Here is an 85826-nt window from a genome sequence, read left to right on the forward strand (position 1 = left end):
CGAACGGGGGATTCGAACACCGAAGCTGTTCCAGGCACTCGGCGAGAGGCGCATCCCGCTGGCCGCGCTCCAGGGCGTGACGCTCGCCCCCGGCAAGCGCGGAACCGTCGTCCTGCGGGCCGAGCCCCGCACCGGCGCCGATCCGCTGATCGAGGCGGCGGCCGGGCAGCTGAAGGAGTCCTGCGACCCCTATCGGCTGGTGCTGCCGGCCGAGCGGGAGACGGTCGCGGAGTACTACGCCGACGAGCTGCGCGGGCTGCTGACCGAGTCCGGGCCGGCGGACCGGCACCTGGTGGCGGCGCCCCCGGGGCCGCTGCAGTTCAAGGCGTACGACGGCAAGGCGTTCTTCGACGGGACCTCGGTGCGGTTCCGGTGGTTCTGGACGGGCGCCTCCTCGGCCAAGTGGAAGGCCGGCGACCAGAGTTTCCCGGTCGCCGACATCAACGGCGTCGAGTGGCGCTCGCCGGAGGTCCTCGAGGGCCATCTCCGTCTCCTCCCCCGCGACGGCGCGGCCGAGCGGCCCGCGCCGCCGGACCAGGATCCGGCGGCGGTGGTGTTCGGCCTCGGGTACGGGCCCGTCCACGAGTCCCTGCCCTTCGCCGCGGCCGTCCTGGCGGCGGTACGGGCGAAGCGCCCGGTACCCGCGGTACCGGCCGCACCGGCGCGCCGCGACCCCGCCGACATCGCCGAGCGGATCCGTCACCTCGGGGAACTGCATCGGGCGGGGCTGGTGACGGACGAGGAGTTCACCTCCAAGAAGGCGGAACTCCTCGCGGAGTTGTAGCGGAGGCCCGCTGCGCCGGCCGCCTACTCCCGGCCCGCCGACACGAACGTCATGTCCCGGGACCGGGTGCCGGCCACCTTCCCGGCGATCGGCTCCAGCAGCGCCAGCTCGTCCTCGGTCAGGACGATCGCGGTCGCCGCCACGTTCTCCTCCACCCGGCTGCGCTTGGTCGTGCCGGGAATCTGCACCACCGGCAGGCCGTGCACCGCCGACCGCTGCTGGACCCAGGCCAGGGCGATCTGGGCGAGTGAGGCCCCGTGGGCGGCGGCCACCTCGCGGATCGGCTCCAGCAGGGCCACGTTGGCCGCGGCGTTGTCGCCGGTGAAGCGGGGCAGGAGGCGGCGGAAGTCCTGCTCGGTGAGGTCCCTGGCGGCGTCCGAGATGCCGCCGGCGAGGAAGCCCCTGCCCAGCGGGGAGTACGGCACCAGGGCCGCGCCCGCCTCCCGGACCGCCGGTACGACCTTCGCCTCGATGTCCCGGCTGAACAGCGACCACTCCGACTGCACGGCGGCGATCGGGTGCACGGCCCGCGCCGCCCGCAGCTCGTCGCTCGTGATCTCGCTCAGCCCGAGGTGCTTGACCTTGCCCGCGCGCACCAGCTCCGCCATCACCCCGACGGTCTCCTCGATGGGGACGTTCACGTCTCGGCGGTGCATGTAGTAGAGGTCGATCACGTCGACCTCCAGCCGCCTCAGGCTCGCCTCGACGGCCTGCCGGATGTACGGCGGGTCGTTGCGGACGACCCGCTTGGCGGGGTCGTCCGGCGGGATCGACAGGGCGAACTTGGTGGCGATGACGACCTCGTCCCGGTGCGCCTTGAAGAACGGGGCGAGGAACCGCTCGTTCTCCCCGGAGCCGTACATGTCCGCCGTGTCGTAGAGCGTCACCCCCAGCTCCAGCGCCCGTTCCAGGGCGGCCCGGGACTCGTCCGCGTCCGCGGGGCCGTACGCGGAGCTCATGCCCATGCAGCCGAGGCCCTGTACGCCGACCTCCGGCCCGTTGTCACCGAGCCGTACCGTCGGGATCCTGGCGCCGGTCATCGAGTGGTCCCCTCCTGGGCGTAGAAACTGATCTTCCGGTCGAGCACGGCGAGTGTGTCCCGCAGTTCGCCGATCCGGGCCAGCACGTCCCGCCGGGTCGACTCCAGCAGCGCCTGCCGCTCCGCGTAGGTGCTCTCGCCCTCGCGCACCAGTTCCGCGTACCGGACCATGTCGGCCACCGGCATGCCGGTCAGCCGCAGCTTGGTCACGAAGTCCAGCCAGTCCAGGTCGCGGTTGCAGTAGCGGCGCTGGCCGGTGTGCGAGCGGTCGATGTGGGACATCAGGCCGATCCGCTCGTACCAGCGCAGGGTGTGGGCGGTGAGGCCGGTGAAGGCCACGACCTCGCTGATCGTGTATCTGTCCTGGCCGTCGGGGCGCGGGTGCCGCCGGGGTGGGGCGGAGCAGATGTCGGCGGGGTGGGTGGCTTCTCGCTCGGTGGCCGCTGGCGTGGTCTGCATCACCGTCATGCCCCACACGCTAAGACCTTCGAGTGCACTCCAAGCAAGCGGATACCGGTAAGAAATCCGGAGGACGGGCCGGGGGGCCGGTCGTTAGCGTGCGGACCATGAGTCTCGTACGCCGTGCCACGCCCGAGGACACCGCCGAAGTGCTGCGACTGCGCCAGGTCATGATCGACTCCGTCCTCTCGGCGGACCGCTCCACAAGCTGGCAGGTGGAGTCCCTGGCGACCCTGCGGGCCCGCCTCGCCGAATCCGACGGGGACTTCGCGGCCTTCGTGGTGGACCGTCCCGAACGGCCGGGGGCGCTGGCCGCGCTGGTGGCGGGGACGCTGGAGTACCGGATCGGGCGGGCGGACAACCCGCACGGGCGGGTCGGGTACGTCTTCAGCGTCGCCACCGATCCCGACGCGCGGCGCCGGGGGTACGCGCGCGCGTGCATGGAGGAGCTGCTGGACTGGTTCCGGGAACGGGGCGCCCGGCAGGTCGACCTCAACGCGTCCGCCGAGGCCGAGCCGCTGTACGCGGCGCTGGGCTTCGTACGCAAGCCGGACCCCTCGATGCGGCTGGCGCTGTAGGCCGCATAGGCTCGGGCCATGGCGTTGAACAGCTTGGCGTTGACCGAGAACTGGCCCGTGCCCACCGCCGCCGCGGGTGTCGTGCGGGCCGACGGCACGGTCCTGGGGACCCACGGGCCGGCCGGGCGGCGCTTTCCGCTGGCCTCGGTCACCAAACCGCTGGCCGCGTACGCCGCGCTTGTCGCGTACGAGGAGGGGGCGATCGAGCTCGGCGAACCGGCGGGGCCGCCCGGCTCGACGGTCCGTCACCTGCTCGCGCACACCTCGGGGCTGGCCTTCGACGAGCACCGGGTGACCGCCCCGCCCGGGGAGCGGCGGCTGTACTCCAACGCCGGGTTCGAGCAGCTCGGGGACCACATCGCCAAGGCGACGGACATTCCCTTCGCGGAGTACCTGCGGCAGGCCGTGCTGGAGCCGCTGGGGATGACGTCGACGTCCCTCGAGGGGTCCCCGGCGAAGGACGGCGTCTCGACCGTGGAGGACCTGCTGCGGTTCGCGGCGGAGGTGCAGGCGCCGCGCCTGCTGGACCCTCGTACGGTCGCCGAGGCCATGACGGTGCAGTATCCGGGGACGAAGGGCGTGCTGCCGGGGTACGGGCACCAGAACCCCAACGACTGGGGACTCGGCTTCGAGATCCGGGACTCCAAGTCGCCGCACTGGACGGGGGGTTCGTCTTCACCCCGTACGTTCGGCCACTTCGGCCAGTCCGGTACGTTCCTGTGGATCGACCCGGATGCGGCGGCTGCCGGGGTCGCGCTGACGGACCGGGCGTTCGGGCCCTGGGCGATCGAGGCGTGGCCGGCGTTCACGGATGCGGTGCTGGCTGAATTGCGGGGCTGACGGGGGCGGGGGCGGGTCCGCTCGCCCGCGCCTGCGGGGTTCCGCTGCGCGGCTACTCGCGTGAGGGGGTTCCGCTGCGCGGCTACTCGCGTGAGCCCGCCATCTCCCACAGCAGCAGCTCCGCCCCCGTCACCGCCACCGCCTCCAACCCTTGCGCCCCCGTGATCCGCGCCGAGTCTCCGGGCCCCAGCTCCTCTCCCGCCAGCCCGATCTCCCCCCGCACCACGTGCACGTACACGTACGCCGCGTCCGGTACCGCCGTGCGCTCACCCGGACCCAGGCGGCGGACGTGGAGCATCGCGGCGGCCTCGGGGACGGCGTACGGGGTGGAGTCGGCGATGCCGTGGACGATCTCGTAGGCCGGTTCGCCGCCGGGGTCCAGGGGGGCCAGCCACATCTGGATGAAGGTCAGGGGGGCGTCCCCGTCGTTGCGCTCGACATGGCGGACGCCGGCCGCCGAGCTCAGGCGCTGGACGTCGCCTGCGCGGACGCGTGTTTCGTGGCCGGTGGAGTCGCGGTGGGTCAGTTCGCCCTCCACCACCCACGTCACGATCTCGGTGTGGCTGTGCGGGTGCTCGTCGAAGCCGGCGCCGGGGGCGAGCCGCTCCTCGTTGCAGGCGATGACCGCGCCGAAGCGGAGGTTGCCGGGGTCGTAGTGCGGGCCGAAGGAGAACGCGTGGCGGGAGTCGATCCCGGCCGCTGGGTCGCCGCCTTGGTAGCGCTGCACCGCGCGCCTCACGTCCATCACGGAATCCACCGTAGACCCGCGCGGATACCGCCACGGGCTCCCGCACGGCACGACCGCGGACCCCGCGCAGACGCGGATCGCGTCCCGCGAAGTGGCGCGGGATCCCGGACCGCACCGGCCCGCATGAGACGCCCGGGCTCAGGGACCGTCACGGCGCACAGCGGCCATCCGCGCTGACCATCGGCGGCGGCGCCCCGCGCCCACCGGTGCCCGACGAGGCCCCTGCCCGGGGCGCCCGCACACCGGGCACCGGCATCACGCGCCTCGTAAGACCTGTTGGAGCCCCGCAGGGACCCGGCGGCGCACGGTCCCGTCCCGATAAGGCAGTCTTGTCCCCGTGCCCGAACCCGAAACCAGCAATCCCGAACGCGCAGCGCACGGCCTCCACCCGCACCAGGCGACCCTGAAGCGGCTGGAGAAGTCCTCCGGGAGTCTCGCCGCTCAGGCCATCGCGCGGATGGACGAGACGCTGCCGTGGTACCGGGCGATGCCCCCGGAGAACCGTTCCTGGATCGGACTCGTGGCCCAGGCGGGCATCGCCGCCTTCACCGAGTGGTTCCGGCACCCGGACGCCCCGCAGGCCATCTCGACGGACGTGTTCGGGACCGCCCCGCGGGAGCTGACCCGGGCCATCACGCTGCGGCAGACCGTGGAAATGGTGCGGACCACCATCGAGGTCATGGAGTCCGCCATCGACGAGGTCGCGGCTCCCGGCGACGAAGGGGTGCTGCGCGAAGCCCTGCTCGTGTACGCCCGCGAGATCGCCTTCGCCACCGCACAGGTCTACGCCCAGGCCGCCGAGGCACGCGGTGCCTGGGACGCGCGGCTGGAGTCCCTGGTGGTCAACGCGGTGCTCAGCGGGGAGGCCGACGAGGGGGCCGTGAGCCGGGCCGCTGCGCTGGGATGGAACTCCCCCGAGCATGTGTGCGTGGTGCTCGGCACCGCCCCCGACGGGGACAGCGAACTGACCGTCGAGGCCATCCGGCGGGCCGCGCGGCACGCCAAGCTCCAGGTGCTGACGGGGGTGCTCGGGGACCGGCTGGTGGTCATCGCGGGCGGCAGCGACAACCCGCTGGCGGTGGCCCGGTCGCTCATCGGGCCGTTCGCCGCCGGGCCGGTCGTCGCGGGGCCGGTGGTGCCCGATCTGCTGGCCGGGACCCGCTCCGCGCAGGCCGCCGCGGCCGGGCTGAAGGCCTGTTCCGCCTGGCAGGACGCGCCGCGGCCGGTACTGGCGGACGACCTGTTGCCGGAGCGGGCCATCGCGGGGGATCCGGGTGCCCGCGAGCAGTTGGTGGAGGAGATCTACAGACCACTGGAGGAGGCGGGTTCGGCCCTCCTGGAGACGCTCTCCGTCTATCTGGAACAGGCGAGCAGTCTGGAAGGCGCCGCGCGCATGCTGTTCGTCCACCCCAACACCGTGCGCTACCGGCTCCGACGTGTGACAGACGTCACCGGTTGGTCACCCTCCGATGTACGATCCGCGTTTACGCTGCGGATCGCGCTGATCCTGGGGCGTCTGGCCGATGGGGATGCTCAACCCTAGGCTTTTGTCGGGGACCCACAAATCCCCCTGCTGTTCTTCGTCCCTGTCCTCACGGGCGGCCGTGGCCGTCCCCAAGAGAGAGTGTGAGAGTGCTCGTACTCGTCGCTCCCGGCCAGGGCGCCCAGACGCCCGGCTTCCTGACTCCCTGGCTCGAACTGCCCGGCGCCGCCGACCGCGTCGCCGCCTGGTCGGACGCCATCGGACTGGACCTCGCCCACTACGGCACGCAGGCCGACGCGGACGCCATCCGCGACACCGCGGTGGCCCAGCCGCTGCTGGTCGCGGCCGGGATCCTGTCCGCCACGGCACTCGGTGCCGCGACACCTGCCGCTGACGCGGCGGGCCTCGCTGGTGCGGTCGCGGGCCACAGCGTCGGCGAGATCACCGCGGCCGCGTTCGCGGGCGTGCTGGACGACACCGCCGCGCTGCGCCTCGTACGCAGGCGCGGCCTGGCCATGGCCGAGGCCGCGGCGATCACCGAGACCGGTATGTCGGCGCTGCTCGGCGGCGACCCGGAGGTGTCCGTCGCCCACCTGGAGAAGCTGGGGCTGACCCCGGCGAACATCAACGGCGCGGGCCAGATCGTCGCCGCGGGCACGCTGGAGCAGCTCGCCGCGCTGAACGAGGACAAGCCCGAGGGCGTCCGCAAGGTCGTCCCGCTGAAGGTCGCCGGCGCCTTCCACACCCACCACATGGCGCCCGCCGTCGAGGCCCTCGCCAAGGCCGCCGCGGACCTCACGCCGGCCGACCCGAAGGTCACGTACGTCTCCAACAAGGACGGCAGGACGGTTGCCGGCGGCGCCGAGGTGCTCGAGCGGCTGGTCGGTCAGGTCGCCAACCCGGTCCGCTGGGACCTGTGCATGGAGACCTTCAGGGAGCTCGGCGTCACCGCGCTGATCGAGGTGTGCCCCGGCGGCACGCTGACCGGCCTGGCCAAGCGCGCCCTGCCGGGCGTGAAGACGCTGGCGCTGAAGACCCCCGACGACCTCGACGCGGCACGCGAGCTCATCGCAGAGAGCGCCTAAGGAGCCCTGATGGCGAAGATCAAGCCCAGCAAGGGCGCCCCGTACGCGCGCATCCTCGGCGTGGGCGGCTACCGCCCGACCCGGGTGGTGCCCAACGAGGTGATCCTGGAGACGATCGACTCCTCCGACGAGTGGATCCGCTCCCGCTCCGGCATCGAGACCCGGCACTGGGCGAACGACGAGGAGACCGTCGCCGCCATGTCGGTGGAGGCGTCCGGCAAGGCCATCGCCGACGCCGGGATCTCCGCCGAGCAGATCGGCGGCGTGATCGTCTCGACGGTCTCGCACTTCAAGCAGACCCCGGCCGTCGCCACCGAGATCGCCGACAAGCTCGGCACGAACAAGGCCGCTGCCTTCGACATCTCTGCGGGCTGCGCGGGCTTCGGCTACGGTCTCACGCTCGCCAAGGGCATGATCGTCGAGGGCTCGGCGGAGTACGTACTCGTCATCGGTGTCGAGCGCCTTTCCGACCTGACCGACCTGGAGGACCGGGCGACGGCCTTCCTGTTCGGTGACGGCGCGGGCGCGGTCGTCGTGGGCCCGTCCGAGGAGCCGCACATCGGCCCGACCGTGTGGGGTTCCGAGGGCGACAAGTCCGAGACGATCAAGCAGACCGTGCCGTGGAACGAGTACCGCATCGGCGACGTCTCGAAGTTCCCGCTCGACAGCCAGGGCAAGGTCAAGTTTCCCGCGATCACCCAGGAAGGCCAGGCGGTGTTCCGCTGGGCCGTGTTCGAGATGGCGAAGGTCGCCCAGCAGGCGCTGGACGCGGCCGGGATCAGCGCGAACGACCTGGACGTCTTCATTCCGCACCAGGCCAACGAGCGGATCATCGACTCGATGGTGAAGACGCTGAAGCTGCCGGAGCACGTCACGGTCGCCCGCGACGTGCGCACCACCGGCAACACCTCGGCCGCCTCGATCCCGCTCGCGATGGAGCGGCTCCTGGCGACCGGCGAGGCGAAGAGCGGCGACACCGCACTCGTCATCGGGTTCGGGGCGGGTCTCGTCTACGCCGCGACGGTCGTTACTCTCCCCTAGGCACTCCGTGCCGGATCATGTATCCGGTGCGGGAGCTGCACACCTGCCGCTGACGCGGCGGGCGCCACACACCGTCTGGATATCTAAGAAGGAGCGCCTGACATGGCCGCCACTCAGGAAGAGATCGTCGCCGGTCTCGCCGACATCGTGAACGAGATCGCCGGCATCCCGGTTGAGGACGTCCAGCTGGACAAGTCCTTCACCGACGACCTGGACGTCGACTCGCTGTCCATGGTCGAGGTCGTCGTCGCCGCCGAGGAGCGCTTCGACGTCAAGATCCCGGACGAGGACGTCAAGAACCTCAAGACCGTCGGCGACGCGACCGACTACATCCTCAAGCACCAGGCCTGAGCCATCCCTCAGGCCTGCAGGCCGCAAGGCCCCGCCACCCGGCGGTGGCGCCGTAATCCCCGCTGACGCGGGGGTAGTCCTCCCGTATCCGTTGGAGAAAGAATTCCCGTGAGCCCGACCAATCGCACCGTGGTCGTCACCGGTATCGGCGCAACCACACCGCTGGGTGGCGACGCAGCCTCGTTCTGGGAGGCCCTGGTCGCCGGCACGTCCGGCGTCAGCCTCCTGGAGCAGGAGTGGGCGGCCGAACTGCCGGTCCGTATCGCCGCGCAGATCGCCGTCGAACCGGGCGAGATCATCCCCCGCCCGCAGGCCCGCAAGCTGGACCGGTCCGCGCAGTTCGCGCTGATCGCCGCTCAGGAGGCCTGGAAGGACGCCGGTTTCACCGCCAAGGCCGGTGAGGATGCGTCCGTGAACCCCGACCGGCTGGGCGCGGTCATCGCCTCCGGCATCGGCGGTGTGACGACCCTGCTCGACCAGTACGACGTGCTCAAGGAGAAGGGCGTACGCCGTGTCTCCCCGCACACCGTGCCGATGCTGATGCCCAACTCCCCGGCGGCCAACGTCGGTATCGAGCTGGGCGCCCGGGCCGGTGTGCACACCCCGGTCTCGGCCTGCGCCTCGGGCGCGGAGGCCATCGGCTACGCCATCGAGATGATCCGCACCGGCCGCGCCGACGTCGTCGTCGCGGGTGGCACGGAGGCGGCCATCCACCCGCTGCCGATCGTCGCGTTCGGCAACATGATGGCGATGTCCAAGAACAACGACGACCCGCGGGGCGCCTCGCGCCCCTACGACTCCGGTCGTGACGGCTTCGTCATGGGCGAGGGCGCGGGCGTGATCATCCTGGAGTCCGAGGAGCACGCGAAGGCCCGCGGCGCCCGGATCTACGTCGAGGCCGTCGGCCAGGGCATCTCGTCCGACAGCCACCACATCACCCAGCCCGAGCCGTCCGGCAACGGCATCGCGCACGCGCTGCAGAACCTGCTGGACAACACCGACCTCAAGCCGGCCGAGATCGTGCACGTCAACGCGCACGCCACGTCGACGCCTCAGGGTGACGTGGCGGAGATCAAGGCGCTGCGGAAGGTGTTCGGGGACGACGTCGACCACATGGCGATCTCCGCGACCAAGTCGATGACCGGGCACCTGCTCGGCGGCGCCGGCGGTATCGAGACCGTCGCGTCGATCCTCGCCCTGACCAAGCGGGTGGCTCCGCCGACGATCAACCTCGACCAGCTGGACCCCGAGGTCAACGCGGATGTGGTGCGCGGTGAGGCCCGTCAGCTGTCCGAGGGGCGGATCGCCGCGCTGAACGACTCGTTCGGCTTCGGCGGGCACAACGTGGTGCTGGCGTTCCGGACGATCTGAGCAGCGTCGGTACGAACGTGAAGGGGCCCCCACCGGCCGGTGGGGGCCCCTTCGTATGACGTCGTGTCAGACCACCTGGTGCAACCAGCGCACCGGGGCGCCCTCGCCCGCGTACCGGAAGGGCTCCAGTTCGTCGTCCCACGGCTTTCCCAGGAGCTTGGACAGCTCGGCCTCCAGGTCCGTCTCCCCGCGCTGGGAGCGGACCAGGGCGGCCCGCAGGCGGTCCTCGGGGATGAGGATGTCGCCGTGGATGCCGGTGACGGCGTGGAAGATGCCGAGGTCGGGGGTGCAGCTGTAGCGCTCGCCCTCGGCGGTGGGGCAGGGCTCGGCGGTGACCTCGAAGCGGAGCAGGTGCCAGCCGCGCAGCGCGGAGGCGAGCTTGGAGGCGGTGCCGGCCTGGCCCTGCCAGGAGAACTCCGAGCGCCAGGTGCCGGGGGCCGCGGGCTGCCGGATCCAGTCGAGGCTGACGCGGGTGCCCAGCACCCCGGCGACGGCCCACTCGACGTGCGGGCACAGCGCGCGCGGCGCGGAGTGCACGTACAGAACTCCACGTGTCGTCACCGGAACCTCCGGGCAGAGCGGGGCATCTTGCTGACTGGCTGGGCGGCAGTGGCAGGACGGCCGCGTTGATGGCGAGGCTACCGTGCGGCGGCGCAAGGAGTGTGACGTACCGTCGCTCCCGGTGCCAGGAAACGCCCGCCATTCACCCAGGGGGACGCTTGTACGGGTGTGAGCCGTTCCATGCCGCCCGCCGGGAACCCTCGCGCGTTGTTATGGGTTGGGGACCATGACGGCACGACAAGGGGATGGACCTGGGCATGCGAAACCGACGCAGGCGGTCACGGGCCGCTCTCGCCGTCATGCTGGCCGCGGTCCTGGGCCTCGCCGGCTGTGACGCGCTGGGCGGCGACTCCCCGGCGCCGGACGGCACCAAGGCGCGGGCCTCCCGGCCGGCCCCGGTGTGGGACCCGAGCCCCTCCTCGATCGCCGCCGTGGGTGACTCCATCACGCGTGGCTTCGACGCGTGCACGGTGCTGTCGGACTGCCCCGAGGTGTCGTGGGCGACCGGCACCAGCACGCAGGTCGACAGCCTGGCGGTACGGCTGCTGGGGCGCACCGGGGCGGCCGAGCGCAGCTGGAACTACGCGGTGACGGGCGCCCGGATGGCCGACCTGCCGGGGCAGATGGCCCAGGCGGTCAACCGCAGGCCCCAGTTGGTGACGGTGATGGTCGGCGCCAACGACGCCTGCCGGGCGTCGCCCTCGGCGATGACCTCGGTGGCCGCCTTCCGCACCGGCTTCGAGGAGGCGATGAGCACCCTGCGCGAGGCGCTGCCGAAGACACAGGTGTACGTGGCGAGCGTGCCGAACCTGAAGCGGCTGTGGTCCCAGGGCCGGACGAACCCGCTGGGCAAGCAGGTGTGGAAGCTGGGCATCTGCCCGTCGATGCTCGGTGACGCGGACGATCTGACCAGCACGGCCACCCTGCGCCGGGACACGGTGCAGCAGCGGGTGGAGGCCTACAACAAGGTGCTCAAGGAGGTCTGCGCCAAGGACCGGCGGTGCCGCTTCGACGAGGGTGCCGTCTTCGGCTACCGCTTCGGCACCGACCAGCTCAGCCACTGGGACTGGTTCCACCCCAGCAAGGACGGCCAGGCCCGGCTGGCCGCGATCGCTTACCGGGCGGTCACGGCGAGGAGCCGGTGACCTAGGGTTCCCACATGGGTGAACTTTTCGGCACACTTCCGACGGCACCGGGGTCCACCGCTGGACGCTGGAGCGTGCCGGGACGCGGGTGAGGGTCCTGACGTACGGCGGGATCGTGCAGTCGGTCGAGGTCCCGGACCGGGAGGGACGGACGGCGGACGTGGTGCTGGGGTTCGCCGGTCTGGACGGCTACCTCACGCACCCGGCGCCTCCCTCGGCGCCCTCGTGGGCCGGTACGCCAACCGGATCGCGGGCGCCCGCTTCCCGCTCGACGGCCGCACCTACGCGCTCGCGCCGAACAACGGCCTCCACTGCCTGCACGGCGGCGAGCGGGGCTTCGACAAGCGCGTGTGGGACGCGGAGCCGGTCGAGCGCGGGGTGCGCCTGAGCCGGGTCAGCCCGCACGGCGAGGAGGGCTTCCCGACCGGCTGGAGGTCTCGGCGACGTACACCCTGGACGCCACCGGGGCCCTGCGGACCGCCTACGAGGCGGTGACGGACGCGCCGACGGTGGTGAACCTGGCCAACCGCAGCTACTTCGACCTCGGCGGTGACGGCGGCACGGGCGGCCATGAACTCCGGCTCGGCGCCTCCCGGTTCACCCCGGCCGACGCCGACCTGATCCGACCGGGGCCCTGGAGGACGTCACCGGCTCCCGCTTCGACTTCCGTACGGCCCGCAAGGCCGGCACCGGCTACGACCACAACTTCGTGCTCGACAAGGGCGTCACGGACGCCCCCGTGGAGGTCGCCGAGCTGCACGACCCGGCGTCCGGGCGGCTGCTGACGATCGCGACCACCGAGCCCGGCCTCCAGGTGTACACCGCCGGCCACCTGAGCGCCCCGTTCACCCCCGGCGCCGGCATCGCCCTGGAGACCCAGCACTTCCCGGACTCCCCCAACCACCCGGAGTTCCCCGGCACGGAGCTGCGGCCCGGCGGGGTGTACCGCTCGGAGACGGTGTACGGCTTCGGGATCCGGGCCTAGACGGCTTCCCCGCGCATCCTCTTGGTGGCCTTGCCCAGCACGGCCATCGCACCCCCGCAGACCAGCAGGGTCGAGCCGCCGATCAGGATCGGGGGCAACGTGCCGCCCTTGATGCCCTCGCCGGTCACGGTGGTGGCCAGCACGAAGATGATCGAGTACAGGCTGCGGCCGACCTTGGCGCCGGCCGGGATCACCCGGAGCAGCTGCGGGATGGTGGTCGCGGCGGCGAGGCCCATGCCGAAGGGGATGGCGGCGCCGAGCATCAGCGCGCCGAAGCCGAAGGAGTTGCCGTACGCGCCCCACCCGGCGCCCTTGACCAGCAGGTAGCCCGCCGCGCCGAGGGAGAGCAGGACCAGCAGGCCGTTGACATACGCGGCCTGCGTGGCCGCCTTGCGGGCGCCGGGCAGGTGGGCGGCCGGGGAGCGCCATGCGTCCGGGGTGATCAGCCGCAGCTGCCGCTTCATCGCCTGCATCTGCAGCAGCGCGAGGACGCCCACAGCCGCCAGGGCCAGCCCGACGGCCGTACCGGCGAAGCCGACGGGGGCGCGGGTGATGCCGTAGTGGGCGCCGCCGAAGGTCAGCGGGATGCCGAGGACGAAGCCGTAGGCCATGAACTTGGCCTTCTGCTGGATCTTCACCACCAGCTCGCGCTGCCCCGGGGTGAGGTTCGGATCGAGCCGCACCCGGCCCTCGCCGAGGCGCTGCTCGGGGGCCTGGGGCGGGTACGGCTGCTGGGGCTGCTGCTGGTAGGGGTTGGGCACCGGCTGCTGCAGCGGATACGGCTGCTGCGGCGGATACGGCTGCGGGTGCGGCTGGTACGGCTGCTGGCCGTACGGCCCCGGCTGCTGCTGACCCTGACCTGGATACATGGCGTGGCTCTCTCCCCCGTACCGGCGTGTTCCGGTGTCTCGCGGCCCGGGAGTCTGCCACACGCGCCCGAGACACCCGAGCCCCGGCCCAGGGGTCAGGTCCCGGGCCGGGGCTGCTCATGGGGAGTTGTCCCGGATCAGACGTTAATCGTCGCGGTGAGCCTGCGGTCGGCGATCGAGCGGCCCACCTGGATTTCGTACGAACCCTTCACAAACACCCACCGGTTCTCTGCCCGGATTTCAAAGGAGCGTCGCGGAAGGCCGACGGTGACCTCCGCGCTCTCACCGGGCCCCGCCTCGACGTCCGCGAACCCGGCCAGCCAGCGGGCGGGGCGGTCGGGGCCGGGCTCGCTCGGGGCCAGGTAGACCTGGACGACCTCGCGGCCCGCCCGCTCGCCGGTGTTGCGGACGCGGACGGTGACGGTGGTGCCCTCGGTGCGCAGCGACTCGTAGGTCCAGTCGGTGTAGCCGAGGCCGTGACCGAAGGGGTACGACGGGGTGCGGCCCGCCTTCTCCCAGGCGCGGTAGCCGATGAACACGCCCTCGGAGTAAGGGAGTTCGCCGTTCTCGGGGACGACCCGGGTGACCGGGGCGTCGGCCAGGGAGCCCCAGGTGGTGGGGAGGCGCCCGCCGGGCTCGTACGCGCCCGTCAGCACGTCCGCCAGGGCCGCGCCGCCCTCCTGGCCCGGGAACCAGCTCAGCAACACGGCCGCGACCTCCTCCCGCCACGGCAGCTCCACCGGGGAGCCGGAGTTCACCACCACGACGGTGTGCGGGTTGGCGGCGGCGACGGCGCGGACCAGGTCGTCCTGGCGGCCGGGGAGGCGCAGGTCGGTGCGGTCGAAGCCCTCGGACTCGACGCGCTCTGTGGTGGCGACCACGACGACGGCCGTGTCGGCGTCGCGGGCGGCGCGGGCGGCTTCGGCGATCAGCTCGTCCGGATCACGCCGCGGATCCTGGTGGGCGACGGCGAAGACGACGTTCTTGAGGGGGCCGTCCGCCGGGTGCGCCACCACGTGCCCGAGGGAGACCTCGACCGGTTCGCCCTCGGTCAGCGCGACCTCGGCACGGGGCACGGGGGCATTGAAGAAGGTGGCGAACGGGTCGTCTCCCGTGGGGCGTTGGACGTCGTCGTAGTACGTGCTGCCGCCGATGGTGAGGGTGAACGCGCCCAGGCCCTTGACGCCGAAGGTGTGCGTGCCGCTCCGGCACGGGGTGAAGGTGCCGGTCAGCTCGACGGTGTGGAGGGTGTCGCGGGTGACGCCCTCGGGGAGGTCGGAGCCCATCCACTGGATCTGGCCGCCGGGGGCGGTGCCGGTGCCGATGATCCGTCCGGCGGCGTCGCGGCAGACGGCGCGCAGCTCGAACCCGGGCTCACCGGTGGGGAGTTCGGTGTTCGGGTCGGCGCCGACGGTGTACGTGAGGGTGCCCTCGGGCAGGGCCGCGGTGAGCGCGTCGAGCGGGGAGACGATCCGGGGCGGGAAGACGGTGGCGGAGCCGCCGCCGAGGACGCGGGCGTCGCGGGCGGCGGCGCCGATCAGCGCGACCTTGCCGGGCCCGAGGGGCAGGGCGGCGCGCTCGTCGCGCACCTCGTTCCGTACCAGGACGAAGGAGCGGCGGGCGATCTCGCGGGCCAGCGCCTCCCCGTCGACCGGCTCCGGCGGCTCGGTGATCACGGGTTCGGCGCCGGCCAGGACGCCGACGCGGGCGGCGAGCCGGAGCACGTTCCGTACGGCCGCGTCGACCCTGGCCTCGGCCACCTCGCCCGCGCGCACGGCCCGGGCGAGGGCCTCGCCGTACACGGTGACCGGGCCGGGCATGGCGATGTCGAGGCCGCCCTCGATCGCGCCGACGGTGGAGCGGGCGGCCGCCCAGTCGGAGACGTTCACGCCGTCGAAGCCCCATTCGCCGCGCAGGACTTCCTCGACGAGGTGGCGGTGCTCGGTCATCGTCGTGCCGTTGACCGCGTTGTAGGCGGTCATGACACCCCAGGGGCGGGCCCGCTCGACGATCGCCTCGAAGGGGGCCAGATACAGCTCGCACAGGGTGCGTTCGTCCACCAGGTTGTTCACGGTGAAGCGGGCGGTCTCGGCGTCGTTGGCGACGAAGTGCTTGACGGTGGTGCCGACACCGCCGGACTGCACCCCGGTCACATAGCCCGCGCCGATCCGCCCCGTCAGGTACGGGTCCTCGCTGTAGGCCTCGAAGTGGCGGCCCCCGAGCGGCGAGCGGTGCAGGTTGACGGTGGGCGCGAGCAGCACGTGGACGCCTTTGCGGCGTGCCTCCTGGGCGAGCAGCACGCCCGCCCGGCGGGCCAGTTCCGGGTCCCAGGTGGCCGCGAGCGCGGTCGGCGAGGGCAGGGCCACGGAGGGGTCGTCGGCGGTCCAGCGCACACCCCGGACGCCGATCGGGCCGTCGGACATGACCAGGGACGCCAGGCCGATCTCCGGCAGGGCGGGCAGGGTCCACATGTCCTGCCCGGCCAGCAGCCGGGCCTTGGCGTCGAGCCCGAGCCGGCTCAGCGCCGCCTCGACGACCGCCTCACGGGCCTGCTCGTCCGGGATTCCCACCATCGCGGTGCCTCCTCGTCGAAGTCCGTCCGTGCCTGTCATCCTGCCCCGCCGAAGGGCCCGTCCCACTGCTCCCGGCCGGCGGCCGGCGCTTGCTCACCGAAGGTCAGGCTGGTGCGGCGAGGGCGCCCCGGCCCGGGCGGTGTACGCGGAGGCGGTCGCCTCTCACCGGCGGTTCAGGCCTTCCTCGCGGTACTGCGGGAGGCGGCGGCCCGGATCCCCGCCTGAACGGCCCCATGGCGTACGCCACTTCCGTCACGCGATACTGCGCCCGTCCCGCACGACCGCACCCCACTGCGACGGAAGGACCCCCTTGACTGCCCTACGCCTTCGGATCGGCATCCTCGGCCTCATCCTGCTCGCGGGGCTGGCCGCCCCCACGGCCACGGCCGCCGCCGACACGGCACCCGCGCCGACCGTCGAGGAGCAGCGACTCGACCGGGCCGTGCCCCAGGAGATTCTCCGGCGCTCCGGATTCGACACGGTCGCCCCGGACTTCACCCGCGCGCTGGACCGGGCGCACGGCTACGCGCAGGCCCGCCGCATCGTCGTACGCGAGGGGTCGGCGCTGTGGCGGCGGGCCGTCGACCGGGCGCAGGGCCGGGTGGCGGAATCAGAAAGGCGCGAAGCGCTTCCTTGGAAGGATGGTGGTGGGAGACGGGCGGGCTTGAGCCGGGACGACGACCGGCCGTTGTACTGGGCGCGGCTGGGGATGACCCGGAAGGTGCGGACCTGGGAGCCGGGGTTCGGGCTCAGCGAGACGCAACGCGCCGCGCTGCTGGAGGAGTTGGAGCGGACCTCGCGCGGCCGGACCGACATCCGCCACCCGGCGCGGGCCAAGGGTCTCAAGCGCATCCTCGTCACCGGCTTCGATCCCTTCACCCTGGACCGTGACATCCGCATCTCCAACCCCTCCGGGGCCGCCGCCCTCGCCCTCGACGGCACGGTGATCGAGACGGCGGACGGACCGGCGCGGGTCGAGACGGCCGTCTTCCCGGTGCGCTGGCGGGACTTCGCGGACGGCGCGGTGGAGCGGACGCTGCGTCCGTACCTGCCGGAGGTCGACCTGTTCACGACCGTCAGCCAGGGCCGGGCCGGGCGGTTCGACATCGAGCGCACCAACGGGGCCTGGCGGGGCGGCTTCCCCGACAACGACACCGTCTCCCGCACGGAGACCGTGCCGGTCACCGACCCGGCCTCGCAGCCCCAGTGGACGACCACGACCCTCCCGTACGCCGCCATCACGGCGGCCGGCACCGGCCGTTTCCCGGTGTACGACCACACGGAGGTCACCGAGATCCCGGCGGGAGGCACGGACCCCGTCGTACGGCCGGACGGACCGACCCCCGGCTCGACGGCACGGGCCGGGGGCGGCGGGAACTACCTGTCCAACGAGATCGCCTACCGGGCGACGCTGCTGCGGGACCGGCTCGGCCTGCACGACACGCTGCCGGGCGGGCACGTGCACACGCCGGTCCTGCAGTTCGGCAGCGGGAACACCGACCCGGCGACCGGCACGGTCACGGACCCGGAGTTCGTGCGGAACCGGCTGGACATCATCGAGCAGGTGCGGTCGATCGTGACGGTGGCGGCGGAGGCGACGTTCAGGAAGTGACCCGCTCGTCCTCGGTCCCGTCCGGTTCCCCGGCGTTCTCCTCGCCCAGCAGGTCGCGGGCGAGGAGCGTCGCGCCCGCGACCGCGCCCGGCATCAGGAACACCGCGGCGAAGGGGACCAGGAAAGCCACGCCCAGGGGTGTGCCGAAGCCCCAGACCAGGGTCTTGCGGGAGCGGAGCAGGGTGAGGCGGGTGCGCAGTTCGACGCCGCGGCGCTGCAGGGCGACGGCGGCGAGTTCCTCGGTGAGGAAGAAGCCGGTGACGAAGAAGCCGATCACCGGTACGACGGTCTGGCCGACGAAGGGCAGGAAGCCGAGGGCGAACAGCAGCACGCCCCAGACGGCGGCGCGGAGCACGATCCGCAGGCTGTCGCGGGCCGAGATCCACAGGTCGCGCCAGAGCGGGAGGCCCGACCCGGGTGCCGTGCCGTCCGGCGAGACGTCCCGGTCGACCTTCTCGGAGAGGCTCTCGTAGAAGGGCTGGCCGATCAGCAGCGTCACCGCGGTGAAGGTGACGACGGCCAGCAGGAGGCCCAGCGCGAAGAGGACCACCGTGAGGAAGCCGCGGAACAGGCCGCGCCAGGGGCTCGCCCAGTCGCCGGCGAAGGGGGTGGCCCAGACGACGAAGTCCTCGCCCCACAGGGCGAGGACGGCCAGGGCCGCCGCGTACAGGAGCAGGGCGATCAGGCCGGGCAGCAGGCCGAAGCCGTACTGCTTCCCGTGCCGGGCCACCCAGCGCTGGCCCTTCAGGAGATAACCGAATCCCGCCCCAAGATCGCGCATGGGGTAACCCTATCGGGCCCCCGGCGCACGCCTCAGGTGTCCAGCATCCGTCGCAGCAGGTCCCGCAGGGCGAGCCGCTCCTCGTCGGACAGTCCGGCCAGCGGTTCCCGGGCGAAGCGCAGGCCCTCGCGCAGGTCGCGGGCGACCCGGCGGCCCTCCTCCGTCGCGGCGGCCACCTTCACGCGGCGGTCCGCCGGGTCGGGGCGGCGCTCCACCAGGCCGCGGGACTCCAGCCGGTCCACGATCCCTGTGACGTTGGACGGCTCGCACTTCAGCTTCTGCGCCAGTTTGCGCATGGGCAGCGGTTCCACGGAAAGCAGATTCAGCAGCCGGGCCTGTGCGCCGGTCAGGGCGTGCTCGCCCGCCGCCTCTTCGTAGTCCGCGTAGAAGCGGGCCACGACATCCCCGATGAGTTCGAGGAACTCCGTGGTCAGCGCGTCGGGGCGGGTGTGGTGTGGGGTGGACATGTCCTCCAGGGTACCCGGTTACTTGACAGGCTGAAATATTCAGGCGCATGGTTGTTTCAGGTACTGAAGTAAATGAAAGGCGCTGTGATGATCAACCGCGAATGGCACCTGCTGAGCCGCCCGGTCGGCTGGCCGAAGCCCGAGGACTTCGCCCTGGTCGAGGCCGAGGTTCCGACGCCGGGCGCGGGCCAGGTGCTCGTGCGGAACAAGTACCTCTCCGTCGACCCTTACATGCGCGGCCGCATGAGCGCCGCCAAGTCGTACGTCGCCCCCTTCGAGCTCGGCAAGGTCATGCAGGGCGGCGCGGTGGGCGAGGTCGTCGCCTCCAACGCCGAGGGCGTCTCGGTCGGCGACCACGTGCTGCACTTCTTCGGCTGGCGCGAGTACGCGGCCGTGGACGCCAAGAACGCCGTCAAGGTCGACCCGGAGGCCGCGCCCCTGTCGACGTACCTCGGCGTCCTCGGCATGACCGGCCTGACCGCCTACGCCGGCCTGCTGCGCACCGCCTCCTTCAAGGAGGGCGACTCCGTCTTCGTCTCCGGCGCGGCCGGTGCCGTGGGCAGCCAGGTCGGCCAGATCGCCAAGCTCAAGGGCGCCTCGCGGGTCATCGGGTCGGCCGGGTCCGACGAGAAGGTGAAGCTGCTCGTCGAGGAGTACGGCTTCGACGCGGCGTTCAACTACCGGAACGGGCCGGTGAGCGAACAGCTGCGCGAGGCCGCTCCCGACGGCGTCGACGTCTACTTCGACAATGTGGGCGGCGACCACCTGGAGGCGGCCATCGGCCGGCTCAACCAGGGCGGCCGCATCGCCGTCTGCGGGATGATCTCGGTCTACAACAACACCGAGCCCGCCCCCGGCCCGGGGAACCTCGCCCGCCTCATCCAGACCCGCGGCCGTATCGAGGGCTTCCTCGTCGGCGACCACTACGACCTGCAGCCGCAGTTCGTCCAGGAGGTCGGCGCCTGGGTCCGCTCCGGCGAGCTGAAGTACCGCGAGACGGTCGTCGAGGGCATCGAGAACAACCTGGAGGCGTTCCTCGGCGTTCTGCGCGGCGACAACACCGGGAAGATGATCGTCAAGCTCTGATCCGATCCGGCTACTTCCCCGTGACGCTCGCCTGTCGGCGCTCGTTGCGCAGGCGGAGGCCGCACCCCTGGACGTGGGGTGCGGCCTCTCGTCGTATGCGCGTCAGCCCGCCAGCGCCGCGCTGTGCACCGCCCGCGCCAGCCGGTCGTTCTCCGGGGCCGCGCCGCCCGGGAAGGCGTACCGGCGCCGGGTGTAGCCGTAGGCGAGACCGCTGCGCGGGTCGGCGAACGCCTGGGAGCCGGCCGCGCCGCTGTGGCCGAACGCCCCGGCGCCCAGGAAGGGGTGCCAGGCGTCGGCGGTCGCCTGGAAGCCCAGCCCGTACGCTCTGTGGGCGCGGGTCACCAGGTCGTACCCGGCGGAGTGCAGCTGCCCGAACTCGGCCGCCGTGTCCGGCTTCAGCAGGGGCGTCTTGCCGTCGACCTCGCTGATCACCGCCGCGTACAGCCCGGCGAGGCCGCGCGCCGAGGCGACCCCGCCGACCGACGCCGGGCCCTTGGCGCGGACCAGGCGGTCGTTGGGCAGCTCCGCCAGGTCGGCCGGCTCGGCCGCGTGCCGGTTGAAGGCGATGGACGTCAGCGTGTGCGGCCCGGTCGGCAGCGCGTCCAGCAGCGCCTGCTGCTCGGCGGTCGGGAGCATCGGCTGGGCGGTGCGGAAGCGGGGCTCCGCGGAGGCGGGCAGGCCCAGGAAGAAGTCCAGGCCGTAGGGGGCGCGGACCCGCTCCTCGTGCAGTTCCTGGATCGTACGGCCGGTGGCGCGCCGTACGACCTCGCCGGTCAGGGCGCCGATGACCAGGGCGTGGTAGCCGAATCCCGTGCCGGGCCGCCAGAACGGCCGCTGGTCGGCGAGGCGTTCGGCGATCGCCCGGTCGTCGGCCAGCTCCGCCCGGGTGAAGCCGGTGTCGGTGCCGACCAGGCCCGCCCGGTGGGCGAGCAGGTCGCGCAGGGTCAGCGAGCCCTTGCCCTCGGCGCCGAACTCCGGCCAGTAGTAGGTGACTTTGCGGTCCAGTTCCAGTGTGCCGTCCTGCACGAGCAGCGCCACGACGAGATGGGCGGCACCCTTGGTCGACGAGTAGACCGCGTACAGTGACTCCCCGTCGACGGCCTCACCCGCCCACAGGTCGACGACCCGCCGCCCGTCGACGTACGCGCACAACTGCCCCTCGTAGTCGTCCCGTTCCTCGGCGACGAACGCGGCGAACTCCTCACGTACCGCCTCGAAGCCGTCGGCGACCGTGCCGTGGACGGTGATCTCCTGCGTCATCCGCGTGCCTCCTCCGGTGGTTCCCTAGATCGAATACGGTGCGATGACTGCCTTCGACTCAACAGCCCCACCCATGTGTTGGTGCCCTCGTCGCCCGGATGTCTCCTGCCGCGGGGCCGCAGGGGGCATGCTGGTGACGGTGCGCGCGAGGCGGGCAGCGGCGAGGCGGGAGGGGCCCATGGCGACGATTCCTTCGCTCCCCAGCAGGGACGACGTGCTGCGCATGGCACGCAGTACGACCGACATCACCGGCCAGCTCCTGGACACGGCCGGGAACATCACGAAGATCGCGATCAACACCCTCGATCCACGGGACGGTTCGGGCACCGAGCTGCTGCGGGTGCTGCGCCAGACCACGGCCGAGCTGGCCGAGGCCAGCGCCTCACCGCAGGCGCAGGAGGCGTTCTACCGCATCGTCGACACCCTGACCCGCCTGGGCACGACCGGCGCCCCGCTGGCGACGCACCCGGTGAGCGAACCCGCCCAGGCCCTGTTCGCCGCCCTCGGCGACAGCCTGCTGCCGGTGCTGGACGCGGTCGCGCCGGCGGTGGAGGAGGGCGCGGCGGTGGTCGGCGAGCTGGCCGAGGCGCTGTCCCCCCTGCTGCCCGCGACGGCGGGCCTCGCGGCCGGCCTCCTGCTGGCCCTGACCCCGGTACTCCGCGCGGCGGCCGAGGTCCTGCGCGACTCCACCCCCGAGCTGCGCCGCATCGCCGACGCGCTGACGGCGGCACTCGCTCCCCTGCTGCCCCTCCAGGTCGCCCTCGCGGAACGCGCGGCCACGGTCGCCGCCGACATCGTCCGCACCACCGTGCCACCCCTGGCCGACCTCACGGAGGCGGCGGCGGCCACGGCGAAGGCGGCCCGCCCGCTCCTGATCGCGGGCGAGGAACTGGTGGTGGCCGGCCTGGAACAGCTCCACCCCCTGCTCCTCTCGGCCGCCTCCCGCACGGGCCGGGCGACCCGGGCAGTGGCGGTACGGGTGTCGGCGGCGGTCAGCCCGACGGCGGAAGGCGGTGTCGTGGTGTCGGTGACACCGGCGTAGGAGCCAGCACCGGGCCCGCCCACCCGGGCAAAGAGGCCATGGAGGCCGCCGTCAGGTCAGGCGCACCACCACAGGAACCGTTTGCACGTCGGCGACGGCGACGGCTGCGGAGCCGGGTCGGAGGTCGTCGGGCCGGCGGTCGGGGTGGAGGCCGGCTGGGTCGTCGCCGGGGCCGCGGGGGCCGGCGTGGTATCGGCGGCGCCAGTCGTCGCCGACTGCTGCGACGTTTCCGTGCTCCTGTCCTCCGGGGACTTGGACGCCTTGTCCTTGGCGGACTTCGACGCCGACGGCGACGAGGACGCGTCCGGCGTGGTCGTACCCGTGCCGCCGCCCCGCGAGGCGTCGTCCACGGGCCGGGCCGTCTGCCCCGGCCCGGGGGGCGACGCACCGCCGTCCGCGGACTCGCCCCCGGACGCCGCGGGCTTCTGGCTGGAGAAGCCGGGGGCGTCGATGCCCAGTTCGGCGAGGCTCAGGCCGCCCGCCGCCAGGACGAAGCCCGCGGTGATGAGGAGGGTGCGCCGCCGCCGGCGGCGATGCGCCGCGGCCTTGCGGTCGCGACGGCTGGCGGCCGCGCCGTCCGGCCCGTCGTCGGCACCGCCACGCCCGCGTCCGCGCGACCGGCGCCGGGCCGCCCGGCCCTGCGGCTCGCCGTCCTCCTCGTCCTCGCCGTCCTCGCCGTACTGGTCGTCCTCGGAGTCCTCCTCGGCATGGGGCCCCTCGGCATAGGAGTCCTCGGTGTAGGGCTCTTCGGCACCCTCGGCTTCCAGGTAAGGGCCCACGGCATCCCCGTGCGGCACGTACGGCACACCGCCGCTCTCATGCCCGTACGCGACCTCCGCCGCGCCCGCTTGCGCGTACGAGACCTCAGGCGCCCCCGTCTGCGCGTACGCGCGGAGCGTCTCCGCTGGGGTTCCGCACCCCGGGCAGGCGAGGGCGCCGTTGAGGTGCCGTCGGCACGGGTGGCAGTAGTCCATGACGCGGGAAGACTAGGTTCCCGGACGGTAACGTTCCTAGGCACCTCTGTGAAGGTTCTGTGGTAGATCGAAAGAGCTCTCGAAAGCCTTGCCGAAACCAGTTACCCGTTCGACCCATTGACACTCACCCTCGCACCATCCTTACTGTCACACCAGCGTTTCGAACGCGTGACGAAATCTCGAACAGCTGAGGGGCAACTGTCGTGCGCATCAGCGGACAGCACGCACGTGGTCGGGACGCCGTGGCGCAATCTGACGTACGTCCAGGTGCACACCGATGCTGGAGATGCACGGCCGCTGGGACGACGATGCACGCCTTCGGCGCGTGAACCGACCGCCAAGGGGCAGGTGATCGGGGAAGTCACACTTCCCTCACACGAGTTGAACAACGCCACGCCCGTCTCCGTACTGATGGGTGGCCCGTGCTCCCCCGCACGGGCCACCCACAGACGGAGGTTTCCTTGGCTGACAACGTCACCTCGTTGTTCCGCAACACGGCGGCGCACAGCCCTTCGATGGCGGCGCTGACGCGCGAGGGCGACGGGTCAGGCCCGGTGGACTTCTGCATCCCGTGCAACCCGTACTTCCCCACCCCCGCCATGTTCGCGGAGATGGGGACCCGGCTGCGCGAGATCATCACGTACTACCCCAGCAGTGCCGACACCATCACGGCCGAGCTGTGCAACCTGCTCCAGCTCCCGCCGCAGTGTGTCGCGATGGGCAACGGCTCGACCGAGCTGATCACCTGGATCGACCACCTCCTGGTCCGCGAGTCCCTCGCCATCCCGGTCCCCACCTTCGGCCGCTGGACCGACCAGCCCATGGAGACCGGCAAGCGGGTCGACATGTTCCCGCTCCAGGAGTCCAGCGGCTTCGCCCTGGACCTGGCCCAGTACGCGGAGTTCATCCGCGCGCGGGGCACCCGGGTCGCGGTCATCTGCAACCCCAACAACCCCGACGGCGGCTACGTGCGCAAGCAGTCGGTGGTGCAGTTCATGGACGCGATGGCCGACCTGGACCTGGTGGTCGTCGACGAGTCCTTCCTGGAGTTCGCCGACGCGGAGGCCGACCCGAGCGTGGTCCAGGAGGCGATGCTCAGGCCCAACGTGGTGGTCCTGCGCAGTCTCGGCAAGAACTTCGGCCTGCACGGCATACGCTTCGGCTACCTGGTCGCCAACCCGGCCCTGGCGGGCAAGGTCCGCTCCATGCTCCCCAAGTGGAACCTCAACTCCTTCGCCGAACACGTGGTGTTCATGCTGAAGGAGCACGGCGCCGAGTACGCGCAGAGCCTGATGCAGGTCCGCCGCGACCGCCTCGACATGGCCAGCCAGCTCTCCGCGCTGCCCGGCCTGACCGTCTACCCCTCCCAGGGGAACTTCCTCTTCGTGCGCCTTCCCGTCGGCGCCGAAGGCACCGTGGTCCGCGACCGGATGCTCACCGAGCACCGGATCCTGGTCCGCGAGTGCGGCAACAAGATCGGTTCGTCCAGCCGCTTCCTGCGGCTCGTGGTGCGCCCCCAGGTCGACGTGCGTCGCCTGGTGTCCGGCCTGGAGTCGGTGCTCTACGGGACCAGGAGGGGAGCCGCCGTACCCGAGCTGGGTACAGGGACCAACTACAGCTCGGGTACGGCGGCCGTGGACCGCCTGGTCAGCCAGACCAACGGGGCCGGTATGCGAGGGCTTGCCGCGCAGGCCGTCGGCGCCGGCCCCGCCCAGGGGCTGCCAGTCGCCCCGGCCGTCGGCACCGGCATGCCGCTCCCCGCCGCCGCACCCTCGGTCGGCGGTGGGATGCCGATGCCGGCGGCAGCCCAGGCGACTCCCCAGCCGGTACCGCAGCCGGCACCCCAACCCGCTCCCCACCCGGCCCCCCAGCCGGTCGCGGCAGCACCCGCACCGATGCCGACTCCGGTACCCGCCCCGGCGCCGACTCCGATGCCTCCCCCGGCGCCGCTCCCCGCCCCCGCCCCGGTGCCGGTACCCGCCCCGGCCGCGCTGACCGGCCCCACCCCGCCGGGCGTCCCGGCCCGCGGCGGCCTCACCGCGGCCCAGGTCCGGGGCATGACCGCCCCCGCCCCCGCCGCCCCGGACCTGACCCCCGCCCCGGCGACCGGCTGGCCCAGCGCACAGAGCTGGCCCAACGCACAGAGCTGGCCGAACGCGGCGGGGATGGGGCAGGCGGGGTAGCCGCCGGGGGCGGCGCCCAAGAGGCGACGGGCCGGACGAACTCCAGTCCAGCAGGCTGATCCTGAACTTGGGTGTGCCGTTGTCGTTGCCGTCGTAGTAGTGGTAGACGGTGAGATCGCCGTCGCTGTCATGCGTGATCGACTGGCCGCCGGGTCCGATGACCCCGCCGTGCGGCCCCAGCACCGGCGTCCCGCCGTCGCTGGTCATGGCGACGACGCTCTTGTCTCAGCAGGGCCCGGTGACACTCGTGGCCCGCCCCGCCTTCAGGTACGCGGACGCGCTCGGGGAGTACTCCGGCCACGTCGGCGGCAACGGCCGCGACGAGTCGGACGACGGCACCTTCCTGCGCGGCTGCGTGCCCACGAAGTCCAGCGGCGTCGCCGGCCTCGCGACGATCTGCCCGGGCTGGTCCGTCCACACCGGTCAGCTGTTCTGCAACGAGACGATCACCACCGCGGTCGCCGAGGTCTCCCCGTACTCGGCCGGCACCGTCACCCGCACCACCCCCTCCCAGGACTCCGTCACGACGGCGCCCGTACAGCCACCCGGCCCGCCCGGCCTCACCGGGCGGGCCGGGTCTCCGTCGTCAGGAGCTCGGGCAGGTCTTCCACGCCATGTGGTACACCGTGCTGATGTCCCCGTCCGTCGAGTCCATCGTCATGAAGCTGACCTTGCCGGGTGACGTCGTCCCCGCGTTCACCCGCAGCTCCGTGTTGATGTTGAAGTTGCGCAGCACTCCGCAGGGGGCCCAGACCAGTTGCGCCCAGTCGGTGGAGTCGGTGGCCTGCCAGTCGTCGTTGTAGGGGCCGCTGAACGGGTGGCTCTTGGCCGCGGTGTTCGAGGAGCCCTGGAAGTAGTACGAGGCTTTCTGTGTGGCGCTCGCGCCGGACTGGAGCGAGGCGAAGCCACGGTAGTCGGCGCTGGCGATGGCGTAGGTGAAGCCCTGCGGGACGTGGACGATCAGGTTGAGCTGGCAGTTCTTGCGGAACGCCGTGGGGTCGGAGTTGCCGCCGGCCTGAGCGAGGTAGTCGCTGTAGGTCACCGTGAAGGCCGTGTTGTCCGGGGAGACGGCGACGGCCGCCGTGCCCTGGGGACAGCCGGAGCCGTTCACCGTGGCGACGTCGATGACGATCTTGTCCGGGGGTGGGTCGGTGACCACCGGGGACGAGGGGTGCGCGGGTAGCGCGGTGGTCAGGAGCGCGGCGATCGCGCCGCTCAGGAGCAGGCCGCCAGCCATGGGTTCTCCCAGTTGTGGAGTGGGGGGTGGGTCGCCCCGGCCTTTGGAGAAACTGTGCGGAACCTGTGAAGGCCGGGGCGTTCGCATCGTAGGGAGCCGCGTCCGGGACTGGGCAGGGTCAACTCCGGCCATTCACAACGGGAATTTCACGCACCGACAGGCTGCCGGTCCCCGGACCCGGACCCGGCCGCCTTCTCCTTCGATTGGGCCCGGACCGAGTAAAAGAGGAGGCCCAGGCTCGCGGCGACGGCCACCAGCGCCTTGCCGGCGTCGACGGAACCGACCACCTTGCGCGGTTCCAGCCGACCGCCGGCCGGCAGGGCCTTCACAGACGGCCGCACCGCACAGCCGCTCAGGGGTTCTCCCAGGCCGCCGGCTCCGCCGCCAGCTGCCGCACGGCCTCCGGCAGGGCGTCCGCCGCCAGATCAGCGACCGTGACGCCCTCCAGGATGCGGCGCACGTTGGCGCGCAGCGCGATCCACAGCGGCAGCAGGGGCTGGGCGGTCCCGCTGTAGGCGAGCCCCGTCGGCCGCTCGCCCCGGACCGACACGATCGGGCCGTCGACCGCGCGGATGAGGTCGGCCACGGTGATGGCCGAGGCCTCGCGGGCCAGCCGGTAGCCGCCGCCCCCGCCGCGCCGGCTCTCGACGATCCCGGCACGCCGCAGGTCCCCGAGGATGCCCTCCAGGAACTTGTGCGGAATGTTCTGCGCGGCCGCGATCTCCTCCGCCTTCACCGGGCCGTCACCCTGCCGTACGGCGAGCTCCAGGGCCGCCCGTACCGCGTAATCCGCCCGTGCCGAGATCCTCATGCGTCCATTGTGGGGCGTGGGTCCATGGAGAATGGCCGGACCTGTGCCCCGTAAGATCGCCCGGGAGGACCCCTTGGCGCTCAGCAGACGTACCTTCAGTGCCCTCGCCGGCTCCGCCGCGCTCGGCTTCGCCCTGGGCGGCAGTGGCGGCCCCGGGGCCTCTTCGGCGTACGCGGCGCGCAGCGTGCCGACCGGCCCGGCGCCCGCCCCGCCCGGCGCGGACGGGCGGCGGCACACCATCGGGTACGACCACCACTCGCTTCTCGTCGACGGCAGGCGGCTGGTGCTGTGGTCCGGCGAGATGCACCCCTTCCGGCTGCCCAGCCCGTCCCTGTGGCGCGACGTACTGCAGAAGATGCGGGCGCACGGCTACAACGCGGTCAGTGTCTATGTGGCCTGGAACTATCATTCCCCCGCCCCGGGGAAGTACGACTTCACGGGCGTCCGGGACCTGGACCTGTTCCTGCGCATGGCCGCCGAGACCGGGCTGTACGTGATCCTGCGCCCGGGGCCGTACATCAACGCGGAGGTCGACGGCGGCGGCTTCCCCGGCTGGCTGACGGCCACGCGGGGCTCGGCACGGACCGACGACCCGACCTACCTGAGGTACGTCGACGAGTGGCTGACCGCCGTGAACCGGATCGCGCGCCGGCATCTGTTCACCCGGGGTACCGGCACCGTCCTGCTGTACCAGATCGAGAACGAGTACGACTCCCACGTCGACGAGCCGGCCGGCCGGAACTACATGTCCCACCTGTACAGGAAGGTGCGGGCGGACGGGATCGACGTACCCCTCTTCCACAATGACAAGGGGCGCAACGGGTACTGGATCCCGGGCTCCTTCGACACCGGCGGGGAGAAGCAGCGGTGGCTGTACGGCTTCGACGGGTACCCGTCGCCTTCCCAGGTGCCGCCGGACTGGGGGTACTTCGGGGTCGGCGGGCTCCAGGGCGGCGCCACCGCCAGTCCGCGTACCCCCGGGTTCGTGCCCGAGTTCGGGGGCGGGTGGTTCGATCCGTGGGGCGGGGCCTGGTTCGGCGGGAAGGGGTACGCCGAGTCGCGGCGCACCCGGGACGCGGCGTACGAGCGGCGCTTCTACCTCACCAACCTGGCCAACGGCATCACGCTGCACAACGTCTACATGACCTTCGGCGGCACCTCGTGGGGCTGGCTGCCCGCGCCGGTGGTGTACACGTCGTACGACTACGGGGCCGCCCTCGACGAGGGCCGGAACGTCACCGAGAAGATCGTGCCGATGCACCAGCTCGGGCACCTGCTGCAACGCGTGCCCGACTTCGCCAGGCTGGACCGGGCGGCGGACGTGCGGGCGGCCGGGCTGAAGGTGTACCACCTGACCAACCCGGACACCGGCGCCCACGTGTACGTGGCCCGCAACGACGGCGCCGAGGAGGTCACCTCCGCCCTGCCGACCGACGCCGGCGAGGTACAGGTCACCGTCCCGGCCCGGGACGCCCGGATGCTGACGACGGGGCTCTCCCTCGGGCACCGGAGGCTGAAGTACTCCACCGCCCAGCCCATGATGCGCCTGACCGCCGGGCGGCAGGACATCGCCGTGTTCACCGGCCGCCACGGTGAGATGGCGCACCTGGTCCTGGAGTGCCCGAGCGAGCCGTACGTGACCCGGCTGGACGCGGAGGCGGGCTGGACGTACGACCGGGGCGAGCTGCACGTGACCGTGCCTCTCGGCCTCGGCGGGCTCACCCGCGTGCTGGTGGAGCGCGGCGAGAGCGACACGCCGCTGCTGCTGCTCTTCGCCGACGAGGCGGCCTCGGTCCGGCTGTTCCCGTACGACACCCCGTCCGGCACCGTGCTGGTCTACGGCCCGGCGCTGCTGCGCCACGCCGAGCTGCGCGGCTCCACGGTGCACCTCACCGGCGACGTCATCCAGGAGACCGGTCTGGAGGTGTGGGGGCCGCGCGGAACCGGGAGCGTGGTGTGGAACGGGCGGCCGGTGACCACGCGGGTGGCGATGGCCGGGAGTCTGGTGGCCGAGGCGCTGCTGCCGGGCGTGGCCGAGGTGCGGCTGCCCGGGCTGAGCGGCTGGCGGATGCGGACGGAGAACCCCGAGGCGGGGCCCGTGTTCGACGACTCCCGCTGGAAGGCCGCCGACCGGACGTCATCGTTCAGCACCACGCCCGTGCCGAAGGACGGGCCGGTCCTCTTCGCCGACGACTACGGCTTCCACTACGGCGACGTCTGGTACCGGGGTACGTTCTCGGACTCCACCGGCATCGAGGAGGTCTCGCTCGCCTACAGCACCGGTACGCAGGGCCTGCTGATGGCATGGCTGGACGGCGAGCCGCTGGGCACCCACCGCATGCCCGTGCCGGACAAGGCCGGCGCCCGGCAGGGCAGTTGGGCGGACACGGCCGTCTTCCCCCTGCGGGAGGAGCTGCGCGGGCCGGGCCGGCACGTGCTGTCCGTCCTCGTGCGGCGCATGCAGCACGACCAGGACGGCAAGGCACTCGACACCCACAAGGCGGCGCGCGGGCTGGCGGACGTCACCTTCAAGGGTGGTGCCCCGGAGGTGAGTTGGCGGTTGCAGGGCGAGGCGGCGCCCGATCCGGTGCGCGGGCCGCAGAACAACGGCGGGCTGTACGGGGAGCGGGAGGGCTGGCACCTGCCCGGCTTCGCCGACCGGGACTGGGAGGCGGTGGACTTCCCGCGCGCCGAGCGGCGACAGGGCGTGACCTGGTACCGGACCAGCTTCACGCTGGCGGTCCCCGACGGCATCGACGCCTCGGTGGGCCTGGTCCTGGAGGACGACCCGGACCGCGCGTACCGCGTCCAGATGTTCCTCAACGGCTGGAACATGGGCCAGTACATCAACAACGTGGGCCCGCAGCACACCTTCGTCCTGCCCAACGGCATCCTGCGCACCCGGGGCCGCAACACCCTCGCCCTGGCCGTCCTGTCCGAGTTCACCTCGGAGTCGGGCCCGGGGAATGTCCGGCTGACGCTGCTGGGCAGCGCGGCCGGAGGAGTACCGGTGACACCGGTGGCCTCCCCCGGCCGCTGAGAGTTGCGCGAGCCGGATCACGTTCCAGACCAGCGGCTCCAGTACGGCGGTGAGCGTGCCGTCCTCCAGCCTCGTGCCCCCGGCCGGGCGCGGGGTGACCCGCTCGGCGCGTCGAGCGTGTGGCGGGCGTCGGGGTCGGCGTCCGAGCGCACGCTGTGCTCGACTACGGAGGTCAAGTCGACTGTTCGATATGCCGAATGAGGTACATAACTTCGAACGGATCGAAAAATCGAAGCGCTTCCGCGTCAATGGGTTGGACAGGACTTCGGGTAAGGACTTTCGATGGTTCCCGGTTGAACCACGGTCGCGGGAGCGCATGACGCGGACACATCCCGACGCGTAATCTCGGACAAGCCGTCGTCCGGCGGTGAGAAGGGGGAGCGATGGACATCGCGGGCGCGCTCCGGCGCTTTCGGCCCGGCTCGGCGATGCGCGGTCTTGCCGCCGACCTCGCCCGCGCGGTCCGCTCCCGCCCTCATGGCCCTCGTGACGTACGGGAGTTGTGCCGGGCGCTGTGCGAGGAGATGAGCGTCCTGCGCGCCGGGCGGCCCGTCGAGCTGCGCTTCGAACGCTTCCCCGACGAGATCGAGGTCACCGGCCTGTGGGTGGAGTTCCAGGACTTCGACCTGGTCATCGTGGAGGAGCGGGCCGAGGCGGTGCAGCAACTGGTCATCCTGGGCCATGAGTTGTGGCACCTGTACGCCGGCCACCGGCACCACCACCGGGCGGGAGCCGTGGCGGCCCGCGCGCTGGCCGGCGGGCCCGGCTGGCGTGACCTCGCCCTCACGGTCGCCGCCCGCAACGGCTCCCGGGAGGCCGACGAGGCCGAGGCCGACGACTTCGGGCACCGGCTGGCGACCCTCTTCAGGCCCTACGTCTCCGGTGAGGGCCCCGACGCCCCGCTCGACCCCGTCCAGCGGACCCTTGGCTACCGAGGGCGCGGAGGAACGGCCCGGTGACCCTGCTGGCACTTGACCCGTCCGTGTTCTTCGGCGAGTTGTACATCTCCTTCTGGATCCCCACCACGGTGCTCACCGCCGCCCTGGTGATCAAACTGCCCACCATCATCCGGCTGTGGCGGGACCCGCTGCTGCGCGCGGTGGGCGGGCTGCTGCTGCTCGCCTGCGCGGTGTTCGTGTTCTGCACGCCGTCGACGATCGCCCGGGTCAACCGGCTGGTGGGCGTGCCGAACGTCTCGGCGCCCTGGTGCTACTCGCTGATCACCGCGTTCTGCGGCTCCTGTCTGCTGCTGATCATCGCCTGGCGCAACGGCCTGTCCGACCGCTCGGCGGCGACGCGCCGCGCGATGCGCTGGGTGATCTCGGCCTACTCGGGGGTGATCGTCGTGCTGTGGGTGCTGTTCGCGCTCGCCGACGCGCCCGTGGAGCGGCTGCGGGACCTGGACACGTACTACGCCAACACCCCGTTCATGCGCGAGGAGATCCTGCTCTACCTCGTCGCGCACGCCGTGGCCTGCCTGATCACGTCCAAGCTGATCTGGAACTGGGCGCGCACCGACGGTCTCGACGCCTTTCTGCGCTGGGGACTGAAGTCCCTGGGCGCCGGCTACGTGCTGAACCTGGTCTTCGACAGCTCCAAGCTGGTCGCCGTATCCGCCCGCTGGACCGGAAACGACCTGGACTGGCTGAGCACCAACCTGGCCCCGCCCGTGGCCGCGCTGTCCGCGATCCTGATCGCGGTCGGTTTCATCCTGCCGCACGCCGGCCAGTACCTGCACGACCGCTGGCGGGTCCGGCTCGCCCATCGCGAACTGCGGCCGTTGTACCAGCTGATGCGGACCGTGAGCGGCGAGGGCGTGCCGTTCGTGCTGCGGGCCACGCCCGAGCTGCGGCTGACCCGCCGCGAGACGTTCATCCGGGACGCGCTGCTGCCGCTGGCCCGGCGCATCGACACCGGGCTGAACCGGCGGTCGTACGACGCCGCGCTCGACCTCGGGCACCCGCCGGACAGGGCGCGGGCGCTGGCCGCGGCGGTGGTCGTCCTGGACGCCGTCGAGGCCCGCGACCGGACGCCGGAGCCGCCGGAGGCGGCCGGCTCCCCCGACACCACGAACCTGCTCCAGGAGATCGGGGCCGTCTCCCGAGCCCTCCGCCACCCCGAGGCCATCGAGGCGGTCCGCGCGCATGCGGGCGCCCCGGCAGAGAGCGTGCCCGCGCATGAGTGACCGCACCACCACCGCCGTCGTCCTCGGCGGCTCCCTGACCGGCCTGCTCGCCGCCCGCGCGCTGGCCGACCACACCGACAGAGTGGTGGTCGTCGAGCGGGACGCGCTGCCGGACGGGCCCGCCCCGCGCAAGGGGCTGCCCCAGGCCCGGCACGTGCACCAGCTGTGGTCGGGCGGGGCACGGGCGCTGGAGCGGCTCGTGCCCGGGGTGATCGGGCGGCTGCGGGCGGCCGGGGCGGGGCGGCTGGCGGTGACCACGGACATGGTGGCGCTGTCGCCGTACGGCTGGTTCCGGCGCTGGGGCGAGTCGGCGTTCATGCTGCCGTCCAGCCGGGACCTGCTGGACGCGGTGGTCCGCGCGGAAGTGCTGGCCGACGGGCGGATAGAACTGGTGGAGCGGGCCGAGGTGCTGGGGCTGACCGGCACGGACGCGGCGGTGAGCGGCGTGCGGATCGGGGCCGACGACGGCTCCGAGCGCACGTTGACGGCCGACCTGGTGGTCGACGCGACGGGGCGCGCGTCCCGTACGCCACGGTGGCTCACCTCGCTCGGACTGCCCGCGCCCGAGCGGCGCGAGGTCAACTCCGGTGTCGCCTACGCGAGTCGGCTGTTCCGGGCGCCGGACCAGGCGCGGGACGGCTTTCCGATCGTCCACGTCCAGGCGGACCCGCGGGACGGACGGCCCGGGCGGGGCGGCGTCCTGATGCCCGTCGAGGACGGCAAGTGGATGGTCACGCTGTACGGCAGCCGAGGCGGTGAACCCACCTCCGGGGAGGAGGACTTCGCCCGGTACGCCCGCAGGGAGCTGAGCCATCCGGTCGTCGCCGACCTGCTGGTGAACGCGGAACCGCTGAGCGAGGTGGCGTTCACCAGGACCACCGCCAACCGCCGCTGGTTCTACGAGCGGATGCCCGCGTGGCCGGACGGTTTCGTGGTGCTCGGGGACGCGGTGTGCGCGCTGAACCCGGTGTACGGACACGGTATGTCGGTTGCCGCGCAGTCGGCGGTGGTGCTGCGGGACGTGGTACGGCGTCACGGAGTGGGCTCGCCCGGTCTGGCCCGGCGGATCCAGAAGGCGGTCAGCCGGCCCGTCCAGGCCGCGTGGGACCTGTCGACCGGGGTGGACGTCTTCTATCCCGGGGCGACGCAGGGCGGACCCACGCTCCGGGAGCGGGTGATGGCGGCGTACGTGCGGCGACTGCTGCACACCGCCACCGGGAACGGGCGCATCGCCCGCCGGGTGACCGATGTGACGGCGTTGGAGCGGGGGCCGGAGGTGCTGGTGGCGCCGAGTGTTCTTCTGGCGGCGGTGGTGGGGCCGCTGAAACCGGCGCTCGACGCCCCGCCGCTGACGGCGGAGGAGCTGAAGGCGGCGGGTCTGTAACCCGCCTCAGCTGCGGGCAGTCGTGCCGCTGGGGCGGCGCGGGTGGGCGGTGGGTCCCCCCGCTCGAGCGAAGCCGAGAGCGGGGGAGGCGCCCCGCCGGCGCGGGCGAGCGACACCCGCCCCCAGCTGCAACCCCGTTCAGCCGTCGAACGCCGGTTGCGGCAGCCCCTTCCCCGCGCCGGGCACCACCAGCACCGACCCCGACAGCGGGTGCGGGGCGTTCAGCCCCGTACGGGCAGTGGTGATGTACAGGTCGCTCAGGCCGGCGCCCCCGAAGGCACAGGCAGTCGTCCGAGGGGTCGGCACCGAGATCACCCGGTCCAGCTCACCCCGGGGCGTGTACCGCCGTACCGCCCCGCCGTCCCACAGCGCCACCCACACGCACCCGTCGGCATCCACGGTGAGCCCGTCGGGGAAACCCGCACCGTCCTCGATCACCGCGAACGGCCGCCGCCCGGAGACCCGTTCGCCGTCGAAGCCGAAGACGTCCACCCGCCGCGTGGGAGAGTCGATGTAGTACATCAGGCGGCCGTCCGGACTCCACCCCGTGCCGTTGCTCACGGCCACGTCCGCCAGCACGGCCGTCACGGCACCGTCCCCGGTGACACGGGAGAGCGTGCCGCCCCCCGGCGCCTCGTCGTACCGCATCGTCCCCGCCCACAGCGACCCGTCCGCCGCGACCGCCGCGTCGTTCGCGCGCCGCCCGGGCACCGGCTCGCGGTGCAGCCAGCGGAAGGCGCCGTCGGGGTCGAGCAGGCCCACCCCGTCCCGGAGGCTGAGGACGAGCCCGCCGCCGGCCCGGGGCTTGGCCGCGCCGACGTGCTGCGGTGTCATACGGACCGTGCGCCGGCCCGACGACGGGTCGTAGGTGTGGACGCGGGACTGCAGGATGTCGATCCAGACGAGGCGGCCGGTGGCCGCGTCCCACGTCGGCCCCTCGCCGAGCTCCGCCTCGGCCCGTACCGCGACCTCGTACGCCGTCATGCCACGCTCCGGTGCCCCAGCCGCTCCGACAGCTCCGCCGCGCCCTTCGTCGCGAGCTGCTCCAGCTCCTCCCGCCGGTCGTCGCTCCAGCGGATCGTGGGCACGGAGATGGACAGGGCGGCCACCACCCGCCCGGTGCGGTCGCGCACCGGGGCGGCCACGCAGGACACGTCCGGGTTGGACTCGCGGTTCTCCACCGCGATCCCCCGCTGCCGGACCTCCGCCAGGACCTCGCGCAGTGCGCCCGGGTCGGTGATGCTGTTGGGGGTCATCGCGGCCAGCTCGGCGCCGTCCGGGATGCGCGCGGCCAGCTCCGTCTCGGGCAGCGAGGCCAGCAGCATCTTGCCGACCGAGGTGCAGTGGGCGGGCAGCCGGCGGCCGGCCGCCGACACCATGCGCACCGCGTGCGTGGAGTCGACCTTGGCGATGTAGATGACGTCGGTGCCCTCGAGGATCGCCACGTGCACGGTCTCGTCGCAGGTCTCGGCGACCGAGCGGGCCACCTGCTGGCCCTCGGCGGCGAGGTCCAGCTGCTCGGCGTAGCGGCTGCCGAGCTGGTACGGGCGCACGCCGAGCCGGTAGCGTCCGGTCTGGCCGGTCACGGGCACGATGTACTGGCGGGCGGCGAGCGTGGTGACCAGCTCGTGCACGGTGGTGCGCGGCAGCTGCAGCTTGCGCACTATGTCGGGGGCGGAGAGCGTCCCGTCCCCGTCGAGGAAGAGCTCGAGAATGTCGAGAGCCCGGGTCACGGCAGGTACGAGGCGTCCCATGTCCGGCCCCCTCCCTTGGGTCTCAGCGTCTGCGTTCGAGATTTCAACAGACGATCGGCATGGCGAACACAGGCTAGTCACGGACAGGTGCCCGGGCAATGGGCGCGGGCGTGACGCGGCACCATGGGTTTCATGCACATCGACTTCCAGCTGGTGCTGCTGCGCCGCATGGCCGACCACAATCCGGACCTCGTCGAGGACGCACGCCGGGAGCTGGGCGCCTCGATCGCGGACATGCGGGAGGCGAACAAGCGCTGGCAGGCGATGGTCCGCTCGCCGCGGTCCCGGTCCGCCGCGGCCCGCTACCGCTCGGTCCTGGGCCCGCCGGAGTCGGAGAGCGGACGCACCCTCGGCGACCTGGACTGCGTGGCCCGGCAGTGGCCGCTCCCCCTCTGGCCCGACCTGCGCTTCGAGGTGCTGGCCGCCCCCGACGGCGCGGTCTGGAACGAGTGGCTGGTGCGCGCCCCGGGAGCCGAGGGCCCGGGCCTGCGCACCCTGGAGGACCTCACCCCCTGGTCGTGCACGATCCACGAGGCCGCCCGCGCCTTCGCGCCCGCCCGCCCCCTGGAGGGCACCGCCCCCACCCGCTGGGGACTCGCCTTCACCGCGCCCGACCGGGAGGGCGTACGGCACGAGGTGGTCGCCGAGTTCACCTGGGGGCTGCTGCAGCGGACCGCGGTCGCCGGCGTGGACCGCTGAGCGGGTCAGGCGTCGAACGCCGTCGCCCTGGTCTGCTTCTCCCAGGCGGTGACGTCCTCGCGGACCTGGTCGAGGTGGCCCAGGACGGCACTCACCCCGTCGTCGCCGAGCGGCAGCCGCAGCGGCGTGTGCTCCGCCTCCAGCGCGGCCAGGATGAGTGCCGCCGCCTTGGCCGGGTCGCCGGGCTGTGTACCGTCGCCGCCCTCGACGAACCCGCGGGTCTCGCTCACCTTGGCGTACACCCCGCTGTCCGCGCTGGCCCCGGCCCGGCCGGTCCCGAACAGCGAGGTCCGGAACGCGCCCGGCTCCACGATCAGCACCTTGACGCCGAACTCCCGCACCTCGTCCGCGAGCGCCTCGGACATGCCCTCCAGCGCGAACTTGGTCCCGCTGTACGCCCCGAAGCCCGCGAAGGACATCTGGCCGCCCATGCTGCTCATCTGCACGATCGCGCCCGAGCGCCGCTCCCGCATGTGCGGCAGTACCGCCCGCACCAGGGCCGCCGGGCCGAAGACGTGCAGGTCGAACAGGTCGCGCAGCTCCTGGTCGGTCGTCTCCTCGACGGCCCCGACATGCGTGCGGCCCGCGTTGTTCACCAGTACGTCGATCCGCCCGTGCCGCGCCACCACGTCCCGTACCGCCCCCTCGACCGCGGCCAGGTCGGTCACGTCCAGGCGCAGCGCCTCCACCTGGTCCGGATGCGCGGCCACCAGGTCGTCCAGCGCCTCCGGGCGCCGGGCCGCGCCGACCACCACGTCACCGGCGGCGACCGCCGACTCGGCGATCGCCCGCCCGAAGCCGCTGCTCGCCCCGGTCACCAGCCATACCCTGTTCACGTCGACTCCCCGTGAGTTCTCGAGTCCCTGTTTCCCTGACACCCACCAGCCTGCCGCCGTATGCCGTTGCCCGTCCAAGACCCACGGTGATAACCAACGGTTATGACGATGGACGTCCATGCACGGGACCTGCGCTACTTCGTCGCGGTCGCCGAGGAACTGCACTTCACCCGCGCGGCCGAGCGGCTGTACGTGTCCCAGCCCGCGCTGAGCAAGCAAATACGGGCACTGGAGCGCCAGTTGGGGGTGGAGTTGCTGCGCCGCGACCGGCGCGAGGTGGCGCTGACGGCCGCGGGCGAGGCGCTGCTGCCGCACGCCCGGAGGGTGCTGGCCGCCTGGGAGGAGGGCGTGGTCGCGGTGGAGGCGGTCAAGGCGGCGCAGCGCAGCACCCTCGTGGTGGGCATGAGCACCAGTCCGGGCCGGGGCGGGCTGCTGCCGGCCATCCGCTCCCGCTTCACCGCCGCGCACCCGGAGGCCCTCGCCCGGCTGCGCCAGGTCAGTTGGGAGGACCCGACGGCGGGCCTGGCGGACGGCGCCGCGGACGTCGCCTTCGTCTGGCTGCCGCTGCCCGACGCGGAGCGCTACGGCTGGACGGTGGTCGTCGAGGAGCCCCGCCTGGTCGCCCTGCCCGATACGCATCCGCTCGCCGCCCGCGCCGAGATCGACTTCGCCGACCTGGCCGACGAGCCGTTTCTCGCACTGCCCGAGAGCGCGGGCCCGCTGCGCGACCACTGGCTGGCCCTGGACGCCCGCGCGGGCCGCCCACCGCGCGTCGGCGCGGAGATCGCGGGGGCGGAGGAGACCTACGAGGCCCTGGTCGCGGGCCTCGGCGTGTGCCTGGTCGCCGAGGGCAACGCCCCGCTGATCAGCCTGGGCGGAGTCACCACCCGCCCGGTCCGGGGCATCAGCCCCAGCCGCTACGCCCTGGCCTGGCGCCGCGAGGACGAACACCGGCCACTGGTCCGGGCGTACGCGGCGGCGTGCCGGGCCACCGTCGCGGAGTAGGCCGTTCGTTCCGGGGCGGAGCCGTGGTCCGGGACCGGTCCCGGAAACGGGGTGGCCGGCCGAGGAGGACCCCTCTCGCCCTCCCTGTGCGCTCGTGTTACGAGCTCTGAGTGGCCGACGCCGGAAGCGAAGAGACTGCCTCGCGCCGTGGGGAGCCGACGAGCGAGGACTCGTGCACGGCGAACACGGCGTCACACCGGTCACGGACGCCGGCATCGTGGGTCGCGATGACCACGGCACATCCGCCGTCGCTCAGTTCGCGAAGGATGTCCATGACGACAGTGGTGTTGGCATCGTCGAGCGCACCGGTCGGCTCGTCCGCGAGCACCAGGGTCGGCCGCTGAACCATGAGACGGGCAAGGGCCACGCGCTGCTGTTCTCCACCGCTGAGATGGTGGATCTTCTCCTTTTCCCGCCCCGCCATACCAACACGCTCAAGGGCCTCGGCAATAACCGTGCCGCCTTTGCCCTGCAACCATCGCCGCGGCTTGACGGCTACGTCCAGGTTCTCCTCGACGGTCGCGTTCTCGATCAAGGCGTAGTGCTGAAACAGGTAGCCGAGAGTGTCGCGGCGGAACCGACGGATCTCGCGTTTGCCGAACCGGGTGATGTCCCTCCCCTCGTACCGAATCGTCCCCGTGCTCGGCCTGTCGAGCAGCCCGAGACAGTTGAGGAGGGTGGACTTGCCCGATCCACTCGGGCCGACGAGAGCGAGCATCTCACCGCGATCGACGGTGAGGTTGACGTTGCGCCACAGGACCCGCGAGCCGAAGGCCTTGGACAGATTCTCAATATCGATCACAACGTACTCCGGCTGAATGGAGGGACTTCGCTTCCGAGGGGCTCACGTCGCGGTCGCCCCTTCCTTCATGATCCGGCCATGGAAGAGCGCGAGTGCGATAAGCACAGCCGTAACCTGGAAGGCAACAAGACCAGTGATGATGCTCAGATCCAGTGCGGTGAGGTGAATAGGCTGGTAAGGGGCGGGCGCCCCGGCGGCAGCGTACTCCTTCAGTTCCTGTCGCTGCTGCCATGCTTGCAAGGGAACCCGCGTGGCGAAGATAGCCGCAATAGCCATCTCCACGGCGAGAACGAAGCGATGTGTGGCGACGTATCTCCAGCCGCTGACATGTTGCGCGAACATTCTTTGTGCATTCTTGCGCGAGTAGATGATGCAGACACCCACACCGGCGATGAGGAGCACTATCACGGCCACGACGAGGTTGAAGACCTGCAGTCGGAATTTGTTGACTGCACCCCTGAGATCCAAAGCCGTTTTCTGTCCTACGGGACTCACGCCGTTCACGTAGTCCTGAAGTTTCCTCGCCTTGATGCCCTTCAGTACGTCATCAGGGTCGGAGAAGACCACTCCCGCCTGAGTGGCGAAGGCGGTGTAGGCGTCGTTCCTCAGGAAATGCGAACCATTGGGGACGACGATGAGGACGGGGTCGCGCACCAAGGACCTGTCCTCGTCAGAACTGTGTGCCGAGTTGTAGGAGTAGGCGCCGGTGTTGTATCCGAAGAGGCGCTGGCCCGTCCTGGCCCTGGACGTCTCGAGCGGGACGTGCCGGCTGAGATCCGGATCAATGATCTCGGAGGCCGCCTTGGTGATCACCGGCGTGTGAGAGGAGAGGGAATCGGGAATGACGACCCGTATCGAGCGCGCATCCGGTGCCTTCCCGCTGTGGGCCTCAGAGGTATAACGCCGTCCCGCCGGGTCGAAGACCGGCTGCTTTTCGAGATAGGTGTCGTTGACGACGAGAATCTCGCCGGACGGCAGGTGTGCGCCCGGGGCGGAGACCTGGAGGTCTCTGCGCCCGGCGAGAATGACCTCGCCCCGCCCGTCGGCCTGGCGCAGCCAGGGACCCACATGGCTGCCCAGTTGGTCCATGTGCATGACGAAGGCGCCGCTGAGACGGATCGAGACCGCATCGCCTGCGGAGTTGTAGACATCCCGGTTCTCCAGGCGCGTCAGTACGTCCCGGCCCGCGAGGCTGGCGTTCATGGCCACGGTGAGAGCAAGCAGCAGTGCGGGGATACGCACCAGGTAGACACTGATGGATGCCGCCCGTGAAGGCAGCTCACCCTTGAGGGCACGCAGTACGTCAACCTTGAAGGTCAGGGCGAGCACGGCCGCTTGGGTGGCCAGCACCAGGACGACCAGCACAACGGCAACCACCGCGGCCACCGAAGTGAACAGCCCCAGCCAGGCGAAGCCGTTGTAGAAGCCGAGGAAGGCAAGCGTCGCGACCACCACGGCGCCGACCGCCACCAGCCAGAACAGCGCCGACTGCCGCAGATCGCGAAGAAGGATGCCGCCGAGGGACATGCCCTGCATCCGCAGGACTCCGTACGCCTTCGCACTGAGCAGCACGCTCGCGCCGGTCATCGTCAGCGCGGCGAGGGCGACCACGCAGAAGCCCCGGAACAGGGGATCGTCCGAGTACTTGTCGGACAGTTCCGCGTACGACAGAGGGTGGGTGACGCTGGTGGTCAGGCCAAGGTCATGGAACGTGGCCACCAAGGCATCAACCGCCGCAGCCGATCCGAACACGTAGTAGGAACCTCGCGGATCCTGTTGCGCGATCTCGGAGATCGGATGCACCCGCGTTTCATAGTTCCTGCTGAACGCCGGATAGCCTTCGCTCGGCCACGCCGCCGTCATGGAGCCGGGACTGCCCGGAGCCAGGTACAGGTGCCGCATCCCGTCCGGGTTCTTCAGGTCGGGCACCTCACGAGCCACCCCGGCACCGTGCTCGGCCGAGAACGACTCGACAGCCCGGACGACTTGGGCTCCGCTCGTCGAATCATCGGAGTCGAGCACATCGACCAGCGCCGTGTTTCCCAGTACCCCGCCCTCATCCAGTCCCCGCACGAACAGAAAAGCCAGCACTACGGAAAAAGCCAGGATGGCGGCGTGGACGAATCGTATGCCTCGATGCAGCATCGGATACCTAGGTTGAGGGCGCTCGTTGAGCACGCGTCCGGGAGGATTCAGGCTGTGACAAAAGCAGCTGTGGGGGCAAGGAAAACTCGCCCCCACAGCTGATCCGAGCTAGGTATCCGAGAGCGGCGCCACCCGCGTATACATAACTCGATGTCCGACCAGGAGACTTAGCAGCTCGGGTCGTAGTAGTACGAGACACCGCCGCCGTTCAGCGTCCCCGAGGCCAGGGACCACTGCCCCTTGGCCGTGCAGCCGCTGCTGAAGGTCTGGCTTCCGATCTTCACCGCGGACGAGTGCTTGTTGTTCGGGTGCTTGTAGTTCGACCAGGCCGTGTTGGCGCCCTTGTCGTAACTCCACTTGCCACCGCCGACGTCGACGGTCGTGGCCAGTGCCGGCGTGGCCGCGGCGAAGATGAGCGCCACGGTCGCGACGGCCGCCTTAACCCCCGTTTTCCTGTTCATTTGTGATTCACCTTTCATGGCGATCTTGCTTGGTCGAGCAAGATCATCATGCAGGCCGCAATCAGGGCGCAACTGAACAGGCTGTGATTTAGGTAACCTGTGATGCGGGTTACGTGGGTGGGCCGACTGATATCAGCCACACCGCGGTGATGCTGACGACATGGGGATCCGACACGGTCCGGAACAAGCGGAATACACAATTCCAGGCCGGGCCGGACACCTGGAAGTCATGTCATTCGGCGAGTGCTACTCGAAGGCCGGCCGTGTCGAGGACCAGGCGGTGCGGTCGGGCCCGGACCCGGGCTCTCGTCCACTCGATGAAAAGGCCGGTGATCGTGCCGGACGTTGCCGCCGTGTTTCGGTGTCTCGAAGTCACCCCCCACCGCCGCGTTCTGATCCGTTCCCGGATTCGCCACCAGGTGGGCCACGGTCTCGGGGGCGGGACAAGCTGACGCTGAGATGGCATCCTTGATCACGTCGGCTTTCATCGGGGCCGTGCAGGGGGCGCTACGGTGCATACGATTCGTGGCCGGCGAGTTGCCTCAACGCCTCTCTGGCACACCCCCCTGTTCAACAGCCGCTCCGGAAGCCCTCCTTCATGTCGATTGACCGCAAGTTCCTTCCGTCGCCCCGTTACCCGGGGGGCGGAACAACGTCCATGGCATCTCCACCAGACCCGCCATGTCACTGCGTTCTCGTCTGGCTGATCCCGATGCTGTGGACTGTCGCCTTCGGTCTGTGGGGGCTGTCGCGGCAGGGCAGTGTGTGGCGGGACGAGGCCGCAACCTGGCAGGTGGCCGAACGCTCCACCCCTGAGATCTGGCGCATGCTGGGGAACGTCGACGTCGTGCACGGGTGCTACTACCTGCTGATGCACGCACTGTTCGAATGCTTCGGGCCCAGCACCACAACGCTGCGGCTGCCCTCAGTGCTGGCCACGGCGGTGGCAGCGGCCTGCGTGGCGGTCATTGGCCACCGGCTGGCCGGCACGTGGGTGGGCCTGGCGGGAGGGATGGCGTTCGGGCTGCTTCCGGCCGTGCAGTTCTATCTCCAGGAGGGCCGGCCGTACGCACTGGTCGCAGCCGGAGCCGGGATCTCCACCTTGCTGCTCGTGACCGTGCTCCAAGGGCGTGTCCGGACGGTGTACTGGGCTGCCTACGGTGGCACCGTCCTGGTGAGTGGGCTTCTGAACTGGCTCTCGCTCATGATCCTTCCGGCGCACCTGGCGACTGTGCTCTGGACCCGAGCCGGGCGCGGAGTGTGGACACGCTGGACGACGGCAGCCGCGGCCGCCACGGTCTGTGTGCTGCCCCTGGTCCTTTTCAGCCGGAGCCAGTCCGCGCAGGTGTCATGGATCCCGCCGCTCACCTGGCACATGCTGATCGGCCCGGCGGTCCTGCTGGTGATCGGCGGCGTCGGCGCCGTACTGGACCGGCCCCGGGCGGGCCGGCTGTCGGTGGCAGCCGTCGGGCTGCCGTTGCTGGCGGTGCCCCACCTCGGCCTCATCGGTGTTTCCCTGGTCCAGCCCCTGTTCCTCGACCGGTACATTCTCTTCAGTCTGCTGGGTCTGGCGCTGCTGATCGGTACGGCCATCGGCGCGGCGGTACAGGCGGTCAGGCCCCGGCACCCGAGAGCGTCGGTGTGGATTCTCCCCGCGACGGTCGCCGTGGCGATGGCGGCTCTGCTGCCGCAGTCGCTGGCCAAGCGAGCCCCGGCGAGCCGAGTGGACGACGTCCTGGCGGTGGCGTCGGACGTGGAGCGGATGAAAGCAACCGGGAGTGCGGTGCTCTTCGTCCCGTCGGCACGCCGGGACACCAAGTCCGTCTCCCCGAGCGCCTTTGACGGTCTGCGGGACATCGCCCTTACGGAGAGCCCGGAGAAGTCCGGGACGCTGAAAGGCGTGGAGGCGAATCCGGAACGCATACGAGCCGCGATGCTGTCCCAGCGACGGATCATGCTGGTGACGGACGCGGCTCGGGTGGCGAGACCGGTGGCGGCCGAGCGGGACAGGATGAAGATCGCCGTACTGAAGAAGTACTTCACGGCAGTGGCCGACAAGCAGGTCCGTGGCCGCAGGGTGACGGTGTACGAACGGCTCGCGTCAGCTCACTGATCGACGGGGTGGTACCCGCCTTCAAACGCCCTGGTCGGCCGCCACCAGGATCGCCTCCGTCACGCGGGGCAGCGAGCCCGGGTGGAGCCACAGGAACAGATTGGGCTCGACCAGCTCCAGCTCCATCACCCGGAGCTCCCCGTCCGCCCCGTCGGCCAGGTCCACGCGCGCGTACAGCAGCTCCGGGGTGTCCGGCACGGCGGCCAGCGCCCGCTCGGCGACGGCCAGTTCGGCAGGGGTCGGCGTCCACGGCTCCAGGTCGGGGTGGGCCACCTTGTCCGCGTCGTAGGCCGTGCCGGCCGCCAGCACCGCCCGCTTGCGGCTGGCGTGCAGCAGCCGCCCGCCGAAGAACTGCAGCGCCCGCTCGCCGCTGACGTCGATGTGGGTCAGGTACGGCTGCACCATCGCGGTCAGCCCCTCCGCGTGCATCCGCGCGAGCTGACGCAGGGCCGTGTCCCGCTCGGCCGGCGTGTACCGGGCGGCGAACCGGGCGCCCGCGCCGAAGGTGGGCTTCACGACGAAGTCGTGGTCGTCCGGGAGGCCGTCCGCGGTCACGGCGTCGCCGGGCGCGAGGTACCGGGTCGGCACCACGGGCACGCCCGCCGCCGCGAGGTCGCCGAGGTAGCGCTTGTCGGTGTTCCAGCGCACGACGCCGGCCGGATTGGCCAGGCGCGTCACCGTCGCGCACCGCTCGGCCCACGCCACGAACTCCTCCGCCCGCCAGCTGTAGTCCCAGGTCGAGCGTATGAGGACCAGGTCGAAGCCGCCCCAGTCGGTGCCGGAGTCGTCCCAGGGCACGGCGACGGCGTCGGCCGCGGCCGCCCGCAGCGCATCCGCCAGCACCGGGAGGTCGCGGTCCTTGCTGGGCTGCGCCCCGGGGTCGTAGGTGGCGAGGGCTATGCGGGGCACGGCGGGCTCCTTCGGGACGGCGGGTGGTCGCCTCGCAGGCTAACAACCGCCGCCGCAACCGAAACACGCCGTTGACCTTCCCCTTTGGTGAGGCCCCAGCATCGGTGGCGGGAACCGGAGGACTTCGAGGTGCACATGGAGATGCTGACGATCGGCGCCTTCGCCAGGGCGTCCCGGCTGTCGCCCAAGGCGCTGCGGCTGTACGACGAGCTGGAGCTGCTGCGGCCCGCCCGGGTCGACCCCGGCACCGGCTACCGCTACTACGCGGTACAGCAGTTGGAGCGGGCCCGGCTCGTGGCCTGGCTGCGGCGGCTGGGGATGCCGCTGGCCGGGATCCGTGAGGTGTGCGCCCTGCCGCCGGCCGAGGCCGCGCGGGAGATCCGGGCGTACTGGGCGCGGGTCGAGGCGGACACGGCCGTACGGCGGGACCTCGCCGCGTTCCTGACCGACCACCTGTCAACGGAGTCGAGGAAGGACACCACCATGCTCGAACTGCGCTACTGCGCCCACACGGACACCGGACACGTCCGGACCGCCAACCAGGACACCGTGTACGCGGGCCGCCGGCTGCTCGCCGTGGCCGACGGCTGCGGCCCGGCGGGCGGCCCCGCGAGCGGTGCCGCCGTGGAGGCGCTGAAGTTCCTGGAGGGCGAGGACCTGGCGGCGGGCGGGGTGCTGAACCTGCTGGAGGACGCCGTGCAGGGCGCGAGCCGGGCGGTTCGGGACCTGGCGGCGGGCGACGAGGAGACCGGCACCACCCTCACCGCGCTGCTGTGGACGGGCTCCCGGCTGGCCCTGGTGCACATCGGCGACTCCCGCGCCTACCTGCTGCGGGACGGGGAGCTCTTCCGCATCACCCACGACCACAGCGTGGTCCAGTCGCTGATCGACGAGGGCCGGCTGACCCCGGAGGAGACCGCCAGCCACCCGCAGCGCGCCCTCCTGGCCAAGGCCCTCACCGGCGGTACGCCCGCGGCGCCCGACCTGCGGCTGCACGACGCCCGGCCCGGCGACCGGTACCTGCTGTGCTCCGACGGCCTGTCCGGTGTCGTACCGGACGACGAGATCCGCCGGCTGCTGACCGCGGACCCGGACCCGGACCGCGCCGTGCACGCCCTGATCGACGCGGCGAACGCCGCGGGGGGCCCGGACAACGTCAGTTGCGTGGTGGCCGAGGTGGTGGAGGCGGCGGCGGCGAGCCTGGTGTAGGAAGGGGGTGTTGGTGCCCCAAGCCCCCGACAGCCTAGGAGTGCTCCGCGTGTCCTTCCTCTTTCCGGCCCTGGCGGGCGGTCCGGGCGAACGAGTCGCCCTGCGGTTCGGCGACCGGTCGTTGACCTACGGGGAACTGGGTGCCGCGGCGGGAGCCGTGGCCGAGCGGATCGGGGAGGCGGGCCGGGTCGCGGTGTGGGCGACACCGGAGCTGGAGACGGCGGTCGGGGTGGTGGGCGCGCTGCTCGCCGGGGTGGCCGCGGTGCCGCTGAACCCGAAGTCGGGCGGGAAGGAACTCGCGCACATCCTCTCCGACAGCGCGCCCGCGCTCGTGCTGGCCGCACCCGGCGCCGCACTCCCGCCGCCGGTCGCCGGCCTGGCGCGCGTCGACGTCGACGTGCACGGTACCGGGACCGTTCCCGAGGACCGCACGTCCGAGGGCGACCCGGCGCTGATCGTCTACACCTCCGGCACCACCGGCCCGCCCAAGGGCGCCGTCATCCCCCGCCGGGCGGTCGCCACGACCCTGGACGCGCTGGCCGACGCCTGGCAGTGGACCGGGGACGACGTACTGGTGCACGGGCTGCCCCTGTTCCATGTGCACGGGCTGGTGCTGGGCATCCTCGGCCCGCTCCGGCGCGGCGGCTCGGTGCGGCACCTGGGGCGCTTCGACACCGAGGGCGTGACCCGGGAGCTGAACGAGGGCGCGACCATGCTGTTCGGGGTGCCGACGATGTACCACCGCATCGCCGAGGCCCTCCCGGCCGACCCGGAGCTGGCCAAGGCGCTCGGCCGGGCCCGGCTGCTGGTCTCCGGCTCGGCCGCGCTGCCCGTGCACGACCACGAGCGGATCCACGCCGCGACCGGGCGTCGGGTGATCGAGCGGTACGGCATGACCGAGACGCTCATGAACACCAGCGTGCGGGCCGACGGGGAGCCGCGCGCGGGGACGGTCGGGGTGCCGCTGCCGGGCGTGGAGCTGCGGCTGGTGGAGGAGGACGGCTCGGAGTTGAGCGCGTACGACGGGGAGACCGTCGGTGAGATCCAGGTGCGCGGCCCGAACCTGTTCACCGAGTACCTGGGCCGGCCCGACGCCACGGCCGCCGCCTTCACCGCCGACGGCTGGTTCCGCACCGGCGACATGGCGGTACGCGAGAGCGACGGGTACGTACGCATCGTCGGCCGCAAGGCCACCGACCTGATCAAGAGCGGCGGTTACAAGATCGGCGCCGGAGAGATCGAGAACGCCCTCCTGGAACACCCGGGGGTGCGCGAGGCGGCGGTCACCGGGGAGCCGGACGCGGACCTGGGCGAGCGGATCGTGGCGTGGATCGTCCCGACGGACCCCGGACGGCCGCCGTCCCTCGACGAGCTGGCCGACCACGTGGCCCGCCGCCTGGCCCCGCACAAGCGCCCGCGCGCCGTCCGTCACCTGGACGCCCTCCCCCGCAACGACATGGGGAAGATCATGAAGCGGGCGCTGGGCGATGCCTGAGCGCCTGTCGGCACGCGAGATACTCGCCCTGGTCACCGACGAGGCCTCCTTCACCGAACTCCCGTACCCGGCAAGGGATTCCAAGCCCGACGGGCCCCTCTCCTGGCAGGGTTACGACGCCTCGCGGGCCCGCGCCGCCGCACGAACCGGTGAACGGGAGTCCGTCGTGTGCGGCACCGCGAGGGTCGGGGGCACCCGGGCCGTGCTGATCGCGTTCGAGTTCGGCTTCCTCGGCGGCTCCCTGGGCGAGCGCACCGGCGACCGGCTGGAAGCGGCCTACGCCCACGCCCGCGCACACCGGCTCCCGGTCGTGCCGCTGATCGCCACGGGCGGCAGCCGGATGCAGGAGGGCATGCTCGCCCTCATTCAACTCCAGCGCGTCGCCCGCCAGTCGGTGCTCACCCGCGAGGCGGGCCTGCCGCAGATAGCCGTGCTCCGGGACCCGACGACGGGCGGCGGCTGGGCCACCCTGGGCGCCGGTGCGGACGTGGTCCTCGCCCTCCCCGGCGCCCAGGTCGGCTTCGCCGGCTCCCGCGTCCGCCCGCCCGACGCCGACCCGGCCGCGTACACGGCCGAGGCCCAGATGACGGCCGGCGCGGTGGACGCGGTGGTGCCGCCGGCGGAACTGAAGGGGACGCTGGGGTTGTGGCTGCGGCTGCTGACGGGCGGGGCGGTGACAGCGGGCTCGCCACCGGCGGCGCGGGCCACGGCGGAACCCCGGCCCACGCCGCCACCGGTCCCGGCCGCGGCGGAACCCGGGACCGCCCACCCGTCCCGGCCCCTCCCCGAGCCCGCCCCCGTCCCGCCCGCCCTCGGCGCCACAGGTCTCCCCCGCACCGGCTGGGCCGCCGTCCAGCGGGCCCGCTCCCGCGAACGCCCCCGCGCACAGGCCTACTTGGACGCCTACTTCACCCGCCGGGCCGCCCTCTTCGGCGACCGCTGCGGCGGCACCGACCCCGACGGCATGCTGTGCGGCTTCGGTGAGCGGGACGGTCGTACCGTCGCCTATGCCGCCCAGACCGGGGCGGCGACCCGCCCGGCCGGATACCGCACCGCCGCCCGGCTGGTCCGGCTGGCCGACCGGCTCGGCATCCCGGTGCTGACGCTGGTGGACACGCCGGGCGCGGCCAACGACGCCGAGGCCGAGCGGGAGGGCGCGGGCGCGGCGATCGCGGACCTGTTCGGCGCGGTGGCCGCCGCCCGCACGCCGGTCACCACCCTGGTCATCGGCGAGGGCGGTTCGGGCGGCGCGCTCGCGCTGGCCGCACCCGGCAACACCTGGGCCACACCGGACAGTTACTTCTCGGTCATCGCCCCGGAACTGGCGGCCGCGATCCTCAAGCGCCCGCCGGAGGAGGCCGAGGCGACGGCCGAGCAGCTGCGCGTCCGGCCGCAGGACCTGCTGGAGCTGGGGCTGATCCGGGGCATCGCGGACCGCCCCTGATCCACCTCTGCCTCACCCCCGTCGCCCGGACGATCTCCTGGGTCACCGAGCCGCCCCGGTCGTCGCCCGCCGCGGCCCGCAGGGAGACGTACGCGGCGCCGCGCGGGACGGTCAGCGTGCCGTGCCAGTCGGCCGTACCGCCGCCGGTGAGCCGCACCGCGTGCCAGGACGCGCCGTCGTTGTACGACACCTCCAGCCGCCCGCCGCCCAGCTTCCCGGTGCCGGACGCGCCGGAGACGTACTCCGCGTGGATCCCGACCGGCACCGGGCCGCCGCCCCGCACGTCGCCCGCCAGGTCGGCGCCGACGTCGAAGACGAGGTTGATCAGCGGGAGACGGGTCCAGTGGTCGTCCGGGGTGGCCGCCGACCTGACGGTCCACTCGCTGTGGCCCCCGGTCGCGAGTCCCCAGCGGTCGGCGTCGAGCGCGGTGTCGGTGACCACCCGATACGTGTGCTCGTCGGGGGGCGCGTCCCGTACGTACGCCCCGGAGCCGGTGCGCCGGTCCACCAGCGTGCCGTCCAGGTACACCGAGGTGGTCTGGGTCATCCCGGTGCCGTCGCTCCACACGTCGCCGAAGCCGGTGTGGTCGGGCCCGGAATCGCCCCAGCCCGGGGTGTCGAACTGGATCCGGTTCCCGGCCCGCTGCTGCCCTTGGCCGAGCCCGGTGCCCAGCCACGGGTGCCAGACCGGCCGGAACCAGTGCAGCGCCGGATGCGAGCCGCCGGTGTAGCGCACCAGCCCGCCGCGCTCCTCCAGGGCGCCGTCGCCGGCCGTCACGGACTCGTGCCACAGCTGGCCGGGACCGGTGGAGACGTAGTCGGTCCGCGCGGCCGGGTAGTCGACGCTCTCCTGGAAGCCGAGGCCGACGGGGAAGGTGCCGGTGACCGAGTACCGGAACTCGCCGCCGCTCACCGGGCGTACGGCGTGGAAGGCGACGCCGACGGCGGCGAGTTGGCGGGGCGAGGGACGGTAGGTCAGGTCCCGGTCCGGGACGGCGCCCGGATGCCCTTCCGACAGGTCGTACACGTACGGCGAGTTCCGCGTCCCCGTCATGTCCACCTGTCCGGCGCCGCGCAGCCGTGCCGCGTCGGCGGTGTTCACCGTGGCGATCGTCAGCGGACGGTCGGCGTTGTCGTTGGTGCCCCACCAGGCGATCAGCCGGCCGGGCGCGTCGTCCGCCACGAACAGGGCCCTGGCCCCCGCGTCCTGCGCGGCCCGGGCCAGCGCGGCCGGGTCGGCGCCGCCGGCGAGGTGCGCGAGCACGGCCTTGCCCCGCACGCCGGTGAACGGGCCGTCCCCGGCATCGACCAGCGGCAGCCGGGTGCGTCCCTCGAGCAGCGTGCCGCCCGGCTGGACGGTCGCCTCCCCGATCCCCTTGACCTCCAGCAGCGGCTTGGCGAGCCGCCACACGGTCCGGTACTCGAAGCCGCCCTCGGTGACCTTGTCGGTGGGCGCGGCGAAGACGCTGTCGTACGCCGGGGGCACCTGGACCGCGCCGAACAGGTCGGCGCCGGCCGCCTGCCGGTCGTACTCCATGACCAGCTGCCGGGTCTCGGTACGCCGGGCGACCTCCGCGGCGACCTCCCGCAACGCCCGTCCGTCCAGGGTTACTTCGCGGTCCCGGCCGAGGACGACCTCGGGTGCGGCGAGGAAGCCGAGTCCGAGGGAGTCGGTGCCGTGGCTGCCGCGCACGTCGAGGAAGGAGGTCAGGATGTACGTGCCCGGCTGGAGCCGCAGCTTCAGGGTGCCCGAGGCACCGACGTGCTCCGAGGCGGCGTCGGCGCCCTCGGCGAGGCGCTGCACGGTGAGATCGGCGGCGGTCGGCGCGCCGTCCCGGTCCGTGACATGGACGGTGAGCGTGTACCGCTCCTCCTCCTTGACCAGCCCGAACACCGTGTGCGCGACCGGTGTCCCGGCCGCCGACGCCACGATCTGTCCGCCGGAGGTGCCGACCGGCGCCCTGGACCCGTCGCCGGTCACGGTGGTGGACGCGGTGCCGTGCGCGGGCACGGTGAGCGCGGTGTCGGCGAGGGTGGCGACGCCGTCCGGGGCGCCCTGCACGGTGAGCGTCAACTCGACTGCGGCGTCGGAGGAGTTGGTGTAGGTGAGGGTTTTCGTCACCGGCCTGTCCGCGTCGTACGGCCATGCGTGGAAGCCGAGGTCGGCGCTCCCCGTGGCGGTGACCCGCGCGGCCACAGCATCGGCGACGGCGACCCGGCCCGCGCCCACCACGTAGGCGGAGTCGTCGAGTCGCTTCGACGTCGACAGCAGCGCGTCCTTGAGCTGCGCGCCGGTCCAGTCGGGATGTTCCTCGGCGAGCAGGGCGGCCGCTCCGGCGACGTGCGGGGTCGCCATCGACGTACCGCTCATGGAGGTGTAGCAGCCGCTGCCGGTGGTGAGCCCGGAGCGCGCGGCGAGGATGTCGACGCCGGGGGCCGCGAGGTCGGGCTTGAGGGCGTTGTCGCCGTACCGGGGTCCGGCGCTGGTGAAGGAGGCCGCCCGGTCGGCGGAGTCGACGGCACCGACGGTGAGGGCCGCGTCGGCGGCGCCGGGCGAGCCGATGGAGGAGGGGGTGCCGGTGTTCCCGGCGGCGGCGACGAAGAGGGCGCCGGTTTCGTTCGAGAGGGCATCGACGGCCTGTGCCATGGGATCGGTGCCGTCACTGGCTTCCGTGGTGCCCAGGCTCATGGAGACGATCCGGGCGTGGACGTCCCGTGCCGCCCACTCCATGCCCGCGATGATCCGCGACTCGCTGCCCGACCCCTGGTCGCCGAGCACCTTCCCCACGGCGAGGGCCGCCCCGGGCGCGACGCCCTTCTCCCTGCCGTCGGAGGCGGCTCCGCTGCCGCCGACGGCCGAGGTGACGTGGGTGCCGTGGCCGTTGCGGTCGGCGACGTCCTGCCCGTCGACGAAGCTCTTGGTGGCGCTGACCCGGCCGGTGAGGTCGGGGTGGCCCGGGTCGACGCCGGTGTCCAGGACGGCGACGGTGACGCCCTTGCCGGTCAGCCCGGTGTCCCAGGCGGCCGGGGCACCGATCTGCGCGTTGCTCGCGGCCATGCCGGCCTTGACGCGCCCGTCCAGCCAGACCTTGCCGATGCCGCCCTGTTGCGTGAACGCCCCCCAGAATGCACGCCCCTTGTCCGCCTCGACGGCGGCCCCGCGCAGGCTCGGCAGGGCCCGCGTCCGCTCGGTGCCCTGCGGAGTGGCGGCCCGCGCGCCCTTCCGGTACGTCACGATCAGCGGCAGCTCCCCGGTCCGGTCGTCGCCGAGCCCCTGCCGGATCAGCGCGCTGACATCGAACAGCCGCCGGTCCAGCGAGCCCGCCCGCAGGTACGGCAGCGCCTCGTCCGGTACGACGGTGATGTCCCCGCCGTCGCGCTGCGTGCGTACCGCCCCGGTGGCCCCCGGCGGCCGCGCCACGGTCACCGTCTGCTTGCCCTGCCCGAGGCCGGTGACGGTCACCTTGTCACCGGTGACGAGGGTGACGGTGGTGGCGCCGTCCGGGGCGCGCGTGCCCGCGGTGGCGGTCTCCCGTGCGGCCGCCGGGGCCGCCGGCAGGAGGGCGATGACGACGCCGGCCGACAGCAGGCACGCTCCGCGTCTGACTGGTCCTGTGGCCATCCACGCCTCTTCTCGGTCGAGTGCGTCGAGTACGTCGAGTGCCTACGAGCATGTGAGTGCAGCGAGGAGTGTCAAGTCACCTGTGAAGCCAATGGTGTTGAGCGGGGCCGGCGGGAACGTACCCCGGCGGGTTTCCGCCGGTGCGGACGGAGGCGGCACACGGAAGCGGGGACATCGCCAGTCGCTTTCGGCAACAATGGAGTTGCTACGCGATCACACACACGGGGGAGCGAGCGGTGCCATGAACAGGCTGGTGGAGTTCACGACCGAGGACGGCGCCGTCGTCGTCGTGGAGACCGCTGACGCGGCGGCCGGATCCCGCCTCGTGTCCCGCGGCGAGGGACCGGCCGCGCAGACCGCCCGCACCTTCGAGAGCGCCCTGGACGGTGTGCGCGCGGCTGCCCAGTCCGCGCTGCGGGTCTTCCGGGACGGCACGCTGCGGCCCGACTCCGTGGAGCTGGAGTTCGGAGTGAAGCTGAGCGCGGAGGCCGGAGCGGTGATCGCCAAGGGCGCGGCGGAGGGACAGCTGGTGGTCCGGCTGAGCTGGGCCCCGGGCCAGGGATCACCGGAGCGCACAGCCACAGTCCCGTCGGCCTCGGAGCCCACCGCCCGGTCATGAGACGCGCTGCCCGGCATGCCCGGACCGAGTGCGGGGGTGAGGTGGGGCGGGCTTCCTGGTGACCCGCAGCAAGGTGCTGACCTGCGCGCATGTCGTGCAGAACCGGGACCACCGGACCGGGAAGTGCCCCTGAAACCGGCCAGGTTAGCTCCGCCCGACGCGGCACGGCAGCCCCGCACCGGAACTGGCGGCGGCGCGACGGTAGCCCTCCCGGACGGCCGGGTGGTCGGCATGGTCGCGCAGAGCGCGGCCGAGCCGGACGTGCGTGCCGTCCGGATGCTGCCCGCCGAGGTCATGGCTCGCTACTGGTACCACCTCGGCAAACTGTGGCCGTCTCCCGCTGATGCCCGACCGGAGCATCGTGTTCCAGGCCGCCGCCGCACTCGGGGCACCTGTCGCCGGGTGTCTCGTGATCGGCGCCACTCAGGCCGAGTGGCAGGCGGCTCGTGCCGCGGGCGCACGGTTCGTCTGCGTCGGCGACAAACCCACGCGGATGCCGGCCCACGTCCTCCACAGATCGTGGGTGGCCTCCGCCGTCTCCCGCAAGCCGCCCGGTCCGTCTGAACCCCCGTTCAGCCGCACCCCGCCCGGCCCCCTCCAGAAGGCGCCCGCCCCCGTACCCCCGGATGATGCACAAGAGGAAGCCCTGTGCACTCGGGAGGATCTGCCGTGACCGTCCGTCTGGAGCAGTTGCGCCGCTGCCATTTCGCCGTGGATCTGGGAGCGGCCCGGACCCGCGTGTACATCAAGGGGGTGGGGCTCGTCGTGGACGAGCCGTCCGTCGCCGCCGTGAACACCCGCAACGGCGCCCTGATCGCGGTGGGCGAGTTCGCGGAGAAGATGACGGGACGGACGCCGAGTTACATCCGCGTCGTACGGCCCGTCTCCGGCGGCACCGTCGTCGACATCGAGATGGCCCAGCGCATGCTGCGCCAGCTGCTGGGCGACAAGATGCGCCGCGGCCTGCGCCGCAAGCCCCGGCTGCGCGCGGCGGCCTGCACCCCGCACGACGCCGGTCCGCTGGCCCAGCGGGCGACGGTCGAGACGCTGGTAGGGCTCGGTGCGCGGCGGGTGGAACTGGTCGACACGCTCATCGCCGCGGCGGTGGGGTGCGGGCTTCCCGTGGAGCGGCCCGAGGCGGCTATGATCATGGTGTGCGGGGCGGCCGCCACGCAGGTCGCCGTGCTCTCCCTCGGGTCGATCGTCACCGCCGAGCGGATCCCGGTGGGCGGCGAGGCCGTCGACCGCGCGATCGTGCAGCACCTGCGGCACGAGCACGAGCTGATGCTGCCCAGCCAGTCCGTACGGCCGCTCCAGCTCGCCCTGTCCGGCAACGGCCTGACCTCGCACGGCCCGGAGTCCACCGAGATCCACGGACGGGACGTGGCCACCGGCCTCGCCCGCAGCGTGCGGGTCGACACCGCCGCCGTACGCGAAGCCATCCAGACCCCGCTGACCGCCGTGCTCGACGGCATCGGCAAGGTGCTGCGGGACTGTCCGCCCGATCTGGTCGCCGACCTGGCCGACCGCGGGATCATGATGGTCGGCGGCTCCGCGCTGCTCCCCGGGCTCGACCAGATGCTGATCGAGGCGACCGGTATGCCGGTGCACATCGCCGAACGGCCCGACGTGTGCGCCATCCAGGGCATCGGCGCCATGCTGGAGGGCAGGATCGAGCCGCTGGTGATGGATCCGCTGGCCGCCTGAGCCCCCTCACCGGGGGGACGTCACCGCGCCAGGTAGCAGCGGACCGTGGTCCCGTCCTCCCCCGTGTGCAGCCGCACCAGGTCGGCGACCAGGTTGACCAGCAGCAGCCCGCGGCCACCGCGCTGGTCGCGGCTCGCGGGCCGGCGGCCGGCCAGCGGGTCGGTCAGCCGGCCCTTGTCGCGTACCTCGCAGACCACGTAGCCGCCCTCGGCCCACACCCGCAGGCGGCCCGAGCCCCCGCCGTGCACCACGCTGTTGGTGGTCAGCTCGGCCGTGATCAGCGCCAGGTCCTCCAGGCGGATGCCGGTGAGGCCGAGCCGGGCGCCCTCGGCGGTGGCGGTGTGCCGGGCCTGGGAGAGGGTGTCCGCCACGAAGTCGAAGGACAGCCCGTCGGGGACGGCGGGCAGCGGCTCGTTGTAGCGGGCGACGACCAGGTCGGGAGCGTACGCGTCGCTGCCTCGCTCCTCGGCGGCGCCGGCCGGGATGACGGTCGGGTGGGTGGCGTACGCGTCGGCGAGGACCCGCTCGTCGAGGCGCCCGGTGTCGTACGGGCAAAGGATGGTGACCTCGCGGCCCTGGAACGCCGCGTTGATCAGCGCCTCGTGCTGGACGCAGGCGGGGTACTCGGTGGCGTTGCGGCCCGCCCAGATCGGCTCGCCGATGATCCGCACCCGCCGGCCGGGCGGCTGGGTGTCGGCGAAGGCGCGCAGCACGCCGGGGATGATGCGGCCGGGGTTGCGCCCGGCCTCGCGCATGTCCAGGAACCGTACGGACTCGCCGTCGGCGCCCAACTCGCCCTGGATGAGCCGCAGGTTCTCGCCGGGCACCGCCACCGCGACGGGCTCACCGCCGGCGAGGGCGTCCCGGATGAAGGGCACCGTGCCCGCGAGGTACTGCTGCTCGTCCGCGTAGAACAGCGCGGGGTGCACGAAGGGTTCGGCCACGGCGGTCATGACTTCGACACCTCGATTGTCCGGAGGCCGGGCCAGAACAGTTCCAGGAGGCGCGGCAGGGCGGGGGGCGGCCGGTCCAGTACGATCCGGCGGCCGTCCCCGAGCCGCTGAGCGGCGCCCGCGAGCGCGTCGACACCCGCGACGTCCACGAACGTCACCGCGGAAAGCTCCAAGTGGTACACGTCCTCGTCCTCGCGAACAGCCTCTTCCAGCGCGCGTTCCCAGATCCCGCGCGTGGTCAGGCTGACCTCGCCGGCCGCCTGTACACCGGTCCGGCCGGGCAGCGGGCGGACCCGCAGCCGCGGCGCCTGTGCCACCGGCGCGGCGCTGCCCGGCGGGGCCTGCCGCGCGGGCTCGGGGATGGTCACGCCGACTCCTCGGTGTCCAGGTACACGGGTGCCCAGTATGCGCCGTCACCACCCCCCGAGTCGCACAGACCACCGGGAACGCCGGTTCCGTCCGTTTCTTCCGTTCGCGCCGGGGTGTACTCCGCCGCGCAGGGGGCAGGGGAACCGGCGAGCCTCGCCGGGCCCCCGCGGAGTCCCGCCCGCGGCTTCCGTGCGCGGAGCCCGGCGACTCGGCGTGGTGCACACGCGGCGCACGCGGCGCACCCGCGCGGAACACTGTCGGGGACAACAGGGCGGAGACATGACCTCAGTGGCACACGCACCTCTCTCCGGGCGGCTGAACACCCTGGTCATCGCTTCCCGTATGGATGCGGACCGAGCGGTGCTCACTCCCTGCGGCGAACTCGTCCACGGCTGCGCCGACACCCTCGCCACGACGCTGGCCGCCCTGCCCGCGGGTGCCGGCCGGGTGGAGCTGGACATGACGGGGGTGGACTTCATGGACACGGCCGGGCTGGAGTTCCTGGACCTCCTCGACGCATACGGCCGGCACCACGGCATTCCGGTCTCGGCCACGGCCTGGAACGGCCAGCCGCGCCGGATCCTGGAACTGGCGGGCCTCGACACCACGGATCCCCTGCACACCCCGGTCCGCACCACCGATCCGGAGCCGCCGGTCCCGGCTCCCGGGCCGTCCGCGGTGGCGCTGGAGCGCGCGGAGCGGCTGCACGTCCTGCAGGAGGAGATCGGCCAGTTGCGCCGGGCGATCGTCTCCCGCCCGCTGATCGACCAGGCCCGGGGCATCCTCATGGCCACCCACGCCTGCACCTCCGACCAGGCGTGGGACATCCTGCGGGAGACCTCCCAGCGGTCCAACACCAAGCTGAACGCCGTCGCGGCGGCGGTCACCGCCAGCGCCACGCCGGACGGTCCCCCGCTCCCCGAGGACCTGCGCGGCCCGCTGCGCACGGCGATCGCCGAGCACACCCGCTGAGGGGCGGTCCGTAGGGCAGGGTCAATAGGGCAGGACGCGCCCGGACGGCGTCCTGCGGTCGATCTCCTGGCCCCGGCGCGCTGCGGGCCGGCGGCTGACACGAACACGGATCCGGCGTTCCATGACGGGCGCCCTCCTGCCTCGTACGGCCTCGAACGTGCTGCCCCCAGCCTCGCCGCCGCGCCCGCCGGGCGCATCGCCCGGATGGGGGTACCTGTCTGGCCCCCGGGAATGAGCCGAGGCGGCTCCGACTACTCCCCCGGGAGGAGACCGACGCCGGTGAGCAGTTGCGGGGAGAGGTTCTTGATCATGGTGTTGGCCCAGCGGACCTGCCGCAGCGTCTGGGGGTGGCAGGAGGAGACCAGGTCGAGGAGCCGGGTGTCCTTGGTGGCCTGGGCGGCCTGGGCGAGCATCTCCCAGTAGAGGGAGTTGCCGGAGGCGGCCAGGTAGAGCTCGTGCAGGTCGTGCAGGAGCAGCAGTCCGGTCTCGGGGCGGCGCGCGAGGGTGCCGGCGGCCGCTTCGCGCAGGGTGGCCATGAGGCCGTACGTCGGCTGGCCGGGCTTCGCGAGGTCCAGGCCGTAGTGGTGGCCGGTGTCGGCGAGCCGGGCTGCGTGCTCGCGGGACCAGTCGGCGATGTCGGTCGCGACGTGGTGGATCTCGTGGTCGGTGCGGTGCCGTTCGGCGGCGGCCAGCAGTTCCTTCTCCAGCTTGCGCTCGCCGTGGTGCAGCGCCCGCATGGTGAGGGTGAGGCCGTTCACGAGCCGCTCCCTTCCCGGTCCGTGACATGGGTGGCGTGCGCCGGGGGGCCGCCGGTGGTCGGCGGGACACCGGCCGCGCGGGCGGGTGCGGAGGCCGTGGTGGTGGGGGCCGGTGCGGGCGTGCCGCGGCCGTGCGCGAACAGGCGGACGGAGGCGGCGGCCGTCTTGAACAGCGGCTGTTTGGAGACCGGGTCCCAGTCGGTGACCGTGGTCTCGTTGGCGGCCCGGCCGGTGACCCGGTCCGGCGGCCGGTGACCGGTGGGGGTGTCCCAGTAGCCGTAGTGGAAGGGCAGGAACACCATGCCGTCGCGGATGCCGGTGACGCGCAGCCGGGCCCGGACCGCGCCGCGGGGTGTGGCCACCTCCACCAGATCGCCCTCCGTCAGCCCTCGGGCGGCGGCTTCGGCGGCGGACAGTTCGGCCCACATCTCGGGTGCGGCGGCGTTGAGTTGGGGGACGCGGCCGGTCTTGGTGCGGGTGTGGAAGTGGTAGAGCGTACGTCCGGTGGTCAGCTGGAGCGGGAAGTCGTGCGAGGTGTCCTCGTGCGGAGGGAGGTACTCGGCGGCCTTGAGGACCGCCTTGCCGTCGGGGTTGAGGGACCGGTACTCCACCGGTTCGACGGCGGCCCCGGTGACCAGGTCCTTGCCGTAGCTCTCGCACCGGTCCGGGTGGGCCCAGGTGATGCCGTCGGTGTAGAGCCGCTCGGTGCCGTCGGGGCTCTCCTCGGTGCAGGGCCACTGGATGCCGGATCCGCCCCGGAGCCGGTCGTAGCTCAGGCCGGTGTAGTCGCAGGGCCGTCCGGCGCTGCACCGCTGCCACGCCCGGAACGCCGACTCCGGGTCCTGCCAGGTGACCAGCGGCCCGCCGTCCTTGTCGCGGAAGTCCATCCTGGCGGCGTAGTCGAGCAGGATGTCCAGGTCGGGGCGGGCCTCGCCGGGCGGCTCGACCGCCTTCTCCGCCAGGTGCACGGTGCGGTCGGCGTTGGTGAAGGTGCCGGTCTTCTCCCCCCAGGTGGCCGCGGGCAGCACCACGTCGGCCAGCTGTGCCGTCTCGGTGAGGAACAGGTCCTGTACGACGGTGAACAGCCGCTCCTGGGAGAGGACGGACCGGATGCGGGACAGCTCGGGCAGGGAGACGGCCGGGTTGGTGCCGGTGATCCACAGCATGCGCAGGGAGCCCTGCTCCGCGTAGCGGAACATCTGCATGGCGTGGGTGGGCGGGGCGTAGTGCGGAATGGTCTGCGGGGAGACGTTCCACAGCCCGGCCAGCTCGGCGACGTGTTCGTCGTTCTGCCAGTTCCTGAAGCCCGGCAGGTCTCCGTCGGCGCCGCACTCGCGGGTGTTCTGCGCGGTGGGCTGGCCGTTCATCTGGAGCAGGCCGGCGCCGGGGCGGCCCAGCATGCCGCGGATCAGGTGCAGGTTGTTGACCTGGACGGCGGCGGCGGTGGCCTGGTGGGACTGGTAGACCCCCTGCAGCACGGTGGACAGCAGCCGCTCGGCACCGCCGATGATCCCGGCGGCCTCCTCGATCGCCGCGGCCGGTACGTCGCAGACGCGCGCGGCCCACTGCGGGGTGCACGCGCTCACCCGGTCGGCGAGCTCCTCGTACCCGACGGTGTGGGCCCGGACGAACGCGTGATCGACCCTGTCCGTGCGGATGATCTCGTGCAGCAGCGCGTTGAGCAGGGCGACGTTGGTCCCGGCGCGGGGGGCGAGATGCACGGCGGCCCGGCGGGCCACGGGCGTGGGCCGCGGATCCACGCAGACCAGCCGGGGCGGCTCGGCCCCTTCCAGCCGGTCCAGGACGCGCATCCACAGCACGGGCTGCGTCTCGGCCATGTTGTGCCCGAACAGGGCGATGACGTCGGCGTGGTCCACGTCCGTGTAGGACCCGGGCTGCCCGTCACAGCCGAACGTCTCCTTCAGCGCCTCCGCGGCGGTCGACGTGCACAGCCGGGTGTTGCCGTCCAGGTGGTGGGTGCCGATGCCCGCCCGGGCGATGACGGCGAGGGTGTAGTACTCCTCCAGGAACAGCTGCCCGGTGGTGTAGAAGCCGACGGCCCCGGCCCCGTGCCGCTCCAGCAGCTCCTTGCTCCGGCCGGCCACGCGCCCCATGGCCCGCTCCCAGTCGCACTCCACCAGCCGCCCGCCCTCCCGCACCAGCGGCCGGGTCAGCCGGTCCGCCGAACCGTTGGCCTGCCACCCGAACAGGTCCTTCGGCCCGAGCCGGCCCCGGTTCACCCGGTCCCCGGCCCGCCCCCGCACCCCGACGATCTCCCCGCCGCGCACCGCGATGTCCATGGCGTCCCCGTTGGAATGCAGCAGCGAGGGAGCCTGCACCCACCGCTCCACGTCCCCTTCGCCGACGCCCGCCCGCAGGTACGTGTCGGTCCGCACGGGCCAGTCCTCGCCCGGCCGGTAGGAAGTACGCACACCCCAGGGCTCCGCGATCCGGTCCACCGACCCTCGCATCACACACCTCCGAGCCGATCACCTCTGGGCCCTGGGCCGAGTACCCGGGAGCGTGGCCGGTCAAATGAGCAACGGTGAGTGACCTCCTTGCCACTCGCTGCCGCGGCCGGGGCGGAGGGCGCTGGGGAGGGGTGCGGTCGCGGTGCGCGCTGGGTGGGTGGGGGCACGCCGGGTGGGGCCGGCGGGCTTGCGGCCGGTGGGGGAGGTGCGCGGGGGCGCGCCGGGTGGGGCCGGCGGCTTGCGGTCGGTGGGTGGGGTGCGGTCGCGCCTCGGGTACGGCCACGGGTGGCGGAGGCCGTACCCGCGGTGGGATCACCAGGCCGGCCGACTGGGGAAGTAGTCCTCGACGCAGAAGTCCAGCTGCTCGCCGGTGGCGTCGGCGACGGGGCCCCAGCTGTCGCCGGGCTCCATGGTGGTGTACGTGCCCGGGCGGCCGCCCAGTGAATCAGGCCCTTCGACGTGGCGGATCCCGGGGTGATGGAGATGGGCGACAGCTCCGGGCGTATCCCGCTCGGCCGCACCGAGGCGAAGCTCGACTTCTTCGAGCGGTACTTCGAGTCGCGGACCCGGGAGTGGTGACGCGGTAGGGCGGCGCTGGTACGCCGCCTGCGGCGGAAGAGACAGGGGGTCGCCCGGCCCACGGGCGCGAGAACGCGCGGGATCGCTGCTGAACGGCGGGGTGAGGCGTCCGTGGATGCCCCCGCCCCGCGCTGCGGCCCGGTCACCGGGATCTCATCACCCCCGAGTTGACGCCGCACGGGAGCACGAGAACAAGCCATCCGGAGTGACCGCGTGACGGAAGCGATCGAAACCCTGAACGCACGCCGGCACTGGGTTAGCCTCATCTTCCCTGGGAGGCGAAGTCACGTACGGCGAACATCACTTCGGGGGATTCGTGTCAGAACAGCGCCCGGTGCCGCCGGGCTCGGCGGCGAGCGAGACTGACGCGTTGCGGCAGGCCGGTGCCTCACCCCTGCGCTCCGGTGATCCAGGACAGGTCGGCCCCTATGTGCCGCTGGCACTGCTCGGCAGAGGGGGTATGGGACGGGTCTACCTGGCACGTCCCGTGGACGACAGCCCCGGCCTCGTCGCGGTGAAGGTGATCAGGCCGGAGTACGCGGAAGACGCCAGGTTCCGGCGCCGGTTCGAGCGTGAGGCGTCGGTCCACGCCCGGCTCCGTACGCCACACACGCCGAGATTGCGCGGCACGGGCTTCCGGGACGAACTGCTGTGGATGGCCACCGAGTACCTCCCGGGGCTCGATCTGGCGGACGCCGTACGGGAGGGCGGTGCCCTGGAGGTGGCCGCGGTCTGGAGGTTGGTGGCGGAGCTGGGGCAGGCGCTTGCCGACCTCGCCGCCGCGGGGATCGTGCACCGGGATCTGAAGCCGTCCAACGTGCTGCTGTCCGTCCGGGGCGCGCATGTGATCGACTTCGGCATTTCGAAGGCCGTGGACGCGAGCGCGATCACCGGCACGGACAACCGGGTGGGAACTCCGGCCTACATGTCGCCCGAGCACCTGAGGACGGGCAGGTCCGACACGGCGTCGGATGTGTTCTCACTGGCCGGCACGCTGGTCTACGCCGCGGCCGGGCGTGCTCCGTTCGGCGACGGCACGGGTGTCGACGTGATGCACCGGGTGGCGTTCGAGGAACCGGACCCGCAGCTGATCGGCGAGATAGCGTCGGCGGACGCGGCGCTCGGCTCGCTGCTGTCCGCCTGCCTGGCCAAGGAGCCCGGGCGGCGGCCCACTCCGCGGGACCTCATTGACGCGGCCGGGGCACACTCCAGGACGTCCGGCTGGCCCGAGCCGCTGGGCGGCAAGGTGCTGGCCCGGCAGCGGGCGTACGAGGTGCTGTACCGTCTTCCCGCCGAACGGAGGGCTCGCTCACAGTCCCGGGACGCCCCGGTGAAGGCGGTGAGTCGGCCTGCTCCGCCTGATTTCCTACCACCGGTGGAGGCGGCAGATCCTGCAGCCGCCACAGCGCCGGGGCGGTTACGCCCGGCGGGAGCCGGCCCATGGGCACGGAGGAATCCGGTGCTGGCCGTCGCCGCGGGCATCACCCTGTGTGCGGTGGTCGCGGGGGTCCTGCTCTCTCGTCAGGACGCCCCCGCCACCGCTCATTCTCGCGGAGCCGGTACGGCGGCCTCCGCCGGTACCGTGCCTGGCGATACAGCCGTCTCGCCGACGCCCAGGGTCTCGGACGGGACGTCCGCCGGGGGAGCGTCCGGCAGGAGTGTCGGCAGCGCCGCCAACGCCGGCGGCAACCTCTCGCGGCCCGAAGCCTCCGGCTCCGCCGACGACAGCCGACGAGACGATCCCGCTGATCGCGCACATCGCGCTGATCCCGCTGTCGAACCCAGCGCCCCCGCCGACGCCACTCCGTCCTCGAGCAGCCGGCCCTCCGACCCCGCAGCCCCGCCCTGGATCTCCGACTGCACGTACTACTCCGGCAACGGAAACACGCGCCAGGGGGACAGTGGCAAACGCGTGTTGCAGGTGCAGTGCATCCTGACCCAGCGCGGGTACGACGTGGGCAGCTCCGGAGTGGACGGCGACTTCGGCTCCGGAACGGAGTCCGCAGTGCGGAACTTCCAGAGCGACAAGGGGCTGGACGCCGACGGCGTTGTGGGCCACGAGACCTGGACCGCGCTGCGCAGCAGGGATTGACGATCGCTCGAGCGGCGGGGGCCTTGCAGCGGATTCCCGTTCCGACGCGAAGATGCTCCGCCCCTGACGCCGGGGCAGACGCGCATGGCCCGAGTGTCGATCACCGTGACGCCGCCGCCGAGCAGCCGGACCGGCGAGTGCACCCGCAGTTCGCGTACGCGTCGGCGAGTTCCGTGGTCAGCACCCGCTCCAGTGCCCGCTCCAAGGTGTCCGGCCCGGACTTCCGCCCCGTCCACCGGGCGAACGGCGCGGACGGCCACTGCAGGACGGTGTCGTCCGCGGTACGCACCGTCAGGCCCCCGGCACCTCCGCCGTACTCCAGCGACGTGGTCGTACGCGTCGTCACCAGGGCGGAGGAGGGCAGCAGCCGGCACCGCGGGAAGGCGTTGAGCAGCGTGTTCTTGCCGCTGGACGCCTCGCCGAACACCGCCACCCGCAACTGCGGGTCGGCCGTGCGCGCCTGAACCGCGCCGAGGCGGGCGCGCAGCTCGTCGGAGCGCTCGGCCGGGAGGCCGAGACCGTCGAGCAGCCCCTCGATCCACCGCAGATGCCCGGCGACCACCGAGGTCCAGCCCGCTGCGGGACCGTCCACCACCAGCTGTTCCGTCACGGCGTCAGCGCAAGAACGACTGGATGGTCGAATCCTCGTCACGTGATGGGACCGGCGGCGGCAGTTCCCGGCGCGACGAACTTCCTGGCGTGCGTTCAGCAGTTGCTGCGAAGGTGGGCCCGTGAGTCGGCTACCTGCTGACTTCGTCCTCCGGCGCGGGACGCCGTCGGGGAGGGACACCAGTGATGGCAGGGCGGGTCGGAGAGTCGGAGAGGCGATGCGTGAGCCGCCCCGGACCCTGCACACCGCGTTGGGGCCTCGCCGTAGACGGACCACAGCCTCGCTTGATCGGGCATGATCAATGCGAGCCCCTCGACCGCCTGTTGCGCGGCGGGGAGGCGACCCACTGATCATGTAAGGAGATGGCGTTGTCCATCTGGGAAGCACTGGCCGTCCTCTCGGCCGGCATCGGAGCCGGCACGATCAACGCCATCGTCGGCTCCGGCACCTTGATCACCTTCCCGGTGCTGCTCGCCACCGGGCTCCCCCCGATCACCGCCAACGTTTCCAACGCCCTCGGCCTCGTTCCCGGCTCCATCAGCGGAGCCGTCGGCTACCGCGCCGAACTCCGCGGACAGGGCCGCCGCGCACTCGTCCTCGGCCTGACCGCTCTCATCGGCGGACTCGGCGGCGCCATCCTCCTGCTCGCCCTGCCCTCGGAGGCCTTCGACACGATCGTCCCCGTACTGATCGCTCTCGCGCTCGTCCTCGTACTGCTCCAGCCGCGTCTCGCCAAAGCCGTACAGCGCCGCCGCGAGGACAACGGCACCACCGGCCGCCCGCACGGTGGGCCCGTCCTCCTGGTCGGACTGCTCCTCGCGAGCGGGTACGGAGGCTACTTCGGCGCCGCCCAAGGGGTCATCTACCTCTCCCTGATGGGCCTGCTCCTCGACGAGGACCTGCAACGCGTCAACGCCGTGAAGAACATCCTCGGAGCCGTCGTCAACGGCGTCGCCGCCTGCTTCTTCCTCTTCGTCGCCGAGTTCGACTGGACGGCGGTCCTGCTGATCGCCGTCGGCTCCGCCCTCGGCGGGTACATCGGGGCCAAGGTCGGCCGCCGCCTCCCGCCCACCGCCCTCCGCGCCGTCATCGTCGCCGTCGGCGTCATCGCGATCGTGCAGCTCCTGCTGCGCTGACTGCGGTTGCCGGGACATCGTGGGACGAGGGTGCGATGAAGCAGCCGTTGCCTCTCCTGTAGGGCACGGCCGAGGCGTGGAGGGATCTGGGTGGGTCCGCTGTCCTGTCGTACAGGCTGTCGGACCGGCGGTCCTGACACGCGATCTGCTGCAGTCCCGCCGCCGCGGAGGACAGCGCGTGGAGCTGTCGCCGGAGCAGGAGGCGCGGTGGATCGCGGCGGTTGCGCCCAGCGCTGCGGGCTGGGGTGTGTCGAGCCGCACGCGCACTGACACGGCGTGCGCTCAAACGGGATTCGGCCATGGTGCGACGGACGGGTGCGGAATCCGTACGCCTTGCTTCCGAGGCCCTTCCGCGTGCGAGGGGCGGGATCACCCGTGGCGCTCGGCGCGAGTGACGGGAGGGGCGTGTGGGGTGGCGGAATCTGGTTCCGCGTCCGCCACGGGACGTGTCGTTGTGGTTCTCTGGCGGGACGCCGGCCGAGGCCCGCAACCCGGAGGCCGACGTACGTGACCGAGGTGATCCCGGGTACGTGATGCGGGTATGCGCCCGACGAGACGACGTGCCCGACGCGCCTGGCCCCTCGTGTGTCCTGCGGTGAGAGAAGGGTTCCCTCCCATGCCGGTTCCGCACGCACCGACCCCGTCGATGCCGTCGGCCGTCTCCGGTACGACGGCCGGCCCGTTCGCCGCTCTCGTCGGTCTTGCCGACAGGCTCGCCGAGTGGGGCGGCGGCCCTGTCGCGACGGTGGCGGGCCGGATCACCGGTGCTCTCGTGAGCCCGCTTGCGAGTCCCCTGGCCCCGGACGACTACCTCGGCCTGATCGACCCGCTGCTGTCCGCTCGCCATCCCGCGGGCCGCGTGGTCGCCGTGCGGCCGGAGTGCGCCGGGGCGGCCACGCTGGAGATCCGTCCCGGGCGCGGCTGGGCGGGGCACCGGGCCGGGCAGTACCTGCCGGTGGGAGTGGAGATCGACGGCGTACGGCACTGGCGTACGTACTCGATCACCTCACCCCCCGAGGCGCCGGGCCGAACGCTGACGATCACGGTCAAGGAGGAACCCGGCGGCCGGGTGTCCCCGCACCTCGTGCACCGGACCCCTCCCGGCGCGGTGCTCCGACTCGGGCCCGCGCAGGGCGAGTTCACGCTGCCGGAGGATCCGCTGCCGCCGCGGATGCTGATGGTGACGGCGGGCAGCGGCATCACCCCGGTGGCGGGGATGCTGCGCGCCCTCGCGGGCCGCCGCTCCCCCGGGCCCGCCCCCGACGTAGTACTGCTGCACAGCGCACCCGGCCCGGACGAGTTCCTCTTCCGTGCCGAACTGGCCGGGCTGGCGGCCCGGTTGCCCTGGCTGAGCGTCCACGCGCGGTACACCCGTACCGCGGGCCGGCTGGCCCCGGAGCACATGGGCGTGCTCTGCCCGGACTGGTACGACCGGGAGACCTGGGCCTGCGGTCCGGACGGACTGCTCGACGCACTGGAGCGGCACTGGGCGGCGGCCGGCGCCGGTGAGCGGCTGCGCGTGGAGCGTTTCCGGCCGGCCCCCGTGCTGTCGCCGGGCGCCGGCACGACCGGCGGCCGGATCCGGTTCGAGCGCAGCGGCGTCGAGGCCGACGCGTCCGCGGCCGTGCCCCTCCTGGAGACCGGGGAGGCGGCGGGTGTGGCGATGCCGTACGGCTGCCGCCGGGGGATCTGCTTCGGCTGCCTCGTCCCACTGGTCCACGGCCGTGTCCGCGATCTGCGGACCGGTGAACTGCACGGTGAACCCGGCGAGTTGATCCAGACCTGCGTCAATGGTGCGGCAGGTCCGCTCGCCCTCGCTCTCTAGGCCCCTCAAGGAGCCTGTGATGTCCACAACTGTCCTGCCGGTCACCCCCTTTGAGTCGCACCAAGATCGCACGGAGCTGCTCGGCGAGGAGCTCGATCGGGTCCGCGCCGAGGTCGTCGCGGTGCGCGGCGCCGAGGACGCCCGCTACATCCGTACGGTGATCGCCGCGCAGCGCGGCCTGGAGATTGGCGGCCGCGCCGCCCTCGCCGTATCCCTCTTTCCGCCCGCCTGGCTCGCGGGCACAGTGATGCTGACCACCGCCAAGATCCTGGAGAACATGGAGCTGGGCCACAACATCCTGCACGGCCAGTGGGACTGGATGGGCGACCCGGCGATCCACTCCACCACCTGGGAGTGGGACTTCCTCACTCCCGCCGACGCCTGGAAGCACACCCACAACCACCTGCACCACACCTACACCAACGTCGTCGGCCTCGACCGGGACCTCGGCTACACGATCCTGCGCATGAGCCCTGACCAGCCCTGGCATCCGGCCCACCTCCTCCAGCCGCTGTACACCGCCCTGCTCGCCCCCGTCTTCGAGTGGGGCATCGCCCTCTACGACCTGGAGGCGGACGCCGTTCCGTCCGGCCGCAAGAGTGTGCGGGCCTTCCTCGGCGACCTGGCCGGCCTGGCCCGCAAGGCCGTGCGCCAGGCGGCCAAGGACTACGTCCTCTTCCCCCTGCTCGCGGGCCCGTCCGCGCTGCCCTGTCTGGTCGGCAACGTCACCGCGAACGGGCTTCGCAACATCTGGGCGCACACCGTGATCTTCTGCGGCCACTTCCCGGGCGACGTCCGGACCTTCTCGTACGAGGAGGAGCAACTGGAGGGCGAGACGCGCGGTCAGTGGTACCTGCGCCAGATCCAGGGATCCGCGAACATCGAGGGCGGTTCCCTCCTCCACATGCTCACCGGCAACCTGAGCCACCAGATCGAGCACCACGTCTTCCCCGACCTGCCCAGCAACCGCTACGCCGAACTCGCGCCACGGGTGCGCGAGATCTGCGCCCGGCACGGGATCACGTACGTGAGCGGGCCGCTGTGGCGCCAGTACACGTCCATGTGGGGCCGCGTCCTGCGTCACTCGGTGCCGGATGGGTCCCGGCTCCGCCGGGCTTGGGCCGGCTGACGGGGGCGGGCATGGAGGCTGCTCGTCAACTCGCCGTCTCGGATCGGCCGGCTCGGGCAAACCGGTCCCGGGTCACCGCGGCTGCTGGGCAGAGTCCGTACGGCCAGCCGGAGGAGTACCCTGGTGTTACCGAGGGTATTTCGCGCATCGGCCTCCATGCCTGTGTCGTTTTCGGCGATTGATTACACCGGGCCGGTTCCGACCGCTCCGGAGCAGGGTTCGCATCATGACTGCGACCGTTTCGTACACGCCGACTCTCGAAGACCGGCCCTCCTCTCCATCTCGCCGCATGTCACCGGCTCTCACCGGTTCGGCCTCGGCTCTGCTGAAGGGCGCCTGGTGGCCCCGCTCCCGTGATCCGTGGGCGGAACTTTCCTCATTGACTGTCGTGCTCGATCCGCAGACGACTCCCGTCTCGGCCGCCTGGCTGATGGCCGCCGCGAGCGAACCACTGCGCACGTCGACCACGGTCCGGCTGATGGAGGAGGCGGCGCGTCTGCGCACGGTGGCGGCGACCGACCGGGCCGTACAGGCCGTCTGGGACGCCGAAGGAGGCCACGAGGCTCGCGCTCCGAGAGCGCGTCCACGGATCCCGGCCGTCACTGCACCGGTAATCGGCGTCCCGGCAGTCGCTCTTCCGGTACCGCATCCGGCACAGGGGGTGTGAGGGCCATCGAGATGTTCCTGACCGTGGTCGTGCTCCTGGCGATGGTGGCCGTGGGCGTGCTCCTGATCCATCTGCTCAACGACCAGCACGACGAGCGCATCACCGCCTTCCCCTACGGCCGCTCCCGGTCGGCCGTCCGGGAGCCGGCGCCTTCGGTCCCGCGGAAGGTTCGCGTTCGTGCCGGAACGAGCGGCACCGGTGATCGCCGCGGCCACCGCGACGGGGAACGCGGACGGCTCAGGCCACGGCGCCGGACCCGGACCCGGACCGGGACCCGGACCGGGACCCGGACGTGAGAGAAGTGAGTCGTCGTGCTTCCCGCAATACCCTCCGTCAGGCTTCTGGCAGACACCATGGTCGCGGTGCGGTCGGGTCGGGTGTACCGCCTCCTGGCGCAGGGCCTGGGCGGGGAGCCGGCGGCTCTGTACCGGTGGGCTCACACGAGATGCCACCCGGTGAGGCATACCGCCGTCCCGGCCCGCCGGCACTTTCCGAACCGTCCAGTCCCTGACATCCGCCGGCCGAGGTTCGCCATGACGATCGCGGCGACGGGGCGGCCCGGCGAGAGGTACCTTCGGAAGCCCGGTGCGCGGCGAAGGCTTCCGGTGGCTCGGCCACGACGGAGCACTGGCGATCAGCTGGCGCAACTCACCCGGTCGGCGGCGTCTTCGCGATCACCTTCCGGACGGCTCAGCCGCCGGTGGTCAGCCGCACCCTCGGTCTTCCGCGGAGAGCCGCCGCAGCGCACGCCGCGGCCCCGCTGCGTCAGCCGTGAGAGCGGCTCACCCTCCCAGGTGGCGACCAGAGCCGCGGCCACGTCCGGAAGTTCGGTGTTGCACTGCCGCGACATGTCCGCCGGCAGGCTCCTGGCCGGCCCACGGCGGCAGGGGGCCAGGACCATCACCGTGCCACAGGCCTGCTCGACGACCGCACGGGCGGCCGGCGCCCGCCGCGGCTGATCCATCTCGGCGCGCAGCGCCACGACATCCTCAACCCGCCGGGTCCTCCCGCACCGAGCCCTCGGCCCGTGTGATGCACGGCATCCATCTCTCCACGATCTTCGCGCGCCCGGTGTGACTGAAAGCCGCCGGGGAACCTCTGGATGCCGGGCCGGTTCACCGGTCACCCGCGGCGTTCCTGGTCGCGCCGGTCCTCGCGCCTCCAGCGCGCCCGGTTCTGACGGCTGTAGCGGCGGTCCCAGCGGTCCTGACGGTCCCGGCGCTCCCGGTAGTCCCGGTAGTCCCCGAGATCGGAACCGTCGCCGCGGATCCAGCCTCCCCCGCGATCGCGGCCGTAACGGGTGACGCCGAAGAGCAACACGGCCGCGGCCACCCACCAGAGGGGATGAAGAAAGCCGAGACCGAACAGGACCACGATCAGGATGACAAGCAGAACGAACACGGCGGGCCTCCCCGGAGCGGACCAACGCATCGCAGCCGGGGGCCGGGGCCTGTCCGACAGCCTAGCCCTCCTCAGAGGTTGCGGACAGCCACCCATGTCCGCGGCTTCCGACGGAACCGGTCGGAACCGGATGGCCACTTGACATCTGTCCGGGGAGTGCGGCGAGGGCTGGCGTACGCGGTACGGCCCGAGCCCCCCGCAGCGTCGATCACCTCTCGCGCTCCTCCGGGGCGCACCTCCCGCCACCGGCCGAGCCGGTCAACGCTCCCCCGGCTCCGTTTGCCCCGGCGGCCCCTGCCCGGCTCGCAGAACTCCCGCACGTCGACACTGGGATCGATCAGCGCCAGAATCCGCTCCCGGACCGTACCGAGGTCGGACCGAGCGGCGGCGGCCCGCAGCTCCAGGCGTCGGCGCAGCCGGCGGTCCTCGGCGAGCTGCTCCCGCACCAGCGCCAGGAGTTCGTCCCGGGACAGCGCGCCGAGCCACGCTTGCAGGCCGGAGGCTCCTGCCCGTGCGGCGGCCCGCTGAGACGGGATCGTCTTCGCCCGCCGCAGCACGGTCAGCCCCACCGCCACACAGTGCTTGCAGAAGTTGCCCTCCTGCCCGTAGGGGCAGTCGCACCATCCCGAGGGCCCGTCGTCCCCGCCAAGCGTGAGCTCCACCTCGTAGACATCCGTGCCCTGCACCACGGCGGTGACCGAGCCCTCCCCCACCTCCAGACCGCTCACCGCGTCCAGATACCCCAGCCCCCGCTCGAAGGACCGGGCCCCGGCCAGCGCCCGCAGATCATCCTCGCCGAACCCCACGACGTTCCGTGCCACACCGGCGACTGTTTCGCCGGACTGCACCGCCGTCGCTGTCGCCGTCCAAGCGGCGCAGTACAGCTGCAGCCCGGCCATGAAGGGTCGGCGCCCTGCGCGGGTGCCTGCGGATTCCCCGTCCACACCGCGCAGTGTCCACCCCGGTGCCCGGAGTGGACACTCATGGCCATAACCGCGGGCCAGCACACCTGTCCGGACCTGCAGACGAGCTTGTACGCGCATCGCGGCGTGCCCGGAGAACCGTTCGGGAAAGCCTCCCCGAGCGACGAGGAGGGTGGCTTCGGGCTGTCCGACACGCAACCCGAGGACTATGCTGCTGCGTGGACGTCCCAGACCCCGGCGGCATGTTCTTGCTGAGCACAGATGCTGCGGGGAGCGGACCTTTCGTCCGCCGCCCGGCGCATCCCTGGAGGGAACTGGGTGGGTCTTCTGTCCTGCTGTGCAGGTTGTCTGGGCCGGCTGTTGCCCTGCCTCCGCCGAACGTACGCCCCGCCGGGAGCGCGCCAACAGGGCCGGGAATTCCGGCGTCACCGCGCGCGCCGGCCGATGGTCGTCTGAACCGAGGCGTCATGCCCCTCCCACAGCTCACCGTCCATCGCCATGACCGAAGGAATCGGGCGCTGATCACCCTGGCCGGTGAGATCGATCTCGAATCCGCGCCGTTGGTGCGCGTGTCCCTGGAGCAGTGCTTGCGGGACGGTATCCGCACCATCGACGTCGATCTCATGCCCATCACCTTCTGCGACTGCAGCGGCCTCAACGCCTTCCTCCACGCTGCGCAGCAGACCACCGTGGCCGGCGCTGCCCTGCGACTGCACCACCCGCCGACGACGCTGGCTCGGATTCTTGACCTCACCGACTGCGGCTTCCTCCTCCTCGGCCTTCCGTCCGGCCGGCTGCCACCTCCTCCCGGGGACACCCCGGCCGTACCCACTCCAGTCCCGCCGCACGGGTCTGTCCCGCTGACGCCTGTTGTCTCGGGCGATGTGCGATGACAGTCGGCCCCCGGCAGGAGCAGTCCTGGAAGCCCGAGGGCGGCGAGCCGTCCGCCACGGCTCCGGCGCGATCGCGTCGGCTGAACCGTTGGCTGGTGGAGGGCCTGCATGAGGACCTGGCGGATCTGTATGCGGAGTCCCACGCCACCGCGCCGAGTGATCCATACCGTGGTCCCAGCCGCCAGAACTTCCCGAACCGTCTCGCCACGGACATGCGCCGACCGCGATTCGCCATGGTGATCGCCGAGACGGACAGCCTGAGGGGATGCGCCTTCGGATTCCCGGTACACGGCGACGGCTCCTGGTGGCTCGGCCTCGACGCACCATTGCCACGCAGCATCGAGCAACTCACCGTGTCCGGCGGGGTCTTCGTGCTCGCCGACATCCTGATCCGGCCGCACCCGCAGGACCGTGGCCTCGCCGGTCGTTTGCGGGAACGGCTGCTGACCGGCCACCAGGCGTCACTCGGCGCCACCTTGGTGGCCGAGGCCGAACGCCAGGCCCTCGCTGCGCTCCGTTCCTGGGGGTGGCTGGACAGCGGAGAGCTCCGCAGGCCGACCGGCCCCACCACCTTCCGCGCACTGGTACTTCCCCTCGGGGTACGCACCGCAGCGAGGCTGGAGGGCCTTGTCACGATGCCTGGAGGCGGCGGTCCGGGTGGCGCCTGACAGCCGGTCGGCGCGTATCCAGGTGCTGGTGGCCGAGCATGCTGCCCGACGCGGTGCTCGGGTCGGGGTGGTGGACGTGTGCACCGCGGCCGTGGCCGCGCTGCCGGTCGGCGGGGCCGGGCTGTCGGCGATGTCCCGGACCGCGGTGAGCCACCCGCTGTGCAGCACCGACGACATCAGCGAGCAACTGGAAGAGCTCCAGCTCACGCTGGGTGAGGGGCCTTGCGTGGACGCCTTCGCACGCGGCTCGGCCGTCCTGACACCCGATCTGCTCACCATCGAACTGCAGGATCACTGGACGGTGTTTGCCGATGCGGCCCTGGAAGCCGGAGCCCGCGCGGTCTTCTCGCTCCCCCTCCAGATGGGGGCGATCAGCCCGGGAGTTCTGGACCTGTACGCCAACATTCCGACCGTACTCGACACGGAGGAACTGGCCGACGCACTGGCGTTCGCCGATCTCGCGACTCTTCTCCTGCTCGGCACAAGGATCGACGAGACGGGCGCACCGACCGACGTACCAGTGCCGGACCGCAGCTTCCAGGACCTGGGCGCATACCGAGCGGAGATCGACCAGGCCAGCGGCATCCTGACTGTCCAGCTCGGTGTCGGCATGGAAGAGGCCTTCGTCCGACTCCGCGCCTACGCCTACATGAGGGGACGCCGGCTCGCCGACGTGGCCGCAGACGTGGTGGCCCGACGGCTTCGTTTCTCACCGGACGCGGAGCCGGACCAGGCCGATGAGGAAACCTGACGCATGGGTGCCGACCGCGGAAAATACCGTACTTCCCGCCCCTTCGGGCAGGGACTGGTCTCAATCGAGGATGCCCACGATGGATCAACAGCTCCTGGCCAAGACCTTCGTCGAGCTGGCCGACAACCTGGTCGCCGACTTCGACCTCATCGACTTCCTGCGCCTGCTGACCGACCGCTGCGTCGGCATGCTCGACGCGAGCGCCGCCGGGGTGCTGCTCGCCGACCGGGACGGCAAACTCCGCGTCATGGCCGCATCCGACGAACAGGTACGCCTGCTGGAACTCTTCCAGCTCCAAAACGACGAAGGCCCCTGCCTCGAGTGCTTCCGCACCGGCACACCGGTGATCATCCACGACCTGACCCGGGAGGTCGATCGCTGGCCGCGCTTCGTCACGGTGGCCCACCGCAGCGGATTCGGGGCCGTCCAAGCCCTGCCCATGCGCCTGCGGGACGAGACCGTGGGCGCCCTGAACCTTTTCCGCGCCGCTCCCGGCCCCTTCGACCCGCCCGCCACACTCATCGCCCAGGCGCTGGCGGACGTCGCCACGATCAGCCTGCTGCAACAACGCACCGCCCACCGCAGCACGGTGCTCAACGAGCAGCTGCAGACGGCGTTGAACAGCCGGGTGCTGATCGAACAGGCCAAGGGGAAGCTCGCCGAACGCCAGCGCATCGACATGGAGCAGGCCTTCACCGCGCTGCGTGGCTACGCCCGCGCCCACAACCGGCGCCTGGCCGACGTGGCCCGCGCCTTCATCGACAACTCCGAACCCCTCGCCGGTCTGGGGTCCTGACCCATGCCCTGGCAAGGTGGGGCCACCATCCGCCGCCGCGATGCCTCAACGACCACCCCGGACGACGGACTGCCTGGTCGAATCCAGACTCCGTGCCGCGCACCTGGTCGATCACCGTACGGCTCGCCGTCGCCTGCCCCAACTGATCAGGACTGGCACCACAGTTCGACGGCTGGGACCAACAAAGGCGCATCCCTCCCCTGAGGCCACCTGGTGACTGGTGGGTACCTCACAGGGCAGTCATCCTGTCCATGCTGGTCAGCGGCGCGCCAGTTGGCGTTCGCCGGCCGCACCGGGGTGGTAGGCCGGTCCGTAGTGCTTGAAGATCGCTTCTTCCTGCTCGGCGGCAGCACGTCGTCGGTGCCGATCGAAGGGGCCTCCGCGAATCTCTGACGACGGCACCTGCGGCACCCGCCGGATGCGCCATGCTTGGAGGCGTACGGCATACCGCGTCCTGCCCGGCCTGCCGGCGCGAGCGTGGCGTTTCCCTCAACGAGGTGCACTGATCAGTGAAGTCCGGTAAGTCGACCCTCGCAGCGTGGCTGCACCGCCTCGGCCCCGAACGCTTGGAGCAGGTACTCACGGCACGGCCGGATGCCGTGTCCCCACCGGAGCCCCGCTCGGTGAGCGAATTGGCCGAACGCCTGCAACGCCCGGGCTCGGTCGCGCTCGCGCTGCCCCGGCTCCCGCTGCCCGCCCTGCAGGCAGCCGAAGCACTGGCAGCACTGAGTGCGCCGGCCTCCCGGGACGTCCTGGCGGACCTGCTGGACGCGACGGAGGACGAGGCCGCACGCGGCCTGAAGGCGGCGCTCCAGACGCTGGCCACGCATGCGCTGGTCTGGCCGGACAGCGAGGGAACACTGCGCATGGCCGCGCCGCTGCGGCAGGCGTGGGACACGCCGCTCGGACTGGACCAGCCGCTGGCAACGCTGTTGAAGGACACGACCTCCGAGGAGCTGCGCCGCATGCTCACGGCTCTGGGCGTGCGGCCTCCCGGCACCAAACCGCAGCGCCTCGCGTCGCTCGTGGAGCACCACAGCGACCCGGCACGTGTCGCCGCGGTGGTCGCACGGGCACCGGCCGACACCCGGAAACTGCTGGAACGCAGGGCGGACCCCGCGTACCGGCCGCAGGCATTAGTCCTCTTCGGGGGGCCGTCCGCCCCCGAACCGGGTGCGCGCTGGGCGCTGGAGCGGGGACTGCTGGTGCAGGGTCGATACGGCTACGGCCCTGTACGCATGCCCGCCGAGGTGGCGCTCGCGCTGCGCGGGCCAGGCCGGCATGCTCCGTTCGACCCCACGCCGCCCGTCACACTCCTGGTACCCGTCACCCCGGCGGAGGTCGACAGTGAGGCGTCCGCCGCGGCCACGGCGTTCGCCGCCCACGCCGCCTCGGTCCTGTCGGTGTGTGCGACGGCTCCGCCCGCCCGGCTGAAGTCCGGCGGCGTCGGGACCCGCGAACTGGCCAGGATCGGCAAAGCGGCACGCTGCGAGGAGACCGTCGTACGCCTCACCCTGGAGACGGCGTACGGAGCCGGTCTCATGGCCCGTGACGGTGACCGGGTCGCGACGACGGGCGCCTACGACACCTGGGCGGAGTCGGAGCCCGCAGAGCGGCTCCCGGTATTGCTTCACAGTTGGTGGACACTTGGGCTCACCCCCTCGCAGGCCCGTGACGAGGACAACAAGGCGCTGCCCGCCCTGGCCGGGCCCCCGTCCTGCGCCGGCTGTCTCCAGGCCCGGCAAGGACTGCTTACCGCCGCTTCCCTGCTCCCGGCCGGGAAGGGTACGAAGAACGCGGCCGAACTGGGTCCTCTCACCCACTGGTCACGGCCACTCGCCGAGGTGCTGCCGCAGGACGCGACGCCGTTCGCCACCGTGATCCGGGAGGCGGAACTGCTCGGTGTCCTCGCCCGCGGCGCCCTGTCCCCGCTCGGCGCCGCTCTGCTGGCCGACAGCACCGAGGGACTGGCCGCCGCCTGCCACCGTCTCCTTCCCGCCGCCACCACAACGGTCCGCTTCGGCGGCGACCTGACCGCCGTCGTCACCGGCACACCCGCCGCGCGGCTGGTCACGCTGCTGGACTCGGTCGCCGATCGGGAGACCAGCGGCACGGCCTCGGTGTGGCGGTTCAGCCCGGCGAGCGTTCGCCGCGCCCTGGACGCCGGCCGTAGCCCGGACTCCATCGAGGCCGACTTGGCTGCCGTCGCCGCCAATCCGCTGCCCCAGCCCCTGTCCTACCTGATCACGGACACGGCGCGCGGCCACGGCCGGATCCGCATCGCCTCGGCCGCCTGCGTCGTCCACAGCGAGGAACCCGCCCTCCTCACCGAGATCGCCGCCCACCGCAAACTCTGCGGACTGGGTCTGCGCCACCTCGCCCCGACCGTCCTCATCAGCCGCACCCCGCTGGACAAAACCCTCGCCGCACTGCGGGCCGAGGGATACGCGCCGGTCGCGGAGACAGCCGACGGAACCGTGCGCGTCGAACGACCCCGCAGCCACCGGGCGACCGCGCCGGTACCGCCCCCGCGCAGAGCGGTCAGCGGGCCCAGCACCGCATCCCGTACGACCGCCGCCCCGGAGCAAGCCGAACTGACCGCGCTGGCCGCCCGACTCGCGGGCACCCCCTTCGCCCATCCCGCCCCCGACCCGGACAACGGCGTCCCCTTCGCCACCGATACCGAAGAAATCATCGCCGGACACGCGACCCAGGTCTCCCACGCCGATGTCCGTCAACTCGCCCACGCCGTCGATGAGGGGACGGCGGTCACCATCGAGTACGTCGCCACCACGGGCAGCCGCACGATTCGCACCATCAGCGGCCTCGACCTCGACCCTCCGTATCTGTACGCCTGGTGTCATCTGCGGGACGCGGAGCGGGTGTTCACCCTGTCGCGGATCCACGGGGTGATGCCCCCGCCGTAACGCCCGGGCGGCGGGCCAGGGCGTGCGAAGCGGCCGTACCCGTCCCGGAGGGTCTCCACCAGGAGCCTGACGTCGCGTTGGTGGTGGCCGCCTCCCCCATCACCCCGCCGATCAAGTGACCGTCTGCTCGTCGCGTCGGCATGACACCACCTCGACGGACGGGCGCTCTCGCAGCGGTCGCCGCCGTCAGGCGCGTGCGTCCCGCTGCTGCACTTCCTTCAGGACCGCCGCCACTGTGGTGAAGTCGTTGTCCCCATGGAGCACCGTGTGACCGTGGTGTACTGCAGTGGCGCACACCAGGAGACCGATGGCCCCCGCGGAGCGGTGCTGCCCCCGCTGCGTGAGCTTGTACTGCGCGGTGTCCACCCAGCGCCATGCGTTCTTCGGCACCGGCGAGAGCCGGCACAGCGCATCCAGATCCTCGGCAAGCTCGTCGCGGTGAGCCGGTCCTGTGGCGGAGTAGAGGAACTCCGTCCTCGTGGGCTGTATGAGGAGCCGTCTTGAGCCGCACCGTCATCGACCTCGACGACGAGGCACTGGAAGCCGCTGCCAAGGAACTCGGCACCACCACCAAGCGCGACACGATCAACCCGCCGTAGGACCACCGCTGGCGGCACCCCGGCCGAGGAACTGCACACCCCGTGAGACGGCCACGGTGCCGTCTCAGTGTCCGAGGTCGGCCAGCACGTCGTCGAGTACCGTCTCCTCCTCGATGCGCACACCGAGTTCGTTGAGGGCCGCGGGCAGGTCCGGGTCCCACGCGGCGGTGGCCGGCGTGCCGGTCAGAGGCGGGGCCAGGGGGGTGGCGGCGACGGCGGCGCGGTAGTCGGCGGCCGTGTAGCGCCAGGGGTGCCAGGGGACGCGTCGCAGCAGGGCGGAGGCGATGCGCAGACCGCCCCAGTCGAAGTCGCCGTGATAGCGCAGCGTGGTTCCCTGGGCGTGCAGGTGCCGCAGCAGGGTGAGGGCGGCGGCCGAGGGCTGGCCCTGGAGGCAGACCAGCGGCGGGCAGGCGGCGCCCAGAGTGTCGGCCGCGGTGGCCAGGACGGCCGGGTTCTCGCAGACGCGGACGACAGGGGGTGCCGTGCGCGGCGGGTGCCGGGTGAGCTGCCGTAGCGTCAGGACCGCGGGTTCGCCCTCGTCAGCCGCCCAGTCGAGGGCTGGGGAGCCGCGCAGGCCCAGGGTCAGGACCGTGGCGGACAGGGCGTCCTTGAGGAGCCCGGCCGATGCCCAGGCCTCGCGGCGCCACTCGGCTCCGCTGCCGTCCGAGAAGCCGGTCAGCGTGCGGGCGCCGGACAGGACGAGGGTGGCGAGCGGGGTGCCGTCGTCGAGGGCGTGGGCGTCGCCGACGGTGGCGGCGGCGAAGGCGGGCAGGGAGACGGCCGGGTCCGCGGGCAGCCTGCGCAGGACCTCGGCGGTGTCGCCCAGCAGTCTGTTCGCCTGGTGCGGGGTGCGGGCGAGGCGGCGTACAAGGCCGTCGCGGCGCAACCGATCGGCCCAGTCGGCCAGTTGGGGCCGACTGGTGCGGATCAGGGTCTCAAGGGGTTCGTACGCGTCCCGCCAGGCCTGCTCCTCCCGCTCGCGAACGTCGGCGACCCGGGCGACGGGTCCGGTGAGGGCGGTGACGGCGGCGCCCAGGCCACCGGGGCTGACGCCGGAGCGGCGCAGGACAGCGTCCACCGCGTCGAGGCGCACGCTGAGCGAACGCCCGGCGCCGGGGCCACGGCCCAGCAGCCGTTCGACGGCGGCGCGCTGCGCGGGGGTGGGGTCGGTCAGGGTGACCGGGTGGGTCAGGGGCTCCTCCCGTGCCATGCGGCGGCGTACGCGGTCGACCAGCCAGGCCAGATCGGGACCACCGAGCAGGCGGGCCAGACGGTCGCGGTCGACGGGCGCCGGGGGCTGCCCGTCGTTCACGGCCACAGGGCGTCCTCGCGCTCCGAGGTGGAGGCGGTGGCCTGCGCTGGGAGGGACACGAGCGCATGGCCCGGCTCCGTACCCCGCATCCGTTCGGCCCCGTCCCATTCCCATCGGGTCACCAGGACCGCCGGGATCTCGTCGACGCGGGAGAGCTGGGCGATGGCGATGCCGGGAACCTGCGGGTAGCAGGCCCATTCGCGTTCGCTGGTCATCACCACGTCGAGGTCGAAGGCGTGCAGCAGGCCCAGGCACTTGGCGCGGGAGTCGTCGTCGACGCCGGCGAACGCCTCGTCCAGGGTGACCAGGCGCGGGGCGTGCGGGGCGGCCGTGGCGTAGTGCGAGGAGGCCGCGGCGAACAGCGGGACACTCACGGCCAGGACGCGTTCGCCGCCGGAGGCGGGCCCGGTGGCCGGGACCCACTTGCCGTGCTGGTGGCGTTCGATGCCGAACTCGTGCCAGGCACGGTAGTCGAGGGCCGCGGTGAGCACCTCCAGCCAGCTGCCCGCGGTGTCGTCGGCCTGCCGGCGGGCGATCTCGGCCTGCAGGAACTCGCCGACCGCGGCCCGGTCCTCGGGCGTCCAGGCGTCGGCGGACTGGCGCAGCCGCTCGCGGGCCTGGGCGAGGCCCGCCGGGGCCTTGCGCGAGGGTCGCCAGACCAGGCGCAGCCTCATGCCGGTGGAGGTGGGCCGCTCCTCGAGCTCGTCGTTCATGGCCCGCACCTGGCGCTCAGCGGCGCCGATCAGCTCCTGCAGGGTGCCGGCGACCTCGGTGAGGAGGTGGGTTTCGAGGACCTCGCGTTCGTGCGCGGACAGGATGCGGGTCAGCTCGGTGACTTCCGCGGCGAGGGCCTCGGCGAGCTCGGGGACGGCCCGCTGACGGCCCTGGTAGACGATCTCGACGACCATGCCCTCCTCGGCCATCCGGGCCGAGGCGCTGTGACCGCCGCGGGAGAGGGCGTCCTGGAGCTTCTTGTACTCCTCGCTGAGCCGCTTCTGCACCCGCTCCCAGGCGCCGTCGGAATCGTCGGTGCCGGGGAGCGCCGACAGTTCTGTCTCGATGGAGCGGGCGAGGGCGACGGCCGGGGTGGCTGCCCACGGCCCGGCGTCGAGCGGGGGTACGGCGGCCTCGGGCAGGGCGACGGACAGCAGACCGGTGGCCGCGAACCGCTGAAGGGCGGCGATGGCCTCGGCACGGGCCGCGGTCGCCTCACGGACGTCCACCTCCAGGCGTTCGGTGTGGCCCTGAGCGAGGTGGGCGCGCCGGTCGGCGGCCGTGTGGTCCTCGCGGGCCCGCCGCTGGTCCACCTCGCAGGCCGCCAGCGCGTCGGCGGTCTCGGCGAGGCGCCGCTGAAGCTCCGCCACGGCGGTGCCGACGGTGGAGCGCAACGTGGCGTGGCGTGCGTCGGCGGCGGCGGCGAGCCGGGCGGAGTCCTCGGTACGCAGGGACAGTTCGGCCACTCGGGCGCCGGCCCGCTCGGTCTCGGTCCGCTGGTCGGCCAGGGCGCGCGCCGCGTCGGCGCGCTCACGCAGTTCGGGCCACAGGCCGGCGAGGACGGCACCGTAGTCGGCCAGGGCCTGGCGGACGACGGCCAGGCCGCCCCGGGCCGCGGGAAGGTTGACCGCCGCCGCGGTCTCGGCGAGTTCGGTGGCGGCCTCGGCTTCCTGCCGGGACACGGCCGCCAGTTCGGCCGAGTGTTCGTCGCGGCGGGCACGGGCCCGGTGGGCGGCATCGGCAGCGGCGGCGGCGAGCGCGTGCGCGTGCCGCAGGGCCGCGTCGTCGGGAAGGGCGGCCAGCTCGGTATCGAGGGTGCTGCGCCTGTGGTCCACGTCGGCGCGCTCGGCGTCGAGCCGGTCCATCTCACCCTCCAGGGCACCGAGTTCGTCACGCAGGGCAGCGATCCGGGCCCGGCGCGCCTCCTCCCGGGCGCCCTCGCCGACGTACCCGGCCGCCGGTTTGGACCAGCTGCCGGTCAGCGCGCCGACGCGGAAACGGCCGTCGACCGCCACCCAGGTGTCACCCGGGCCGCCGGAGCCGAGGCCCACGGCCGCCAGCAGCCGGGAGACGGTGTCCTCACCCACTGCCAGGGCCCGGGCGTCGCCGTGGTCGACGGCCACGCGGAGCACGTCGGCGAGAGTCGGCCCGCTCAAGGGAGCACCCGGCGACAGCAGAACGTCGTGCCCGTCGGCGTGCACAGCGGTGCCGTCCGGGTACACCCAGGCGTCCAGCAGACCCGAGGCCTCCAACGCGGCCTCCAGGCCCGCCCGTTCGTCGGCCGGCACATGCTCGCGGAAGTCGACCAGCCGCCACAGCGGCGCCCCCGGCGCCTGGTCGCGGACGCCGGGCGTACGGGTGGGCGGTGCCGTGGGGCCGCGCTGGCCGCCCGCCTCCAGCTCGGCCAGTTCCCGCTCGGCCTCGGCGGACCGGGCCCGGAGTCCGGCGAGTTCCTGCCCGAGGGCGGCCGTCCGGTCGGCCAGGTGTGCCGCCCGTTCGCGATGGGTGCGAGCCGCGTGTGCCCGTGCGGGGTATTGCCCCTGACAGTGCGTCACCCAGTCCTGGAGTTCGTCCAGCAGCCCGGCGGAGTCGGCGACGGCCAGTTCCTGGCAGGCGTCCAGATGCGCGCGGACGCGGGCCACGAGGTCTTGGCCCGCCTCGGCGGCCCGCCGCTCGGCCTCGGCCTGTCGCCCCACGGTGTGGCCGACCTCGGTCTCGGCCTCGTCCAGGCGGCGGGCGGCGGCCCGCCGTTCGGCGGCGGCCTCGTCGGCGCGGGCCGCCAGCTCCTCCACGTGCTCGACGGTGCGGCGCCTGCGCGCCACGGACTCCTCGGCCGCACGCCGCAGTTGGCTCTCCGGTACGCCGTCGGTGAGCAGCTCGCCGTCGAGCCGGGCCGCGGCTGCCGCCTCCCGCTCACGGGTGAGCGTGTCGGCGACCCGCTGCTCGGCCGCGTCGAGGCGTCGCCGCGCCGTCTCCAGACGGCCGAGCGCCCGGGTGTGCGCCTGGGCCGCCTCGTCCCGGTCGGCCTGGGCGCGGGCCAGCTCCCCGGCGGTGCGGCGGGCGTCGGCCGCCGCCTGCTCCAGCTCCCGGGCGCTGCGCATCTCGGGGCCCTCGCGCAGGGCCGCCTCCTGCGCCTGCAGACGGGTGGCGGTCTCCTCCAGCTCGGCGATCCGCTCGGCGGCCGCTGCCCGGTCCCGCTCGGCGTCCTCCCGCTGGGCACGGGCCTGGGCCAGGTCGCGGTGCAGTTGCTCGTAGCGGGCGTGCTCGCTGCGGGGCAGCCGGGCCCGCCGCCGCGTGGCGACGCGGGCGTAGCGGCGGTAGTGGTCCAGGAACGCGGAGGCGGCCCGCTCTGCCTCGGCGGCGGCCCGCAGCTCCTCCTTCTCCTCGTCCAGGGACCGGAACGCCTCGGCCACGTCCGCGACCACCGCCTGGTCCATCGGCGGCAGCGCCTCGGTCAGCGCCCGGGACAGCGCGGCCTCGTTGGGCCGTTTCGACAGCTGCGGCTGGCGCAACTGGATCAGCAGGTCGACCAGGGCGGCGTAGCGCCGCTCGCCGAGGCCGAACAGCGCCTCGTCGACCGCCCTGCGGTACGCCGTGGCCGTGTCGTACACCATGCCGCGTCCGGCGACCGAGTCCGCGAGCCGGTCCCGGGACAGCGCGGTGCCGGTGGCGTCCAGCAAGCTCAGCTCCTCGCCGATGCGCTGGTCGGTGACCGCGTACCAGTGACGGGCGATGCCCCGGCCCGCCACCGCCTTCAGCCCGCAGGCGAGTGTGCGGAAGAGGGCCTGCCCGGTGTCGGCGTCGACGCGGCCGAACTCGATCCAGGTGTAACCGAGCCGTTCGGGGTGGGGATGCTCTCCGCCGAGCAGCAGATTCCACTCCATGCGCTTGTTCGGGTCGGCGTCCGGCTCCACGCGGCGCGCGGACAGGTCACCGTCCAGCAGGAACGGGAGCGTGAGGGCGAGGACCTTGGACTTGCCGGTGCCGTTGTTGCCGCGCAGCAGCAGCCGTCCGTCGCGGAACCAGAACTCCTCGGTGTCGTAGTGGAAGAGGTCGACAAGGCCGATGCGCAGCGGTCGCCAGCGGCCGGGAGTGGGCTGGGGCAGGGCGGTCACGGCTGTGGTGCCTTTCGTCGGGAGGTGCGGGGACTGCGGACTCCCGGTTCCACGACGACGGTCTCGCCGACCGCGTACCGGGCGAGCGCGGGCAGCGGAGCCACGCCCTGGGGCGTGCGGGTGACCAGGGCGAGCGCGGTCAGCTTGACCAGAGCCTGCTCCACCAGCTCCCCTTCCGCACCGGGCTGCTTGGCGCTCTTGGACCAGAACCCGCCGTGCTCGACGGCCAGTTCCCGCACCCGGCGCTCCAGCTCCTGACGGCTCACCTCGCCGCCCGCCGCCGCGAGGTGCTCGGCGAGCAGGAGGGTGACGTGCCCATGGGTGCCCTGTTCGGGCATCCGTACGTCGGTGAGGTCGTCCTGGGGGTCGACCATGGCGATGCCCTCGGCGCGTACCTCCGCCACCAAGCCGGTCAGTTCACTGACGCGGGCGGTGAGGAAGGCGCGCTGGCGGGTCAGGTAGGCGAGCTCCTCGTCGCTCAGCTCGTCGTAGTACAGCACCGGATCGTCGAGGAGGAGGCGGGTGAGCTTCTGACGGATCGCCCGGAACCGCAGCTCGTCGCTGTCCAGCGCGCTCTCCGCGGTGAGCCGGTCCAGCCGCTCCTCGAAGCCGTCGGCCGTGATCGTGGAGGGGCCATGGCGGGCGGCGAGCAGTCCGGCCAGGACGCGGCGTTGGACGTCGTAGAGCACATCGCCCGTCCCGCTGACGTAGGCGTCCTCGTCCCCGGCGACCCGCCGCAGCACGCCGTGGCGTAGCAACAGCCGTACGACGGCTGCGAGGTCCAGTCGCTCGTCGCGCCGCTCCAGCGTGAACGAGACCCCCGCCGTGGCCAGTTGCGGGTCGGCGGCCTCCAGCACCACCTGTTCGGCGAGACGGCCGAGCGCGATCTGTGCCTCCCCGCGCTCCAGTACGGCGAGCGCCAGGCACAGCAGCACATAGCGGCGCCGGGTGAACGGCGCACCGGCGCGGGACGCCTCGCGGGCCGGGTGGGTGGTGTCGGCGAGGGTGCCAGGTGCCTTGCGCAACCGGGCGACCTCCGCGTCCACGCGCAGCGACCAGCCGGTGTTGCGCTCGAACCAGTCACGCAGCTCGCCGGCGTACTGCCTGACCAGGCGGTACGCGTCGGCGTCCGGGCCGTGCGCGAGCAGCAGCGGCTCCTTGAGCAGGGCGCGTGCGGCTTTCTGGAACTCGGCGGTGCGCCGGCCGTCCAGTACCTCACCCAGGGGTGTCGTCATCGCGCCTCCCACGCGGGGCTGCCCGCGGTCAGATCGGTGATCTCGACGAGGTGGTCGGGGCCGCGGAACACCCCGCCCGGCGTGCGGATCTCGGCCGTCGAGCCGTCCGTGAGCGCGGTGAGCCGGATCTCCATCGTGCCGTCGTTGCTGGTGGCGACGGTCGTCGTCATGCCGGGCCGCCAGGTGGCCAGGGCGTCGCCGAGCAGCCGCAGGAACAAGCCGAAGGCCATGGGGTCGAGCTCTCGCAGCGCGGACAGCCGGGTGGTGCCGTCCGTCGCGAGCCGGGCGCGGGCGGCGGCGGTCTCCTCCGCCTGCTTGGCGGCGATCTCCGCCAGCTGCCGCCGCTGTTCGGAGCGGTCCTGCACTTTGCGGGGTTTGCCGCGTCGCTCATAGCTGCCGGTGCGGCGCAGCTGCGGGCTGATCCGCAGCGGATCGGCCTCGGCCCACGGGGTGGACGTGGCCACCGGACGGGCCGCGCGGTCGGCGAGGGTGTCGGCGTCGACGGTGAGATGCCGGGCGGGGTACAGACCGAACGCGGCGCGCCACAGCCGGTGCCGCGCCTCGGCGTCGGGGGCCTCGGCGAACCAGCGGGCCAGCGTGCGGAAGTCCGCCGACCGGTCCGAACGCCCGGCTCGCCGCTCGTTCAACTGCCGCACGACGGCGAGGAGCTGCGGAATGGCCCCGAGGGCGCGACCGCGCAGCAGCCGGGCCTGGGCCTCGCGGCCGTCGGCGGACACGAACCAGGCGGACAGGCCCGCCCACTTCGCCGCCCACCGCGTCTGCGCCCGCGCCTCGGCGCTCTCGGTCTCGTCCGGGGCGGCGTCGGCCGCCTCCCGCGCCGCCGCCAGCCGCAGCAGCACGCCGACCCGTCCCTGCTCCTCCAGTTCGCCGATGAGCCGGGCGATCCGCCCGCCGAGGGTGATCAGGTCCTGGATGAACCGCTCCAGGTACTGGATCAGCCGGTCCTTGTAGGCGAGGAACACCTCGACCTCGACGCCGTGCAGGTCGATGGTGCGCTGCAGCGACCCCATGAAGGCCCGCGCGTTCTCCGCCAGCGCCTCGAACCTGCTCGTCAGCGTGGACAGCGCCAGGTGGGCCTTGGCCGGATCCGGTTCGTCCTCGGCGGCGATCACCAGCAGGGCGCGCAGCTGCGTGACGATGTCGTGCAGCGCCACCGCCTGCAGCGCGCCGCGCCGCCCCAGCGCCTCGTCGTACGCGGACAGCGCCTGTTCTGCGGCCTCGCCGGCCTGGGTGAGCTGGTAGATGAAGCGTCTGCGGTAGAAGTCCTCGACCGCGGTGACCCGGGAGGTGTCCGGGTCGGCCCGCAGATTGCCCCACCCGACGAGGCTGTCCAGCGCCTTGACAACGGTGTCCGGGGCGGCGGGGCGGTGCTCCGACGGCAGCGCGACGTGGACGTCCTCGGGCCGCAGATGCACCGCGAACCGCTCCTTTGCCGTCAGGAACGCCCTCATCACGTCGCGATAGAGGGCGCTGTTGGGTGCGGTGAGGTGCGCGAAGGGCGCGTATGCGGGGTTACCGGACGGCTCGGTGCGTCCGGAGGACTCGGCGGGCTCGGTGCGGTCGGGCTCGGCGGGCTGCGGCGTCATCGTGCCGACATTGTCTTCGACCCGGACCCCACCCGGAAATCGAGGCCTGAACTTCGCACTGAGTTACCGAGCCGGGCTCCATGACTCGCAGACGGCCATGCGGCCGCCGAACTGCGACGTGGATCCGATCGTCACCCGTCAAGCACCCTTTACCCCAAGACCGGGAAGTTAAGCGGTGTTGTGGCTGGTCGGGTGGGTTGACATGGGAACGGAGCCCGGCGCGGACTGTGAGTGTCGAGGTCACGGTTCG

At 72.5% G+C, this 85826-nt stretch carries 70 protein-coding genes and 6 pseudogenes (1 of these 76 only partly in view); 39 read left to right on the plus strand and 37 right to left on the minus strand.

All coding sequences use genetic code 11. The annotated features are described in order from the left end of the window. Positions 1 to 784 carry the 3' portion of a DUF4429 domain-containing protein gene (locus ACIBBH_RS32295; RefSeq protein WP_399410719.1) on the plus strand. The gene continues 68 nt to the left of window position 1, outside the view, so 784 of the gene's 852 nt are visible here — the last part of the coding sequence; its start codon lies beyond the left edge, outside the window; the stop codon is at positions 782 to 784. A 23-nt stretch (positions 785 to 807) separates the two neighbouring features. On the opposite strand, the gene ACIBBH_RS32300 is transcribed toward ACIBBH_RS32295, so the two are convergent. Next, positions 808 to 1824, minus strand: coding sequence for an aldo/keto reductase (locus ACIBBH_RS32300; RefSeq protein ID WP_399410721.1), 1017 nt, complete (start codon positions 1822 to 1824; stop codon positions 808 to 810). After that, a complete protein-coding gene (locus tag ACIBBH_RS32305) occupies positions 1821 to 2291 on the minus strand; it encodes a MerR family transcriptional regulator (RefSeq protein ID WP_399410723.1) in 471 nt (156 codons plus the stop codon). Before ACIBBH_RS32305 ends, ACIBBH_RS32300 begins: the two co-directional genes overlap by 4 nt. A 98-nt stretch (positions 2292 to 2389) precedes the next feature. Between ACIBBH_RS32305 and ACIBBH_RS32310 the strand changes: the two genes are divergently transcribed. Together ACIBBH_RS32310 and ACIBBH_RS32315 are read left to right on the plus strand one after the other, a co-directional pair. After that, positions 2390 to 2860: a GNAT family N-acetyltransferase gene (locus ACIBBH_RS32310; RefSeq protein WP_399410725.1), complete on the plus strand. Its 471-nt coding sequence runs from the start codon at positions 2390 to 2392 to the stop codon at positions 2858 to 2860. Between the two features lie 18 nt (positions 2861 to 2878). Beyond that, positions 2879 to 3700 (plus strand): serine hydrolase domain-containing protein, encoded by an 822-nt coding sequence (locus ACIBBH_RS32315; RefSeq protein ID WP_399410727.1) that lies wholly within the window; start codon positions 2879 to 2881, stop codon positions 3698 to 3700. An 82-nt stretch (positions 3701 to 3782) separates the two neighbouring features. Here ACIBBH_RS32315 and ACIBBH_RS32320 read toward each other — a convergent pair whose 3' ends face one another. Then, positions 3783 to 4445: a pirin family protein gene (locus tag ACIBBH_RS32320; RefSeq protein WP_399410848.1), complete on the minus strand. Its 663-nt coding sequence runs from the start codon at positions 4443 to 4445 to the stop codon at positions 3783 to 3785. Positions 4446 to 4785: 340 nt separating this feature from the next. Between ACIBBH_RS32320 and fasR the strand changes: the two genes are divergently transcribed. The 5 genes from fasR to fabF all read left to right on the plus strand — a co-directional run bounded on the left by fasR (position 4786) and on the right by fabF (position 9779). Next, complete coding sequence (fasR, locus tag ACIBBH_RS32325; RefSeq protein ID WP_399410729.1) at positions 4786 to 5991, plus strand: fatty acid biosynthesis transcriptional regulator FasR; 1206 nt, start codon at positions 4786 to 4788, stop codon at positions 5989 to 5991. 89 nt (positions 5992 to 6080) lie between these two features. After that, positions 6081 to 7016: an ACP S-malonyltransferase gene (locus ACIBBH_RS32330; RefSeq protein WP_399410731.1), complete on the plus strand. Its 936-nt coding sequence runs from the start codon at positions 6081 to 6083 to the stop codon at positions 7014 to 7016. A 9-nt stretch (positions 7017 to 7025) separates the two neighbouring features. Next, positions 7026 to 8057, plus strand: a complete 1032-nt coding sequence (locus ACIBBH_RS32335) for a ketoacyl-ACP synthase III (protein WP_399410733.1) — start codon at positions 7026 to 7028, stop codon at positions 8055 to 8057. A gap of 102 nt (positions 8058 to 8159) precedes the next feature. Further along, the gene (locus ACIBBH_RS32340) at positions 8160 to 8408 is read left to right on the plus strand and encodes an acyl carrier protein (RefSeq protein ID WP_015660680.1); all 249 of its coding nucleotides are present in this window, start codon (positions 8160 to 8162) and stop codon (positions 8406 to 8408) included. Positions 8409 to 8516: 108 nt separating this feature from the next. Further along, positions 8517 to 9779 (plus strand): beta-ketoacyl-ACP synthase II, encoded by a 1263-nt coding sequence (fabF, locus tag ACIBBH_RS32345; RefSeq protein ID WP_399410735.1) that lies wholly within the window; start codon positions 8517 to 8519, stop codon positions 9777 to 9779. 66 nt (positions 9780 to 9845) lie between these two features. Here fabF and ACIBBH_RS32350 read toward each other — a convergent pair whose 3' ends face one another. Next, on the minus strand, positions 9846 to 10340 hold the full coding sequence (locus tag ACIBBH_RS32350) for a DUF3145 domain-containing protein (RefSeq protein WP_399410737.1): 495 nt from the start codon (positions 10338 to 10340) through the stop codon (positions 9846 to 9848). A 257-nt stretch (positions 10341 to 10597) separates the two neighbouring features. On the opposite strand from ACIBBH_RS32350, the gene ACIBBH_RS32355 reads away from it, so the two are divergent. Both ACIBBH_RS32355 and ACIBBH_RS32360 read left to right on the plus strand, forming a co-directional pair. Then, entirely contained in the window at positions 10598 to 11485 is an 888-nt protein-coding gene (locus ACIBBH_RS32355) for an SGNH/GDSL hydrolase family protein (RefSeq protein WP_399410739.1), read from the plus strand. A 14-nt stretch (positions 11486 to 11499) separates the two neighbouring features. Next, a pseudogene (locus tag ACIBBH_RS32360) lies at positions 11500 to 12470 on the plus strand (aldose epimerase family protein). Here the strand turns inward: ACIBBH_RS32360 and ACIBBH_RS32365 are convergent. Together ACIBBH_RS32365 and ACIBBH_RS32370 are read right to left on the minus strand one after the other, a co-directional pair. After that, positions 12467 to 13339: a hypothetical protein gene (locus tag ACIBBH_RS32365; RefSeq protein ID WP_399410741.1), complete on the minus strand. Its 873-nt coding sequence runs from the start codon at positions 13337 to 13339 to the stop codon at positions 12467 to 12469. The pseudogene ACIBBH_RS32360 and the gene ACIBBH_RS32365 overlap by 4 nt on opposite strands. 137 nt (positions 13340 to 13476) lie before the next feature. Next, positions 13477 to 15912 (minus strand): beta-glucosidase, encoded by a 2436-nt coding sequence (locus ACIBBH_RS32370; protein WP_399410743.1) that lies wholly within the window; start codon positions 15910 to 15912, stop codon positions 13477 to 13479. A 310-nt stretch (positions 15913 to 16222) separates the two neighbouring features. On the opposite strand from ACIBBH_RS32370, the gene ACIBBH_RS32375 reads away from it, so the two are divergent. Then, positions 16223 to 17524, plus strand: coding sequence for a pyroglutamyl peptidase (locus ACIBBH_RS32375; protein WP_399410745.1), 1302 nt, complete (start codon positions 16223 to 16225; stop codon positions 17522 to 17524). Here the strand turns inward: ACIBBH_RS32375 and ACIBBH_RS32380 are convergent. Beyond that, on the minus strand, positions 17514 to 18305 hold the full coding sequence (locus ACIBBH_RS32380) for an EI24 domain-containing protein (RefSeq protein ID WP_399410747.1): 792 nt from the start codon (positions 18303 to 18305) through the stop codon (positions 17514 to 17516). The genes ACIBBH_RS32375 and ACIBBH_RS32380 overlap by 11 nt on opposite strands. Positions 18306 to 18337: 32 nt before the next feature. Then, positions 18338 to 18772: a MarR family winged helix-turn-helix transcriptional regulator gene (locus ACIBBH_RS32385; protein ID WP_399410749.1), complete on the minus strand. Its 435-nt coding sequence runs from the start codon at positions 18770 to 18772 to the stop codon at positions 18338 to 18340. An 87-nt stretch (positions 18773 to 18859) separates the two neighbouring features. On the opposite strand from ACIBBH_RS32385, the gene ACIBBH_RS32390 reads away from it, so the two are divergent. After that, entirely contained in the window at positions 18860 to 19858 is a 999-nt protein-coding gene (locus ACIBBH_RS32390; protein ID WP_399410751.1) for an NADP-dependent oxidoreductase, read from the plus strand. A 102-nt stretch (positions 19859 to 19960) separates the two neighbouring features. Here the strand turns inward: ACIBBH_RS32390 and ACIBBH_RS32395 are convergent, their stop codons facing one another. Further along, entirely contained in the window at positions 19961 to 21118 is a 1158-nt protein-coding gene (locus ACIBBH_RS32395) for a serine hydrolase domain-containing protein (protein WP_399410753.1), read from the minus strand. Positions 21119 to 21296: 178 nt separating this feature from the next. Between ACIBBH_RS32395 and ACIBBH_RS32400 the strand changes: the two genes are divergently transcribed. After that, positions 21297 to 22160, plus strand: a complete 864-nt coding sequence (locus ACIBBH_RS32400) for a hypothetical protein (protein ID WP_399410755.1) — start codon at positions 21297 to 21299, stop codon at positions 22158 to 22160. A 56-nt stretch (positions 22161 to 22216) separates the two neighbouring features. On the opposite strand, the gene ACIBBH_RS32405 is transcribed toward ACIBBH_RS32400, so the two are convergent. Further along, on the minus strand, positions 22217 to 23134 hold the full coding sequence (locus ACIBBH_RS32405; protein WP_399410757.1) for a hypothetical protein: 918 nt from the start codon (positions 23132 to 23134) through the stop codon (positions 22217 to 22219). 461 nt (positions 23135 to 23595) lie between these two features. Here ACIBBH_RS32405 and ACIBBH_RS32410 point away from each other — a divergent pair, with 461 nt between their 5' ends. Next, a complete protein-coding gene (locus tag ACIBBH_RS32410) occupies positions 23596 to 25317 on the plus strand; it encodes a pyridoxal phosphate-dependent aminotransferase (protein ID WP_399410759.1) in 1722 nt (573 codons plus the stop codon). Between the two features lie 27 nt (positions 25318 to 25344). On the opposite strand, the pseudogene ACIBBH_RS32415 reads toward ACIBBH_RS32410, so the two are convergent. The 4 genes and pseudogenes from ACIBBH_RS32415 to ACIBBH_RS32430 form a co-directional block, all read right to left on the minus strand. Next, positions 25345 to 25584, minus strand: a pseudogene (locus ACIBBH_RS32415) (arabinan endo-1,5-alpha-L-arabinosidase); the annotation flags it as partial. Between the two features lie 319 nt (positions 25585 to 25903). After that, the gene (locus ACIBBH_RS32420; RefSeq protein WP_399410761.1) at positions 25904 to 26554 is read right to left on the minus strand and encodes a DUF4360 domain-containing protein; all 651 of its coding nucleotides are present in this window, start codon (positions 26552 to 26554) and stop codon (positions 25904 to 25906) included. Positions 26555 to 26700: 146 nt separating this feature from the next. Next, a complete protein-coding gene (locus ACIBBH_RS32425; RefSeq protein ID WP_399410763.1) occupies positions 26701 to 26883 on the minus strand; it encodes a hypothetical protein in 183 nt (60 codons plus the stop codon). A 23-nt stretch (positions 26884 to 26906) separates the two neighbouring features. Next, positions 26907 to 27365, minus strand: a complete 459-nt coding sequence (locus ACIBBH_RS32430) for an RrF2 family transcriptional regulator (RefSeq protein WP_399410765.1) — start codon at positions 27363 to 27365, stop codon at positions 26907 to 26909. 73 nt (positions 27366 to 27438) lie between these two features. On the opposite strand from ACIBBH_RS32430, the gene ACIBBH_RS32435 reads away from it, so the two are divergent. Beyond that, complete coding sequence (locus tag ACIBBH_RS32435; RefSeq protein WP_399410850.1) at positions 27439 to 30405, plus strand: beta-galactosidase; 2967 nt, start codon at positions 27439 to 27441, stop codon at positions 30403 to 30405. Between the two features lie 6 nt (positions 30406 to 30411). Here ACIBBH_RS32435 and ACIBBH_RS32440 read toward each other — a convergent pair. Next, a pseudogene (locus tag ACIBBH_RS32440) lies at positions 30412 to 30587 on the minus strand (alpha-N-arabinofuranosidase); the annotation flags it as partial. A gap of 201 nt (positions 30588 to 30788) precedes the next feature. On the opposite strand from ACIBBH_RS32440, the gene ACIBBH_RS32445 reads away from it, so the two are divergent. Genes ACIBBH_RS32445 through ACIBBH_RS32455 form a run of 3 tightly spaced genes read left to right on the plus strand, consistent with a single transcriptional unit; the run spans position 30789 to position 33974 of the window. After that, positions 30789 to 31364: a toxin-antitoxin system, toxin component family protein gene (locus tag ACIBBH_RS32445; protein WP_399410766.1), complete on the plus strand. Its 576-nt coding sequence runs from the start codon at positions 30789 to 30791 to the stop codon at positions 31362 to 31364. Beyond that, positions 31361 to 32590 carry an MAB_1171c family putative transporter gene (locus tag ACIBBH_RS32450; protein WP_399410768.1) on the plus strand — a complete coding sequence of 410 codons (1230 nt, stop codon included), beginning with the start codon at positions 31361 to 31363 and terminating at the stop codon, positions 32588 to 32590. Before ACIBBH_RS32445 ends, ACIBBH_RS32450 begins: the two co-directional genes overlap by 4 nt. Further along, positions 32583 to 33974: an FAD-dependent oxidoreductase gene (locus tag ACIBBH_RS32455; RefSeq protein WP_399410770.1), complete on the plus strand. Its 1392-nt coding sequence runs from the start codon at positions 32583 to 32585 to the stop codon at positions 33972 to 33974. The genes ACIBBH_RS32450 and ACIBBH_RS32455 overlap by 8 nt, the downstream gene beginning before the upstream one ends. 138 nt (positions 33975 to 34112) lie before the next feature. On the opposite strand, the gene ACIBBH_RS32460 is transcribed toward ACIBBH_RS32455, so the two are convergent. Together ACIBBH_RS32460 and ACIBBH_RS32465 are read right to left on the minus strand one after the other, a co-directional pair. Then, positions 34113 to 34958 carry an SMP-30/gluconolactonase/LRE family protein gene (locus ACIBBH_RS32460; RefSeq protein ID WP_399410772.1) on the minus strand — a complete coding sequence of 282 codons (846 nt, stop codon included), beginning with the start codon at positions 34956 to 34958 and terminating at the stop codon, positions 34113 to 34115. Continuing rightward, positions 34955 to 35728, minus strand: coding sequence for an IclR family transcriptional regulator (locus ACIBBH_RS32465; protein WP_399410774.1), 774 nt, complete (start codon positions 35726 to 35728; stop codon positions 34955 to 34957). The genes ACIBBH_RS32460 and ACIBBH_RS32465 overlap by 4 nt, the downstream gene beginning before the upstream one ends. Positions 35729 to 35851: 123 nt before the next feature. Between ACIBBH_RS32465 and ACIBBH_RS32470 the strand changes: the two genes are divergently transcribed. Further along, positions 35852 to 36427, plus strand: a complete 576-nt coding sequence (locus tag ACIBBH_RS32470) for a hypothetical protein (RefSeq protein ID WP_399410776.1) — start codon at positions 35852 to 35854, stop codon at positions 36425 to 36427. A gap of 5 nt (positions 36428 to 36432) precedes the next feature. Here ACIBBH_RS32470 and ACIBBH_RS32475 read toward each other — a convergent pair whose 3' ends face one another. Then, positions 36433 to 37263 carry an oxidoreductase gene (locus ACIBBH_RS32475; protein ID WP_399410778.1) on the minus strand — a complete coding sequence of 277 codons (831 nt, stop codon included), beginning with the start codon at positions 37261 to 37263 and terminating at the stop codon, positions 36433 to 36435. Between the two features lie 102 nt (positions 37264 to 37365). On the opposite strand from ACIBBH_RS32475, the gene ACIBBH_RS32480 reads away from it, so the two are divergent. Then, positions 37366 to 38268: a LysR family transcriptional regulator gene (locus tag ACIBBH_RS32480; RefSeq protein ID WP_399410780.1), complete on the plus strand. Its 903-nt coding sequence runs from the start codon at positions 37366 to 37368 to the stop codon at positions 38266 to 38268. 97 nt (positions 38269 to 38365) lie between these two features. On the opposite strand, the gene ACIBBH_RS32485 is transcribed toward ACIBBH_RS32480, so the two are convergent. The 3 genes from ACIBBH_RS32485 to ACIBBH_RS32495 form a co-directional block, all read right to left on the minus strand. Continuing rightward, the gene (locus tag ACIBBH_RS32485) at positions 38366 to 39070 is read right to left on the minus strand and encodes an ATP-binding cassette domain-containing protein (protein ID WP_399410782.1); all 705 of its coding nucleotides are present in this window, start codon (positions 39068 to 39070) and stop codon (positions 38366 to 38368) included. 42 nt (positions 39071 to 39112) lie between these two features. After that, positions 39113 to 41248: a hypothetical protein gene (locus tag ACIBBH_RS32490; RefSeq protein ID WP_399410783.1), complete on the minus strand. Its 2136-nt coding sequence runs from the start codon at positions 41246 to 41248 to the stop codon at positions 39113 to 39115. Between the two features lie 134 nt (positions 41249 to 41382). Continuing rightward, complete coding sequence (locus tag ACIBBH_RS32495) at positions 41383 to 41676, minus strand: lactococcin 972 family bacteriocin (protein WP_399410785.1); 294 nt, start codon at positions 41674 to 41676, stop codon at positions 41383 to 41385. Between the two features lie 712 nt (positions 41677 to 42388). Here ACIBBH_RS32495 and ACIBBH_RS32500 point away from each other — a divergent pair. Beyond that, positions 42389 to 43789, plus strand: coding sequence for a hypothetical protein (locus tag ACIBBH_RS32500; protein ID WP_399410787.1), 1401 nt, complete (start codon positions 42389 to 42391; stop codon positions 43787 to 43789). A 21-nt stretch (positions 43790 to 43810) separates the two neighbouring features. Here the strand turns inward: ACIBBH_RS32500 and ACIBBH_RS32505 are convergent, their stop codons facing one another. Continuing rightward, on the minus strand, positions 43811 to 44698 hold the full coding sequence (locus ACIBBH_RS32505) for a RimK family alpha-L-glutamate ligase (RefSeq protein WP_399410789.1): 888 nt from the start codon (positions 44696 to 44698) through the stop codon (positions 43811 to 43813). 135 nt (positions 44699 to 44833) lie between these two features. Between ACIBBH_RS32505 and ACIBBH_RS32510 the strand changes: the two genes are divergently transcribed. Genes ACIBBH_RS32510 through ACIBBH_RS32520 form a run of 3 tightly spaced genes read left to right on the plus strand, consistent with a single transcriptional unit; the run spans position 44834 to position 48846 of the window. Further along, positions 44834 to 45907: a MerR family transcriptional regulator gene (locus tag ACIBBH_RS32510; RefSeq protein ID WP_399410852.1), complete on the plus strand. Its 1074-nt coding sequence runs from the start codon at positions 44834 to 44836 to the stop codon at positions 45905 to 45907. A 49-nt stretch (positions 45908 to 45956) separates the two neighbouring features. After that, positions 45957 to 47402, plus strand: a complete 1446-nt coding sequence (locus ACIBBH_RS32515) for an acyl-CoA synthetase (protein WP_399410791.1) — start codon at positions 45957 to 45959, stop codon at positions 47400 to 47402. Then, positions 47395 to 48846 (plus strand): carboxyl transferase domain-containing protein, encoded by a 1452-nt coding sequence (locus ACIBBH_RS32520; protein ID WP_399410793.1) that lies wholly within the window; start codon positions 47395 to 47397, stop codon positions 48844 to 48846. The genes ACIBBH_RS32515 and ACIBBH_RS32520 overlap by 8 nt, the downstream gene beginning before the upstream one ends. Here ACIBBH_RS32520 and ACIBBH_RS32525 read toward each other — a convergent pair. Further along, positions 48740 to 52468, minus strand: a complete 3729-nt coding sequence (locus ACIBBH_RS32525) for a S8 family serine peptidase (protein ID WP_399410795.1) — start codon at positions 52466 to 52468, stop codon at positions 48740 to 48742. The two genes, ACIBBH_RS32520 and ACIBBH_RS32525, sit on opposite strands and share 107 nt — an antisense overlap. A gap of 241 nt (positions 52469 to 52709) precedes the next feature. Here ACIBBH_RS32525 and ACIBBH_RS32530 point away from each other — a divergent pair, with 241 nt between their 5' ends. After that, positions 52710 to 53087: a CU044_2847 family protein gene (locus ACIBBH_RS32530; RefSeq protein ID WP_399410797.1), complete on the plus strand. Its 378-nt coding sequence runs from the start codon at positions 52710 to 52712 to the stop codon at positions 53085 to 53087. 669 nt (positions 53088 to 53756) lie between these two features. Then, positions 53757 to 54794, plus strand: a complete 1038-nt coding sequence (locus tag ACIBBH_RS32535) for a rod shape-determining protein (protein ID WP_399410799.1) — start codon at positions 53757 to 53759, stop codon at positions 54792 to 54794. Positions 54795 to 54814: 20 nt separating this feature from the next. On the opposite strand, the gene ACIBBH_RS32540 is transcribed toward ACIBBH_RS32535, so the two are convergent. Then, the gene (locus tag ACIBBH_RS32540) at positions 54815 to 55747 is read right to left on the minus strand and encodes an anti-sigma factor RsbA family regulatory protein (protein WP_399410801.1); all 933 of its coding nucleotides are present in this window, start codon (positions 55745 to 55747) and stop codon (positions 54815 to 54817) included. Then, positions 55744 to 56109, minus strand: coding sequence for an STAS domain-containing protein (locus ACIBBH_RS32545; protein ID WP_399410854.1), 366 nt, complete (start codon positions 56107 to 56109; stop codon positions 55744 to 55746). The genes ACIBBH_RS32540 and ACIBBH_RS32545 overlap by 4 nt, the downstream gene beginning before the upstream one ends. Positions 56110 to 56395: 286 nt before the next feature. On the opposite strand from ACIBBH_RS32545, the gene ACIBBH_RS32550 reads away from it, so the two are divergent. Beyond that, complete coding sequence (locus tag ACIBBH_RS32550; protein WP_399410803.1) at positions 56396 to 57088, plus strand: ANTAR domain-containing protein; 693 nt, start codon at positions 56396 to 56398, stop codon at positions 57086 to 57088. A 251-nt stretch (positions 57089 to 57339) separates the two neighbouring features. Here ACIBBH_RS32550 and ACIBBH_RS32555 read toward each other — a convergent pair whose 3' ends face one another. After that, positions 57340 to 57846 carry a hypothetical protein gene (locus ACIBBH_RS32555; RefSeq protein ID WP_399410805.1) on the minus strand — a complete coding sequence of 169 codons (507 nt, stop codon included), beginning with the start codon at positions 57844 to 57846 and terminating at the stop codon, positions 57340 to 57342. Further along, positions 57843 to 60317, minus strand: a complete 2475-nt coding sequence (locus ACIBBH_RS32560) for a molybdopterin oxidoreductase family protein (protein WP_399410807.1) — start codon at positions 60315 to 60317, stop codon at positions 57843 to 57845. The genes ACIBBH_RS32555 and ACIBBH_RS32560 overlap by 4 nt, the downstream gene beginning before the upstream one ends. Before the next feature lie 895 nt (positions 60318 to 61212). On the opposite strand from ACIBBH_RS32560, the gene ACIBBH_RS32565 reads away from it, so the two are divergent. Beyond that, positions 61213 to 62988 (plus strand): protein kinase, encoded by a 1776-nt coding sequence (locus tag ACIBBH_RS32565; protein ID WP_399410809.1) that lies wholly within the window; start codon positions 61213 to 61215, stop codon positions 62986 to 62988. A gap of 100 nt (positions 62989 to 63088) precedes the next feature. Here ACIBBH_RS32565 and ACIBBH_RS32570 read toward each other — a convergent pair whose 3' ends face one another. After that, the gene (locus tag ACIBBH_RS32570) at positions 63089 to 63598 is read right to left on the minus strand and encodes a dynamin family protein (RefSeq protein WP_399410811.1); all 510 of its coding nucleotides are present in this window, start codon (positions 63596 to 63598) and stop codon (positions 63089 to 63091) included. Positions 63599 to 63960: 362 nt separating this feature from the next. Here ACIBBH_RS32570 and ACIBBH_RS32575 point away from each other — a divergent pair, with 362 nt between their 5' ends. The 5 genes from ACIBBH_RS32575 (at position 63961) to ACIBBH_RS32595 (ending at position 68651) form a co-directional block, all read left to right on the plus strand. Then, a complete protein-coding gene (locus ACIBBH_RS32575; RefSeq protein ID WP_399410813.1) occupies positions 63961 to 64734 on the plus strand; it encodes a sulfite exporter TauE/SafE family protein in 774 nt (257 codons plus the stop codon). A 616-nt stretch (positions 64735 to 65350) separates the two neighbouring features. Further along, the gene (locus ACIBBH_RS32580) at positions 65351 to 66559 is read left to right on the plus strand and encodes a ferredoxin reductase (RefSeq protein WP_399410815.1); all 1209 of its coding nucleotides are present in this window, start codon (positions 65351 to 65353) and stop codon (positions 66557 to 66559) included. A 19-nt stretch (positions 66560 to 66578) separates the two neighbouring features. Beyond that, on the plus strand, positions 66579 to 67688 hold the full coding sequence (locus tag ACIBBH_RS32585) for a fatty acid desaturase family protein (protein ID WP_399410817.1): 1110 nt from the start codon (positions 66579 to 66581) through the stop codon (positions 67686 to 67688). A gap of 289 nt (positions 67689 to 67977) precedes the next feature. Next, positions 67978 to 68355 carry a DUF5994 family protein gene (locus ACIBBH_RS32590; RefSeq protein WP_399410856.1) on the plus strand — a complete coding sequence of 126 codons (378 nt, stop codon included), beginning with the start codon at positions 67978 to 67980 and terminating at the stop codon, positions 68353 to 68355. Further along, positions 68352 to 68651, plus strand: a complete 300-nt coding sequence (locus ACIBBH_RS32595) for a hypothetical protein (protein WP_399410819.1) — start codon at positions 68352 to 68354, stop codon at positions 68649 to 68651. Before ACIBBH_RS32590 ends, ACIBBH_RS32595 begins: the two co-directional genes overlap by 4 nt. Positions 68652 to 68989: 338 nt before the next feature. Here the strand turns inward: ACIBBH_RS32595 and ACIBBH_RS32600 are convergent, their stop codons facing one another. The 3 genes from ACIBBH_RS32600 to ACIBBH_RS32610 all read right to left on the minus strand — a co-directional run bounded on the left by ACIBBH_RS32600 (position 68990) and on the right by ACIBBH_RS32610 (position 70577). Continuing rightward, positions 68990 to 69337: an ANTAR domain-containing protein gene (locus tag ACIBBH_RS32600; protein ID WP_399410821.1), complete on the minus strand. Its 348-nt coding sequence runs from the start codon at positions 69335 to 69337 to the stop codon at positions 68990 to 68992. Positions 69338 to 69477: 140 nt separating this feature from the next. Then, entirely contained in the window at positions 69478 to 69756 is a 279-nt protein-coding gene (locus ACIBBH_RS32605; protein WP_399410823.1) for a hypothetical protein, read from the minus strand. Between the two features lie 71 nt (positions 69757 to 69827). Next, positions 69828 to 70577, minus strand: coding sequence for an SWIM zinc finger domain-containing protein (locus tag ACIBBH_RS32610; protein WP_399410825.1), 750 nt, complete (start codon positions 70575 to 70577; stop codon positions 69828 to 69830). 569 nt (positions 70578 to 71146) lie between these two features. Between ACIBBH_RS32610 and ACIBBH_RS32615 the strand changes: the two genes are divergently transcribed. From ACIBBH_RS32615 to ACIBBH_RS32630, 4 genes are all read left to right on the plus strand, one after another. Next, entirely contained in the window at positions 71147 to 71572 is a 426-nt protein-coding gene (locus ACIBBH_RS32615) for an STAS domain-containing protein (RefSeq protein ID WP_399410827.1), read from the plus strand. Beyond that, complete coding sequence (locus ACIBBH_RS32620; RefSeq protein WP_399410829.1) at positions 71569 to 72240, plus strand: hypothetical protein; 672 nt, start codon at positions 71569 to 71571, stop codon at positions 72238 to 72240. The genes ACIBBH_RS32615 and ACIBBH_RS32620 overlap by 4 nt, the downstream gene beginning before the upstream one ends. Positions 72241 to 72262: 22 nt before the next feature. Then, complete coding sequence (locus ACIBBH_RS32625; RefSeq protein ID WP_399410831.1) at positions 72263 to 72991, plus strand: ANTAR domain-containing protein; 729 nt, start codon at positions 72263 to 72265, stop codon at positions 72989 to 72991. 79 nt (positions 72992 to 73070) lie between these two features. Then, complete coding sequence (locus ACIBBH_RS32630) at positions 73071 to 73787, plus strand: GAF and ANTAR domain-containing protein (RefSeq protein WP_399410833.1); 717 nt, start codon at positions 73071 to 73073, stop codon at positions 73785 to 73787. Between the two features lie 258 nt (positions 73788 to 74045). On the opposite strand, the pseudogene ACIBBH_RS32635 reads toward ACIBBH_RS32630, so the two are convergent. Then, positions 74046 to 74167, minus strand: a pseudogene (locus ACIBBH_RS32635) (PRC-barrel domain containing protein); the annotation flags it as partial. Between the two features lie 129 nt (positions 74168 to 74296). Here ACIBBH_RS32635 and ACIBBH_RS32640 point away from each other — a divergent pair. After that, positions 74297 to 76714, plus strand: a complete 2418-nt coding sequence (locus ACIBBH_RS32640; RefSeq protein WP_399410835.1) for a helicase C-terminal domain-containing protein — start codon at positions 74297 to 74299, stop codon at positions 76712 to 76714. Between the two features lie 186 nt (positions 76715 to 76900). On the opposite strand, the pseudogene ACIBBH_RS32645 reads toward ACIBBH_RS32640, so the two are convergent. Next, positions 76901 to 77206, minus strand: a pseudogene (locus tag ACIBBH_RS32645) (VapC toxin family PIN domain ribonuclease); the annotation flags it as partial. Positions 77207 to 77214: 8 nt separating this feature from the next. Here ACIBBH_RS32645 and ACIBBH_RS32650 point away from each other — a divergent pair. After that, positions 77215 to 77304, plus strand: a pseudogene (locus ACIBBH_RS32650) (type II toxin-antitoxin system VapB family antitoxin); the annotation flags it as partial. Between the two features lie 73 nt (positions 77305 to 77377). Here ACIBBH_RS32650 and ACIBBH_RS32655 read toward each other — a convergent pair. The 4 genes from ACIBBH_RS32655 to ACIBBH_RS32670 are packed head-to-tail and all read right to left on the minus strand — an operon-like array spanning position 77378 to position 85576. Next, positions 77378 to 78631 carry a TIGR02679 family protein gene (locus tag ACIBBH_RS32655; RefSeq protein WP_399410836.1) on the minus strand — a complete coding sequence of 418 codons (1254 nt, stop codon included), beginning with the start codon at positions 78629 to 78631 and terminating at the stop codon, positions 77378 to 77380. Continuing rightward, positions 78622 to 82734 (minus strand): TIGR02680 family protein, encoded by a 4113-nt coding sequence (locus ACIBBH_RS32660; protein ID WP_399410838.1) that lies wholly within the window; start codon positions 82732 to 82734, stop codon positions 78622 to 78624. The genes ACIBBH_RS32655 and ACIBBH_RS32660 overlap by 10 nt, the downstream gene beginning before the upstream one ends. Beyond that, positions 82731 to 83969 carry a TIGR02678 family protein gene (locus ACIBBH_RS32665; protein WP_399410840.1) on the minus strand — a complete coding sequence of 413 codons (1239 nt, stop codon included), beginning with the start codon at positions 83967 to 83969 and terminating at the stop codon, positions 82731 to 82733. The genes ACIBBH_RS32660 and ACIBBH_RS32665 overlap by 4 nt, the downstream gene beginning before the upstream one ends. Further along, complete coding sequence (locus ACIBBH_RS32670; RefSeq protein WP_399410842.1) at positions 83966 to 85576, minus strand: TIGR02677 family protein; 1611 nt, start codon at positions 85574 to 85576, stop codon at positions 83966 to 83968. The genes ACIBBH_RS32665 and ACIBBH_RS32670 overlap by 4 nt, the downstream gene beginning before the upstream one ends. Positions 85577 to 85826 lie beyond the last annotated feature (250 nt).

It is taken from the genome of Streptomyces sp. NPDC051636 (assembly GCF_044453765.1).
Taxonomy (GTDB): Bacteria; Actinomycetota; Actinomycetes; order Streptomycetales; family Streptomycetaceae; genus Streptomyces.

What these genes read in the sequence shown, in the direction of transcription:
- ACIBBH_RS32470 (WP_399410776.1), top strand. Translation starts at nt 35,852, where the DNA reads ATGGGTTTCATGCACATCGACTTCCAGCTGGTGCTGCTGCGCCGCATG.
- ACIBBH_RS32465 (WP_399410774.1), bottom strand. Translation starts at nt 35,728, where the DNA reads ATGGGACGCCTCGTACCTGCCGTGACCCGGGCTCTCGACATTCTCGAG.
- ACIBBH_RS32310 (WP_399410725.1), top strand. Translation starts at nt 2,390, where the DNA reads ATGAGTCTCGTACGCCGTGCCACGCCCGAGGACACCGCCGAAGTGCTG.
- ACIBBH_RS32530 (WP_399410797.1), top strand. Translation starts at nt 52,710, where the DNA reads ATGAACAGGCTGGTGGAGTTCACGACCGAGGACGGCGCCGTCGTCGTC.
- ACIBBH_RS32390 (WP_399410751.1), top strand. Translation starts at nt 18,860, where the DNA reads ATGATCAACCGCGAATGGCACCTGCTGAGCCGCCCGGTCGGCTGGCCG.
- ACIBBH_RS32550 (WP_399410803.1), top strand. Translation starts at nt 56,396, where the DNA reads ATGACCTCAGTGGCACACGCACCTCTCTCCGGGCGGCTGAACACCCTG.
- ACIBBH_RS32320 (WP_399410848.1), bottom strand. Translation starts at nt 4,445, where the DNA reads ATGGACGTGAGGCGCGCGGTGCAGCGCTACCAAGGCGGCGACCCAGCG.
- ACIBBH_RS32525 (WP_399410795.1), bottom strand. Translation starts at nt 52,468, where the DNA reads ATGGCCACAGGACCAGTCAGACGCGGAGCGTGCCTGCTGTCGGCCGGC.
- ACIBBH_RS32580 (WP_399410815.1), top strand. Translation starts at nt 65,351, where the DNA reads ATGCCGGTTCCGCACGCACCGACCCCGTCGATGCCGTCGGCCGTCTCC.
- ACIBBH_RS32340 (WP_015660680.1), top strand. Translation starts at nt 8,160, where the DNA reads ATGGCCGCCACTCAGGAAGAGATCGTCGCCGGTCTCGCCGACATCGTG.
- ACIBBH_RS32355 (WP_399410739.1), top strand. Translation starts at nt 10,598, where the DNA reads ATGCGAAACCGACGCAGGCGGTCACGGGCCGCTCTCGCCGTCATGCTG.
- ACIBBH_RS32540 (WP_399410801.1), bottom strand. Translation starts at nt 55,747, where the DNA reads ATGACCGCCGTGGCCGAACCCTTCGTGCACCCCGCGCTGTTCTACGCG.
- ACIBBH_RS32455 (WP_399410770.1), top strand. Translation starts at nt 32,583, where the DNA reads ATGAGTGACCGCACCACCACCGCCGTCGTCCTCGGCGGCTCCCTGACC.
- ACIBBH_RS32405 (WP_399410757.1), bottom strand. Translation starts at nt 23,134, where the DNA reads ATGGACTACTGCCACCCGTGCCGACGGCACCTCAACGGCGCCCTCGCC.
- ACIBBH_RS32500 (WP_399410787.1), top strand. Translation starts at nt 42,389, where the DNA reads ATGCTGTGGACTGTCGCCTTCGGTCTGTGGGGGCTGTCGCGGCAGGGC.
- ACIBBH_RS32460 (WP_399410772.1), bottom strand. Translation starts at nt 34,958, where the DNA reads ATGACGGCGTACGAGGTCGCGGTACGGGCCGAGGCGGAGCTCGGCGAG.
- ACIBBH_RS32370 (WP_399410743.1), bottom strand. Translation starts at nt 15,912, where the DNA reads ATGGTGGGAATCCCGGACGAGCAGGCCCGTGAGGCGGTCGTCGAGGCG.
- ACIBBH_RS32585 (WP_399410817.1), top strand. Translation starts at nt 66,579, where the DNA reads ATGTCCACAACTGTCCTGCCGGTCACCCCCTTTGAGTCGCACCAAGAT.
- ACIBBH_RS32630 (WP_399410833.1), top strand. Translation starts at nt 73,071, where the DNA reads ATGGATCAACAGCTCCTGGCCAAGACCTTCGTCGAGCTGGCCGACAAC.
- ACIBBH_RS32520 (WP_399410793.1), top strand. Translation starts at nt 47,395, where the DNA reads ATGCCTGAGCGCCTGTCGGCACGCGAGATACTCGCCCTGGTCACCGAC.
- ACIBBH_RS32560 (WP_399410807.1), bottom strand. Translation starts at nt 60,317, where the DNA reads ATGCGAGGGTCGGTGGACCGGATCGCGGAGCCCTGGGGTGTGCGTACT.
- ACIBBH_RS32480 (WP_399410780.1), top strand. Translation starts at nt 37,366, where the DNA reads ATGACGATGGACGTCCATGCACGGGACCTGCGCTACTTCGTCGCGGTC.
- ACIBBH_RS32300 (WP_399410721.1), bottom strand. Translation starts at nt 1,824, where the DNA reads ATGACCGGCGCCAGGATCCCGACGGTACGGCTCGGTGACAACGGGCCG.
- ACIBBH_RS32430 (WP_399410765.1), bottom strand. Translation starts at nt 27,365, where the DNA reads ATGAGGATCTCGGCACGGGCGGATTACGCGGTACGGGCGGCCCTGGAG.
- ACIBBH_RS32420 (WP_399410761.1), bottom strand. Translation starts at nt 26,554, where the DNA reads ATGGCTGGCGGCCTGCTCCTGAGCGGCGCGATCGCCGCGCTCCTGACC.
- ACIBBH_RS32615 (WP_399410827.1), top strand. Translation starts at nt 71,147, where the DNA reads ATGCCCCTCCCACAGCTCACCGTCCATCGCCATGACCGAAGGAATCGG.
- ACIBBH_RS32305 (WP_399410723.1), bottom strand. Translation starts at nt 2,291, where the DNA reads ATGACGGTGATGCAGACCACGCCAGCGGCCACCGAGCGAGAAGCCACC.
- ACIBBH_RS32365 (WP_399410741.1), bottom strand. Translation starts at nt 13,339, where the DNA reads ATGTATCCAGGTCAGGGTCAGCAGCAGCCGGGGCCGTACGGCCAGCAG.
- ACIBBH_RS32315 (WP_399410727.1), top strand. Translation starts at nt 2,879, where the DNA reads ATGGCGTTGAACAGCTTGGCGTTGACCGAGAACTGGCCCGTGCCCACC.
- ACIBBH_RS32385 (WP_399410749.1), bottom strand. Translation starts at nt 18,772, where the DNA reads ATGTCCACCCCACACCACACCCGCCCCGACGCGCTGACCACGGAGTTC.
- ACIBBH_RS32665 (WP_399410840.1), bottom strand. Translation starts at nt 83,969, where the DNA reads ATGACGACACCCCTGGGTGAGGTACTGGACGGCCGGCGCACCGCCGAG.
- ACIBBH_RS32395 (WP_399410753.1), bottom strand. Translation starts at nt 21,118, where the DNA reads ATGACGCAGGAGATCACCGTCCACGGCACGGTCGCCGACGGCTTCGAG.
- ACIBBH_RS32335 (WP_399410733.1), top strand. Translation starts at nt 7,026, where the DNA reads ATGGCGAAGATCAAGCCCAGCAAGGGCGCCCCGTACGCGCGCATCCTC.
- ACIBBH_RS32670 (WP_399410842.1), bottom strand. Translation starts at nt 85,576, where the DNA reads ATGACGCCGCAGCCCGCCGAGCCCGACCGCACCGAGCCCGCCGAGTCC.
- ACIBBH_RS32495 (WP_399410785.1), bottom strand. Translation starts at nt 41,676, where the DNA reads ATGAACAGGAAAACGGGGGTTAAGGCGGCCGTCGCGACCGTGGCGCTC.
- ACIBBH_RS32400 (WP_399410755.1), top strand. Translation starts at nt 21,297, where the DNA reads ATGGCGACGATTCCTTCGCTCCCCAGCAGGGACGACGTGCTGCGCATG.
- ACIBBH_RS32445 (WP_399410766.1), top strand. Translation starts at nt 30,789, where the DNA reads ATGGACATCGCGGGCGCGCTCCGGCGCTTTCGGCCCGGCTCGGCGATG.
- ACIBBH_RS32575 (WP_399410813.1), top strand. Translation starts at nt 63,961, where the DNA reads ATGGCGTTGTCCATCTGGGAAGCACTGGCCGTCCTCTCGGCCGGCATC.
- ACIBBH_RS32380 (WP_399410747.1), bottom strand. Translation starts at nt 18,305, where the DNA reads ATGCGCGATCTTGGGGCGGGATTCGGTTATCTCCTGAAGGGCCAGCGC.
- ACIBBH_RS32590 (WP_399410856.1), top strand. Translation starts at nt 67,978, where the DNA reads ATGTCACCGGCTCTCACCGGTTCGGCCTCGGCTCTGCTGAAGGGCGCC.
- ACIBBH_RS32510 (WP_399410852.1), top strand. Translation starts at nt 44,834, where the DNA reads ATGGAGATGCTGACGATCGGCGCCTTCGCCAGGGCGTCCCGGCTGTCG.
- ACIBBH_RS32620 (WP_399410829.1), top strand. Translation starts at nt 71,569, where the DNA reads ATGACAGTCGGCCCCCGGCAGGAGCAGTCCTGGAAGCCCGAGGGCGGC.